We start from the raw sequence: 115,343 nt of genomic DNA, 5'->3' as shown, positions 1-115,343 counted from the left end.
GGATAACAGCTTTTGTCTGCATCTTAGCAATCTCTGGATATGTTACAGCAAGACGAAGTCCTCTGTGTCCCATCATTGGGTTGAACTCATGTAAAGAATCAATGATTGCTTTAATCTGTTCAACTGTTTTTCCTTGAGTATCTGCAAGTTTCTTAATGTCTTCCTCTGTTGTAGGAACGAACTCATGAAGCGGTGGATCTAAGAAACGGATTGTAACCGGATTTCCTTCTAATGCTTCATATAATGCTTCGAAATCTCCCTGTTGTTCTGGAAGGATTTTTTCAAGAGCAGCTTCTCTTTCTTCTAATGTCTCAGAACAGATCATTTCACGGAATGCATCGATTCTGTTTCCTTCGAAGAACATGTGCTCTGTACGGCAAAGACCGATACCTTCTGCACCAAGCTCACGAGCTTTTCTTGCATCTGCAGGAGTATCTGCATTTGTTCTAACTTTTAATGTTCTGTATTTGTCAGCCCATCCCATAATTCTTCCGAATTCTCCAGCGATTGTAGCATCTACTGTTGGGATTACTCCGTCGTAAATATTACCTGTAGATCCGTCAAGAGAAATGAAATCTCCTTCATGGTATTCTTTTCCAGCTAATTTGAATTTCTTGTTAGCTTCGTCCATTGTGATGTCACCGCAACCAGATACACAGCATGTACCCATACCACGTGCTACAACGGCAGCGTGAGATGTCATACCACCACGTACTGTCAAGATACCCTGAGCAGCTTTCATACCTTCGATATCTTCTGGAGATGTTTCAAGACGAACAAGAACAACTTTTTCTCCTCTTGCAGCCCATTCTTTTGCATCGTCAGCTGTGAATACGATTTTACCGCATGCAGCTCCTGGTGATGCTCCAAGTGCTTTTGCAACTGGTGCAGTAGCTTTTAATGCAGCAGCATCAAATTGTGGGTGAAGTAATGTATCTAAGTTACGAGGATCGATCATAGCAACTGCTTCTTCCTCTGTTCTCATACCTTCATCTACTAAATCACAAGCGATTTTCAAAGCAGCCTGAGCTGTTCTCTTACCGTTACGTGTCTGTAACATGTATAATTTACCGTGTTCTACTGTAAATTCCATATCCTGCATATCTCTGTAGTGTTTTTCCAAAGTCTGGCAAACTTCTTTGAACTGTACGAATGCTTCTGGGAATTTTTGTTCCATTTCTGAAATATGCATTGGTGTACGAACACCAGCAACAACGTCTTCACCTTGTGCATTTGTAAGGAATTCTCCAAATAAACCATTATTTCCTGTAGCTGGGTCACGAGTAAATGCAACACCTGTACCACAATCATCTCCCATGTTACCAAATGCCATCATCTGTACGTTAACAGCTGTTCCCCAAGAATATGGGATATCGTTGTCACGACGGTATACGTTAGCACGTGGGTTATCCCAAGAACGGAATACAGCTTTTACTGCTCCCATTAACTGTTCTTTTGGATCTGATGGGAAATCTTCACCGATTTTTTCTTTATATTCAGCTTTGAACTGCTCTGCAAGCTCATGAAGATCTTCTGCTGTAAGCTCAACGTCTTGAGTTACTCCTCTGTCTTCTTTCATCTTGTCGATTAATTCTTCGAAGTATTTTTTACCTACTTCCATAACTACGTCAGAGTACATCTGGATAAATCTTCTGTAGCAGTCCCAAGCCCAACGAGCATTTCCTGATGCAGAAGCTAAAGTTTCTACAACTTCTTCATTTAAACCAAGGTTCAAGATTGTATCCATCATACCTGGCATAGAAGCTCTTGCTCCTGAACGAACAGATACAAGAAGTGGATTCTCTTTATCACCGAATTTCTTTCCTGTGATCTCTTCCATTTTAACGATTGCTTCCATGATCTGTTCCATGATCTCATCGTTAATCTTTCTTCCATCTTCATAGTACTGAGTACAAGCATCTGTAGTGATTGTGAAACCTTGTGGTACTGGAAGACCTAATTTTGTCATCTCAGCAAGGTTAGCACCTTTACCACCAAGAGTGTTTCTCATGGTTGCGTCACCTTCTGTGAACATATAAACCCATTTTGTCATGTCTTTGTGACCTCCTAAATAATATTTTTATTAATACACCGCACGAAAAAGACGACTTTCTACCCAAAGTCGATTTTCTATGCTTTATATTATTAACGGGTATAATACGACATTTTTCGTCGTATCTTCATTCTATACGGTTTTTCAGGGTTCGTCAAGGCTTTTTGTTCAATTGGGGACGTAGTAAAATTGAATTTTACTACGTCCCCAATTGAAAATACCCCTGTCCCTTTTTGAACAGTTTTTCTATCCTTCTTTCAGGAAAACTTTATATCCTTTGTAGGCTTCATAAATATCTGCTTTACTTACAATTTCCCATGGAGCATGCATATTCAACACTGCCACTCCACAGTCTATCACTTCCATTCCATACGCAGCCAGAATATACGCAATAGTACCTCCTCCCCCCGCATCTACCTTCCCTAATTCTGCAGTCTGAAAAACTATCTGATTCTTTTCTAATATATTTCTCAAATGTGCAATATACTCTGCATTTGCATCATTAGAACCACTTTTCCCTCTGCTCCCCGTATATTTATTAAATATGATCCCTCTTCCAAAATAAGCAGTATTTTCCTTTTCGTATACACTCTCATACATCGGATCAAATGCCGCACTCACATCACAAGATAGCATTTTTGAATTTGCCAATACTCTTCTTAATTTTAGCTCAGAATATTCTCCCATTCTATCAATAATTTCAGCAACTGTGTTTTCAAAAAATTTCGAATGCATTCCTGTAGCACCGACACTCCCTATTTCTTCTTTATCCACCAACAAGCAACAGGTTGTTCGTTTGACTCCTTCAGTATCAAGTATTGCTAGAAGCGATGTAAAGGCACATGCTCTATCATCCTGTCCGTATCCTATAATCATACTTCTATCTATTCCACAGTCTTTTGCTTTTCCAACCGGAACGATTTCTAATTCTGCAGAAATAAAGTCATCTTCCTCAATATCATACATTTTTTTCAAGAGCTCAAGTATATTTTCCTTCACTGCTTCTTTTTCAATACCTTTCATTGGTTTATTTCCGACAATTAAATCCAATTTTTCACCTTCGATTACTTTGTCGGCTTTATTTTCCATCTGTTCTGCTGATAAATGCACCAATAAATCTGTAATCACAAAAATTGGTTCTTCGTCTTTTTCACCGATTACAATTTCCTGTTTTGTACCATCTTTGCGTACCACAACACCATGTATCGCCAGCGGCAATGCCACCCACTGGTATTTTTTTATTCCTCCATAATAATGGGTATCTAAATAGGCAAATTCTCCAGCTTCATACAACGGATTTTGCTTCACATCAATACGAGGTGAATCTATATGCGCACCTAAAATATTGAGACCAGTTTCAATATTTTCTTTTCCAATCTGAAATAACACAATTGTTTTCTCCATACATACAGAATACACTTTATCTCCTACTTTCAACGGCTCTTTCCCTTTTATGATTTCCTGCAAATCTCTGTACCCTGCCTTTTGCGCTAATTGAATAGTAGCCTTTATGCATTCCCTTTCCGTTTTTCCAAAATTCAGATACTGTTTGTATGCATTGTTTACTTGTTCCAATTTCACATATTCATCTTGACTATATGATTTCCATAAATTTTTCTTAGTCATACTATCCTCCCTTTCAATTGGGGACGTAGTAAAATTCAATTTTATTACGTCCCCAATTGAATACTCTGTCTCTAAATTGCATCTATCCCTGTCTTTTTATCCTATCCAATAATTTTCAATTTCAATTCATCGTAAATCTTATTCAACATTTTATTCGATATTTTCAGCTCTTCTTTTAATCTCTTTTTATATACTTTCCTTAATTCACCCTCTTCCAAAATTTCCATAGCATTTTCCACCCCTTTTTCTTTTTGAAGCTCCCACAAGAGCAACAAAGCTTTTTCTTTTCTCTGAATATAAACTTCTTCTTTGCTATCCATAAATATATCTGGATTTTGGGGTTGATGATATTGCTGGAATTCTTTCCAATCATGAAATTTCATTTTGTAATGTTTGATTGCATTTTCATGTAGTATATCCACAATTTCATTCATATAATCTTTAATACTGCTATACTTATAATCCATTAAGCCTGACACCATACAGGCTTTCACAGGATTCATATGTATATATTTTAAACAATTCCAAAAATACCGTTCACTTTCAATACATTCACTTCCAAAGCGGTTTTGAAATACATGACCATTTCTATTATTTTTATAATTATAATATTGCGCGTATTTTGCCAAGACTTTTGACATAAACATAGATAATTCTTTTAAGTCCGATTTAATTAGCAGATGTGCATGATTTGACATGATACAGTAAGAATATATTTCAACATCATATTCTTTTAAATATTTTCTGATAATTCTTTTAAAATAATTTTTTTCTCTTGGTTGACCAAATATCTTTTCTTTATTTATTCCTCTGACATAAATATGATAAAATCTTGTGCTGCTTTCTCTTCTTGGTTTGTGCGGCACTCTTCTTCCCTCCTTACATTTAGGGACAGGGATAGATGCAATTTAGGGACACCACTTTTTTCAATTGGGGACGTAGTTAAATTCAATTTTACTACGTCCCCAATTGATTAAAATTCAAATTTTTTCTCAAAATATGTTTTCAAATCTTCAATCTTAACTCGTTCCTGTTCCATAGTATCTCTATCACGAACAGTAACCGCTCCGTCTTCTTCTGATTCAAAATCATATGTAATACAGAACGGTGTTCCGATTTCATCCTGACGACGGTAACGTTTTCCGATATTTCCACGATCATCAAATTCACAGTTATAATATTTTGACAACTGTGCAAATACTTTCTCCGCACCTTCGTTTAATTTCTTAGACAACGGAAGCACACCAATCTTGATTGGAGCAAGCGCCGGATGGAAGTGAAGTACTGTACGAACATCTCCACCTTCTAACTCTTCTTCATCATAAGCACTGCAAAGGAATGCAAGTACCATACGGTCTGCACCAAGTGACGGCTCAATAACGTATGGAATATATTTTTCTTTCTTCTCATCGTCAAAATAAGTCATATCCTGTTTTGATACTTCCTGATGCTGTGTTAAGTCGTAATCTGTTCTGTCTGCGATTCCCCACAGTTCTCCCCAGCCAAATGGGAATAAAAATTCTACGTCAGTCGTAGCCTTGCTGTAGAAGCAAAGTTCTTCTGCTGAATGGTCTCTTGCTTTGATTTCTTCTTCTTTAATTCCAAGTGACTTCAACCAGTCAAGGCAGAATTGTTTCCAGTATGCAAACCATTCCAAATCCGTTCCAGGTTCACAGAAAAATTCTAATTCCATCTGCTCAAATTCTCTTGTTCGGAATGTAAAGTTGCCCGGTGTGATCTCGTTACGGAATGATTTACCGATCTGACCAATACCAAATGGAATTTTCTTTCTGGATGTACGCTGTACATTTTTAAAGTTTACAAAGATTCCCTGCGCAGTCTCCGGTCTTAAATATACTGTATTTTTTGCGTCTTCTGTTACCCCCTGGAAAGTCTTAAACATCAGGTTAAACTGACGGATCTCTGTAAAATTGTGTTTTCCACATGTCGGACATGGAACATTGTGCTCTGTAATCCAAGCTTCCATCTGCTCCTTTGACCACGAATCCACACTTTCTGTCAGTTCGATTCCATTTTCTTCTGCAAAACTTTCAATCAACTGGTCTGCACGAAATCTCTCTTTACATTCTTTACAATCCATAAGCGGATCACTGAATCCTCCCAAATGTCCGGAAGCCACCCATGTCTGTGGATTCATCAAGATTGCACAATCCACACCTACATTATATGGATTTTCCATGATAAATTTCTGCCACCATGCTCTTTTCACATTGTTTTTCAATTCCACACCAAGGTTTCCATAATCCCATGTATTTGCAAGCCCTCCGTAAATCTCAGATCCCGGATATACAAATCCTCTTGATTTCGCAAGTGCTACAATTTTTTCCATTGTTTTTTCCATCTTATTCATTCCTCTCATTTCGAATTTCTTAATGTGTTTCATTATACCGTTAAAGTGCTGATTTTTCAACCCTCTTTCCTAAGCCCTCAGGAAAGCAGGCACATTTCCAAAATTTCCAGTGATTTAAATCGTTTATCCACATACATTCCCGTATATTGTTTCATAATCTTTCCAAGCTGTTTCAGCACCTCATCTGACACAACAAACGTATACAGTTTCTCAATCGTAGAAGTTACTACATACTGCATCGTATAAAGAGTCGAACTATTGATCTGGATTCCATCAGACACTGTACGCCTGCACTTTTCACATACAATCCCTCTGTTTCTGCAACTGAACAAAACACCTTGCTCCCGCGTACCACACCCTGTGCAGTGAAACACATCCGGATACTCTCCGTTTACAACCAGCGTCTTCAATTCAAATATGTACCTCACCAGTTCTCTCGGAATCTTATTTGAAGATAATGCCCGCAATGTCTGATACAAAAGCCTTAACATCTGCCGCTCGTCATTGTGTTCTTTCGTATAATAATCGGCAAACTCCATAAAATAAAATCCATAGTAAGCCCCCTCTAAATCCGTTGCAAGTTCCATAAAATAATTGGAAATGTTTGCCTGCAGCAGATTATAGGAACTTCTTCCCTCATACAAAACGAATTCGCCAAAAGAAAAAGGATTCGTCGCGCCAAGAAGATGGCTGTTCTGTCTTCTTGCCCCTTTTGCAAACGCTGAAATCTTTCCTTTTTCTTTTGTCAAAATCACAATTCTTTTATCATTCTCACCGATAGGTGACGCGGACAGTATCATCCCTGTCACTGTTACTGACTGACTCAAGTGTTCTCTCTCCCACGTTTCTATTTTTCGGCTGCACACAGGAATATTCCTCTTTACCAACTCCCTTGTAAGACAAATAATCTGTCACGCAGCCTGTCTTTGTAAATGTTTCCCACCAATCTGTTTTCGTCATGAAAAATCCCTCCTTTGTGCTTCTAACATTAGGATTTCCCATTCGACCGTTTCCATACTGAGACTATCTGCCAGTTCTTTTTGTGTCGCAACCCCTTGACAAGTTTATTCTTCCTCGTTTTTATATCCAAAATTCTGAATCAAGAAGTCACTGTCTCTCCAGTCTTTCTTCACCTTCACCCACAACTGTAAGTTTACCTTGCAATCTAAAAGACGCTCAATCTCAAATCTGGCGGTACTTCCTATCTTCTTTAACATGCTTCCCTGTTTTCCGATGATGATTCCTTTATGTGAATCACGCTCACAAATGATCGTTGCATCGATGTCCATCACTTTCTTTCGCGCTTTCATACGGTCAATCGACACTGCAATTCCATGCGGAATTTCCTCATTCAGACAGTGCAGCGCCTTTTCGCGAATCAATTCCGATACAATCTGGCGCTCCGGCTGATCTGTAACCGTATCCTCATCATAGAACTGTGGACCATACGGCAGATACTGCAAAATCACTTTCACAAGCTCATCTGTATTCTCCCCGCTTCTTGCCGATACCGGAACAATCTCCGCAAAATCATATATTTTACGATATGCATCTATAAACGTCAGCACTTCTTCTCTTTTTACCATATCTACTTTATTAATTACCAGCACAACCGGCGTCTTTACTTTTTTTAACTGGTCTGCGATGTGTTTCTCCCCTGCCCCGATAAAGGTAGACGGCTCCACAAGCCAAAGTACCACATCGACCTCATTCAATGTCCGCTCCGCCACATTCACCATATATTCCCCAAGCTTATTTTTCGCCTTGTGGATTCCAGGTGTATCTACAAAGACAATCTGACCTTCCTCCGTTGTCAAAACGGTCTGGATTCGATTTCTTGTTGTCTGCGGTTTGTTCGATGTAATCGCGATCTTCTGTCCGATCAGATAATTCATCAATGTAGATTTCCCTACATTCGGTCTCCCGATCAATGTTACAAAACCTGATTTATAATCTGCTCTCATAGCTTCTCCTATCTGTATATTTTCCGCTGCTTACACAGCTAAACTCCTCACTTATAACCGAACTGTTAAAATAAACTTTTTGTCTCTTTAAACAAGCTCTTCTGCTCCTCAATTTTCTCTTCGCTTCCGATTACGCAAATCTGATTGCTTCCAAGAACTGCCTCAACCACTTCCGCCAGTGCCCGGATATCCTCTTCGTTTGCATCCAAAATCTGCGCTCTCTCTTCTTCTATCATCTGTGCAGTCACATGATTCATATAAAGATTCATAGAACGCTCTCCTTTTAATGCCGGAGTCATAGGCTGATCAATATTGCTTATCGTTCCGATAATATATTTCGTCATGTCCCGTTCTCCTACTGAGAATTGTCTCAGATATTCTGCCACACCTTCGTAAATCTCATTTGTCTTTTCCAGATTTGGATCGCGATAAGACACAAAGTAACCATCTCCGATTCTTGTGAAATTACTCATGCATCCGTATGCTCCGCCTTTTACACGGACGTTCTGCCACAGATAATCATAACTTAAAATCACTTTCAAAATCTGGAGCGCTCCAGTATAAGAAGCTCCACCGTCAATAAAGTTTCCTGCGCGAGCTACATACTGTACTTTGGACGATGTCTTAAATCCTTCATTTTTCTTTTCACAGTGAATCACACAAGGCTGCCCCTGTACAGGCTCCGTAAATAATTTCGCCTTCAATTCACTCACAAGTTTTTCCAAATCTTCCATTCCTTCTCTTGCAGCCGTGTAACTTACCATCATATTTTCCGGACGGAACAGTAATTTCGTAAGTGTCTGCAGATTCTTTATCAAAACATCCTTCTCTTCCTCAAAATGCTCTTCAATCTGTTTTACAATCTCATAGTATCCGATTCCTGATGTCAGGTCTTTCAACTTTGATAACGGAGATGCATACGACATTGCTCGCAGAGCCGCTGTTGTATGTCCGGAAGACTGAAAACGCATCTGCAGTCTTGATTTTGCCATGGAAAGAATCTCTTTCAGACGTTTTTCATCTGTCAGTTGCGACTCTGTTAAAATCTCCTGCATCATACAGAATGCAACCGGAAGTTTGCCATATAAGGCTTTTGTCTTGATCTCAAACGTTGCCTTAAACTCTTTTTCCTTCACTTTTTCTACATTCGGATACAATTCAAGCGACGTCCCGATACCACCTGTGTGTACATTGATCTCATTGAACAGCTCACCATATTCATAGTTATTTGTGTCAATAATCCCGAGTACCGCCTGCAAAATTCCTGCATACGGAAGCATCTCTTCTGATACTCCTGACAGATCGAACAATAAATCCACATATCCGATTCCATTTGTCTCAATCTCGTGATAAACAACCGGCGTGCTGTCAAAATCCAGCACTTCATTATAAATCGGCGCAATCTCACGGCTGATGTCTTCTCTTCTCAGCACTGGAATCTTTTCCAAATCTTCCGCTGCCGACGGTTCTTCCTGATACTGCTGCAATTGTTTCGTATCCCGTACCAGTTTTTCAACTTCTTCGTCACTCAATCCTTCTTTATAATTCTGAAGTTTTTCTTCCAGTTCTCTGTCCATTCTTGCAGTGCGCCCTTTTTCCGGTTTCACTACAACAATCGCTCCATGTGTGTTGTCAAGCAGATATTTCTGGATTAACTTCTCAAAATATCCGTTCTCTATATTTTCCTTCAGGAATTCAAATGTCTCAATTGCCTCCACATGAATAAATGGTTTCTCATCATCATACAGCCAGCTGTCAAAAATCTGAAGTCCATACATCAGCCCTTTTGGATAATTTCCAAAATCAGCCTCACGATAACGGAATTCATGATAATTGATACCTGCTTCCAGCGCCTTCGTATCCATTCCCTTTTTCACGATCTCTGACAATGTTCGTTCCACAATAGAAAGAAACTCTTCTTTTTGCTCCAAATTTGCATTTTTCGCAATAATCGAGAAAATTGGCTGATAAATTCCATTGTCATACGATCCCATAATATCTTTTCCGATACCGGCATCCACAAGCGCCTTCTTAAGCGGTGCGCCCGGTGCAGATAAAAGTGCATAGTCCAAAACCTGAAATGCCAGATACAATTCGCGGTCAAGACTTGTTCCGATTACTTTATTGTATGATAAATAAGTATTATCCTCCTCCGACTCGTCACTTGCAATTGAATATTCCATCTCAATCTCTTTTACAGCATCAAATGGAGCCTGCTCTCTGATTGCAGAATCAATCTGCAGTGTATCAAACTTCGACAGATACTCTCGATCCAGCCATTCCAGCTTTTCTTCCATATCCATGTCGCCATACAGATAAATATAGCTATTGGACGGATGATAATATCTGCTGTGAAATTCTAAGAACTGCTCATACGTAAGCTCCGGAATCACTTCCGGGTCTCCGCCCGACTCATTCGCGTAAGAGGTATCTGGAAAAAGTGAATTCAGGATCACACGGTCAAGTACTCCCTCCGGTGAGGAAAATGCTCCTTTCATCTCATTGTACACCACCCCATTATAAGTCAGCGCATCCTCTTTTGATTCCAGATTATAGCTCCATCCCTCCTGACGGAATATCTCATCATGCTCATAAATATTCGGATAAAACACCGCATCCATATAAACATGCATCAGATTCTGAAAGTCCTTTTCATTGCAGCTTGCCACCGGATAGACCGTTTTGTCCGGGTAAGTCATCGCATTCAAAAATGTGTTCAATGATCCTCTCACAAGCTCTACAAACGGATCTTTTACCGGAAAATTTTTCGATCCGCACAGCACCGAATGCTCCAAAATATGCGGAAGTCCTGTACTGTCCTCCGGAGGAGTGCGAAATCCAATCGTAAACACCTTATTTTCATCATCATTTTCCATCAAAAGCACTCTCGCCCCGCTTTTTTTATGGCGCAGCAGATATCCTTCCGACTTCAAATCCTTCAATTCTTTTTGCTGTATCAGCTCATAGTTTGTCATTGCATTTATGTTCATATATTTCCTCTTTTCTACTGTCATAAGCTTTTATTTTTAGTCTTCCCATATATTTCTATTGTATCACAAAAATAAGAGCATCGTAAACTTAAAGTTTACGATGCTCTTTCCCCTTATTTTTTCATACTCAACACCAGCAGTGTCCCTACCATCAACACTATACCAATCGGCAGCGCAATCCATGCGCTCTGCACAAATCCGGCGATAATATAAGTCACAAACGATACCGCTGCAGCTGTTATCGCATACGGAAGTTGAGTGGACACATGACTTACATGGTCACACTGTGCACCTGCCGACGCCATGATCGTCGTGTCAGAAATCGGCGAACAATGATCTCCACAAACCGCACCGGCCATACATGCTGAAATAGAAATAATCATCAGTTCGTGGTTCGTGTTTGCAAAAATCGCAACTACGATTGGGATTAAAATACCAAAAGTTCCCCATGATGTCCCTGTCGCGAATGCAAGAAAGCATCCAATCAGGAAAATGATCGCCGGCAGGAAGTTCATCAGTCCACCCGCAAATTGCTCAACTGTCGTTGCAACAAATTCTGCTGCTCCAAGACTGTCTGTCATCGCTTTTAATGTCCACGCAAATGTCAGGATCATGATTGCCGGCACCATCGCCTTGAATCCTTCCGGAATACATGACATACAATCCGAGAAATTCAATACTTTGCGTACCACATACAATGCAATCGTTATGATCAGTCCGAAAAAGCTTCCAAGCACAAGACCTACAGATGCATCACTGTTTGAAAATGCCTCCACAAATCCTACTCCATCAAAAAATCTGCCTGTATAGATCATTCCGATAACACAGCACACAATCAGTGAAAGAATCGGAATCACCAGATCAATTACCTTTCCATTATGATTCACAACACCTTCAGATACATTTTCATACGGTCTGTTCTCTGTTGTATAGAGATCACCTTTCAAAGCATTCATCTCATGTGTTCTCATTGGACCGTAATCTGCTTTGAGCAATACGATTCCAATCATCATCACAATTGTAAGAAGTGCATAAAAATTATATGGTATCGCCTGCATAAAGATTGAAAATCCATCTTCCCCTTCTACAAACCCGGTCACCGCTGCCGCCCACGAAGAAATCGGTGCAATGATGCAGACCGGAGCCGCTGTTGCGTCGATCAAGTAAGACAACTTTGCCCGAGACACATTATGTTTGTCTGTCACCGGACGCATCACGCTTCCCACAGTCAGACAGTTAAAATAGTCATCAATAAAAATCAACACACCAAGTGCAATTGTCGCAAGCTGTGCGCCCACACGTAATTTGATATGTTGTCCTGCCCATTCTCCGAATGCTGCGGAACCTCCTGCTCTGTTCATCAAGGAGACCATTGCTCCCAATATCACAAGGAATACCAAAATTCCAACATTATACTTGTCAGAAAGCACGCTGATAATTCCGCCTTCAAAAATATGTACTACCGTTTTTTCAAATGAAAATCCCGAGTAGAGTAATGCTCCTACCAAAATACCAACAAACAGTGAACTATATACTTCTTTTGTGATCAACGCGAGAGCAATCGCCACAACGGGAGGGATCAATGCCCAAAAAGTAGCATACAGTTGCGGTTTCGGTGCTTTCTCAGCCGCAAACACCGTCATAGACAGTATCAGCGTCAACACAAAAACACTCGAACACACTGACAATACTTTCTTTTTTGAAATATGCATAAATAAGTTCCTCTCTTTCCTTCAAAGGGTATCTCCCCTGATAATAAAAACCATGAATGACCTTTGTGTAAAAGCACATTCATGGTTCCCGCATACTTATCCTGCATCTTTTCTTTCGTATTCCTAACAAACCAACGATAGCTCTCCACATAAGTGACAGTATATTGCATATTCTGCAATATCCCAGAGATATCTTTCTGGACAAAAAAACATCTCTTCGGCGACTTTCCCTTTCGTATGTGGCGGCTGTCCAACTTTGCCACACAATACTGATGAAATCCGCACCTCTATCCTTTTAGTCATTCAATTATTAATAGTATATCATAACTTTCCTCGATTGTTAATACTCAATTTAAAATTCTGTTGCCCGGTGGCATGCTGCTTTGTGTCCTTCTCCAAACTTTTGGAGAACAGGCGTCTCTTTTTTACACTGTTCTGCTGCATATGGACATCGACTGTAAAATGCACAGCCCACAAAATTTTCCGTTCGAATCGGCTGTTCTCCTTTTAATGCCACAAACGTTTTTCTGCTGACATATGGATCCAAAGCCGCTGCGAGCAACGCTTTTGTATAAGGATGCAGCGGATTTGAAAACAATTCTTCTGTCTCTGCCTCCTCTACCAATGTACCAAGATACATTACTCCCACACGATCCGATATAAACCGCACAACACCAATATCATGCGATATAAAAAGCAGACTAAGTTTTAGTTCTTTTTGCAGCTTTTTGAGCATGTTTAAAATCTGTGCCTGAATTGATACATCCAAAGCCGATACCGGTTCATCACACACGATCAGTTTGGGCTGTACAACCAGTGCACTTGCAATCCCAAGACGCTGAACCTGTCCTCCGGAAAGTTCATGCGGAAATCGAAAATAATACTCTTTTTCAAGTCCCACACGTCTCAGCACCTCGACTGCCTGATTTCTCCTTTCCTCACGGTCTTTCACACCGTGAATAAAAAGAATATCCTCCAATATACTTCCAATCCTTTGACGCGGATTCAATGCAGACAGTGTATTTTGAAACACCATCTGTATCTCCTTTCGAAACGGACGAAATTCTTTTTCACTCAGACTGCACAAATCTGTCCCTTCATAAAAAATCGAACCGCTGTCTGTTTTAGACAATCCTACAATTGCCCGTCCGCTTGTCGACTTTCCGCACCCAGACTCTCCTACCAGCCCATAGGTCTCTCCCTTTTTGATATAAAATGACATCCCGTCCACCGCATTCATACGCTCTTTTGAACCAAAAAGTTTTCCTGTATTTCTATATATCGGATATGTTTTTTTCAGATTTTTTACTTCAAGCAAATATTCGCCCATAATCACTCCTCACTTTCCGCATTTCCCTTATCTATATATTTCCAGCATTTTACAAAATGTCCCGAAGTGACTTCTATCAAAGGCGGCTGCTGTCGTTCGCACTTTTTATCAGCGTACCGGCATCTCATGCAAAAATGGCATCCGTCCGGTATCTGCGAGATAGACGGAACCGCTCCATGTATCGTAGACAATTCCACATCTCGTTCCACTCCCAGATGCGGAATACATGACAATAATCCTTTTGTATATGGGTGAAGCGGATTAGAAAAAAGCTCCTCGGTCACGGCATCTTCTACAATTTGTCCAAGATACATCACCTTCACACTGTGACACAACTGCGATACCGCGCCCATATCATGAGTGATGAACAATACCGACATTCCCATTTTTTCATTCAACTTTCGTATCAGATGTAAAATTTGTTCCTGAATCGTCACATCCAAAGCTGTCGTCGGTTCATCCGCTATCAAAAGCTTTGGCTCACATGCCAGCGCCATCGCAATCATCACCCTCTGCTGCATTCCTCCCGACAACTCAAACGGATATTTTTTCATACAATTTTGTGGATTTGGAATCCCTGTCAATTTCAACATTTCAATCGAACGTTCCTGCGCCTCTTTTTTGGAAATGTTTTTATGAAAAAGAAGAATCTCACTCAACTGTTTCCCAACCGTATGAACTGGGCTCAATGAATTCAATGGATCTTGAAAAATAATAGAAATTTTTTCTCCTCGGATTTTTCGCATCTGAGACAGAGGACGTTTCAAAAGATCCTCTTTTTCAAAGAGAATCTCTCCTTCACACCGAACAGATGTATCATGCTCTTTCAAACGCAGAATAGACTGGGACATAACACTTTTCCCAGAACCCGATTCTCCTACAATTCCTGTGATTTCTCCCGGATAAACAGAAAAATCCACACCGTCAACTGCCGGAAACCATTTTTTATGAATTGGAAACGACACCTTCAGCCCCTTCATTTCCAACAGTACTTCCTGCTCTCTTTCATTGTTCTTCGCTTGCATTATTTACCTGCTCCTCCTTTCGTTTTAGGATCCAGAAAATCTCTAAGACCGTCTCCCAAAAGATTCAGGCTCAGCACGCATACGATAACAGCAATCCCCGGACATAACATCGTCCAAGGCGCCTTTGAAAAAACAAGTTTGCTCGCCTGAAGCATATTTCCCCAACTTGCCGCCGGCGCCGGGATTCCTGCTCCCAAAAAACTGAGAGATGCTTCCGAGATAATCGCCTGTGCAAAAATGAAAGATGCCTGCACTGTAAGCGGGGAAATAACCCCTGGTAAAACTAATTTCCATAAAATTCTAAAATTGCTAAATCCCTGTACCTTGGCAGCTTCCACATACGGCTGTTCCCGAATAACCAACGCCCTCGCCCTCACTGTTCTGGCAACACTCGGCGTGTAGACAACCGTAAGCGCAATCACTACATTCCAGCTTGATGCGCCTAATGCGGCTATCAGCGCAATCGCCAAAAGAATTCCAGGTATCGCGATCAATCCGTCACAGATCCTCATTAAAATTTGATCTAATATTTTAAAATAGCTTGCATAAATTCCGATCAGTGTTCCAATAACACAGGATAATACGGCTACGCTTCCCCCTACCCAAAGAGAAACCCTTGCCCCATACATCAGACGAATAAAAAGATCTCTCCCAAATTCATCTGTTCCAAATAAATATGCTCCTCCGGGTGCTCTGAAACGCTCGGATACCGACATTGCATTCGGATCGGCAGAACTGATAAGCGGGACAAAAACCGCAGCTGTCAAGATGACAAGAAACCCGATTGTTCCTATTATTAATGCAGGATTTCCCAAAATCCTTTCTTTTGTAAGCTCTCTTTGTTCCTTAAAAATCGTCTTACTTGCCTCCGACATACTTTTACGTGTAAAATACATTTTTCGTCACCTCCTATTTCAATCCTGGCCGAAGTCTCGGATCCACAAAACCATACAGTACATCTACTGTCAAATTCACAATCACATATAACAATGTGACAAAGAGAACCACTCCCTGAATCACAAATACATCTCTTCGATTGATCGAACTAAGCGTCAGCATACCAAGACCCGGAATGTTAAATAATGTCTCTGTCACAATCGTTCCGGTAATGAGACTTCCGAAAGACTGACCGATTGCAGTCAATATGACTGGCGCCGCATTTTTCAGACCATATCTCAAAATTACGGTTCTCTCTTTAAGACCTTTTGAGCGTGCCGTATGAATATAATTCATATGCAGTACATCAAGCAAAGAAGAACGAATCATTCTTGTAAGATATGCAGCCTGCACAATTCCAAGTGAAAGTGCCGGCACAAACAGATATTTTAAATGTTCCAGTATTCCTTCTGACAAACTTGCATAACCAGCTACCGGGAACCAATGATTGTAGACGCTAAAAATAAGCATCAAAAACATACTAAGCAAAAACCCCGGAAGCGTCACCCCCAAAAGTGAAGTTGTGACAGCTGCCACATCCACCGCAGTTCCTCTTTTACAGGCAGCAAGAATCCCCAACGGAACCGCTAACAGCAGTGCAATAATCTGTGCAAGGATTGCAAGACTCAATGTTGGCGGAAAATATTCTGCGATAGCCTCTAATACAGACTGATGTAAAAAATATGATGTCCCCCAATCGCCTTGAAGTACTTTCCCAAACCAATCCACATATTGTGTAAGAAATGGGCGATCAAATCCCAGCTCTGCATTCAAAGTATGTATCTGTTCCGGTGTTGCTTCCATTCCAAGTAATGCCGTCGCCGGTCCGCCCGGTATCATATATACAATCAAAAAAGCAACACAGGACACTACAAGCAAAACCGGTATCAGTGACAAAATACGTTTAAAAATATATGATAACATCCAAATACACTTCCTTTCTCATAAAATCAGCGGACTGCTTTTGCACTCCGCTGTTAACCTGTTTCTATTTTGAAGCTGTTGCATTCCAATAAATCGGAAATCTCAAATAATCCACACCATCTACATTTGCACTCATGGCATTCACTCCGGTGTAATGTCCAAGTACCGTAGCTGCACCATATTCATATAAGAATGTCTGCAAATCTGCCCATGCCGCAGAAGCATCTTCCGCTGTCGCCGCCGAACGAATCGCTGCGATTCCATCTGTGACTTCCTGACGGTCCAGACCTGCCCAGCCTTTATCCAATACAGAAAGCTGGATTGGAAGCATATTATAACTGTTACTTGTAATGAACATAGAGAACTGTTTCGGATCTGCTCGATGTTCCATAAAAGTACTAAAATCATAGCTTTCTACTTCTGCATTGATTCCCGCTTTCTTTAGCTGTTCCTGCACAACCAAAGTGGCATTATACATTTCTGCATAATCCGGGGTCGTTACCAAAACAATCTTTTCGTTATTGTATCCTGCTTTTTTCAATAATTCTTTTGCTTTTTCCACATCATTTTGGTTATAGTATTCTTTTCCTGCATCTGTTCCCCACTGAGTATCAGTAGGCACGCACCATCCTGCATTCACTTCATATAAATCTTTGTTACCATAACTTGCAAGAAGAATATCGTCACAGTTCAGTGCTGCAAGAATTGCCTGTCTCATATTTACATCTGCCATGATTCCTTCCGTTGTATTGAGGAACAAATTCAGTGTACCTCCTCTTTCAACGCTCATTTTTAAAGATTCATCTTTTGACAGCTCCTCATAATTATCTGCCGGAATTTCCTCCGCAATATCATACTGACCATTCTGCAGACCTGCAATACGAGTTGCCGCATCTGTAACTACATCAAAATAAAGTGTCTCTGTAGCTGCTTTCTTTTCGCCCGCAATACCTGTCGATGCGTCTTTTGAAGGCTGATAATCCTCATTTTTCTCCAATTTTACATATTGATCCTGTTTCCACTCAGACACTTTGTAAGGTCCCGTACCAATATATTCGCTGATACCGTCTGCGCCTGCTGATTCAACTACTTCTGCCGGGTAAATCGCAGCAAACTGAATCGGACTTGCAAGAATCATAATAATGTCAGATGACGCCTGATTTACTTTTAAATTCACAGTATAGTCATCTACTTTTTCAAATGTAGAGCCTCCAATCAACGTGTTCGCTTTCGGAGAAGTTTCAATCCAGCGGTTCATAGATGCAACAACATCATCTGCCGTCATCTCCTCCCCATTGTGGAATTTCACACCCTGTCGAAGCTTAATCGTGTAAGTCATTCCATCATCACTCACCTCATAAGACTCTGCTAAGACAGGTGTTGGCTCATAATTTTCATCCATTGCAAACAGCGATTCGTATACATGAATTCCAATTCCCCCGACGATATTAGAATTTACCGATTGCGGATCCAGCGATGGCGGATTCGCAGAAATGGCTATATGTATCTCATCTTTTTTACTTGATTTTTTACCATCGTCATTTTTGTCCGACTTTGTGTTTCCACAGCCTGATACCAAAAGCGCTACACACATTGTCAATGCCAAAATACACGATAATGCTTTTCTTTTCATAATTTACTAATCCTCCTTTATTTTTACCCGTCTATTCTACTTGAATCCATTCCCCCCCTGTAAAATTGATTTATTTTATAAAAGAGTGGCATTTATCGAAATCATCAATAAATACCACTCTTTTATTCTACTTTAAATTGACGATAGCAAATGCACCTGTCTCTTTCCAAAACTGGCAAATCATACGTCTCATATTTTCTTCGTTCACGTTGCCCTCCAGTGTAAGTTCACAACTGAGTCTATTTCCATATTCCATTGCCGATACTCCACTTACCGCTATCCGATTCAGATACAACATATGCATATACAATCCCATTTCTTTTTTCTCACAGCAAAATTTCATGACCACTCGTTCATGTGGCTCTTTTCCTGTAAATCCTGCACTTTTCAGCGTTGTTTTCAAAACTTCTTCCTGCAGTTCTTGTAGAACTCCATATTGATATCTTCTGCTGATCTGCATCACGTCTTTCAAAAACGCAGTGTATGCCTCTTGCGTTTCTCCTTGTGTGTCTTCTGATCTGTCCGCTATAATTTCCGTTTCCCGCTTTGGCACATATACCTCTTCTTTTGTCTTCGCCTTTGCTTCTGCAACCTGTCTTGAACATGCCAGCCGTTCTAAAAACAATGGCTTCATGCTGTTGTCTATCTCATCAATTTTTTTTCGGATATCATCTAACATTTATTTTCTCCTTTGACCATGTACAAAAAACTCCCGGCATAACAATATGTTTGTTATACCAGGAGTTTTATATCTTTTATTGATTCTGATTATTCAGCATCATTTCCATAAAGAGTAACAAGCTTATTCAGGTAAGCATATCTCTCTTTTGCTGCTTCTTCAGATTTTGCAAATAATTCTTCTGCTCTTTCCGGATTCATTCTTGCCAATGCATTGTAACGAACCTCTCCATTTAAGAATTCTTTGTAGTCTTCTGTTGGAGCTTTACTGTCAAGTGTAAATTTGTTCTCTGCTGCAGGATTGAAACGGAAGTTGTGCCAGTATCCTGATTTTACTGCTAATTCTTCTTCAGTCTGAGCTTTGCTCATACCCTTCTTGATACCATGGTTAATACATGGAGCGTAAGCAATGATCAATGATGGTCCCGGATAAGCTTCTGCTTCTGCAATTGCTTTTACAGTCTGGTTAAAGTCAGCTCCCATAGCGATCTGTGCTACATATACATATCCGTAGCTCATTGCGATGCTTGCCATATCTTTCTTCTTCACTTCTTTACCGCCTGCTGCAAACTGAGCGATTGCACCTGTTGGTGTAGATTTAGAAGATTGTCCACCTGTATTAGAATAAACTTCTGTATCGAATACCATAATGTTGATGTCCTGACCAGATGCCAATACATGGTCAACACCACCGAATCCGATATCGTAAGCCCAACCGTCTCCACCGAAAATCCATTGAGATTTTTTCGCTAAGAAGTCTTTGTTATTTACGATGTCTTTGCAAACTTCGCAGTCAGCACCTTCTAATGCTGCAACTAAGTTATCCGTAGCTGTTCCGTTTGTAGCTCCGCAGTTGAATGTATCTAACCATTCTTTGCAAGCTGCTTTTACTTCTTCAGAAGCTGCTTCAGAAGCTGCAACAGATTCTACTTTTGCTTTCAATCCATTTCTCAACGCTTTTTGAGCTAATAACATACCGTAACCAAACTCAGCATTGTCTTCAAATAATGAGTTAGACCATGCAGGACCTTGTCCTTTTTCGTTTACTGTATATGGTGTAGATGGTGAAGAGTTACCCCAGATTGAAGAACAACCTGTTGCGTTTGCGATGTACATTCTGTCACCAAATAACTGTGTGATTAATTTTGCGTATGGAGTCTCTCCACAACCTGCACAAGCTCCTGAGAACTCTAAAAGTGGTTGTTTGAACTGGCTTCCTTTTACTGTAGTCTCTTTGAATTTTGCAACTACTTCTGGTTTTACAGGAATCTCTCTTCCGTAATCGAAGAAATCTTGTTTTCCAGCATTTTCTTCCATGTTCTTCATAACAAGAGCTTTTTCACCCTTCTTACCTGGGCATACGTTAGCACATGAACCACATCCTGTACAGTCATAAGCAGATACTGTCATTGTAAATTTCAGCCCCGGCATACCAACCATATCGATTGTTTCTAATCCTTCTGGTGCATTTGCAACTTCTTCTTCTGTCAATGCAACCGGACGGATAACTGCGTGAGGACATACATATGCACAGCGGTTACACTGGATACAGTTTTCTGGCTGCCATACTGGAATATCTACTGCAATACCACGTTTTTCATATGCAGATGATCCTGATGGTGTTGTACCATCTACATATTCTGTAAATGCAGATACTGGTAAACTGTTACCTTCCTGAGCATTTACTTTTGCCTGAATATTTTTAACGAAATCAACAACGTCTTCTCTTCCGCCTTTTACTTGCGGTGTAAATAAACCTTCATCTTCAGCGTCTTTCCAAGACTCTGGAACTTCGATCTCAACAACCTGTTTTGCACCGGCATCGATTGCATCGTAGTTCATCTGTACAATCTTATCACCTTTTTTACCATAAGAAGCTTTTGCAGCTGCTTTCATTAATTCGATTGCATGTTCTTCCGGAATGATGTTTGCAAGTTTGAAGAAAGCTGACTGAAGAACAGTGTTGATACGTCCGCCAAGTCCGATCTCTTTACCAATCTTGATACCATCAATCACATAGAATTTAATGTTGTGATTTGCAATAAATGCCTTCACCTGTCCTGGTAAATGTTTTTCAATACCTTCCATATCCCATGGGCAGTTCAATAAGAATGTACCACCGTCAACTAATTCCTGAACCATGTTATATTTGTTAATATAAGACGGATTATGACAGGCAACAAAATTCGCCTGTTTGATCAGGTATGTTGATTTAATCGGGCTCTTACCGAAACGTAAGTGAGACATTGTCACACCGCCTGATTTCTTAGAGTCATAATCAAAGTAAGCCTGTGCATACATATCTGTATTGTCACCGATGATCTTGATAGAGTTCTTGTTAGCACCTACAGTACCGTCAGCGCCAAGTCCCCAGAATTTACAGTTGATTGTTCCTTCCGGTGTTGTAACTAATGGAGCTCCAACTTCTAATGATAAGTTTGTCACATCATCCACAATACCGATTGTGAATTTCTGTTTTTCAGTATTGTCATATACTGCAACGATCTGAGCCGGTGTTGTATCTTTAGAACCTAATCCGTAACGTCCTGTAAATACAGGTACTGCATCAAATTTTGTTCCTTTTAATGATGCAACTACATCTAAGTATAATGGCTCGCCAAGTGCACCTGGTTCTTTTGTTCTGTCAAGAACTGTGATCTGTTTTACAGATTCTGGAATTGCATTGATCAAAGCTTCTGCACAGAATGGTCTGTAAAGACGAACTTTTACAACACCTACTTTTCTTCCTGCTGCCAATAAATAATCAACTGTCTCGTCGATTGTATCACATACAGAACCCATAGCGATAATTACATGTTCTGCATCTTCTGCGCCATGGTAGTTGAATAATTTATAGTTTGTTCCAATCTTTTCATTAACTTTATCCATGTATTCCTGAACGATTGCAGGCATTGCATCGTAGAATGGATTACATGCTTCTCTTGCCTGGAAGAAGATATCCGGGTTCTGAGCAGAACCTCTCTGACAAGGATGATTTGGATTCAACGCATGTTTTCTGAACGCATCAATCGCATCCATATCTGCCATATCTTTTAAATCTTCATAATCCCAAGTCTCGATTTTCTGAATCTCATGAGATGTACGGAATCCGTCAAAGAAGTTGATAAACGGAATCTTTCCTTTGATTGCTGATAAATGTGCAACCGGTGTCAAGTCCATAACTTCCTGTACGCTTGATTCACAAAGCATCGCACATCCTGTCTGGCGGCAGGCATATACGTCAGAATGATCACCAAAAATTGATAATGCATGGCTGGCCAAAGCACGTGCTGATACGTTGAATACACCTGGTAATTGTTCTCCTGCGATTTTATATAAATTAGGAATCATAAGCAGTAATCCCTGAGATGCTGTATATGTTGTTGTAAGAGCACCTGCTGCTAAAGATCCGTGCACTGTACCAGCTGCACCTGCTTCTGACTGCATTTCTGTAACCTGAACTGTCTGTCCAAAAATATTTGTTCTACCTTGTGTAGCCCATTCATCTGTAGCTTCCGCCATAACTGATGAAGGTGTAATAGGGTAAATAGCTGCAACATCTGTGAATGCATATGAAGCATGAGCTGCTGCATGATTACCATCCATGGTTTTCATTTTTCTTCCCATTGGTTTGTTCCTCCTTCAAATTTTCAAAATTGTATTTTGACATATATGATATTATAGTCCTTTCGAAGTTAAAAGTCTAGTTCGTTTTTGTTTCTTTTAAAATACAAAAAGGGAAAAGCAGCTCTCCACTACTTTTCCCTCACACTAATTATTTTTTTCTATTCCGTGACGCTCCAAAAAGCTATCATACCCTGCATGATATACAAACAAAATACTTTTCACAAACAGGCACGCAAACGCATATCCAAAGAGCAGACCTGTCACAAATCTTCTGCTGTTCGTGCTCTCATATGAAGTCAAAAATTGTAATAAACCATCTATGAGCAGCGGTATCATCAGCAGAACAGTCAACCCAAGATTTGGTATGTACCATGCACACAGACAGAAAAATAAAATCATGCCAACCAATTCGCCTGTACATCTCGCACAAATCGGGAACTGTATTCCTCGAAAATGAAATGATCGTTCTTTTCTGCAGTGACAACCGAAAAATATCGGCAACCACTTATAAATAAAAGCACGCATCTTTTAGTAATAGTATCCCATACTTGCCGATCCGATTCCAATCACGAAGATAATAACATAGAACAGTATACTGAGAACCACACCAACAATCGCTCCGATTCCTGCTTTTTTCGCAGTATTCGGTTTTTCTTTGTTCCAGACAAGGAATAAAATCAAGCCTACGATCGGAATACAGCATCCTAAAACACTCCATCCAAAGCTCCCACTGTCATTGTTTGCTGACGGCACCATGCCTCCCTGCCCTTGTGCTGTTCCACAGTATGTGCACACATTTGCATTGTCGTCAATCTCTTTTCCACAATTTTTACAATACATCTCTCATCCTCCTATATCAATAGTGTAAGTGATATCCCCTTCTTTTCAACAAGTATAACAAATTAATTTCAATTAGTCTACTATTTTTGTTCAATTGGCACAACTTTCTTTCTTCCAACCACTAATAAAACTGCCGATACTACAACAAGCACCGCTGCAAGAACCTGTGATACGGCAACTCCGTTGAAAAATTGCAGTTGATCTGTTCGAAGTCCTTCAATCCAGAATCTTCCGACACCATATCCAAACAGATACATCAAAAAGATTTCTCCATTAAATTTTTTATGCTTTCTCCACAATAACAGGATTATGAGCACACCGATATTCCATACCGACTCATACAAAAAGGTAGGATGCACCTGTATAAACTCAATTCCGTTGATTACCTCAATATGTTCCCGCATTTTTTCCGTGATATCCGATGCCCGAACTGCATCTATAGGAAGCTGCATGGCAAACAGATTGTTGGTATATTCTCCGAACGCCTCTCGGTTAAAAAAATTCCCCCATCTGCCGATAATCTGTCCCAATATCAGCCCAAGTCCTGCCGTATCCACAAGCAATCCAAAAGAAATCTTTCTTCTGCGCGAAAACACAAACACAGTAATCATAGCAGCGATTACTCCACCATAAATTGCAAGCCCTCCCTCGCGGAGATTCAGAATACTCAACAGATCATCTTTATACAAATCCCATGAAAACGCCACATAGTAAAGCCGGGCACCGATGATGGAAAAGATCACCGCATAGAGCGCCAGATCATAATAGGTCTCCGGGTTTTGTTTTGTCCGCTTTGCCTCTTTTACAGCCATCAAAACCCCTGCCAGAATCCCAATTCCTATAATCATTCCATAATATGCAATATCAAATCCGAATATCGATATCTTTTGTCCCACATGTTCCAAATGAATTCCCAAATTCGGGAAATTAATACTCTCTGTCATTTTCTTCCTTCTTTCTCAATCTCTACACATTGAATCGGAATAAAATAATATCTCCATCCTGCACAACATATTCTTTTCCTTCCAGTCTGACAAGTCCTTTTTCCTTTGCCGCTGTATAGGTTCCACAATCCATAAGATCATCATAGCTTACAATCTCTGCACGGATAAATCCACGTTCAAAATCAGAGTGAATCTTTCCGGCTGCCTGAGGCGCTTTTGTTCCTTTTTTAATCGTCCATGCCCTTACCTCCTGCTCACCTGCTGTCAGGTAGCTGATAAGTCCAAGCAGACTATAGCTTGCTTTGATGAGTTTTTCCAGACCAGACTCTTCCAATCCGAGATCTTCCAAAAACATCTTTTTCTCATCATCATCCAGCTCTGCAATCTCCTGTTCAATCTGTGCGCATACAACAAACACTTCACAGCCTTCTTTTTCTGCATATTCCTTGACAGCCTGCACTCCGTCATTGTCAGCTCCGTCATTTGCAAGATCATCTTCTGTCACATTTGCCGCAAAGATGACCGGCTTGTATGTCAGAAGATTATAACTTTCAAGAAGCGCCTGCTCATCTTCATCATTTACAGTAAAGCTTCTCGCCATCTTATTTTCTTCCAGATGTGCTTTGATTCGTTCAAGAAGTTCTAACTCTTTTGCTACCGCTTTATCATTGCGGGCCACTTTTACCGCTTTTGCAATACGTCTTTCCAACATCTCAATATCAGAAAAGATCAACTCTAAATTAATTGTCTCTATATCACGAATCGGGTCAATACTTCCATCTACATGCACGATATTACTGTCCTCAAAACATCTTACCACATGCACAATTGCATCTACTTCACGAATATTTGCAAGAAATTGATTTCCAAGTCCCTCTCCTTTTGACGCTCCTTTTACAAGTCCTGCAATATCAACAAACTCAATCGCCGCCGGGACAATTTTCTTTGTGTGATACATCTCTCCAAGTACGTTGAGACGCTCATCCGGCACTGTTACAACTCCCACGTTCGGGTCGATCGTACAAAATGGATAATTTGCTGATTCTGCTCCCGCCTTTGTCAAAGAATTAAATAATGTACTTTTTCCTACATTTGGTAAACCTACGATTCCTAATTTCATTTTTGTCTTTACCTGTCCAGAAACCCTATAATTTTGCGGTTTTCTGCCTTTCTCTATATTTCTTGTACGCCCTTTTTACGCCCTTTTTGTTTAACTGGCGGCGTAGCTTGTTGAAATTGACGTATTGCATTTACCAGTGACTCATCCGTAACATGAACATATCTGTCCATTGTTGTTTTTATACTTGCGTGCCCTGAAAGCTGTTGCAGCACTTTAGGTTGTACGCCACGTTCAATCGCGCGTGTAGCATAAGTATGTCGTAAGGAGTGCATATAAAAGCGTTTGATTCCTGCTTCATCACACAATGAGAATGTGCTGCCACTTCAAGAAATAAGCCATTTTTTTGCTTCTGGCAGCGTTTTGAAATATCTATTTTGACGCGTACCATTTTTAGCATAAAATCTTGCGAAATATAAACTGTCCTTTCTTTGAAAAATACCTTTTCCACACTCTTTGCCTTTTAAATTTTTTCCCCATAACAGACTCCTTTCACGTAAAAAAAAGAGTCCAACGCAAATATAAAGTATATCACAAGGACTCCGTTTTTTCAATCTTAACGGAATCTATTTTTTTATGCTTCTTACCATCTCATATCCTTTCATTTTTCCATTTTTTATAATTATATACAGCTTGAATCAATAACAAAATCGCCATCGCAGTTGCGGCCAAACCTGTCCAAAGATTAGATTGAAATGTGTTATGAAAACAAATAAGAACGACAAACTCTATTGGAATCATCCATAATGTTCTAATAAATTTTCTTCTATAACTGAGTTTCCAGTAACAAAATGCAATTCCTTTATCAACTTTTTCACCCATTCCCCATCTTTTTGTCATGAATATGGATATTGTCATCGCTATAAATACAGGAAGTAAGAAAAATATAAAATCCACGATATCACCTCTTCTTAGCAATTTATGTAATGATACTATACTCCTGTAAAATTACACAACATGCATCATTAAATATTCGTAAAATCTATTTTCCGAATCTTAATCTAAAGGAACCTTCGCGTTTTTACAAATCAAAAAGTTAAAAAACCAATGCGATCTCGTTTATCATATCGCATTGACTTTCCTTTTTTCAACAGAAGCACACGGATTCTTCGTCTCTTGTCTCCATCAATATTACCAACCCTTTCGGAAAAGTAATCCTCACTTCTTCGTCCTGAATCTGATTGCTTACGCACAGGCTGTCATACGGGCAGAGCGTATGATCACAAAGTGGATATTTCGCCCCTTCAAGTGAAAAATGTTCCACAATTCCTCCCAACGGAAACACCGAAAAATAAGGTCCGAACGCATCCTCTTTTTTCAGGCATGTCTCTTTTCCAATCAGAGAAATCTTATTACAGACATCCACAATATAAGCTTCCACTCCTGCATCATACGGTATTTTTAACACTTGAATATTTGCCAGGACATGATCTATCCTTGTCCCGGTCCCTCCTAATATCCAAAGTTCTTTCACCTTCAACTCCAGTGCAAGCCGCACCGCAATCTCTGTGTCCGATGCATCTTTGACCGGATTAAATTTTCGAATAGGAACCGTTGTATGCTCTTTATAATAACTTACGATTTCAGGATTCGCACTGTCAAAATCTCCGACGATATGGCTTGGCACTATCTGATTCTGATAGAGGAATTCCAAACCTTTGTCCACTCCAATAATATAATCCGGCTGTACTTCCTTCAATGTCTGCAATGCAAACGAAGTGTTGATGGTACCACCGCTGATAATCAATCCCTTTTTATTCATATCTCTTTAAAATCTCTAGCATTTCTTTTGTATTATTTGCTGTATCCCCCTTAAAGATAGCGGATCCTGCTACAATCACATTGGCTCCTGCCTCAATGACTTCTTCCACATTATGTGTATAGATTCCACCATCAACCTGAATATCCACACATAACCCTTCTGTATCGATCATCGCTTTCAATTCACGGATTTTATCCAATGATTCCGGAATAAATGCCTGACCGCCAAACCCTGGATGTACAGACATGATCAGAATCATGTCTACTTTCTTCAGCAGATTTTTCACTGAGATCACCGGTGTATCCGGACAGATGGAAACGCCCACTTTACATCCGCATGCTCTAATCTTTTCAATTGTCGCATTGATGTCTTCACAAGCCTCCAGGTGTACCGTGATCAAATCCGCCCCTGCTTTTGCAAACGCTTCCACATAGCGAATCGGTTCTGTCACCATAAGGTGTGCATCACACACAAGCTTCGTAGTAGGACGGATAGACTCCAATACCGGAACCCCAAAAGAAATACTCGGCACAAACATTCCATCCATCACATCAAAATGCAGATATTGAGCCCCATTTTCTTCGATTGTCTGGATCTCCTTCCCCAGTTCTTTAAAATCTGCCGCCAAAATCGATGGTGCTAAAATCATCATAACTAATATCTCCTCTTCTCTTTCAACTCGTTGTACATTTCTAAATAGTTTTCATATCGAATGTGGTGTATCTTTCCCTCCTCAAGCGCTGCTTTCACCGCACAATTTGGTTCATGTACATGATCACATCCCTGAAATTTACACTTTCCCTCATACGGTTCAAATTCCGTAAAATAATATTTTAATTCTTCTTTTTCAAAATCATTTGTATAGAGAGAACTGAATCCAGGCGTATCCATAATATAAGTATCCTCCTCGATACAAATCAATTCTGAATGTCTTGTCGTATGTTTCCCTCTTTCAATCTTTTCACTGATCGTACCGGTCTCCATATTGGCATCCGGTTGAAAAATATTAATCAGTGAAGATTTTCCTACCCCGGATGGTCCCGCAATGGCTGTTGTCTTTCCACGGAGCAGTTGTTTTACGTTCTCAATATTCTCTTTTCCCAGTGCGCTTGTAAAAATCATCTGGTAGCCACAAGACTCATAGATTTCTTTCAAGTGTTGTATCTCCGGTTCTTTTGCAATATCTTTCTTATTAAAGCAAAGGACAACCGGTATTCCCTTACTTTCCATCATAATTAAAAAACGATCTAAAAGGTTGAAATGTGGTTTTGGTTTGGTCACCGCAAACACAACCAGAGCCTGATCAATATTTGCCACCGCCGGGCGAATCAACTCATTCTTCCTTTCCAAAACTTCAACGATATTCCCTTTTTTCTCTGCTTCATCTAAAACATCAATTTCTACATTATCTCCGACAAGAGGTTTTATCTTTTCTTTTCGGAAAACTCCTTTTGCCTTACATTCATAAAGACCGAATTCTACTACGTGAACGTAGTAGAATCCGGCAATTCCTTTTACTATCTTTCCCTGCATAAATAGTTCCTTATTGATTCTATTGTGTTGACGAATTTCCATTGCCTTGATCCGGTGTTGTTGGTGTCTCCGGCTCTGATGGCTTCGCACCTTTACTTACAACCAGGTTTACAACAGTGCCAGGATTTAGTTTATCTCCTTCGTTAAAACTTGCAGAAATAACTACTCCTTCAGCATCTTCATCCGAGTATTCCGATGTTACTTTTCCAACGGACAATCCCGCTGCACGAAGCAAAGATTCTGCTCTGCTTTGATATACTCCTACTACCGGAGGCATAGTAACCTTTTCTTCCGGTTTCGCTCCTTTGCTTACCACGTAAGAGACTGTTGTTCCCTTATCTACTTTTTCTCCTGAGTCAATGTCCTGACGAATAACTTTTCCTGCCTCTGTATCACTATACTCTTCTGAGGCGCTTCCGCTCAGTCCAACTGCTGACAACGCACTCTCGGCATCTTCCTGTGATTTGCCAACCAAGTTCGGCACTGTTACTTTTTCAGCACCCGTACTTACGTAGATTGTTATCTTTGTATCTTCCGTTGCTTTTGAATTTGCTTCCGGTGTCGTCGAGATAACCAATCCGGCATCCACATTGTCACTTTCCTGCTCTTCCACTGAGATATTTGCTTCTTTAAATCCCTTATCGATCAATTTCTGCTTTGCATCATCTTCAGACATTCCGCTGACATCCGGAATCGTAATCTCCTCACCCTCAAGTCCGGTGCTGACCCAAACTTGAATCTTTGTGCCTTTTTTTACCGATGTTCCCTTTCCGGTCATCTGTTTTGAGACAATTCCTTTTTCATATTTTGTAGACGTTGCCTCTTTTACAACCTCCAAAGTCAGTCCCTTTTTCTTCGCCAACGCCTTTGCTTCCTCCAGTGTCTTTCCTTCAAAATTCGGAGTTTCCACTTTTTTATTGTCTGTCGTCTCTACATTTTTCGAATTAAACTTCAAAAGTCCGGTTGCTTTTCCGACTGTAAACACAAGAATAAATACAATAATGGCTGCTACGACGGCTGTGAGAATCTTCATAAGCTTTGCCATCTTTGGATTCACTTCTGAATCTTTCTTTTTAGAACCGCGTTTCCCTTTTTCGTAGTCCTCATCGTCGTACTCATCGTACTCGTCATCCTCTTCATCGTATTCATCATCGTCATCGTAATCTTCATCGTCGTACTCATCATACTCACCGTCATCGTCATAAGCTGCCTCTTTCTGAATGCGCTCCAACTCATCTGGTGTGATTGCAACGGTATCCGCAACGCTTGCAAATGGTGCAATCGTGACAAAATCTCCCTCAGGATCCACCAAAGAACGCTTCAGATCGCTGATGAGTTCTCCCATATTCTGATAACGTCTGTCTGAGCTTTTCTGTGTACATTTCAGAATAATGCGCTCTAAGCTATATGGGATATCCGGTACCAATTCTGACGGCGCGGCAATATCTTCCTGCAAATGTTTGATTGCAATAGACACTGTCGTCTCTCCGTCAAACGGGAGTTCTCCTGTGATCATCTCAAACATTGTAATACCAAGCGAATAGATATCGCTTCTGATATCACTGAAGCCGCCTCGTGCCTGTTCCGGAGATGTGTAATGTACAGATCCCATCGCATTGGTACTGATCGTATTCGATGTCGTAGCCTTCGCAATCCCGAAATCTGTCACTTTCACTTTTCCTTCTTTTGATATCATGATATTCTGCGGCTTAATATCTCTGTGGATAATTCCATTGTTATGTGCCGCCTCAATACCTGCACACACTTGAAGTGTAATACTGATTACTTCTTTCGGTGTCAGTCTTACTTTTTTCTGGATATACTCTTTTAATGTAATTCCTTCTACCAGTTCCATGACCATAAAATACAGACCCCGGTCTTCCCCGACATCATATACATTTACAATGTTCGGATGCATCAGTCCGGCTGCTGCCTGTGCCTCTGATTGAAACTTTTTTACAAACAATTCATCTTCTCTGAATTCGCGCTTTAATACTTTGAGCGCGACATAACGATTCAGCTTATGATCTCTCCCCTTATAGACATCCGCCATCCCCCCGGTGCCGATTCTACCCATGATCTCATAGCGATCGCCAATCAAAACTCCTTCTTTAATCATATACTCACCTCACCTGCAAACGGCTCTGCGACAATAACCCCAATGTTGTCCTTTCCGCCGTTGCTATTTGCTCTTTCTATTAATTGTTCCACTGCCTCCACAACATCTCTGGAACTGCGAACAATCTGAAATATCTCTTCATCCTCCACCATATTGCTCAGTCCATCTGTGCACATCAAAATAATATCTCCTTTTTTCAGGCGATGCTCAAAGAAATCAATCTCTACATCTTCTTTTACTCCAATGGCTCTTGTGATAATGTTCTTATCCGGATGATGTTTCGCTTCCTCTGCGTTAAGTCCCCCAAGACGTACCATTTCCTGTACTAACGAATGGTCTTTTGATAATTGTCTGATCTCATCATTCAGTAAATAAAGCCTGCTGTCACCTACATTCGCAAAATATAATGTATGCTCAATCACTGTGGCAGCAACTAATGTTGTTCCCATTCCTTCTAGTCTGGCATCGGTTTTGGACTCTGCGATCAATTGATGATTTGCAGATGCAATCGCTTTTTTCATCATTGCTCTCGGACCATCTTCTCTGCTCTTGGCAAGCTCTTTTTTCAGAACTTCCACAACAAATTTGGATGCGTAATCCCCCGCATTATGTCCCCCCATACCGTCTGCAACTATTAAAAGATTCGGAATATTCCCGACCGGCTGATCTGATACAAATACGTAATCCTGATTCACCTCTCGTTTTCTTCCAATATCTGTCTTTGAAAACGTCTTCATATGCTCTCCTTTTACTTTGTCTCTACATAACGTCGTCTTAGTTGTCCACAGGCTCCGTCGATATCAGAGCCCATTTCTCTTCTAATAGTAACATTTATTCCGCTTTTTTCAAGTTTATTTTTGAAATTCATGGCATTTTTTTTGCTTGGTTTCTCGAATGTACGCTCTTTAATCGGATTTACAGGAATCAGATTCAGATGGCAATTACGATGTTTTAAAATGTGGATTAATTCCGCTGCATCTTCCTCTTTATCGTTCACTCCATGTACCAGACTGTACTCAAACGTCACTCTTCTTCCCGTCTTTTCAAAATAATAGTCGCACGCCGCAAGCACCTCAGAAAGTTCATATTTGTTTGCAACCGGCATCAATACTTTTCGCTTTTCCTGCGTAGAACCATGCAGGGAAAGCGCCAAGGTAATCTGTAATTTTTCCTCGGCAAGTCTCTTCATATTCGGAACGATTCCACAAGTCGATACCGTAATGTTCCTTTGGCTGATATGTAAACCGTGTTCATCGGTCAATATATGTATGAATTTCAGAAAGTTATCATAATTATCCATCGGTTCCCCTGTTCCCATCACAACTACGTTCGAAACACGTTCCCCCGATATTTTCTGAATCTGATAAATCTGTCCCAGCATCTCTGATGCCTTTAGATTTCTCTCCAATCCTCCGATGGTAGATGCACAGAATTTACATCCCATCCGACATCCGACCTGCGAGGAAATACAGACAGAATTTCCATGCTTATACTTCATCAGAACACTTTCCACCACATGTCCATCCTGTAGGCAAAACAGAAATTTATTTGTGCCGTCCAGTTTTGATTCCTGTCTCTCAAGCATTTTTACCGGTGCGATCTCATAAGCTGCATCCAGCTTTTCTCTGAGTGCTTTTGACAGATTCGTCATCTCTTCAAAAGAATCTGCAAGCTTTACATGCAGCCATTCATACACCTGCTTTGCCCGAAACGACTTTTCTCCGAGATGTTCCATCTCTTGTTTTAATTCTTCAAATGTATATGATCTGATATCTTTTTTCTCCATGATCTTTTATTCACATTTCACCTTTCTAAACTTTGCAATGAAAAATCCATCACTGTCATGTATCCCCGGCAGAAGTTGAATACACCCTTGTTCCACAACATCATTTTTCAACTCTTCGCACAATAACTGTGCAATCGGCACAAGTTCAAACTCTTTATTCTGTTCTAAGAACCAATGTACGTTACCCATATTTTCTTCTTCGTGAATTGTACATGTGCTGTAAACCAAAGTTCCTCCCGGCTTCACATAATCTTTGACTGTCGACAGCATCTTGCGTTGAAGAGCCACCAATTCTTTTTGTGTCTCTTCTGTCATCTTATATTTCAGATCCGTCTTTTTCCCAAGCACTCCCAGTCCGGAGCACGGAAGATCTGCCACCACAATATCTGCCTTTTCAACTGCAGTTTCATCTTTTTGAGTCGCATCCCACCTGACTGCTTCGATGTTTGTCATACCAGAGCGTAAGATGTTTTCCTCTATAAGCCCCACCTTATATTCTGTCAGATCTCTCGCCTGCACATGCCCTGTACCACAAAGTACCTCTGCCATGTGAAGTGCCTTTCCACCGGGTGCTGCACAGACATCTATGATCTCGTCTCCTTCTTTTGGTTCTGCCAAATGTGCCACAAGCATGGAGCTGATATCCTGCACCGAAAACGCTCCTTTTTGAAACGTCTCAAGCTCTCCTAAATAATTATAAGAAGATATTCGAAGTGCATATGGAAGGTATGGATGTTCCTCGACATGTACTCCTTCGCCTTCAAGTGCCTTCACAAGTTCTTCTTTTGGCATCTGCCCCAAATCACACCGGATTATCGTGTCCTTTTCTTTTAGGAAATCCTGAAGCATACACTCCACACTCTCCCTGTCATATGCTGCCAGCCACTGTCTTAATATCCATGTCGGCATCGAGTATTTCACAGACAGATATTGTTCCAAATCTTTCTCATCCGGATATGATATCTGTTCCAGATTTCGGTCGATATTTCGTAAAAGTCCGTTCACAAATCCTTTTAAATTTACAAATCCTTTTTTCACCGCAAGTTTTACCGCCTCATTACAGGCAGCGGAATTCGGAACCGAATCCATATATTTCATCTGGTAAACCGCACTTCGGATGATATTGCGGATGACTGGTTTCATCTTGTTTACCTTTACTTTTGAAAACTGATTGATAATATAATCAAGCTCAATCATGCGCTCCAGTGTTCCCTCCGTCACTCTTGTGATAAAAGCGCGCTCTTTTTTGTCTAAATACTGATATTTATTCAGAACATTGCGAAGTGCGATATGACTGTGCTCTCCATCTCGTGTCACTTCCAGCAAAATCCCAAGCACCAGTTCTCGTTCATTAATTGACTTAGTCATCTCGTCTTCTTCCTCCTGTCAGAATCAAGATACGCACAAGCTGTAAGATTGCTGCAGCCGCACTTGCCACATACGTAAGCGCAGCCGCATTCAGCACTTTTTTCGTGGCTACAATCTCTTCACCCTGCATCATCCCGGTCTCAGCAAGAATGCGTACTGCTCTTCCCGATGCATTATATTCCACCGGCAAAGTCACAAGTTGAAACAATACTGCCAGCGAAAATGCCAAGATTCCGATATTGATAAGCAGTGCTGAAGACTGGCTGTTGATAAACAGACCTAACACAATCAGTGGCCAGGCAATCATGGATCCAAAATTTGCCACCGGAACAAGCGCGCTCCGAAACTGTAGCGGTGCGTATCCTCTTGCATGCTGAATCGCATGTCCACACTCATGCGCTGCAACTCCCACTGCAGCTACTGAACACTGTCCATATGTTGCATCGGAAAGTCTGAGCACTTTATTTCTCGGATCATAGTGGTCTGTCAGATTTCCTGCTACCCGCTCAATTCGCACGTCATAAATTCCGGCCCCATGGAGTACACGTTCTGCCGCCTGCGCTCCTGTCAGCCCCATATGGTTTCTCATTCCGGAATATTTTGAAAATGTACTTTTCACCCGCATCGATGCAATGGAGCAGATAATAACTCCTATGATAATCAATATATATGTTGGATCAAAATAAAAACTTGGATAAAACATCCTGCTTCCTCCTTTTTTCTACGCTCTCGAAAGAATTTCTCCTGATTTTACCTGATACCCCCTCAAAAATGCTCCGGCATCCATTCGTTTTTTCCCCGGAATCTGAAGTTCCAGCACTTTCAACAGCCCATCTTTTGTCTGTACAGAAAACGCTTCTTTTTCTACTTTCACAATCGTTCCAGGTACGCCCTCTCCCGATGTCTCTTCCACCTCTGCACTCCAGATTTTCATTGTTTTTCCATTCCACATTGTATATGCACTCGGCCACGGTGTCAGCCCGCGAATCAGTCTCTCAATCTCTTTCGCACTCTGATTCCAGTCAATATTCCCAAGATGCTTGTCGAGCATTCTCGCATAGGCGGTCGGTGATTCTCCCTGTTTAACCGGAGTCACTGTTTTTTCTTCCAGCGCCTTTAATGTCTCTACACAGAGCTTTGCACCTGCGGCCGCAAGCTTATCATGAAGACTTCCTCCGGTCTCCTTTTCTTCTATTACAATCTCTGTCTTTAACAGCATGTCTCCGGTATCCAGTCCTTCGTCCATCTGCATGGTCGTGACACCTGTCACCGTTTCCCCGTCAATAATGGACCACTGAATCGGCGCTGCCCCGCGATATTTTGGCAACAATGACGCATGCACATTGACACATCCATATGGCGTCATCTCCAAAATTTCTTTTGGCAAAATCTGTCCAAATGCAATGACGACCATAATATCCGCCTCATATTTTCGAAGTTCTTCGATGCATTCCGGCTCTCTGACTTTTTTCGGCTGATAAACTGGAATTCCATGCTTTAACGCGCACTCTTTGACAGGCGTAAACTGCATCTCTTTTCCGCGTCCTTTTGGTTTATCCGGCTGTGTCACAGCAAGAACCACATCGTGTCCCGCCTCGATCAAAGCCTCTAAAGTGCCCACCGAAAAATCCGGAGTCCCCATAAAAATTACTTTCATCTGCTGTCTCCTCCTTAGTCTTCCTCGTCAAACTCATCATCATACTCCACACTGTGAAGTTCGCCTTCTACTTTTTCGACATACAAATGCCCGTCCAAATGGTCAATCTCGTGGCAGAACGCTCTTGCAAGCAGCCCTTCTCCTTCATAAACCACTTCTTCCATCTCTTCATTGAGCGCCTTTACTTTCACATAATTCGGTCGCGTCACAGTTCCCGATTTTCCCGGCAGACTTAAACATCCTTCCTCTCCTGTCTGCTCTCCTGCTGTCTCAAGAATCTCCGGATTCACCAAAATAATCGGACCCTCTCCAATATCAATAACTACGATTCGTTTTAAAATACCAACCTGCGGTGCCGCAAGTCCCACTCCCATAGCATCATACATTGTATCCAGCATATCCTCAATCAACACCTTTGTTCGGTCTGTCATATCGGTTACTTCTTTACATACCTTCTCTAACACATCATCACCAATTTCTCGAATCTTACGAATTGCCATTTTTTATCCTCCTCATTTAAAATACATTCATCGGATTAAAGTCGAACTGCACTCGAACTTTTCGAAATCCGGAATTAATCTCTATATATTGTTCCAATTTATTTTTCAAATCTATCATCGCCTCGTATCTGGCATGTTTTAAATAGATCACTCTGCGATACACATCGTTTACCTTTCCCACATACGGACTTGCGGGACCGATGATTCTCACTTGATTCCGGTTCATGCGCTCTGCATAACTCTTCATGTAGCTGCACGCCGTCTCAAGCAAAGACTCATCTTCACTCGTAACCAAAATCGCTGCAAGCTGTTCCACCGGCGGATATCCCATCATTGTACGGTATGCGAGTTCCTCTTGATAAAACGCTTCATAGTCCTGCTTTGCAGCTGTTTCAATACTATAATGCTCCGGACTGTATGTCTGAATGACAACCTCGCCCTTTTCACTTCCTCGCCCGGCGCGTCCCGCCGCCTGTGTAAGAAGCTGAAATGTCCGCTCTCCTGCACGATAGTCATCGGCGTACAACGACAGATCCGCCGCCAGTACTCCGACAAGTGTCACATTCGGAAAATCATGTCCTTTTACGATCATCTGCGTTCCAATCAAAATATCCGCCTCTTCATTTGCAAACGCCTCCAAAATCTTCTCGTGTCCATCTTTTTCCTTCGTCGTATCCATGTCCATGCGAAGTACACGTGCATCTGGGAATTCCTTCTTTACAAGTTCTTCAATCTGCTGTGTTCCTGCTCGGAAACCGCCGATATGTTTTGAGCCGCACGATGGGCAGACTGAAATCATAGGCTCCTCATATCCACAATAATGGCAGACCAGTTTCCCACCGCGGTGAGATGCAAGTGAGACATCGCAATGTGGACATTTTACCACATAGCCGCAGGATCTGCACGAAATAAATCCTGCAAACCCTCTCCGATTGATAAATAACATAATCTGTTGTCTCTTTCTCAATCGGTCAGCCATCAATTCATACAGCTTTCCACTGATAATCGAACGATTTCCACTTTTTAGTTCCTCTCGAAGATCGATTGTGTACACCGTCGGCATCTCCTGCATCTTTGCTCGGTTCTGAAGTCTTAAAAGTTCGTATTCTCCTTTTTGGGCACGGTAGAAAGCCTCAAGAGACGGTGTTGCTGAACCAAGCACAACACTTGCACCTTCTAAGTGTGCCCGCTCCACAGCCGTCTCTCTGGCATGATATCGGGGGATCTGTTCACTTTTATAAGTCGATTCATGCTCCTCATCAATCACAATCAATCCCAAATTGGCAAAAGGGGTAAATAACGCTGATCTTGGACCAATCATCACATCAATCGCCCCTTCTTTTGCCCGCATCATCTGGTCATACCGCTCGCCGCTTGACATCTTGGAATTCATAATGGATATCCTCTCGCCAAACCGCTTATAAAACCGCATCACAGTCTGGTAGGTCAGTGCAATCTCAGGAATCAGGACAATCGCCTGCTTCCCTTCTTTGATCACACTTGCGATCATCTCCATGTAAACTTCAGTCTTTCCGCTCCCTGTCACCCCATATATGAGATAAGTCTTGCGGATTCCTTTCAGATAGTCTTCCCGAAATGTGTCAATCGCATGCTGCTGTTCCTCAGTATAAACCACTTCTTTCCACTCTTTTTTTCGATTTTTAATCGGATTTCTCCAGACCTGCTCGGACTCTATTCTGGCAACATTCTGCTCTTCAAGTGCCCGAATGACTGTTCGTGTGACATTCAGCTTTTTTGTGATAAGCTCATACTCCAATATCTCCTCATCAAGCAGTGCTGCCAAAAGTCTCGCCCTTGCCTTCTGATTCTTCTTCAGATATTCCTCAAGCTTTGTCTTCCCTTCTTCTTCATCTAACAACAATCGGACATAGCGCCTGATCTTTTTGTTCTCTTCCCGCTTGATTGGAAGTACTGTCTTTAGCGACTGTATCATCGTCCCGCCATAGTACTCTTTCATCCACGCCGCCAGTGCCACCAGCCTGCCCTCGATTGCCACACTTTTCTCCGCCAGACTCAGAATCGATTTTACTTTGTTCGGATCATATTCACAGTGTTCTGACAGCCCGATCACATACCCTTTGATCTCACGATTTCCTTTTCCAAACGGCACGACAACCTCTACGCCTGCGTGTAACCGTTCTTCTAATTCTGCCGGAATATGGTACTCAAAAATTTTATCCAGTTTTTCATGTGTAATATCTACGATAACTTTCGCATACATGCACAACTGCTCCTATACTTTTATCGAATCAAATTCTCTCTTTTACTCTCTTTTACGACTTCCGCAATGAGAACTCTCTCATCCATATCGTACTTCACGCCTTTGATCTCCTGATAGTCCTCGTGTCCTTTTCCTGCGAGCACGATTACATCGCCAACCTCAGCATGGTCAACCGCATAGCGGATTGCTTCTTTTCTATCACAGATCTCCACATATTTTCCATCTGTTTTTCCAATCCCGATCTTAATATCATCAATGATATCCTGGGGTTCTTCAAAACGCGGATTGTCCGATGTGATGATTGTAAGATCTGCCAATTTTCCGGACACCTCACCCATCTCATATCTTCTCGCCTTCGCTCTGTTTCCTCCGCATCCAAACAGACATACAAGACGTTTTGGATGATATTCTTTCAATGTTGTCAAAAGACTCTCAAGACTCATCGCATTATGCGCATAATCAATCATGAGCGTAAAGTCCTCAGATACTTTCACCATCTCGATTCTGCCTTTTACCTTTGCAACTTTTAAAGCCTTCTTGATCATCTCCACCGGCACATCAAAATGTCTGCACACCGCAATCGCAGTCAACGAATTATAGACACTGAATGTTCCCGGAATGTCAATCTCCACATCAAAATCCATCAGCCCGGACACATGGTAAGATACTCCTAAGTATCCTGGTCTTGACACTAATTTTGTATCTGCTGCCCGAAGGTCTGCTTTTTGTGCAAAGCCAAATGTTTCAATCTGGCAGGTCGCGCCGCGAAATACATCTTCAAAGTACGGATCATCCACATTCGCAATCCCAATCCTGCATTGTTTGAACAGCAGACCTTTGCATCGTTTGTAATCTTCAAAATCTTTATGTTCATTCGGTCCGATATGGTCTTCCCCAAGATTTGTAAAAATTCCAATCTCAAACGGAATACCTGCAGTTCTGTGAAGCATCAACCCTTGCGATGACACTTCCATGACCACTGCATCACATCCCGCATCAACCATTTTCCGGAAATACTGGTGAATCGTAAACGACTCCGGTGTCGTATTCTTTGCCGGAATCACTTCGTCTCCGATGATCGCCTCGATTGTTCCGATCAGACCAACTTTATGTCCTACTCCCTCCAAAATGGACTTCACCATATATGTTGTCGTCGTCTTTCCTTTCGTTCCTGTGATACCTATTACTTTCAGCTGCTCTGCCGGATAACCAAAATATGCCGCAGATGCCAGCGCAAGTGCATACCTCGTATCTTCCACCTTAATCACAGTCACATGTTCTGGAGCTTCCACTTCTTTTTCCACGATCACTGCTTTCGCACCTTTTTCTGACACCTCTTTTACAAATTCATGACCATCTACAACTGCGCCGCTGATGCATACAAACACGCTGCCAGCGCAGACTCTTCTTGAATCATTCGTAAGCTCTGTAATCTCTATATCATCGTTTCCTTGTACTATCTTATACTCTAAACGTTCTAATAACTTTGTCAGCTTCATCATCTATTGCCTCCTGTTTTTTCATAGATACTATTAGGATACCACATCTCTATGAATATTCATAATAAAATTTCTATATACTATTTTTAAGAAAGCAAATATGAGGTATCACTATGCACATCTTTATCATGGATATGATGAATTCTTTCGGCTATATCGGAATTGCTCTTCTCATTATGATTGAAAATCTCTTTCCTCCTATTCCCTCGGAAGTCATCCTGACATTCGGCGGCTTTATGACAACTTATACCCATTTGACAGTAGGTGGAGTTGTCTTTTTTTCCACCCTCGGTTCCACAGTTGGCGCCATCTTTCTTTACTACATTGGGAAATTACTCTCTCCGGAAAAATTAGAACAACTTATAGATGGAAAGCTCGGAAAAATCCTCCATTTCAAAAAATCAGATGTCAGAAAATCGATCAAAAAATTCCAACAAAAAGGGAATATGACCGTTTTCATCTGCCGTTGTATCCCAATCCTTCGAAGTTTAATCTCTATTCCTGCCGGAATGTCGAACATGAAAATGGGCAATTTTTTAGTCCTTACAATTGCCGGAAGTGCACTTTGGAACACTATTCTCGTCTCAGCCGGCGCTGCTGCCGGAGCCTCCTGGGAAAAAATTTTGGAAGTGATGGATACATATTCTACCGTTGTCATTATCATCATAGGACTTTCTATGTTTTTTGGTTGCTTCTTTTATTATCGCAATCGAAAAAATGAATCGTAAAGCACGAAAGGGACTTTTCTCCTACTTGAGTAAAGTCCCTTTTTTCACTGCATCCTCTCCGTACTTTTTACGAATCACATCCAATGCTTTATCTAATTTTTGATGTTTCTGATTTTTCACACTCTGTTCTTCCTGCTTTGTCTGAAAGTCAAAAATGCTCATTTGAACCGGAGCCGACTCATCCTGAAGTTTTGAAGTGCGTATACCAAGCAGGCGAATCGGTTCCCGATTCCACAATTCCCCGAACAATTCGCATGCTGCTTTATAAATCACCTGATCTGCATTGCTCGCCGTCTCAAGCTGTTTCTGATGGGAAAACGTCTGAAACGTGTGGTATTTAATCTCCACGCTCACCATACCGGCTCTCTGTTTTTCCTTGCGAAGTCTCCCGCCAACACTTTCTGCCAACCACAAAAGAACTTTTTTCGCTTCTTCCTCTGTGACAGCATCTTTTGCCAATGTCGTCGAATTACCGATCCCCTTATTCTCCACGTGTCCTCTTCGAACTTTCTCATGGTCTATTCCATTTGCAAATTCCCACAATGTCCTGCCATGACTTTTCAGATGTAACTCTAGCAAATTCGGGTCTGCCTTTGCAAGTTCCCCGATTGTCCGTATCTCCAGCTTGTTAAGTACCTCTACACTGGATCGTCCCGCCATATAAAGTTCCGAAATAGGCAATGGCCACATCTTTACCGGGATTTCTTTCGGGAATAAGGTGTGTACCTTATTTGGCTTTTCAAAATCAGATGCCATCTTTGCTAAAAGATGATTTACAGATATTCCAATATTCACTGTGAATCCAAACTTCTCATACACAGCGTCTTTGATCTCAAATGCAGCCTCCACAGGAGACAGATACAGATAGGATATCCCCGTAAAATCCATGAAACACTCATCCACACTCACCTGCTCGATATCCGGTGTATACGTTTGAAGAAACTCCATCAGTCTCCTGCTGTACTCCTGATACATCTTATGATTTGGCGGCGCCATCACAAGATCCGGACATTTTCGGAAAGCCTGTGCAACCGGCTCCCCTGTCCGAATCCCATATTTTTTCGCCAAAGGAGATTTTGCAAGCACAACCCCGTGTCTGGATTCCTGATTACCTCCTATAATCGCCGGGATTTTGCGTAAATCCACTTCTGCTCCATTTTTCAATTGTTCTACTGCCGTCCAGCTAAGATACGCTGAATTTACATCAATGTGAAAAATAATCTGTTCCATGCTTTTTTCCTGCAATTTATTTTATTTTCGCTGTCAGTTTGTCCCCTTCTACATCAATCAGAATGACATCTTCACTGCCAATATCTCCCTGTAAAATCAGTTTTGCAGCTAATGTCTCTACATGCTTTTGAAGATATCGTTTCAGCGGTCTTGCACCGTACATTGGCTCATAGCCACCTTCCACCACAAAATTCTTCGCAGCATCTGTAAGCTCTATCGAAAGTTCTTTATCTTCCAGCCGTTTATTGACATCTTTCAATAATAAGTCAATGATTGCATAAACGTTCTGTTTCGTCAATGGTTTGAACATAATTGTCTCATCTAGACGATTCAAAAATTCAGGTCTGAAATGTGCCCGCAGATCATTCATGACCATCGTTTCACTTTCCTTGCTGATCTCACCGTTCTCATCGATGCCATCCAAAAGGTAAGCAGATCCGATATTTGATGTCATGATCAGAATCGTATTTTTAAAATCAACAGTCCGACCTTGTGAGTCAGTGATACGTCCGTCATCCAACACCTGCAGCAACACATTAAACACATCCGGATGTGCCTTTTCAATCTCATCAAACAAAACAACGGAATATGGTTTTCTTCGAACCGCCTCTGTAAGCTGTCCGCCTTCGTCATATCCGACATATCCCGGAGGTGCTCCTATCAGACGAGACACTGAGTATTTCTCCATATATTCGCTCATATCAATACGAACCATATTGCTCTCATCATCAAACAAACTCTCCGCAAGTGCTTTTGCAAGCTCTGTCTTACCTACCCCGGTAGGTCCCAGGAACAGGAATGATCCGATTGGTTTCGTAGGATCTTTGATACCTGCTTTCGAACGGATAATCGCCTCTGTTACTTTTGTAACCCCTTCATCCTGCCCAATGACACGTTTGTGGAGTTCTTCGTCAAGATGAAGCGTCTTGCTTCTCTCACTTTCATTTAATTTTGCAACCGGAATTCCTGTCCATCTGGAAATGATTCTCGCAATCTCTTCATCTGTCACACTTTCATGCACTAATGAAAGATCCCGCTCTTTCACTTTCTTTTCCTCTTCCTCCAACTGTTTTGTCAGCTGTGGAAGTTTGCCGTACTGCAATTCTGCCGCACGTTCCAAATTGTAGGAATGCTGTGCTTTTTGAATCTCCTGATTCACCTGCTCAATCTCTTCACGGATTTTCTGTAGTCTCTCTACAGAAGTCTTCTCATTGTCCCACTGCGCTTTCTTTCCGGCAAATTCATCACGCAGTTCTCCAAGCTCTTTTTGTAGGTTCACGAGTCTGTCCTGACTTAATCTGTCATTCTCTTTTTTCAGAGCCGCCTCTTCAATCTCAAGCTGCATAATACGTCTTTGCAGTCCATCCAACTCTGTAGGCATGGAGTCTAACTCTGTCTTGATCAATGCACACGCTTCATCTACAAGGTCAATCGCCTTGTCCGGAAGGAATCGGTCGGAAATATATCGATTGGAAAGTGTTGCGGCTGCCACAAGTGCACTGTCTGTAATTTTCACACCATGAAATACTTCATAACGCTCTTTTAAGCCACGCAGAATCGAAATCGCATCTTCCACCGATGGTTCATCTACCATAACCGGCTGGAAACGTCTCTCCAATGCAGCATCTTTTTCAATATACTGTCTATATTCATCCAGTGTTGTCGCGCCAATACAGTGAAGTTCTCCACGCGCCAGCATCGGCTTTAACATATTTCCGGCATCCATCGCGCCGTCCGTCTTACCTGCTCCGACAATCGTGTGAAGTTCATCGATAAACAGAATGATATTTCCATCACTGTTTTTCACTTCTTCGAGCACTGCTTTCAGACGCTCCTCAAATTCACCACGATATTTTGCACCGGCTACCAGCGCCCCCATATCAAGCGCAAACACTTTTTTATCTTTTAACGCCTCAGGCACATCCCCGCGCACAATACGTTGTGCCAGCCCTTCTACTGCCGCCGTCTTACCGACACCAGGTTCTCCGATCAGCACCGGATTGTTCTTTGTCTTTCTAGACAGGATTCGTATGACATTACGAATCTCCGCATCACGGCCGATGACTGGATCAAGTTTTTGTTCCCTTGCCCGTTCTACCAGATCACTGCCGTATTTATTAAGCGTATCATAGGTTGCCTCCGGATTGTCACTGGTGACTCTCTGATTCCCTCTTACGGTAGAAAGTACTTGAAGGAAACGCTCTCTTGTAATATTAAACTCCTTGAAAATCGCCTTTACTTCTCTGTTTGGCTGCTTAATTAATGCTAGAAAAATATGCTCTACAGAAATGTACTCATCTCCCATTTGTGTAGCTTCATCTTCCGCATGAATCAAAGCTTTGTTCAAATCCTGTCCGATATATACCTGACCGCCTTGCACTTTCGTTCTCTTTCTAAGCGCTTCCTCCACACGGTTGATAAACAACTCTTTTTGGATTTCCATCTTTTCTAATAATTTTAAAATCAGACTGTCATTCTGTGTGACCAAAGCATAGAGTAAATGCTCCTGTTCAATCTCCTGATTGCCATATTCATAAGCAACTTTTTCACAGCCCTGCACCGCCTGCATCGAATTTTGTGTAAATTTATTTATATTCATACATCACGCCTCCTTTTGCGAGTTTGTTTTTTCTTGTTCTATTGTAGGTATAACACATATTATTAGCACTGTCAAGAGGTGAGTGCTAATATTTTTGTTATTTTTTTGCAAACCCTTTAAAATCAATGGTTTGCAGTATCTTATTTCTTTTGAAATTGTGATTTTTTCTGTTTTGACACCAATTTGACACCAATTTTTCTTTTTGTGGTGTCAAGCATTTAACACCATACTATCTAGTCTTGCAATCTCATTTTCAATCCTTGTCAGCTCTCCAATATGGTTATACACTTCCATTGTTACATCTATATGAGCGTGTCCCATAATATATTGAAGAACTTTTACATCCATACGGCACTCTGCCATTCTGGTACAAGCTGTGTGACGCATTACATGAGCTGAAAACTTTGGTAACAGCTCTGCTTTCCTATGCTCTTTTTTTGCTCTCTCTACTTCGGTTTTGTTATATGCGTCTACAATGTTGTATAAAACACTATTTACGCCATTCGGCATAAGCGGTCTGCCCGATTTTGCTGTAAAGACAAACCCCGAATACCCGTCCACCTCAATGCTCTTATCCTTTGCAAGCATGAAATTGATTTTCCTTTGTTCCTCAAAGGCTTTTGCAACTTCTTGTGTCATAGGTATAATACGAATACCCGACTCCGTTTTTGGTGTTGAGATATGGAACTTGCAACCGTCGCCTAAATTCTTATAAATGAGCTGGTGGTCTACATTAACCGTTTTTGCCTTGATGTTTATATCTTTCCATGTAAGACCAATAAGCTCCCCACACCTTAACCCCGTACCAATCATTATGGTAAACATAGGATAATATGTGTTATAGACATTGCTCTGTTTTACAAACTCCATAAACTTTTCTTGTTGAGAAACTGTTAAGGCTTCTTTTTCCTCTGCTGGTTTTCCATAATCACTAATGGAACTTTTTGCAGGGTTCTTTCGGATAATATCATCATCAACAGCCATTTCTAATGCAGGATAAAGCAGGTTGTGAATATACTTGATTGTAGAATAAGCATATCCAGCTTTGGAAAGTTTCGCATAATACGCTTTAATATGTGAGGGTAAAAGCTGAACAACTTTAATATTTCCAATCTCGTCTTTTACTCTGTTTTCCCAAGCACGAACATAACTAACTCTTGTAGTATCAGCCAGCTCACGAGTTGCCATATAACGCTCAAATAACGTGTTGAGCGTCATTTTTTTGATTGCTCCGTCTGTCAATATGTTATCTTCCATATCCTTTGCAATCTGTTTCTCTTTTTCTCGAAGCTCTGGTAAATCTTGTGCATAGACTGTCAATCTCTTGCCTGTTCTTACATCTGTATAACGATAACTGTATCTTCCATCATTACGCCAGTTTTCGCCCTCTCTTAATTTTCTTCCTTTTGGGTCTTTTCTACTAATTGCCATGAGAACCATTCCTTTCTGAAAAAGCCTCTTTTCTTGTTCTCACAGCGTGCTTTGTCCTTTCTTATTATACTACACACGCCAGAGAACATAAATAGAAAATCGCTCTATTCTTCCAAATATAACAAGTATTTCTTGACTTTTTCTATGGAATAAAGAACCCTGCGACCTATCACAATTTTTGCTCCTGCCTGCTCGCCAATCTTTCTTGCAGTAGCACGACCACAAGACAACATAGCAGACAATCCCTCTATATCAACAGCAATCGGCTGTTCCGTTGCTCTTATCTTCGTTTTATTCATATTCCAACACCTTACCTCGCTGGAACATCACATCATTTAACACATCAGTATTTAACATAATGTAACACCCCCTTTACTGTGTGTCTATTTATAAGTTACATAAGCAGGCAGACGGCTTTGGAAAGCTCCGTTAGTATCTCAACTATTCCCATTCTTGTGGGCAGAACCGCACCATGCGGACGTATCATTATTCTGTGAAGATAGGTCATGGCAAAACGACTTTTCCAACAGTCGCTCTCGGATCACTACGTGGGTCGCTCGCTTTCTTTTGAAAAGGTCGTGGCGTACAGTCCCCGTGGCTCGCTATCTCACAAACGTATCTGTCTGCTTTATTCAGTTGTCAAAGAGCTATCGGCTATTCAGCCTATTAAAATCAACTTTCAGATTTTGATTTTAATAGAATGACAAGTGAAGTGGCAGGAAAGGGGGACGTGCCAGACTTCACTTGTATGTACTACATCACTACAATTTCAAAATTCATCAGCATATCAAGTAATGCTGTCTGCACTCTGTTTTTTAAATCTGCGTCTACCACCATGCAGACGTTACCGTGTTCGTCATACAATTTACGCAGGCACAGTTTGGAAATGTAACCGTCATAAAATTTCATAACGGCTTCAATCGCTTCTGGGTCGCCCTCTGTTGCTGATAAAATAACTTCAAAAGGCAGATGTTCGTATTTCTTCATTTGCGTTCCTCCATAATTTTTCTCATTGCTTCAAGTGTTTTTGTTCTGTGATACTGGACGTTAGAGCGGGGAATTTTAATAAATTCACTGATTTCACTATCCGACATATCCATAAAGTAGGACAACAAAATAATGTTGCGTTTCTTCTCTGTCAATGTTTTAAGGGCTTCGCTTAACTGGTCGTCCTCAACCCAGACTTCAATGCCTAAGATATTGAATACAGTATAATCACTTTCGTATTTATCCAATTCTCCAAAACGTGATTGTTCATAATCTGGAATATCCGAAAATAAACATTCGTGTTTTTCACGCCTTTTCATATCACGATAGCCTTTCTTTACTGCACGTTTAATTACTTTTTTTGAAAGGCAATCAAACTGTGCTTCAATGGCTTGTTTGAAAGAAGATGTTTTCATTTGCTCACCTCCTTTCCGTGCTGGATTGAAATAAACTTTTGTTTATTTCCCCCTTTCCGCACCCTAACTACCCAAAGAGGTGGCAAGCTACCAAGATTTTCAAAAAAATTTTTTTGAAAAACAAAAACAGCCCGATAATGTGTAATTACACAAACGGACTGTTTTATAAATTCTATTGATATGAAATTTTAACTCATATAAAGGGTATAATGATTGTAATAGTGGACTGAAATATTTATCCAGTTGAGAACGGCAAAGCGTTCTTCCGTATGCAATCATGGTATAGCCCCCTTTAACCAGAGCCAAGAAAAAAGGACAGTTCTGGTTATATCCAAAACCGTCCCGTTATTTTTCAAGACGCACAAAAGTATATTATCTAGGAACGGTTTTTTTTATTTACCGCACACGATAACAGCTTTTGAATTATTACTGCATACTATATGCAATTTTAACACATTCTAAATACATCACATGAAGTATAAACTCATGCTAGGTGATTTAAAATGAGAAAAGCAAAAGAAACACAAACTTTTGATTTCAGACCTTTAGGACTGGCAATCAGAGAAGCCCGTGAAAGAGCAGGGCTTTCTCGTAATGATTTAGGCGATAAAGTGTTCTATGGAGAACGCCATATCGCAGATATTGAAAATATCGGGTCGCACCCCAGCTTTCAATTATTCCATGATTTAGTTACCATGTTCAATATATCAGTTGACGAATATTTCTATCCAGCAGAGAATGTCGTAAAAAGTACAGCTCGCCGTCAGATAGAAACTTCTCTTGATTTATTGAGTGATAACGAATTAAAAATCATTCAAGGTACGATTGACGGTATCTTGAACAGCAGGGAGAGCAAGAAGTAATCAGCTTCTTGTTTTTCCCTTTTTGCGTTATCTATTTGCTGATCTGCTCCGCAGGCAGCAAATAACTTTATTAAACTTTTGTCTTTTTCGTAATCTTGTAAATGTATTCTTCTGGCGTAGGGCGTTTATTTCCAAAATATTTTTTGAAATTTGCCTGCACCGCTGGGTCTGTACTGTTCATAGCTTCATCAATCGTCGCTTCAATATCAGCCCGTACATCAGCTAAAGACACACCACCAGCCTTTGCACCAGTTTTTAAGGCTTTTTTAATATCTCGTTTTTTAAGTCCTATCATAATAACCTTTCTATACTTTTTTCATAACATTATTCTGATTGTTCCACGAAAGCCAAAGACGAAAATTCAAATATAATGAAATACATAGTGTTAATATTTCGGCAATGGGAACAGCCAACCATACACCTGTTATTCCAATAAACTGTGGCATTAGTAACAAGCCTATCATTATAAAGCCAAATGTTCTTAAAAAAGAAATCAAAGCAGATAGCTTACCGTTAGATAATGCAGTAAAAATTGCTGATGAAAATATATTGAAACCCGAAAAAAGAAAACTAAATACAAATATCATAAATCCGTTTATTGCAATTTTATATACCGCTTCATTTGTCCCAGTAAATAAACGTACCAAACTATTTCCATTTATAAAGGATAACGCAAAAATAAATAATGAACCTACAAAAATGAAAGAAATACAGATTTTATATATTTTCTTTAATCCGTAATAATTGTTTGCTCCAAAATTATAGCTAATAACTGGGGCAACACCCATTGAAAAACCAATAAATAATGTTGTAAGCAAAAATTGTGTATATATAATTATGGTAATAGAAGCCACACCATTTACACCTAATAAATTCATCATTGTACGATTGAAAAAGAATGTAGTAATTGCCGTTGAAAGCTGACTAACCATTTCTGATGAACCATTTATACAACTTTCTCCAAGTACTTTAATATCTATAATAGGTTTTACAAAAGACAATGTTCCCGATTTTTTACTAAAGACAATTATTCCCGTAATGGCTGGTATCAAATAACCAATTCCAGTTCCAAATCCTGCACCAGCAATCCCCATGTCAAATATAACCATAAAAAGATAATCAAATACGATATTCATTGCACCAGCACATACAGAAAGAACCAGTCCTAAAGTTGGTTTTCCTGCTGTTACAAATAAATTTTGAAATAGTACCTGCAACATACTTGCAGGTGTAAAAAGTAAAATAATAGTTAAATAGTCTTTACAATATGGAAATAAAACCTTATCAGCTCCAAGAGCATATATAATTTCATCAATAAAGATAATTCCTAGAACGAAAATTACTACTCCCAAAATAAAACCAAATAAAATAAGTAGTGTAAAATCCTGTTTTGCTCGTTTGGGTTCTCCTGCCCCCATTTTTCTTGCAACTATGGCACTACCACCCGTAGCTATCATTGTTCCCAATCCTACTATTAAATTGATAACGGGACAAACAATATTGATTGCTGATAAAGCATTTGTATTGACAAATCGTGATACAAATATGGTATCTACAATTGTGTAAAGCCCCATAAATAACATCATGGATATGGTCGGGAAAGCAAATTTTAATAAAGACCCAGTATTAAAATCTTTTGCAAGAGGATTACTATTCATTTGTACTACCCCCATTTTTTGAAAATAATACTAATTTTTGTGTAGGATAACCAAATTCAACTAATAATTCTGCTTCTGCAAAGCCTAATTCTTTGTAAGCCTTACGATACCCTGTATCAGCTTTGTCGCCCTCACGGAATGTTGTTACAGAAATGTTTTTATCTATTAAAAGTTCATTCATAACCTTATCTAAAAACATTTTTGTAATACCATATTTACGATATAAAGGGTGTACTCCAAAAAAATCAATACTTCCCGTATGATAGTTAATAGACATCAAAGCAATGGCAATATCATTATCACTTAAAATCAACACTCTTTGCTCTAAAATACCTTTTTCTAATTCTATTAAGTACTCATTCTCATTCAAATTTGGAAAACCGTCTATTACTAAATAAGCTAGTTCTAGGCAGGCAGGTATATCTGTTGTTGTAGCAAATCTGATATTTTCTTCCATTTCTTGTTGTGATAATTTTTGTTTAACTGTCTGTATCAAATCAAATCTAAGCTGTAACGGATAAAATTCTTCATTCATTCGATATTCGTTAGGCGTTTTCTTATACATCTGCTTAAAAATATTTGTAAATGCCTGCTGACTTTCATAACCAGCAATAAGCGAGATTTCAAGAATAGATTTATCAGAAAACACTAAAAGTTTTGCAGACTCTGTTAATTGTCTGCGTTGTACATAGTCATGTATAGACAATCCAACAGTTTCGACAAACATTCTATGCAAATGATATTTTGAATATCCAACACCCATTGCAATAGAGGATAAGTTCAGCTTTTCTGTGAGATTGTTTTCTATGTAATTGATCACCGTTATAATGTTTTCAACCTTATTGACCATTACAGCACCCTCCTTTCAGCTTAGATTATAATATCTTGTTTTCTTCAAGTTTTAATATATATTGCGGTTTTTGCATGAATCACTATTTTAGCGTATTCAGAACTATTTGTGAACATAATTCGATGAAAAGGTAGTTTGCATGTCATAGAAATATGATTTGCAAACTACTTTTTTTGATTTATCCTACAATCTTCCAGTTGCTATCCTTATGCAATACAAGCTCATACTGCGATACCTGCGTTGCCTTTGTCTGATTATCAAGGAATTTCACAGCTACCTTGACTTTCACATTGTCTCCGTCCTTTGTAAATACTGGGTTTACCAGTTCAGAATAAAAATAGTCCCTGCCGATAGGTTCAAGTACATTTCCAGATACATAATAAGCAAGCTCTTTTTCTGTGGCTGTCTGGTACAGCTTAAAGAATGTTTCCAGAAATGAGGTAGCGTCGTTGACGGTATCAGCGTCTACACTTGCGTCTGCTTCTGGTGTCTTAGGCTCATAGTCTGATTTTTCGATTGCTGGTGCAAGGGTAGGGTTTTGAACGATTACCATATCCCCGTCAGCGTCCACATGGACTTTTACGGTATAGGTTGCCTCGACATTGCTTGTCTGTTCTCCCTCTTTTTAATCTCCTTTGTTCTTGTGAATTAGGTCAACCTATACTATAATTATATTCGTAATAGTCTATTAGACAAGAACACACTATTTTGTAATATACTACCTAAAAAGAAAGTGATAGAACATCATGGAAAATAATTGCTGTGGTTTTAGTTGTCCGTTGAAGCAACCATTCAACTAATCGGCGGAAAATATAAAGCGGTCATTTTATGGCACTTAATGAATAAAACATTACGGTATAGCGAAATTCATAAGCTCATTCCAAAAGCAACAGACAAATGTTAGCACAACAGCTTCGTGAGCTGGAAAAAGACGGATTGATTAACCGCAAGGTTTATCCAGTCGTCCCACCAAAAACAGAGTATTCCTTAACTGAATTCGGAAAAACCTTAACACCAATTCTTGATGAACTATGTAACTGGGGAGAAAACTATTTACTTCAAAACTGATTGTAAGCCGTGATACGCAGATCTCACGCTGTGAGTTGTTTACCACGGCGTTTTTATTTACAGCTTAACTTTTGCTTTTTTTGTAATCTTATAAATGTATTCTTCTGGCGTAGGGCGTTTATTCCCAAAATATTTTTTGAAATTTGCCTGCACCTCTGGGTCTGTACTGTTCATAGCTTCATCAATCGTCGCTTCAATATCAGCCCGTATATCAGCCAATGAAACACCGCCAGCCTTTGCACCTGCTTTCAAGGCTTTTTTAATATCTCGCTTTTTAAGACCTATCATTTTTTTCTCTAGACATCTTTAAAATCAATCTAATTCCTGTTAAACAAGCTCCCAGCAAACAAATGATTACCAAAATAATATAAACGTGTTGCATACCATAAATAAAAAATTCATCATGTCCCAAAATATAGTCAGATACTCTATATCCAGCAAAATCACTCATAAAAAAGTACAATAAAGTTGTAGATAACGCAATACCAACTGTTTGACCTAAATTTCTAACCAACGAATTTACGCTTCCTACAATACCCAGCTTATCTTTGGGACACGTTGACATAATAAGTGCATTGTTTGCAGGTTGAAATATAGCTTGTCCAACTGCCATTGTTGCAACTGATAGAGCAAACAAAAAGACTGGAGAAGTTTCTGTTAATCTTGACATTAAAAAGAACCCTAAACTTAATACTAACAATCCTATAAAAATAACCTTTTCTGATGATACTTTATCAGAAATACTTCCAAATATTGGGGAGCAAACTGCTAACACCAGAGGAGACAGCATCATAAATAAGCCCGCATAGAATGGACTTAACTTCAAAGCATTTTGCAAATAGAATGGTATTAAAATGCTAGATGAAGCTATACAAATAAAAGATGTTAACGCACACACTAGATTGATTGAAAATTTTAAGTTTCTAAATATATCTAAATTTAAAAGTGGTTGATGTTGTTTCTTTTCCACAAAAATAAAAAGTATTGCCAAAACAATAGATATGCCGATAGAAGCCATAATGTACGGATTTAATTGTTCTGTCTGTTGCGATAAAATCAATGAACCAAAAAACAACAGTGTAACAATAAACTGTAAAATAGCTCCTACTATATCCATACATTCATCTTTTCTCTCTCCTTTGGGTAAAAACCTTAGTCCCAATATAAATACACCAATACCAAATGGAACATTGATGTAGAAAATATAATTCCAATTAAATACAGACAAAATCATTCCCCCGATTGACGGTCCGACCATATTTCCTAATGCGACTGCGGTTACTAAAACTCCTAATGCTTTTCCACGGCTTTCTTTAGGAAATAATTCTGTAATAATACCGTGGTTGTTTGCCATATATGCTGAAGCTCCTATACCTTGTAGAAATCGACATATAATCAAGACAGCAAAAGAATTACTTAAGCCACATAACAAAGACGATACGGTAAAAAGAATTGTTCCAAATTGAAATATTTTTGATTTTCCACAAATATCTCCTAAGCGCCCCCAAAATAATATTGTTGAACAAATAATAATAGAATAACTGGCGATTACCCATTCAACAGCCGATATAGTTACATTCAGTTTTTCTGAAAGGACAGGCAGAGCTACATTAACAATACTTGAATCTAACGTAGCCATAAAAGTCATTGCAATTATAGCAATTAGAACAACTGTTCTCTTTGTCGTTTCAATATGAATTGATTTATTGTTCATAACACATCTCCTTATTAGTATTATTTTGTGATTTACAACGCAAACCACATATCATATAATAGGAATATATACAAATATTTTCAATAACTGTATTGCTGTATATTAGCACAATTTTGATATGTGAGGATATTATGAATAATAGAGATAATTATTTTAATAGAAAAGGGCAAGAGAGTTTTGTGGATATTTTTAAAAAATCGGATATTAAAAATGGACAAAATTTTCCCAGACATTGGCATGAACATTTACAAGTTTATTACTTTATTAGCGGAACAGCTAAATTAGAGTGTGGTAAAAATAATTTTGAAGTACAAGCTAATGATTTAGTCATTGTAAATCCTAATGAGTTACATTATTTAGAAAGTACATCAGATAATTTGGTTTTTTATACTATAAGATTTGAACCTTCCTTTCTTTTCAGTAATCATGTGGATTTATTGCAAACAAAATATTTAACTCCCATTACTTTAAATAGAATTGAATTTAACAATTTAATTCAAAACAACACAGAACTAACAGAACTAGTAAAAAAAGTCCTAATGGAATACTTCAATAAAAAAATAGGTTACGAATTGGCAATAAAAGGTTACATTTATTATTTAGTAGTTACACTGTTAAGAAACCATGTTCAACATATTCTTACACAATCAGAATTAGATGATAAGGAAGCTACTCTTATAAGATTTCAACCTGCATTTGAACTGATTGAAAAGAAATATAATGAAAAAATAACATTATCTAAACTGGCAAATACGGTAGGATTAAGTGTTCATCATTTTTGTCGTAGTTTCAAACAATTAACGGGAAAAACTACAACCGATTATATAAACAATATACGTCTAGACAAATCAATTTACTATTTAAAACAAACAGATTATAACATCACAGAAATTGCTTTAATGTGTGGTTTTGAAAATGGTAATTATTTTAGTCGAATATTTAAAAAATATCATTCCACCTCGCCTAGTCAATATCGAAATTTGTATAAAAATTTAGCCGTAACTCCAAAAGAATAAGTGGTTACGGCTAAATTATTCTATTTATACAATCTTCCAGTTACTATCTTTACGGAGAACAAGTTCATACTGCGATACCTGCGTAGCCTTTGTCTGATTATCAAGGAATTTTACGGCAACCTTGACTTTCACATTGTCCCCGTCCCTTGTAAATACTGGGTTTACCAATTCGGAATAAAGGTAGTCCCTGCCGATAGGTTCAATCACATTCCCAGATACATAGTAGGCAAGCTCTTTTTCTGTGGCTGTTGGATAGAGCTTAAAGAATGTTTCCAGAAAAGCGGTAGCGTCATTGACAGTATCAGCGTCTACACTTGCGTCTGCTTCTGGTGTCTTAGGCTCATAGTCTGATTTTTCGATTACTGGTGCAAGGGTAGGGTTCTGAACGATTACCATATCCCCGTCAGCGTCCACATGGACTTTTACAGTATAGGTTGCTTTCACATTGCTTGTCTGTTCTCCCTCTTTTATCTGCTGATCTACTTCGTAGATAGCAGAAAAAGTGTCCATTCCCGACTGTTCAATACTCCATACAATCACATCTGTAACTGTGGAACTAGTCGGTATGTCTGTTCTAATGGTATCTATATTCAAGTCCTGCAATTCCTTTGTCAGATAACCGTTGATTGCCTGCGTCCTTGCTTCGATAGCTTCTTTGCTGTTATTCCATGTGTAATAAGACTTCGCAAAATTCTTCACGAAATTTTCAATCCCGTTGGTGTCCTGCAAGCGAAGTTCAATGATTTCTTTTTCATGGGTCGTGTGCTGGTCGATAGCCGTAAAATTCTTATACACCCCAAAACTCACGCTTGCGATAAGCACCACCCACAACGCAATCACGGTTTTCTGATGTGTGCCTACCTTGACAGTACGCACCTTTCTTTCTTTTAGTTCTTTGATAGTTTCTGTCTGTTTCTTATTCTTCTTAAACATATTTTTCAAGTCCTTTCTATTGTTTTACTCGTCCTGCACCGATTAAGTGCTGTTGCCAGTAACTACTACTTAGGTCTGCATATCCTATCGGGTCGCCTGCATGGTACATCTGATTATTTCCTACATAAATGCCGACGTGGGTTACATACGAACCAGCGTTATAGGTAGAATGGAAAAATACCAAGTCCCCAGCTTTTGCTTGCGAGAGTGGAAGATGTTGGGTAGCGTCATACTGTGCTTGTGCTGTTCTCGGTAAGGAGATACCAGCTTTTCCATAGCACCATTGCACAAGTCCGCTACAATCAAAGGAAGTGTTCGGATTACTGCCACCATACACATACTTCCAGCCTTGATATTTCAACGCTTCATTCATAATCGCTTGTGCCGTTGCATTATCAAAGTGTGCCACGGTCAGATATTGATTGACTAATTCCACATAGAACATATTTCCATAGCCATACCGCCAGCCCCCATTCTTTGCAACGGCTATCGGGTTGGTGTAGGTTACTTTCTTTCCACCCGACTTCTCACGAGCGAAGCTCTCTGCAAGGTTAAAGGTGTGTTTCTTTCCTTTTCCTGCCACATATCCCACATAGCCGCCGCCATAGTTATAGGACTGTATCGCTACATTCAAATCGTCGATACCTTGATTTTTGCAGGAAGAAAGCAGGGACGCAAAATATTTACACCCCTGCTTGATTGAGCTTTCCGTATCTAAGGAATTAGGCGGTAGTCCCAGACTTTCCGAACTCTGCATAACATCTTCTGCCGTACCGCCACTTTCTACTTGAATGATAGCCAATAGCACATTGACATACTCGGAGATACCGTTTTCTCTGGCGTACTTTTCCACCATAGGCTGATGTTTCAAGACTTCTGCGGATAAGTTCATACCCGTAATGCCAGAAGAAAAATTGCTATTCTCGTCGTCGCTGTCCGCACTAATTAACACACCAAAGAAAAGCACCAGAGAAAAGAGGATAGGAAACAGAGTGCCAATGAGAGCGATATGTTTCAGTTTCATTTTTTCTTCTGTCCTTTCTTCATCACAAGGTTACGAGTTTTCTCTGTTGTCTGCTGGTTCTTTTGGACGGTTTGCGTCTGCTGAACCTTTGTCCTACGGTCTTTGGTGTAATTCTGGCGTGTTTCCTGTGATACCATTTTTTCTACATTTTGCCTATGTGCTATCTGTGCCGACTGGGTCGCTTTCTTATCAGAAGCACCAGAAGATAAAGGACGCTCTTTGATAACATTTGTCTTGACTGGTTCACTTGCTTTTGAAGTGGTCGCTGTGGCAGGACGTTTGACTTCCTGCGTTTTTTCCGCACTCGGCTTTGAAGCTGTGGCTGGTCGCTCATGGGGACGGGTAGCTCCCGTTGTCGCTGATCCGTCAGCCTTTCGCTGTGCCTGCCTTGCTTCTTGTGCCTTTTGAAGCTCCATACGCTTGTCAGCGATATTTTGTCTATGCTGTTCCTGCTTTTCCAATCGTCCCGTCTGTCTGGACTGCTGTTCCTGCACCATGCCACGCTTGAAGTCGGACACGCTGGACTTTGCCTTTTCCTTTGCGGAATACACCGCATAAGCGGTCTGTGTCGGCATATCTTTGATATTCTCTTTGACAGCGTTTGCTTTGTCTTTCACTTTATTTTTCGTATCTAAGACAGCACCTACTTTTGAACCTGCACGCTGTCCCATGCTGGAAGTGGTATTGCCCCGATTTTCTTTAGAAGCTGTATTTTTTCTTTCAGCTCGTTTTCCAGCAACGGCACTTCCAGCCACCGCACCAGCGACACCGCCCGAAATACCGCCAGCACTTACCGCCCTTGCAATACGGTGTTCCATACGCCTAGCCCTATGTCGCATAAACAGATACGGTCTGCGGAAAATTCTTCGTCCCATGCTTTGACTATCATTAGCGTTCAAAGAGAACATACTCATTAAGTCGCCCAGCTTCATATAGATACCAGCGAAACATACTATCTGCAAGAACGCCACCATGAAAAATGGATAGTCTGTGGATATGTTATAAAACATACTGGAAATACTGAACGCCACCGTTACAATGAGCGTTATTCCTGCCCGTGTCATAATGGTATTAAACACCCTCACGATTGCCTGCTTTGCCATGCTTTCATAGCTCGGTATCATGGAAAGTAAAAAGCTGATAGGTAAAAACATTGCAAAGATAATAAAAAGTATCTGGCTGAACAACATCATGCCCGTAAGCAAGAATACAAATATTGTTATCCCTAAATTGAAGAACAGTAGGAAGAACACCATGCCTAAACGGTTTACCACCTGCGGTATTGTCAGATTGTTGTTGTCGTTGTCCTCTATTTCTGTTTTCACGACTTCCTCTCTGGTTTTCCCGTCCTCGTCCTCTGGACTTGCCGATACAAGAGCTTCTACACGGTCTGTCCCGATTTCCTCTGCGTTGCTGTTTCCAAATTGCAGAAGTAGCCACGGCTGTTCCACTTGAATAGAAAATAAGCTGTCCCGTATCAAGTCCACGCTGTCCTTGCCCTCGCTTTCAGAGTTGGGGAGCATGATTTTTGTTCCCAAATCAAGTGAAGCGGTACTGATGTCTGATGAAAATTCATTTATCTTCTTGATGTAGTCGGGAGCATAGGCGATAAACGAAGCGGACAACACGAACACTACCACAAAGTTAATAACAGCGTGAAGTGCCTTACTGGTTTCCCGTTTGATAAGTCCCGTATAGGCAACATAAAGTCCTACCACCAAGATAATGAGAAGCAGAAAACCAACATAGAAGCCCGTAGAAGAAAAGCCGTTTTGTGTTACGCCTGCAAGGGTCTGTATGCTTTTCCCGATACTGTCTGCCATATCGTTGATGAAGTCCAGCTTATAGGCTTCCTGCACCACATAGCCCGTGGCATTGCTTAAATAAAGGCTTATCGTCCAGACAAAGTTGGTAATACAGTAAAGCCCGTACTGCACCGATTTTCCGATACCGTCCAGCCAGTTCCACGGAAGCCACGACCAGCTATTATCCACATAAAAATCAAGCTGGTAGTTGGAAAGGGGGTATTTTGAGTAAAGATTTTCTGCGTTTATGGTATCGTCCACAAGCCCCGTCGCATGAGCCACCGTCCCCAAAAGTGAAAGCAGGATAAGGGAGAGTGCCACGACAAACAGAGCCATTTTGAGAAAGTGGAAAATCTTCTTTTTTGTGAACGCACCTTTTATCCTTTCTTTCATCACTCCACCTCATTTCTCTATACGGGCGGTCTGGTATCAAAGGCGTGCAACAGTTCTTCAAAGACTGGGTGTATCTGCACCACACCGACACGCCCGTATAAGTCCTGCAATAAGCATTGTCCGTTCTCCAAATCACGAAGCCGTTTCTGGTTGTTCTCGTCGTCCTTGTCGATACCGAAAAATTCTAAGGTCTGCTTTATCTCGTTAATGTCAGTAGAACGAAAGGCAAATTTCAAGCCGATATTGTTTTTCAGACTTTCCTTTGACACGTCCCCAGAAGATTGTGTAACGAAATAAACGCCTGCCTGCATAGCTCGCCCAGCACGAACCAGCTTATTTGATAAGGTTTCGCCTTGTGCTACATTTAAGAACGCCCACGCTTCATCAAGGTCTACAATCTTAAAAATGCTTCTGTCGCTGTGAATGAAGTCGAGTGCAAAGGTACTAATCACAATCAGCATAGACACCGACAATAATTCAATGGTCGTGTATTCCTCAAAAGTGGTATCTTTATCTGGCAGTACAAGGTCTGCTACTTGAATGATATTGAGCTGGTTATCCAGACTGATTGCATTTTCCACCGTACCGTCCGAAAACAGCAGATGTGCAAAGTCGTAGTCTGTGAAGCTGTCGATATGGTCTGCAATATTTCTTGATATGGGCGTATCTTCACGGCGAAGCTCGTCTATCACATGGAGTAAGCCCCGACTGTCGCTCTGGGTAACGGAGCGTACCGCCTTACGAAGTACGGGGAATTTTTCGCCGTCCCTAGAGGAAATACCCGTAAGGAATGTTAAGATGTCGATTGCCAGACTTTCAGCGTCTTTTACATTCTTCATAATCACAAACGGGTCAAGAAGTCCTGCATTGTCCTTGTCGCTGGTAAGATTTACGATATTGATTTCATGGGCTATCTCTGGGAGCGTTTCTTTCCAGTTGCCACGCTCGGCTTTGGGGTCTAAAATGACTGCTTGACCGCCAAACAACACCGAATAATACACCAGAAGATTGTTGCAGAACGACTTCCCACCGCCAAGAGAACCGACGAAAGCAGACGCAAGGGCGTTGGTAACTGTACCTTTTACGCCCTGCGAAGCCAAAGACGGTTGCAGGTACACATTTCTTCCCGTATCAACGGAATAGCCCATATAGATACCCGTAGTTTCTCCTAACTGCTGGGTCGCTCCAAAACCAAGCCCAGCCAAGAAGTCTGATTTTACATACTGCACATAGTCATTGATATATCGCTTGCTGGCAGGAAAAAATTCAGAATGAAGCCCCAGCATATCCCCAGCAGGACGCACCAGCTTTACATTGAGGTCGTCGTAAAAGTCTTTGACTTCATCACAACGGCGTTTTAATTCGTCCAAATCATCAGCCGATACACGCACTACATAAGAGAGCTTATACATACTTTCTTTGCTCTGGTCTAAATCCGTTTCCAGCTCGTCCACGCTGTCTAATGCGTCCACCACATTTGAGCTGGTTTCACTTCCTGCTTGATAAGCGTGATTGTCAAGGTCTTTCAATTCCTTTTTCTTATTTCTTACTGTGGTAAGAGCCTTTCTGTTCTCCACGATTTCTACATTCATAGAAGTATCAACGGGGAATGTGAATTGCTGTTGCTGGAAATAGAAGATTTCAGACGACGGGAAATCAAGCTCCCCGACAATCGCATTGACGGTAAAGTAGGATACATAGCTTTCCTTGTCCTCATGCTCCAATCGTAAATACCGCTGGCTTTCCTCAATCACACACCTTGTCGGACGAATAAGGTCGTAGTATTTTATCAGCGTTTCTTTGTTCAATTTTTTCTTTGGTAGCTGGTACTCATAATCTTCATAGGCGATACCGTCCCTGCCGTAAAGATGTTCCATGAGATACCCAAAATCATTGATTTCCAAGCGACGCACCTTAAAACGCCTTGATATTTTATTTTCCAGTAACTTTTCCATTTTCATGTAACGGTTGATTTCATCATTCGGCATGGAAACAAAATCATTCATCAGCGTGTGGTTCACTTCATGGAGAAATTCCGTAAACGTCAGCCACGCCGATTTTTTGATGTTCTTCAGATTGAGCTGTTCTTCCGTAACCATGAGCTTAAAGCCAAGAAAAAAACGGTAGTCCACTTGATTGTCCCCAATCATAGATACTAACGCTTCGGTCTGTTCGTCTATCTTCTGATAGGCAACTTCCTTTAATTTTCCAGTTACCAGTTTCTTTGACTGTTCCTGCATACTTCGTATGGAGCTTTCTGTGGCAATCTGCAAGGCATGAATTTTACCCTCACGGGACTGTGCGATAAGCTGGCGAAAGCTGTCATGCACGATAAATTTCTGCTCTGCGGATAGGAAAGAATAGTTATACGGTATCAACTCATAGTAAGCGAACACCTCATTGTCCTTGTTCCAGACAAGGTTATTGTCAATATATTTTATCGGGAACATAGTTCACACTCCTTACTGCCGTGATTGTTTCATTCAAGGTCTGCTTATGCAGTTTTACGGCTTTTCCTGCATAAGTGATTTTAGGTCGCAGGGCATAGGTTATCTGTGATTTCAAAAAGCTGTACGGCTTCTTTCCGTCAAAAGTTTTCTGCGACATAAACCAAGTGAGAGCAACGGGAATACCAAAATATTTGAGAAATGCTCCCTCAATCATGGAAAGTGGGGGAATATCCCCAAACAGAATGATGATAAATTCTGTAATCACAAACCATGTAATCTGCGTAAAAGTAACGGGAAAGGGCAAGTTAAAGTCATTGATTGCATACAAGACTTTTTCCACGTTCCAGATACCCGTATAAGATTTAATCTTTTTCAAGTTCTTTCAGCTCCTTTCAAAATAGAAAAGGACAGCCATGTTTCAGACTGTCCCTTAAAAGAGAAATACGCTGTCAGTAGCAACAAAGCTTGTTGCTGATCTTCCAGCGTTAATATGGTATCTCGCACATACCTCGGCTTGTTTCAATAAAGCAACCGCCCATATCCAAATCTCGCCCGTAGGCTTCATAGTCAATGTAATTCTGTAAGCTGGGTGGAATATCCCCAAGTGCCTGCAATTCGTCTATGTAGTAGTAGGCAACGTCTGTCATGGTTTCACAGTCGGGATAATAATAAATATCGTCCTTGTGTTCCACGACTTCTTCCAGCGTCCCGTAGTGGTTGATAAATTCGTCCAGACACTCTACGATATAGTCGGGAAGTTCCTCTATCATTTCATACATCTCATTGAGTTCTTCAATGGAAACATACTCGCCAATCGCAATGGGAAAGTTATCGGTATCATGGATAGCGTATTCCTCATATTGTTCATTCAAGCCGATTTTTTCTTTCACATCTTCCTCGTCAATAGGAAACGTGAACCAAGCACCGACTAAATAGCCCTCATTGTATTTGCCAAGATTAGCAATGTAAACCGCCATATCATCAATCATAAGCACCACCTCATTTCCTACTCTGGCAGTTCAAAGATACCGTGTTCTGTTACTAAAAATTTCCCGTGTTCCTGCAAGTGAGAAGCGTAGGCTTCAAAATCGAAATAGTATTCTTGACAGTCCTCAGATAAATGTTTGAACGTCGGGTCGTTCATCAGCTTTTGCCTTGCAACATCTATCATGCTTTTGCAGTCAGGATAAACTGTAATCATGTTTCTGCAAATATAAAGTGCTTCTAAATTTTCATACACCGTAAGAAGTGCTGTATATTCTTCCTGCATATCGGCTGGTAGCTGACGGTACATAAAATCTAGTTCGTTGAGCTGGTACACGCTTGTATGTTCGTGGACTTCATCAGCAAAGGGCAGTACCTTTTCGATAATGCGGTAATCCCCACTTTCTGCACCGACACCTAACTTTTCTTCAAACTCGGCAACATCTATCGGCAGGTCGAACCAGTATGATATTGTTTCTTCGCCAGTTGTTCCTTTCGTTTCCACCAGCACCCTTGTTTCCTGCATTGTTCCTCACGTCCTTTCTGTTGTTTCATCACATCTTTTAAGGTTTGGTACGACATACCAAACACATACTTTGAAAAATCTTCTAACTGTCTTTCTTCATAGTCGGCAGGGTTCAGTCGTTTCATTTCATGCCACACCTTACGCTTGTAAGAGGGCAGGTCGGAAATGTATTCACAGCCGACTTTTGCCTGCATATCCTTAAAAATATCGTTCATGTCATCACTCCAATCTGATTTTAGGTAAGAAAAAAGCAGTCAATCCTAAGACTAACTGCTTTGTGTGTAGGGATATGGAATTTTTAAAATGGAAATTCACAATATTAATTGAGAGGCAGAAGCTTCTTCATTCTCACATTCTGCATAATCAATATTTTTTACATTTCTTTGAGTGGCATATTGAACAATTCGTTCTTCAATTATTTCATATATAGTTATTTTCCCACATTCAGGACATATTTTTGCTGGTACATTTGTGGCATGATATGTTGTGCCATTATAAACTACATCAGTTTCTGTTGTAATACTTTTTAACCATTTTCTACATTTTTGACATCTAAACATAATCGCTCTCTCCTTTAACTTCTAAGTGAACAAAATCGCTGCGCGATGGCCTGCCAAGGCTGTGGTGCAGTTTCTTATTAGTTTTCCAAAAAAGCAGTGACAGGATTGTCCCAAGATAGTATTGTTTAAGTACCACCAAAAACAAACTTCGAATACGGGCTTAGTTCCCTACCACTGCCTATGAAAAGAATACCATTTTTACACCGTTTCTACAAGCGGTTTTATCAAGCAAATGCTCCTCCGTAAAGGTATGTGGAACTTATATATTTTCATTTATTTTACGGAGGATATTTTATGTACGAAGATATTTATAATCAAATCAAACTTGCTGCGGAAAAGAAAAATTTAAAACCATCCACAGTTAATGCCTACTGTCATACGATTAGACATTTTTTAGATTATACAGGGAAACCATGGAATGAACTAATTATTGATGACGCGGATGCTTTTTTAACCGCAAAAAGGTTATCTGGAGTCATGCCGGAAACTTATAATCATTATTATTCTGCTATACGTTTTATGTATAAAAGAATCTTAAAACTATACTGGGATGAAGATGAAATCTCCCGCATGAAACGTGACCGGGCTCTTCCTGTTATTCTGTCAAAGGATGAAATCAATTCTATTCTTGATGCAACTAAAAATCTGAAACATAAAGCAATAATTGCAACCATGTATTCCGGTGGACTTCGCGTATCAGAAGTGGTACATCTGCACTATGACGATATATCCAGAAGCAATAAGTCTATTCATATACGCAATACCAAAAACCGAAGAGATCGATATACTATTCTTGCCGACCGTACACTTGATTTACTTACAGAATACTGGTTTCAATGCGGTAAACCAAGGGGTATACTGTTTCCAAGTCAATGGACTCATAATTACCTTGATATTTCAAGCGTAAATCAATTCTTAAAAACAAGTGCAAAAAAGGCTGGCATTACGAAACATTTTTCTTCTCATACTTTTAGGCATAGTTTTGCAAGCCATCTTTTGGAAGCGGGGTGTGACATTAAATATATTCAAGCATTATTAGGACATACAGACCCAAAATCTACAGAAATATATCTTCATGTGAGTAACAAAACACTATTGGGAATTAAAAGTCCTTTTGACGTACAGGAGGATTAGGCATGGAAAATCCAACTGTACAGGATATATTTCACTCTTTTTATCTCAAATATCTGGACAGATATACACCTTCTGCGGAACAGGCAAAAGTTTCACATTGTATTATGAACTGCAAGACCGGAGCTTATGGCGCAAATGTCAGTGTTTGTGAAGATTGTGGCCATCTTCAGATTCACTACAATTCCTGCCGTAACAGATGCTGTCCTATGTGTCAGGCTCTTCCTACCGAAAAGTGGATGGATGCCCAACGGGAAGACGTTCTGGAAGCACCTTACTTCCATGTGGTATTTACAGTCCCTCAAGAACTGAATCCATTAATCTATTGTAACCAGAAACTACTGTATGATGCCTTGTATCATTCCGTCTCTTCCACGATAAATGAACTTGCTGAGGATGAAAAATATCTGGGTGCAAAGGTCGGATACATCTGCATCCTGCATACATGGGGATCTGAAATGAATTTCCATCCCCATATCCATGTCATTCTTCTCGGCGGTGGATTGACTGCTAAGAATCAGTGGCGTGATAAAGGTGAAGAGTTCTTTTTTCCTGTTAAAGTATTATCCAAACTTTTCCGTGGAAAATATCTGGATGAACTGAAAACTTTATGGAAAAATAAAAAACTTCACTTTCACGGAAGCAGTGAAAAATACCGAAATCACTATGCCTTCAAAGAGCTAATAAATATCTGCTATGAAAAAGACTGGATTCCACACTGTAAGAAAGCCTTTAACGGTGCACAGTCTGTTATTCATTACCTTGGTAAGTACATACACAGAATTGCTATCAGTAATCGCCGTATTATCCGCATGGATGAAAACACTGTCACATACTATGTGAAGGACTACCGTGAAGCTGGTAAATGGAAAGCACTGACTATTCCCGGAGTTGAATTTATCCGCAGATTCCTTATGCATGTGCCACCCAAACGCTTTGTCCGAATCAGACATTATGGTCTGCTGTGTACCCGAAGTAAAACCAAGCATCTTACACTATGTAGAAATCTTCTTGGCTGCAGGCAATATCTGTCTCGGTTGAAAAATATGGAAACAGCTCAAATATTGGAAACACTTTATGGAATCAAGGTTTCTGTTTGTAAATGCTGTGGAGGACATCTCGGAAACCCCCAACAACGGATACCTTTACGGATTTAAAACCCAATAATTAAATATTTTTACGAAGCCTCAGAAATGAGGTCTGTTTGTTGTGGGAAAATATCTTTTTCTATAAAGAAATCTGATATAATATTTTAATCAAAACAGTTTTTTTCTACAAGAGGAAAAGAATTGAAACTCCATATATTCCGGCTATCCGGACACGACTTTGTTCACTATAGAAAAATCGAAATTGGTGCAAACGATAGGGCAGTTTATCAGCAATCTATAAGCTGCTTTATCGTTTACGCCAACTTCGATTGGTTTCTAATCAATTTGCCGTTTTCTTCATATCCACATTATATCATTCCCATATATGTGCTGCAATATAAATTGCTATGCACCGATAATCTTATTAAACAGCTCTAACAGTACATCTTTCACACCGCCAGCGTTGAATACCAAACCGACAGCAATCAAGGCAACTACCAAGAAGCCGATAAGTTTGGAAAACTCACGCTTGAACCCTAAGTAGATACCGATAACCACGATCGCCATAAGCACTAAGCTCTGTGCATTTGATAAAAACCATTGATACAAATTTTGTCCGAAATTCATTTAATTGTCCTCACTTTCTTTTAATTGTTTCATTTCACAGTCAGCTTCTTTGCCGACATTCAAAATACACATCAAGACTACGCCGATACCCATTCCCATAGATACCAGCAGGAAGTCTTTTACTAATTCCCACATTTTTTATCACTCCTAACTTTCCACCAAATCTTTTGCAGAGGTTGTCTGCTGTTTGATTATCATTTCATGCTTTTCTGTGAGCTTTGCCTGCTGTTCGATTGTTTCCATGTAGTCTGTACCGTTTCCCTTATCAATCTTTTTCAGCATTTTCAAGGTCGGTGCTACCTGCCTTTGTACCCAACGCAATGTGCGGTCTAAGGTGTAAGGCTCTGGCTTTGTCGTCAGCTTCAAGCTCTGTCTGTTATCGCCAATAAACCAAGCCCAGCGGTCATTGAGCTTCCAGTCATTTTTTCGCTTGTCTGGTTCTTCATCAACAAACCGCACATACTGGTTGATGATAGAAAAGGCGGTCTGCTCTGCGTCATAATAGGTCAGCAAATCTCGTACTGCATAATAGGCACGTTCATTTCTAAGCCGTATCTCAAAACGGTTAATAATGTCGGCTTCTTCCAGCGGTGTCCCTAACTTGACGTACTGCTCATAGTCCTTTTCATAGATACAGAAATACACATCAGATTTCAGCGAACCAAGATAAAGGGTATGTCCCATATATTCTCTGTCCTCCTCTCTGTGCTTGATAAGCTCACCCGACTGGTAAAACTTATAGCTTCTGGACTTTCCGATATATTCCCGTTTCCTGCATTTTTCCGCAAGCTCTGGAATATCCAAAATGCCCGTATGGTCGTTGATAGCAAGGTCGATACGCTTCATCACGCCACCGTCTACCAATGCGTCCATGAGAAAGTCATACCAGCTTCTTTGCTGTGCCAGCAGGTAACTTTCAAACTGCCTGCAACCACGCCCCTTTAACTCTAAAAGGACACCTTTTTCTTCGTCAGCCGACGTATAGATAAAGATGTCCCCTAAAGAGTAATGCTCCGTATAGCTGTAACGCCCGTAATCTTCATGGAGCATATAATTGATATTCAGTTTTAATATATCTTTGATGATGTGCTGTATATCCAATGTGGGAAAACGAATTTTCACATAATCAAACAGCATGGTAAGTGGTGCTTCTGGATTGAACCTTACCAGTTCTTTGTGCAAAGTTTCCAAAAGCTCCTTTGACGGCTTCATTTTTCCACTTTCTATCTTATTGAGATATTCTCTTGTGATACCAGAAGCCACCGCCAGCTTTCCTTGTGAGATACCGTAAGCAATCCGTTTCTCCCGTAATTCTTTTATCCATTGTTCTTCATTCAGAACCATACCCCCAATCTGTCAAGTGTGAAGTTTTTTAAGGCGACTTCACAGCCGATTTTTGCTAGAAAATCATGCCAGAAGCCTTATGTTTCCTATGTTTTTTGTCTATTGTCTATTTGCAAACGTACCCCTCTGTTAGATACCGAGGGGTTTTACCTGCTGGCGTGGCTAACGCCACACCAGCAACGGCTAGTCCGTGCCGTCGCCTTTCGCTTCGCACGTCGCCGTCCCGTCCTGCCTTGCTTGTGCAAGAGAGCCGATAGTCTGCAAAAAATCATGTCCTTTCGGGACTAAAGGCGTATAAAATTCACTTATAACACTTGTTCCCACATCACAATAGCCACGCCCCTTGATACGCTTCTGGAAAAACTGCTTTTTCACATCTGAACCGAACAGCATACCGTAACCTAATTCGCTGATACGCCCAAGTCCCACACGGAAATTGAAGTTATCTCTGATACCGTCCGAGAAATACTTTGCGTCTGGACGCTGGCAGGCAACGATAAGGAAATAACCTGCTTGCCGCCCTAACATAACGATTTTCTTTAACTGGCTAAGTAGGCTCACGCTTTCTTTTGTCCCCAGCATTTCAAAAAATGCCACATATTCATCAAAGATAAGAAAGCAGGGTGGCAGTCCCAGATAGGCGTAGTTTTCGCCCGTCTTATAGTTCGGGTGTCGTTTCATTTCTTCACTTCGCTGTACCATGCCCTCATAAAAAGCATTGACGCAATCAATCATTTCTTCTTTGGTGTGATACACATTTTCCATAACTGTCCCCAAGTCCGCAAGGTCAGCGTTCTTCGGGTCTAAGATGTAAAGGACAGCGTTGGTATGCAGTAGGGCTTCAATGAGCGTCAGCAGAAAATAGGTTTTACCGCCACCAGTCCCACCAGCAATCAGAGCGTGAGGGAGTGCGTCATATTCCCAGACAAGATTTTTCATCAATCTAAGACAGCCGTTTTCTGCCCGTACTTCATCAATGGTAATGCGGTTCGCTATCATATCATAAAGCAGGGTATATTCGATATAGCCGTCATGCAGGGTCTTGTCGGTCAGTTCGCAATACAAGCCACTTTCCAATTTATCTTCTAACCGTAAAAGTTGGTCTTGATATTTCCCCAGCGTGATTTCACAGCGGATATGAAGCAGTCCCTTTTCCATTTGATAATAAATCTTTGGAAACCAGACGATTTTTTCCCTTGATCTGCTTTGCAGGTCAGTAAAAAAACCGCTGTCTTGTACGGTATCGGCTTCATACCACTTATTTTCCAGTATCATTCTCGCCAGCTTTTGACGGTGCAGGAGCTTCTTGAAATTGTCATAACAGAAGCGGTAATACAAAAAGGCGACCAATGCACAAACACCAGTCGCTATCAGTATGGTTATGAAGTTGTAAGGGGAGAGCGTCAAGCCATTCTCTAACAAGCTGAAATTTTCCCAATCGGTACGCATGAGCTGTTTCATATTCAATAGCAGGAGAACCGCCACGAATATAAACAGAAGCGTTCCTATGGAAAAGTGGTAAACAAGGTGTTTATCGCTGGCTCTGATACGGTGTCCTTTGTTCAAAATCTTACGCATAAATCGTTCACTCCTTTCTGAGTATGAAAAAAGCAGTCAATCCTAAGACTAACTGCTTTATATGTGATATAAGGTTATCAGACAATTTACCAACAAAGTATATACTATCGACTCAATAACATAGGCAAAAATTTTAATAATAAATCAATTCCATACGTAAATATGAATAACCCTAATATTATCGAAACTATTGTTCCTATTTTAATTTTTTTAGCCAGAATAAATACTGCTGGGTGCTTTGGGTCAATATATATGCTATATACATTTCCTCGTGTCATACTCCTATTTAATCGTTTATGAGATATATTTTGTGCTGTTTGCTCACGATAATAAGTTCCGTTATATGTATATTCAAATATTGGAGATTGTGTAGAAATGCCATTGCCACCATAATATGTATTGTAGCCACAATACACGCCGTCCACTTTTTCTCTACAACGCAATAACGAATATAAATCATTTACCCCAACCAAAATAAATACCAAACCAAATATAATTGCTCCCAATGGATAAACCAAAATCTCACCATATGGCAAAGTTAAAGATAAGATAGAAACGATTCCACAGCCAATGAAACAAATAAACATAATCAAACAGATAAGTGGCATGACTTTATAGCGTTTCTTTTTCATAATTACAAAACATACTATACCAAATACTATTGTTAAAAAATAAATAAGAATTGTCATTCCTAATCGCTCCTTTGATTTTACCAAACCACTTAGTCAATATTATTTTTCTAACTGTTCTTGCACAAATTTAATGCTATTTTGAATATATTCTTTGTCTTTTTCTGTTGCAACTTCTTCTAATTGTTTAAACAAAGCAATACATTCATTTCGTTTACCTAATACATTAAATGCAGTTGCAATATTGAGATACCATGTCATTTCATCTTTCATATCTTTAGGTTTCGTATCTATTGCAAGAAGTTTTTCTAAAAAGAGTTCTCCATTTTTATTTTCGTGATATTCTCTTACAATATCATTGTTCATTTTTCTAAACTGACGTCCTCTCCGCATTAAAACAAAGAATACAGTAAAGAAATAAACAATAGTAATAACAGCAATACCACCAACAATAATGCCTAAAAAGCCAATTGTTGATTTTACATAGGGAATTACTATGTTCACATAAATCAATAGTAGTACCGCCCAAAATAGAAAGGCTAATCGGATAAGCCATTTATCTCTTTTTTCATATATTGCTCTTTTATTTTTTAGATTTTCGGGTTCGTAAATCATTTTATTTCACTCCTTTATTGCCACATCAATCAGAATTTGTTTCATTGTTCTGATTTTGTTTCTTCCATTCCTTATAATCTTTTTGCGTTTTTTGTTGTCTTTTAACATCTGCCATTTTTTCTAAAATTACTTCTACGTCTGGTTGACTGTGCTGTTCTGGTAGAGAATAGAAAATAAGGTTATCATCGCTTGTATATACTGAAATATTAAAAACCAAATCACTTTCTACAATTTCTTGCATGATATAGGAAAGTTCTTCTGCATATTCTTTATCAGTTTTTCCCTCATTAAGATATATACTTGTTTCTATTTCATATTCCCTTTTTTTCAGATATTCTTCTACACTTTCCTTACCATTCCATTCTGTCGTGGTTGTATGCCCTTGAACTTCAATTTGATAACCTCTTATAAAAGGCTTATCTTGAAATAAAGGAGTTGCAAGTTCTTTTATTTCATCAGAATAGTAATAAACATGGTAACTATCCTCAAAAAGTCCAGTATTTCGTGTATATATAGTAGCAGTTTGAGAAGAATTTTCTTTACTGGAAACTTCTGCCATAATCCAGTTTAATCCTATTTTTTCTTCTTTGTACTTCTTCACTTCTGTAATAATAAATTCTTCATTGTATTTGTCCTTTAATTTGGATAAGATATATTTTTGTGCTTCTTCACTAGAGTTAAAATCATGCGAATAACTGCTACAACCATTTAATAGTCCTAGACAAAGCACGCTTGCTATAACACCTAATAAAAATTTTTTATATCGCATAATCGCCACCTCTATGTGATTTGATGATTTAATACAGTTCTACAAACTGGAATTTACTGCACTACAAACTGGATTTTATCCATCTATGAAAGTTGATTTATACAGTATTCTCTGATTGCATTATTTATAGATACATCACCATTCTTAAAAATACCTTCACCTTTGTCTTTCAAATAATCTAAAGCACCTTGATATTTATGCTCGTGAATCAATGATAATGCTTTTCTTAATTCAACATGGTATATAGAATTTTCTAAATTATTGTAAAAATCACAGATTGAAGATGATTGAGCAGTTTTATAAAAATGTTCTAAATAATTATCTATGATTTCTTCTAATTCACTGATTGTCCATTCTTTTAATTCTGTTTCATTTTTAAACAATTCAGCACCGCTAACTGTAAATGCACCAATAGTTCTCAAACTTAATGGTTCTTTTTTATTGGTTTCCATTTTCAATAAATCCCATAACAAATCATCTAACCACAATGGTTTGATTGTTTCTATAGCAGTACAATAACACTTATCATCTGACTTTACTTTCACACCAATAAGCAAATCAAAGAATAATTCCTTTGTACTATACCAAATCATAAAATCTTTTTTCTTAAACTTATATTTTTTAATTTTATCTTTAAGCATTTTAGGCAAAACTTTTGTTAGTTCTTTATATTTTTGTCGTTCTTCTTTTGTCATTTGAAACACATCCTTACAACTTCTAATTTGTCGCTTTCTTCATATCCATATTATAACAGTTCCATATATCCGCTACAATGAAAATCTATTTAGGAATACTATTTTTTCGGCTGTCCCTGCGGTGTATGGTTCTGTGGATTGCCTGCGTTTTGATTGCCTTTATTCTTCAACACAATATCCTCTGCCTTTACATACCAGTCCACGTCTGCACCCATATAGGTTTTTCTTGATACCGTATCGGCTACTGGATTGACAAGTTCCACAACTGCGTTGTAAGGAAATTCCCTTAACGGCACTTCTGGCGGTACAGACACGGGGATAATTCCACCATGCAGACTGCACTTCAAATCATAGATACGTTTTTTAAGCTGGGTACTCGGTGTCCCGTCCTCATTCTGCAAGAACACATCACGCACCGCTGTAAACTTTAATTCTCCAAATGTTTTCTCTTTGTCAATGACAAACCCGTTTGATAATCTCATAAATTTTTCACTCCTTTACTTTTCTTCAACTTCGACAATATCATCAGCAAGCAACACATAATCGGTATGTCCCATATCCCCGATTGCGTAACCTCTGCCATATAACTTTGGATTAACAAGTTTTACTTTCTGTTCATACTTGAAATGCTTTTCGCCAGCCTGCACGGGAATTTCCACGACAACATTTTCGCCTTTCTGTACGTCAGAATAAAGGTTATAGCTTCGTCTGGCTAAGACCCTGCGGTTATTTTTATCTCTTTCAAAGACTGGCTCACTTTCGCCTGCAAATTCAAGAGTTCCAAAAGACTGTGCCATATCTGGCACGACATATTTCATTTCCATATTGTTTTACCTCGTTTCTTTCTATTTTTGATAAATTGATTGTAATTTCTTATTCTGGCGATTAAGGAAGTACCAGCAGTATTGCTTGCTTTCAGCATGAACGGGTGTAGTTGGTAAAGCAGTAACGACAGTTGCAAGAGCTAAGAAGCCCGTACACAATCGTTTTAACATCTTTTTCATAAATCTAATACTCCTTTCATTTTAGGTAATAAAATAGTCGTCCAATAAGAACGGCTGGAAATAGAAAAGGAACGTCATTTTAGGCGTTCCATAGTCTATGAGTTATTCAATTTTTTCTTGTTTCAATACTAATGTGTTTTGTCATAAGTCCGCATATTCGGGTCAATCTCATATATCAAAGCTCAATCCGCAGTAGTAAATTAGTAGTATTTCAATAGTTCAAAACCCTTAAATATGCCTTAAAATCAATGTTTTTGGTGGATAGTTTAAGAAAATATATTAATTTTCTAAGACTTCCCATACCCCAAATGGGACTTGTTCCTTGAAAATTCAATATTTCAGCTAACAAAATAGCGATTTATGCCACAGTAGCCAGTGGATGGAGTGCATTACGCAGATATTCCGGCAGTCTGGACTCAAAATCAGCAGTAAATCTAGCCAACTGTTCGTCACTAAGCTTCAGAAGTTCCTGAAGGCTTGCCATGAAAGCATCCATCAGGATGCTAAGTGAACGGTAGAAAGTGATATCTGCCATTTCATCTACCAGAAAAAAGAACAGTTCCCCTAGGGTTCGTTGATCTTCATTCTGTCTCTGCTCCATTGCAAGTAACATGTATCTGGTAAACACGATTGCTACGTGAGCAGTCAGTGCATCATAAGATAAGCTATGACATTCACCAATCAGATTCAGCATAGACTTGCAGGTCTTGAAAAAGACCTCGATTTTCCAGCGTTTGCCATAGATGCGGATGATTTCTTCTTCGGAGAGCGATGTATCTGTGCATATGAAAGCAAGCCAATCCTTACGATTGGCCTTGTTTCTTACGCAAACGATTTTTGCTGGAATGGGATTCTCTTTCCCTACCATCACATCAACAGAAAGAAGATACCTGGAACGGCCACGACGTTTCTTGTTCCTGGAATATATTTCCTTGATATTAAGCTGGTCCTCACCATAAGTGTACTTGATGCGGCTGCTTTTCTTGATCATGGCAATGACATCCATTCCTCTAGACTTAAGCGCAGTTATCTGTGCAGGATTGGAAAACCAGGAATCAAAAAGCACATATTCTGCAGAAAGCCCCGCAGATACAGCGGTATCAAGGAGTGTAAGCATTGCCTCCGGAGCTTTTGTCTGTGCAAGCTTACGACGCTTTCCGGCAAGAGTTCTCTTATCAAATGCCTTCACAGGGCCGATGATGTTCGACTCTTTGGATGAAGCCAGGAGACAGCTGTTTACAGGAATCAGCGTATTCCCATCGCTCCAGCTTACGGTCAGCATACGGAAGCCTTTCTTGTAGTTCATTCCCGTATGATCAAAGACTTTAGATCCCAGTTCTGTCTTTTTGCAGCTTGTACGATGGAACAGACTGTCGTCGATGATAAACACGTTCTTACGGGAGTCATCAGTAAGGTGCTTTAGATCATTCTTCACGATGTCAGCAGCAAGAAGTGATGTAAAACGGAGCCAGTTGGTTTTCGTAGAATTCAGAAAACGATAGAAGGTGTTCTTGGAAAACGCTTCTTTGAAGGAACCTGTTTTCTGTTGCATATACATACTTCTTCCAGTGAAAATGTTCCCCATCTTATACTTAAGCAGAGAAACAGAGGAAACGCCTTTCTCTTTGGTGCCGTTGCATTGCTTCAACAACCTGCCAACGTGATGCTTGATAAAAAACTTCTGGACACAATCAAGTAATGCTACCTCATTGCTATTGTTCTGTGATATACTGGACATGGCATAAATCCCCTTTTCTATTTTGGTTTTTCGACAATTCTATTATACCAAAGGAACGTATTTATGCCTTTTTAATTGGCTGAAATATTGAATTTTCAAGGTTAATCACACCTTATTGGTGTGGGAAGTTTGAGTAATTTTTTTGCTTTTTTGACGAAAACCAATGCTAATAATGATAAATATAACACTCAAAATTGCAAAAAACAAATTCCATAAGTATGAATTATACATGAAATTACCTTTTATAAATTTTGCTACCAAATTATTAATATCAATCAGTAAAATAAACACAGTCAAAATTGTACCAGTAATATACGATATAAAAGCCAATCGTTTAAACCTATTATAAGACCATATAGCCACCGAAAAAATCAATAATAGGATAGGGTATGAATAAATGCAAACAAAAAACCACATTAGCTTTGTTGATGAACCTATTGTGTCCATTTATACGCCCCTTTCATCTAAATATAAAATGTCTTTACTCTATTATTTTTAGAGCAATTTCTTTAGCAAAAGTACTTGAAACACGTTCTTTTTGCAAACTATCTTCAAGATATACAGCAAAATATTCTCTTTGTTGTCCCTTTTCGGTAAAACCTATAAACCATGCTTCTCCATTTGTACCAGAACCTGTTTTTCCATATACTTTTCCCCCTTGCTCATCTTCAATTAACATAATTTTCTTTAATATTTCGACATTCTGACTATCATAGAAACTTTTACTTTCAAAAATTCTTGATAAAACCTCTACCTGTTCATATGGAGATATTTTCAAAGATGAACCCAGCCAAAAACCATTCAATTCTTTGTATGGATTTATCATATTTCCTTCCCATGCTGAAACATCACAATTACCATATTCCAACTCACTTAGTTCTTTTTTGACTTCTTCTTCCCCCACACTATTTATAATCTGATGAAAGTACCATATACAAGACGTTTGAAATGCTTTTTGCAAAGTCAAGTTTTCGTTCCATTCTGGATTTGGATATTGAGTTCCATTATAGTTCAAGGTGGAAGTTTCATCTTTGATAATATTGTTGTGTAACCCTATTAACGTAGAAATAATTTTAAAAGTTGAATATGGGGAAACTTCTTGTTCTGCCATATCTTTATTGTACAAAGAATACTTATTTTTTGAGGGACTGTATAAAACTGCACAGCCATTAACACCACTAAAATCATCACTTAAATCAAGTATTTCTTCGTCATTGCTCTCGCTCACTTTTTTCTCTATTTTTGATTGTTCTAATTGATTTGTTTCTGTCCTCTCCATTTTTTCTTGTCTAGCCGAACACCCAGATAACATTATAAAGCATATTGCTGAAATACAAGTAATCTTGAATAATCTTAACATATTTTCTCCTTACAATTTCAATTTGTCGCTTTCTTCATATCCATATTATAACAGTTCCACATATCCGCTACAATGAAAATCTATTTAGGAATACTATTTTTTCGGCTGTCCCTGCGGTGTATGGTTCTGTGGATTGCCTGCGTTTTGATTGCCTTTATTCTTCAACACAATATCCTCTGCCTTTACATACCAGTCCACGTCTGCACCCATATAGGTTTTTCTTGATACCGTATCGGCTACTGGATTGACAAGTTCCACAGCTGCGTTGTAAGGAAATTCCCTTAACGTCACTTCTGGCGGTACAGACACGGGGATAATTCCACCATGCAGACTGCACTTCAAATCATAAATACGTTTTTTAAGCTGGGTACTCGGTGTCCCGTCCTCATTCTGTAAGAATACATCACGCACCGCTGTAAATTTTAATTCTCCAAATGTTTTCTCTTTGTCAATAATAAACCCGTTTGATAATCTCATAAATTCTTCACTCCTTTACTTTTCTTCAACTGCTACAATATCATCAGCAACTAACACATAATCGGTATGTCCCATATCCCCGATTGCGTAACCTCTGCCGTATAACTTCGGATTGACAAGTTTTACTTTCTGTTCATACTTGAAATGCTTTTCGCCAGCCTGCACGGGAATTTCTACCACAACATTTTCGCCTTTCTGTACGTCAGAATAAAGGTTATAGCTTCGTCTGGCTAAGACCCTGCGGTTATTTTTATCTCTTTCAAAGACTGGCTCACTTTCGCCTGCAAATTCAAGAGTTCCAAAAGACTGTGCCATATCTGGCACGACATATTTCATTTCCATATTGTTTTACCTCGTTTCTTTCTATATTTGATAAGTTTATTGATTGTGATTTCTTATTCTGGCGGTTTGGGAAGTACCAGCAATCCCCCAGATAGTAAAGGGTAAAATCAATGCTTACGCACCCTTGACTATCCGTGTTCTTGCAGGTTGCTGGCAGACAAGCCAGAATAAGCAAAAGTCTGCCGTTTGACAGCTTCGGCGGAGAACGTGATTTTTCTTTTCTCATACTGTTACCGCCTTATGATTTCTTCATTTTACGGCGTTTGTAGATGTATGTTCCTGCAAGTCCAACACCAGAAGTCAAAAGAAGTGCAAGCAGTCCGTAAAGGTTTGTGTTATCGCCCGTTTTGGGACTGTCGCTAGACTTGTTTGGCTTTTCTGGTGTCTGTGGTGTTTCGGGTTTCTCTGGTTCTTCTGGGACTTCTGGTTTTTCCTTAAAAATAATCGTCTGTCCCTCGTCGTCAATGTCTTTATGCTCGGTAACTTTCTTCGGCTCGTCTGGATTGCTTAAATCGTACAATTCTTCAAAAGTTACAAGCTGTTTTCCGTCAAGAGAAGTAGCGTCAAATGTAAAGGCAACTTTCACTTTCATAGTTTCGCTGTCTGCGGTAAAGGTGTAATCACTTTCCACACGTTTTCCATTGATAAGAAGCTCCGCATTTTCTTCTTTCAACATCTGCCAGCCCACAAGTTTGTACTGTGTACCGACTTCTAAGCCTTCTAAGGTTACGGTATCAATGATTGTAACATCTTTTCCTGCTTCAATCTCTTTGTTGCCGTCCTTATCAGTAGCGGTCGTATGTATCTTGATGATACGCTCTGTAATCAATACCGTTTGTCCGTCGTCCTCAATATCTTTATGTTCCGCAACTTTTACGGGTTCGTCTGGATTGCTTAAATCATACAATTCTTCAAAGGTAACAAGGTTCTTGCCACCTAAAGCAGACGCATTGAATGTATAGGAAATTTCTACTTTCATAGCTTCATCATCAGCAATAAAGGTATAATCATTTTCTACACGCTTTCCGTCAATGATAAGCTCGGCGTTTTCTTCCTTTAACATCTGCCAGCCTTTGAGCTGATATTTTGTGCCTTTTGTAAGTCCGTCTAATTTGACGGTATCAACAATCATAATCTCTTTTCCTGCAAGGATTGTCTTTTCGCCGTCCTTGCTGGTCGCTGTGGTATGGATAGAGATTTCTTTTTCGTATTCATCAGTCAGCGTTCCTAAATCAATCACAAGATTATTTCTTGATACCACGATTTCAAAAGGTGGGATAAGTTCAAATCCTTTGTTACTGTCGCAACGCATTTCTTCAATGATGTAGGTATCATAAGGTAATGCACCCTTGCTGTCGTCTGGTTCAGAAGTTCCAAACCACACACCGTCCTCGCTGGTCTTTCCTGCGTTGGTATTGTGCTTATGTGAAACCCAGTCAGAAGAAGTGGAGAACTGCCCGTTATCATCAGTTACCACCACATGACTTTCTCCCGTCGTCTTGCTCGTGATCCTAAAGGGAACATCAGCAAGACGCTTGTGTGTGCCTGCTCCGATTTTTACGCCCTCAATATCTCCACGCTTAATCTGGTTGTAGATAGAATGGGCTTCGTCTGTTAAGTCCACGATTTTTCCGTTTTCTGTGATTGTAAAATCAATCGGTTTTGCACCGTCTGTCAAATATCCGTTTGGAGCTTCACTCTCAACGATACGGAATTTTCCATAAGGTAAAAGGTCAGCGGAAGTAGAAGCGACACCCTCAATGTCTGTATGGATTGTCTTTACCACTTCATTTTTCTTGTATAATTTGCCCTCAACCAAAACAGAATTGTCATTTAAGGAAATGATGTCAAAGGCAGTATCTTTCAAGGTTGCACTTCCTTGTGGTTTGGTATCGCCCGTTTCTAAATCTCGTTTCTGAATTTTCACACCGCCACGGATAACCTTGTCTGATACGGAAAACTGGTTACTTCCAAATAATACGGCAAGGTCACCGTCCTCTGTAATCTGTGTAAGGTATAAGCCCTTAATCTGTTCCGACTTATCGCCAGCCTGCATATATGCACCGTCTAACAAATAACCGTTTGGAGCTTTTGTTTCCTCAACGGTTAGTGTCCCAAGTGGAAGAACCGCTTTGCCGTCCTGCATATAGAAGCTGTCGCCAGATACCTTGTATGCGTCCGCTAATTTTGTGATGTAGTGGGTTGTCCCATTACTGTCTGTTTCAGCGATTGTCTTTGTAACCCATGTACGAGTAGCTTCGGCAGGGAGATTGTCTTTGTTATAGAAGCCTGCATAATACTTCCATGTAAATTCCGCACCTGCTAGAGAAGCGTTCCCCTGCGGATTGTCTTTCTGTGTTTCCATATCTATTTTGAAAAGCTCAATCAAAGTGTCTGTTACCTTTGGTGTATCAGATACGTTCAAAGTTGCTGTTTCGCCAGCTTTGATTGTCAATGGATAGACCATTTTATCTACTTTATATCCTGCTGGTGCGGATAATTCCTTGATATAGACTGTGCCAGCCGTTACCTCTACAACGTCCGTATTTCCGTTTTTATCAGTCGTAAGGGTGGCAAGCTGTTTTGTGCAGTCCTTATTAAAAAAGACACCGTATGTTGCACCAGCGATAGAGTAATTCCCGTTACCCTCGGTAATGCTGGTATTACTGGAAGTCTTTTGCAGTTTTGCATTCCCGACATTGAGTTTCGCCCAGAATTGTCCCAATTCCTGCCCCTCGCCAGAGTAGATATAACCGCCACATTCATAGCGTCCTTTATTCTCTTTGACAAAGGCTCTTGCACCAGCGAAAACTTCGTCCTGCGTTGCCTTTGGAATTTCATCATAAGAAGCTCGCACGTTGTCGCATTGCCAGCCAAGATGTACGCTCAATCTCTGCCAGACTACACATTGTTCCAACAGATAGACTTGTTTATAGTTCAATTCCTTGTGAGCTTCGCCATACTGTTTGACATACTCTAAGGATAACGCCACATCTGAAATCTGGTCGGCACTCATGCGTGAGCTTGCGTCAGCTCTGGTCTTGTAGCCATTCTTAAAATCTGTATTGATGTCGATACAATAGGCAGTTTCGCCCTCGACTTTCATATAGCCCTCATTGAATGTCGAACCGATAGAACCGTCATTCATTACTTTTTCAATGATACCGACACGCTCTGCACTTTCCGTCCAGTATTGCTTACTTTCTGCATGGACGGGTGTAGTCGGTAAAGCAGTAACGACAGTCGCAAGAGCTAAGAAGCCCGTACACAATCGTTTCCATGTCTTTTTCATAAATCTAATGCTCCTTTCATTTTGAGTAATAAAATAGCCGTCCAATAAGAACGGCTGGAAATAGAAAAGGAACGTCATTTTAGGCGTTCCATAGTCTATAAAGTATTCAATTTTTTATACTGATGTGTTGCTCATCAAAATCTCAAATCAAGGTTATTTGACACCAATTTTGACACCAAATTTTTGTATATTGACGATTTTTGATGAAATGTGATAAATTCATAAAACCCGTAAAAAGCCTGTAAATAAGCACTTTACGGCACTCTATGAACTAAGACAAAAGCTACGCTGTAATAACAAGGGGTGAGTGCTAATTTTTTTCAAATAACAGTATGCTTTGGCTTTTATAGATAAATTGTTTCTTTTTACAAATAAGCAAAAGACAACTGCTATTGGAAAACTCTTCCCAATCAACAGCTGCCCTCTACTATTCTATATTCTATATTTTATTTTTCTTTCATTTCTTCAAGCAAAATGTGCAATTTTGTAATCTGCTCCTGCAAACTTTCATTCGTTTCCTGCAAACTTTCATTCATTTCCTTCAATTCCTCAATCTCTCTTTGTTGTTCTTCCACCATATATTTTATATCACTGGCATCTGCTTCTCTTAACGCTTTTCGGTACATATCTATCAGCTCCTTTGGTTGATATCGAAACACAATGAGATCCTGGTATAACTCTCGAAACTCCGGATATTTCCCGACAACTTTCAAAATATCTTCCGGTTTATCAGAACTTAAAAAGTATAGCCAAGCCTCTAATTTACTAATTTCATTATGCGTGGTTTTCCGAAAAATATCAAGTGGAATCAAAAAATATTCCTGCAATAAATCCATTTCAAGTCCCGTATCAAAAATCTGCTTTGCATGATGCCGATACTCTGTGTGACCTCAAAAAGAACTCACGACAAACGCATGAATGAATAAATTATGAACACCCTGTCCGGATTTTTTGATATAATCAAAGAAAAAAGGATGGGGTGTTCCTATGAAAGAGATTTTAGACTATGCAGGTACGGTGATGGACATAAGACAGGAGAAGAAAGTTTTGCATAAGATGGCGGATATTATCCTGCTTGTATTTTTTGCTACGCTTGCAAATGCAGATGATTGGGTAGAGATTGAGATGTTTGGAAAAGAACATGAAGATTTTTTGCAAAATTATCTGGAACTTCCAAATGGAATCCCTTCCCATGATACACTCCAAAGAGTTTTTGCAATGGTGCCCACTGAATTTCTGGAAAGTTTTCAGCAAAAGTGGAATGAAATGTTAAGCAGCGATGAGGGGGAGAAAGTAAAGCGCCTGCTTGCGATTGACGGAAAAACCCAGAGAGGGAACGGAAATAAGAACCAGAGACCGAATCATATTGTCAGTGCTGTAGATGAAAGAGGCTTTTGCCTGGGACAGAAACGAGTAGAAGAAAAAACAAATGAGATCAAAGCAATCCCAGAACTGTTGGACCATCTGAATATAAAAGGGACAATCATAACAACAGATGCCATGGGAACCCAGGTGGCTATTGTAAAGAAAATCCGCCAAAAGCGTGCGGATTATGTTCTGGCATTAAAGGCAAACCAGGGGAGTCTTCTGGAAGATGTGAGGGAATATTTTGCAGATAAAGAACTTCGTGAGAAATGCGCTTATAAAAACCGGATAGAAAAGGCCAGGGGGAACCTTGAGAAACGGGAATACTGGCAGACAGAAGACATCAGCTGGTTAAGCCGGAAGAAAGAATGGGCAGGATTAAAAAGCATTATCATGACTCGTAATACAATAGCAGGGACAGATGGCAGTACAACAGTAGAAGAAAGATATTTCATAAGCAGCCTGTCGACCAATATAGAAGAAGCAGAGCGAGCTGTGCGTGGTCATTGGATGATAGAAAGCTATCATTGGCATTTAGATGTAACCTTTCGAGAAGATGGGAATCACACATTAGAAAAGCAGGCATCCTATAATCTGAACATTATAAGAAAACTGGCTTTGAATATGTTAAAAATTTTAGAGGTAGGAAGCCGTCCGTTAAGCATGAAAAAGAAACGGTATGTGATTGGAACAAATCCAGAAAAGCATTTAGAGAAGATTATGTCTTTATAATTTTTGAATTTAGTATATGGTGTGGTTGAGGAGCACATTCATGCGTTTGGCTTGAAAAAGAACTGAAATACAATTGCCATCCTCCCACAAAATATATTATAATGGACTTTCTTAATAAACAAAACAGAAAGGGGAACATCATGGCAAAAATTACAGAAGGCTATATGCCATACCTTGGCTATCAGACATATTATAGAATAGTCGGTGAAAGAAAAAACAATGGAAAAGCACCTTTGATCTGTCTCCACGGCGGACCGGGTTCTACTCACAATTATTATGAGGTATTAGATAACGTCGCTGACGACGATGACCGTATGATCGTTATGTATGACCAAATCGGCTGTGGGAACTCATACCTCGACGGACATCCAGAACTTTGGAATCAAAAAGTTTGGTTAGACGAACTTGATGCTTTAAGAAAACATCTTGGATTAGATGAGTGTCATATTATCGGACAATCCTGGGGTGGCATGATGCAGATTGCTTATGCAATTGATTACAAACCACAGGGCATTAAAAGTTTCATCATTTCCAGCGGTCACCCAAGCAGCTCTCTTTGGGAGCGAGAAGGTCTTCGCCGCATCAAGATGATGCCACAGGATATGCAGGACGCGATCAACCATGCACTCGAAACGGGTGATTTCACAGGAGAAGCTTATGATGCGGCCGTTGCTGAATATATGGACAGATACTGCAACTATTGGCTAGGTGAGGATGCTCCTGAGTGTTGTAAAAGACCTAAAAAATCCGGTTCTGAGTCTTATGTTGAAGGATGGGGACCAAACGAGTTTGCACCTACAGGCACTCTCAAGGACTTCGAGTACATTGACAGACTTGGTGAGATCAAGATCCCTTCGCTGATCTGCAGCGGTATCTCAGATCTTTGCTCTCCTCTTGTTGCCAAAACAATGGCAGACGGAATTCCAAACTCCAAATGGATTCTTTGGGAACGTGCGAGACATACCTGCTTCGTAGACAGACATGATGACTACTGTGTAGAACTCATCAAATGGATGAACAAATACGACTAAGCAGATTTCGAAATCAGGAACTATAAAAACACCTCGCTACCAATACTAGTCCCGCGAGGTGTTTTATACATGCCTTAATCTTATGCTGTCAGATATAATATAAAGTAAAACAGCACAATCGCAGCCGCAACAAGCCCTAACGCATATAATAACTTTTTCTTCATCCTACCGCTCCTCCTTTTTATTTATCCTGAAAGACAATCTCATATTTATCCAAATCATAGACATTTCCAAAAAATCCTGTCAAAATTGTCTCTGCATTACTTCTCGCATTCTCAAACAATCCATTTGCAATGGCATCGTCCTGCGCTGTCTTTTTCAGATTCTCCAATGCTTCGTTGCTTTCATCTAAGGTAATCGGGCTGAAAATACTCTCTTCTTCATGGTACACTTTAAAGGAATCCAAGTCAATCTCGTTGCTCAAGACTTTCACCTCCGGGAGTGTCACTTCAATCTTGTCACCTTTTTCACTCCACTTGATATCTTTAAAATCATACCCTGCCTTGATCACAAAATCGTAGCTATAAATATATTTACTCTGAGTAAATGGTATTTTGATTCCGAACAGCTTTCTCCAGTCATCGGTCACATTTACTTCTGTGCAATATGCGGATTGTGTCGCCAATTCCCCAATATTTTCAAATCCTATTTTCGTAGTCTTGCTCTCCGATGTGATTACACTGCGCAGTCCAATTGCCCCAAGTGCGATTACCAAAACCACTGCAAGAACGATAACTACATTTTTTGTAAGATGCTTTCCTATAAATTTCAGCATCCTTCTCTTTTTTGTACTTTTCTCTTTTTGATTCTCCATACGCATTTCCTTTCTACTGTCTACAAATTTGCGTACAGTCATTATAGCATACCCATTAAAAATAAACATACAAAAACGGTAATTTCTAAAAAAATAAAAATTACCGTTTCTATGCATTCCCTATGCTGCATGCCCATTACTGCTTTGGCTGGCTAATTTTTCAAATTCTCTTAATTTTTGTTTTGCCTCTGCGCTTAAATTCTTTGGCACCTGAATCTGTACTGTTACATACTGATCACCGTACTGAGATGGATTTTTCATGGATACAACGCCTTTTCCCCGCAGACGGATCTTACTTCCTGACTGCGTTCCTTCTCGAATCTTGCAAATAACCTCTCCATGTATTGTTTTTACACGGGCTTCTCCTCCAAATACTGCTGTCGTGTACGGTATCTGAACCGTCGTGTAGATATCCCTTCCTTTTCTTTCATATCCCGGCTTTTCTCCTACCGTGACACGAAGTAATAAGTCTCCACTCCCTCCACCGTTGATTCCCGGATTGCCTTTTCCTCTCAAGCGGATTGTCTTTCCTGTCTCAATTCCTGCCGGAATGTGAACCTGAAGTGATTGTACATTTCCATCCTGACCTCTTAAATGAATGACTTTATCCCCTCCGAAAACAGCTTCGTCAAAACTTACAGCGACATCTGCTTCCACATCAGACCCTCTGCCGGAAAATTCTCGACCGCCAAATCCACGCTTTCCAAATCCTCCACTATTCTTTCCATGAAACATATCACCAAAAATATCTCCGAAAATATCGTCCATGTCACCACCTTCGAAATGATATTCCCGATAACCTCCATTTCCGGTATTTCCGGCATTTCTGTAATATGCGCCTTCCTGCGGACCACTTCCATCAAACGCCGCATGACCAAACTGATCATATAGTTTTCGTTTTTTGGGATCACTCAAAACCGTATATGCTTCTGTAATCTCTTTAAATCTCTGCTCTGCCTGAGCATTTCCTGCATTCGTATCCGGATGATATTTTTTTGCCAGCTTTCGATATGCCTTCTTAATAGCCCCTTCTTCTGCCTCTCGGTTGACTCCAAGAACCTCATAATAATCACGTTTTGTTTCCACAATCATCACCTCCCATATTAAGAATACCCCGGGAATTACTCCCCAGGGTTTCAATCAGTTACTTTGCTTGCACACCTATTTTATTCGCCTTCAATTGATACAAATTTTCTTTGCTCTACTTCCGGCTTTGCTTCTTTCTTTGGAACAAACAGTTTCAAAATGCCATGTTTGAATTCCGCTTTGATGTCTTCCTGTGTAATCTCGTCTCCCACATAGAAACTTCTCTGGCAAGATCCGCTGTAGCGTTCACGACGAATATATTTTCCGGATTCTTTTTCCTTCTCATCCTGATTCAACTGTTTTGCTGCGCTGATAGTCAAATATCCATCTTTTAACTCAGCCTGAATCTCATCTTTATGAAATCCCGGAAGATCAATCTCAAGCTCATATCCGTCTTTATGTTCTTTGATGTCTGTCTTCATAATGTTTTTCGCATTGTGTCCATATAATTTTCTCTCTGCCCGATCATCAAAGAATGGGAATTCAAAGAAATCATCAAATAAATTATCATTAAAAATACTAGGTCTTAACATAAGTCATGTCTCCTTTCAAAAGCATATTGTTTATTGGTTTGGAGCATTGGATTTCGGAACTTCTTTTTGTTCCTCTTCCTTTGTTCTATCTACGTTATAACACTTATAATTAGCACTGTCAAGAGGTGAGTGCTAATATTTTTGTTATTTTTTTGCAAACCCTTTAAAATCAATGGTTTGCAGTATCTTATTTCTTTTGAAATTGTGATTTTTTCTGTTTTGACACCAATTTGACACCAATTTTTCTTTTTGTGGTGTCAAGCATTTAACACCATACTATCTAGTCTTGCAATCTCATTTTCAATCCTTGTCAGCTCTCCAATATGATTGTACACTTCCATTGTTACATCTATATGAGCGTGTCCCATAATATATTGAAGAACTTTTACGTCCATACGGCACTCTGCCATTCTGGTACAAGCTGTGTGACGCATTACATGAGCTGAAAACTTTGGTAACAGTTCTGCTTTCCTATGCTCTTTTTTTGCTCTCTCTACTTCGGTTTTGTTATATGCGTCTACAATGTTATATAAAACACTATTTACGCCATTCGGCATAAGCGGTCTGCCCGATTTCGCTGTAAAGACAAACCCCGAATACCCGTCCACCTCAATGCTCTTATCCTTTGCAAGCATGAAATTGATTTTCCTTTGTTCCTCAAAGGCTTTTGCAACTTCTTGTGTCGTAGGTATAATACGAATACCCGACTCCGTTTTTGGTGTTGAGATATGGAACTTGCAACCGTCGCCTAAATTCTTATAAATGAGCTGGTGGTCTACATTAACCGTTTTTGCCTTGATGTTTATATCTTTCCATGTAAGACCAATAAGCTCCCCACACCTTAACCCCGTACCAATCATTATGGTAAACATAGGATAATATGTGTTATAGACATTGCTCTGTTTTACAAACTCCATAAACTTTTCTTGTTGAGAAACTGTTAAGGCTTCTTTTTCCTCTGCTGGTTTTCCATAATCGCTAATGGAACTTTTTGCAGGGTTCTTTCGGATAATATCATCATCAACAGCCATTTCTAATGCAGGATAAAGCAGGTTATGAATATACTTGATTGTAGAATAAGCATATCCAGCTTTGGAAAGCTTCGCATAATACGCTTTAATATGTGAGGGTAAAAGCTGAACAACTTTAATATTTCCAATCTCGTCTTTTACTCTGTTTTCCCAAGCACGAACATAACTAACTCTTGTAGTATCAGCCAGCTCACGAGTTGCCATATAACGCTCAAACAACGTGTTAAGCGTCATTTTTTTGATTGCTCCGTCTGTCAATATATTATCTTCCATATCCTTTGCAATCTGTTTCTCTTTTTCTCGAAGCTCTGGTAAATCTTGTGCATAGACTGTCAATCTCTTGCCTGTTCTTACATCTGTATAACGATAACTGTATCTTCCATCATTACGCCAGTTTTCGCCCTCTCTTAATTTTCTTCCTTTTGGGTCTTTTCTACTAATTGCCATGAGAACCATTCCTTTCTGAAAAAGCCTCTTTTCTTGTTCTCACAGCGTGCTTTGTCCTTTCTTATTATACTACACACGCCAGAGAACATAAATAGAAAATCGCTCTATTCTTCCAAATATAACAAGTATTTCTTGACTTTTTCTATGGAATAAAGAACCCTGCGACCTATCACAATTTTTGCTCCTGCCTGCTCACCAATCTTTCTAGCAGTAGCACGACCACAAGATAACATAGCAGACAGTCCCTCTATATCAACAGCAATCGGCTGTTCCGTTGCTCTTATCTTCGTTTTATTCATATTCCAACACCTTACCTCGCTGGAACATCACATCATTTAACACATCAGTATTTAACATAATGTAACACCCCCTTTACTGTGTGTCTATTGATAAGTTACAGAAGCAGATAGACGGCTTTGGAAAGCTCCATTAGTATCTCAACTATTCCCATTCCTGTGGGCAGAACCGCACCATGCGGACGTATCATTATTCTGTGAGGATAGGTCGTGGCAAAACGACTTTTCCAACAGTCGCTCTCGGATCACTGCGTGGGTCGCTCGCTTTCTTTTGAAAAGGTCGTGGCGTACAGTCCCCGTGGCTCGCTATCTCACAAACGTATCTGTCTGCTTTATTCAGTTGTCAAAGAGCTGTGGCGAAAGCGTGTTGCTTTCATGTAAAAGCAGGTGCAGAGCAGGAAAGAGGGGATTGAACAAATCATACTCTGCGGTTACTGCTTGTTATTCTTCTTCGATTTCTAAGGCGATATCAAACCCTAAAATCATTTTGATAAGTGCTTCTCTGATAAGTCCCTTTAATTCCATATCTACAACAATATAAACATTGCCGTATTCATCATAGAGTGGACGCAGACAGCACTTTGATATGTACGGGTCATAAAATGCCAGTATCTTTTCAATCGCTTTTTCGCCTCCGTCCATTGCTTGTGAAAGCAAATAGTAGGACGGCTTCTTAAATGTTTGCTTCATTTTACTGTTTCTCCTTTAGTAATTTTTTCATAAGTGCCAATGAGTTATGTCGATTTTGGAATACACCGCTTCTGGAAATATTCTGCTTTTTTGCAATTTCTTCGTTGTTCATTTCCAAGAAGTAATACATCAGCAAAGTTTCACGGTTACGCTCGGATAACTGTTTCAAGGCTTCTGCCAATTCATCATCATAGACACGAATATCATTACCGCATACATTGAAAATCGTATAGTCCGTATCATAGTCGTCCCAGACAGCCAGATTTTCTACAACGATTTCTGAAAGTTCACAAAAGAGTGTTTCTTCCTTTTGTCGTCGTTTTAATTTCTTCTGATAGTCCTTAACAACATGTCGGACAACTTTCTTCAAACAACTTTCAAAACGGCATTGAACTGTTTTCTGGAAGTCAGACGGTTTCATCAATCTCACCCCCTTTCCTCTATGATTTGAAAAGTGTTTATCCCTCTTTCCGCACCATATAGGGAATGAAGGGTGTGATTTAATGACCTATTTTGAAAAAAATTTAATTTTTTCGGGTATGAAAAAAGCCCGCACAAAACATATAGTTTTATACGAGCTATTATAGCTATAAAATATTCAGTTGTTGATAAAATGCTGTTAGGTAGTGTATGACCGTATAAGATTGTGCTTAAAACTTTCCATGATACAAGCCCCCTTACAGCACTTGTTTTGTATTACACCTTTGTTTTTTTGGTAATCGTATAAATATATTCTTCTGGCGTAGGGCGTTTATTTCCAAAATACTTTTTGAAATTCGCCTGTACTTCTGGGTCGGTGCTGTTCATAGCTTCTTCAATCGTAGCTTCTATATCTGCCCGAACATCAGCTAATGATACACCGCCAGCTTTTGCACCAGCTTTTAATGCCTTTTTAATATCACGTTTTCTAAGCCCTAACATACTTATTCCTCATCATTATTAAACTGTTTTTCAAGTCGTTTTTGTCCTATTTTTTCAATAGAATATACAGCTCCCAAAATTAAAGTAACAAAAATGAGAGAAGAAATAAAAGTAACACCTATTACAGCAAGAAAATGTACGTCCAATATTCCAGTATATTTTTCCCCATACATAGTATAATTTCTAATTCCGTTAAAAACGGTAATCAGAACTGCTAATAGTAGAGCAAAAATTACCTTAAATTTTTTCCCAAAATATAAGTTATCCATTGAACTGTATCCGACCATTGCACCTCTGATTGAAAGATACACGATTGAAACAATCATAACAATCATTTCTGTTAAATATTCTCGTACTCCCATATCTAGCATATATGCTTTTATAAAAATAGATAGTGCTAAAATAGCAATAATTAAAATAAATGCTTCACTCTGAATTTTGTTATTTACTCAAACTTCCCACACCAATAAGGTGTGATTAACCTTGAAAATTCAATATTTCAGCCAATTAAAAAGGCATAAATACGTTCCTTTGGTATAATAGAATTGTCGAAAAACCAAAATAGAAAAGGGGATTTATGCCATGTCCAGTATATCACAGAACAATAGCAATGAGGTAGCATTACTTGATTGTGTCCAGAAGTTTTTTATCAAGCATCACGTTGGCAGGTTGTTGAAGCAATGCAACGGCACCAAAGAGAAAGGCGTTTCCTCTGTTTCTCTGCTTAAGTATAAGATGGGGAACATTTTCACTGGAAGAAGTATGTATATGCAACAGAAAACAGGTTCCTTCAAAGAAGCGTTTTCCAAGAACACCTTCTATCGTTTTCTGAATTCTACGAAAACCAACTGGCTCCGTTTTACATCACTTCTTGCTGCTGACATCGTGAAGAATGATCTAAAGCACCTTACTGATGACTCCCGTAAGAACGTGTTTATCATCGACGACAGTCTGTTCCATCGTACAAGCTGCAAAAAGACAGAACTGGGATCTAAAGTCTTTGATCATACGGGAATGAACTACAAGAAAGGCTTCCGTATGCTGACCGTAAGCTGGAGCGATGGGAATACGCTGATTCCTGTAAACAGCTGTCTCCTGGCTTCATCCAAAGAGTCGAACATCATCGGCCCTGTGAAGGCATTTGATAAGAGAACTCTTGCCGGAAAGCGTCGTAAGCTTGCACAGACAAAAGCTCCGGAGGCAATGCTTACACTCCTTGATACCGCTGTATCTGCGGGGCTTTCTGCAGAATATGTGCTTTTTGATTCCTGGTTTTCCAATCCTGCACAGATAACTGCGCTTAAGTCTAGAGGAATGGATGTCATTGCCATGATCAAGAAAAGCAGCCGCATCAAGTACACTTATGGTGAGGACCAGCTTAATATCAAGGAAATATATTCCAGGAACAAGAAACGTCGTGGCCGTTCCAGGTATCTTCTTTCTGTTGATGTGATGGTAGGGAAAGAGAATCCCATTCCAGCAAAAATCGTTTGCGTAAGAAACAAGGCCAATCGTAAGGATTGGCTTGCTTTCATATGCACAGATACATCGCTCTCCGAAGAAGAAATCATCCGCATCTATGGCAAACGCTGGAAAATCGAGGTCTTTTTCAAGACCTGCAAGTCTATGCTGAATCTGATTGGTGAATGTCATAGCTTATCTTATGATGCACTGACTGCTCACGTAGCAATCGTGTTTACCAGATACATGTTACTTGCAATGGAGCAGAGACAGAATGAAGATCAACGAACCCTAGGGGAACTGTTCTTTTTTCTGGTAGATGAAATGGCAGATATCACTTTCTACCGTTCACTTAGCATCCTGATGGATGCTTTCATGGCAAGCCTTCAGGAACTTCTGAAGCTTAGTGACGAACAGTTGGCTAGATTTACTGCTGATTTTGAGTCCAGACTGCCGGAATATCTGCGTAATGCACTCCATCCACTGGCTACTGTGGCATAAATCGCTATTTTGTTAGCTGAAATATTGAATTTTCAAGGAACAAGTCCCATTTGGGGTATGGGAAGTCTTAGTTATTTAATTGAACGATACGTTCATCTTTAATTTTATTTGTTTTCATGCTTTTATTCCTCCCAAAATAAATCGTCTAAAGTCTTATTAAGTGCTTTACAGATTGCTAAACAAAGTTTAAGTGTCGGGTTATAATTTCCAGCTTCAATCAATCCGATTGTTTGACGTGTTACACCTACTGTTTTTGCTAAATCTTCTTGACTCATATCACACTCAAGTCTAGCAATTTTTATTCTTTTATTCTTCACAATTTCACTTAATGCTCCTTTCTTTCTTCTTATACATGGATTATATATTATAAATTCCATAATGTCAAGTATATATTGCATTATGGAATTTATAGATTTCATTACACCTAACAAAATTGAAATAATAAGTAGTATGTGGGAGTATAACAACATTTATGAACTTTTTATCCTACAATCTTCCAGTTGCTATCCTTATGTAGTACAAGCTCATACTGTGATACCTGCGTAGCCTTTGTCTGATTATCAAGGAATTTCACGGCAACCTTGACTTTCACATTGTCCCCGTCCTTTGTAAAGATAGGGTTTATCAGTTCAGAATAAAGATAATCCCTGCCGATAGGTTCAATCACATTCCCAGATACATAGTAAGCAAGCTCTTTTTCTGTTGCTGTTGGATAGATCTTAAAGAATGTTTCCAGAAATGCAGTAGCGTCATTGACAGTATCAGCGTCTACACTTGCATTTGCTTCTGGTGCCTTAGGCTCATAGTCTGATTTTTCGATTGCCGGTGCAAGGGTAGGGCTCTGAATGATTACCATATCCCCGTCAGCGTCTACATGGACTTTTACAGTATAGGTCGCTTTCACATTGCTTGTCTGTTCTCCCTCTTTTATCTGCTGATCTACTTCGTAGGTAGCAGAAAAAGTGTCCGTTCCCAACTGTTCGATACTCCATACAATCACATCTGTAACTGTGGAGCTGGTCGATATATCCGTTCTGATTGTATCAACATTCAAGTCCTGCAATTCCTTTGTCAGATAACCGCTGATTGCCTGCGTCCTTGCTTCAATCGCTTCTTTGCTGTTGATATTGTCAATATTACCCATATCCAAATCTCGCCCGTAGGCTTCATAGTCAATGTAGTTCTGTAAGCTGGGTGGAATGTCGCCAAGTGCCTGCAATTCGTCTATGTAGTAGTAGGCAACGTCTGTCATGGTTTCACAGTCGGGATAATAATAAATATCGTCCTTGTGTTCCACGACTTCTTCCAGCGTCCCGTAGTGGCTGATAAATTCGTCCAGACACTCTACGATATAGTCGGGAAGTTCCTCTATCATTTCATACATCTCATTGAGTTCTTCAATGGAAACATACTCGCCAATCGCAATCGGGAAGTTGTCGGTATCATGGATTGTGTATTCCTCATACTGTTCATTCAAGCCGATTTTTTCTTTCACATCTTCTTCGTCAATGGGGAACGTGAACCAAGCACCGACTAAATAACCCTCATTGTATTTACCAAGATTAGCAATATAAACCGCCATATCATCAATCATAAGCACCACCTCATTTCCTACTCTGGCAGTTCAAAGATACCGTGTTCTGTTACTAAAAATTTCCCGTGTTCCTGCAAGTGAGAAGCGTAGGCTTCAAAGTCAAAATAGTATTCTTGACAGTCCTCGGACAGATGTTTGAACGTCGGGTCGTTCATCAGCTTTTGCCTTGCAACATCTATCATGCTTTTGCAGTCTGGATAAACGGTAATCACGTTCCTGCAAATATAAAGTGCTTCTAAATTCTCAAACACCGTAAGTAGTGATACATATTCTTCCTGCATATCACTTGAAAGCTGGCGGTACATAAAATCTAATTCGTTAAGCTGATACACGCTTGTATGTTCGTGAACTTCATCAGCATAAGGCAACACCTTTTCGATAATGCGGTAATCCCCACTTTCTGCACCGACACCTAACTTTTCTTCAAACTCGGCAACCTCTATCGGCAGGTCGAACCAGTATGATGTTGTTTCTTCGCCAGCTGTTCCTCTCGTTTCCACCAGCACCCTTGTTTCCTGCATTGTTCCTCACGTCCTTTCTGTTGTTTCATCACATCTTTTAAGGTCTGGTACGACATACCAAACACATACTTTGAAAAATCTTCTAACTGTCTTTCTTCATAGTCGGCAGGGTTCAGCTGTTTCATTTCCTGCCACACCTTACGCTTGTAAGAGGGCAGGTCAGAAATGTATTCACAACCGATTTTTTCCTGCATATCCTTAAAAATATTGTTCATTTCATCACTCCAATCTAAAATTTTAGTAAGAAAAAAGCAGTCAATCCTAAGACTAACTGCTTTGTGTGTATGGATATAAAATTGTAAAACTAGAATTTGTCGCTAACAACGAAAGAAATATCTTTTATTATACTGTAATCTCACTTTTTATCAAATCTGCAATACATTACAAAGTTTTTTACAGAAAAATGCTTGGGATTAAGATATTTAACTCCAGCATCTATCAGTTCAAATTTTTCATAATCAAACGCAAGTTTTTCATTATTCAAAAAATCGTCATCTATCCAGAAAGCAGGTAAAATATGCTCACAATAATCAGTGTATCTTCTGCATTCAATACATTCTTTATCTAAAGAATCTACGCCGACATAATGAATATCATAATCTACAGTATCGTTTATAAATTTTTCAAGGAAACTGTTCAAAACAAAGGCTACTCTATCATCACAATAAACATAACCAATTAAATTCTTATCTGTTATTTCCACACATTCATTATATCTGTCTATTGTTGAGTCATAGTATATAGCATACCAATATGCTTCTGGATTTCCCGCCTGTGAAAGAAAATAATTTCCAATAATGGCTTCCAAATGTCCACATAATGAAATCCATTGAGGGTTTGTACTACTACCTATTGAAAAAATACCACTAATATCCGTCATTTCATCACGCTCTCTATTGTATATCTTCAAGTTTGTCGCTTTCTTCATATCCATATTATACCATTCGTATATTAACACTACAATAAAATTTTATGCACCAATAATCTTATTGAACAGCTCTAACAGTACATCTTTCACACCGCCAGCGTTGAATACCAAACCGACAGCAATCAAGGCAACTACCAAGAAGCCGATAAGTTTGGAAAACTCACGCTTGAACCCTAAGTAGATACCGATAACCACAATCGCCATAAGCACTAAGCTCTGTGCATTTGATAAAAACCATTGATACAAATTTTGTCCGAAATTCATTTAATTCTCCTCGCTTTCTTTTAATTGTTTCATTTCATAGTCAGCTTCTTTGCCGACATTCAAAATACACATCAAGACCACGCCGATACCCATTCCCATAGATACCAGCAGGAAGTCTTTTAATAATACCCACATCTTTTATCACTCCTAACTTTCCACTAAATCTTTTGCAGGGGTCGTCTGCTGTTTGATTATCATTTCATGCTTTTCTGTGAGCTTTGCCTGCTTCTCAATCGTTTCCATATAGTCAGTCCCGTTTCCTTTATCAATCTTTTTCAACATTTTCAAGGTCGGTGCTACCTGCCTTTGTACCCAACGCAATGTACGGTCTAAGGTGTAAGGTTCTGGCTTTGTCGTCAGCTTCAAACTCTTTCTGTTGTCGCCGATAAACCAAGCCCAGCGGTCATTAAGTTTCCAGTCATTTTTTCGCTTGTCGGGTTCTTCATCAACAAACCGCACATACTGGTTGATGATAGAAAAGGCGGTCTGCTCTGCGTCATAATAGGTCAGCAAATCTCGTACTGCATAATAGGCACGTTCATTTCTAAGCCGTATCTCAAAACGGTTGATAATGTCGGCTTCTTCAAGCGGTGTCCCTAACTTGACGTACTGCTCATAGTCCTTTTCATAGATACAAAAATACACATCTGATTTCAGCGAACCAAGATAAAGGGTACGTCCCATATATTCTCTGTCGTCCTCTCTGTGCTTGATAAGCTCGCCCGACAAGTAAAACTTGTAACTTCTGGACTTTCCGATATATTCCCGTTTCCTGCATTTTTCCGCAAGCTCTGGAATATCCAAAATGCCCATATGGTCGTTGATAGCAAGGTCGATACGCTTCATAACACCACCGTCTATGAGTGCGTCCATGAGGAAGTCATACCAGCTTCTTTGCTGTGCCAGCAGGTAACTTTCAAACTGCCTGCAACCACGCCCCTTTAACTCTAAAAGGACACCTTTTTCTTCGTCAGCCGAAGTATAAATAAAGATGTCCCCTAAAGAGTAATGCTCCGTATAGCTGTAACGCCCGTAATCTTCATGGAGCATATAATTGATATTCAGTTTTAATATATCTTTGATGATGTGCTGTATATCCAATGTGGGAAAACGAATTTTCACATAATCAAACAGCATGGTAAGCGGTGCTTCTGGATTGAACCTTGCCAGTTCCTTATGCAAAGTTTCCAGAAGTTCTTTTGACGGCTTCATTTTTCCGCTTTCTATCTTGTTGAGATATTCCCTTGTGATACCAGAAGCCACCGCCAGCCTGCCTTGTGAGATACCGTAAGCAATCCGTTTCTCCCGTAATTCTTTTATCCATTGTTCTTCATTCAGAAACATACCCCCAATCTGTAAAGTGTGAAGTTTTTTAAGGCGACTTCACAGCCGATTTTTGCTAGGAAACCATGCCAGAAGCCTTATGTTTCCTATGTTTTTTGTCTATTGTCTATTTGCAAACGTACCCCTCTGTTAGATACCGAGGGGTTTTACCTGCTGGCGTGGCTTACGCCACACCAGCAACGGCTAGTCCGTGTCGTCGCCTTTCGCTTCGCACGTCGCCGTCCCGTCCTGCCTTGCATTATTCGATTACCAGCGTAAACGCTTCTGGATCATCAACAATGTTGCATGAACCGAGCGTGTCCGCTGTCTGTGTATATCGGAAGTGAAACAAAGGCTTTTGTCCTTTCATGGAAAAACGGGAACGGTACACCGTACCATATAAAGCATTTGGCTTTGCCACATCATAGCTGAACAGGATAGAAGTAAAATCATTCTCCCTGCATTTTTTGATGATTTCCTCTGCACACTTTTCTTTGTCTGTTACAACAAGACGGTTGAGCATAAAGGTAACGTGTTCTTCATGGAAGTTTTCTGATGAAGTCCTCATACTTCCTACTACATCAATCTCACGTCCCCATTGCAGATAGGAAACCGACAATCCCAGCACAAAAAGTACCGTGATTGTTATTATTTTTCTCTTTTTGCACATACTGTTACTATCCTTTCTTGTAGGGTGTATTATAATACAGTCTACGGTAATACATCTTATTTTTCAATACAGTTGTATCTTATAATTCAAAGAAAAGACGAGGTACAGCGTATGCAGGTATATATTGATTTAGAAAATCTTTTGAAAGAGAAAAATATCAGTAAAAACAAAGTCTGTGAAGCGTGTAAATTACAGCGTACACAGCTTAATAACTATTGCAAGAACAAGGTTTCCAGAATTGACCTCACAATCCTTGCAAGGCTCTGTGATTTTCTGGAATGTTCTCCGAATGACATATTGAAATTGAAGTAGGACTGTCAGCTTTCATTGCTTGCAGTCCTTTTTTCTTCCAGTCTGCCGATTTCTTGTAGAAAATCATGTCCTTTCGGGACTAAAGGCGTGTAAAACTCGCTGATGACGCTTGTTCCCACATCACAATAGCCACGCCCCTTGATACGCTTCTGAAAAAACTGCTTTTTCACATCTGAACCAAACAGCATACCGTAACCTAATTCGCTGATACGCCCCAGTCCCACACGGAAGTTGAAGTTATCCCTTATCCCGTCCGAGAAATACTTTGCGTCTGGACGCTGGCAGGCAACGATAAGAAAATATCCTGCTTGCCGTCCCAGCATGACGATTTTCTTTAACTGGCTAAGTAAGCTCACGCTTTCTTTTGTCCCCAGCATTTCAAAAAACGCCACATATTCATCAAAGATAAGAAAGCAGGGTGGCAGTCCCAGATAGGCGTAGTTTTCGCCCGTCTTATAATCTGGGTGTCGCTTCATTTCCTCGCTTCGCTGTACCATTCCCTCATAAAAAGCATTGACGCAATCAATCATTTCTTCTTTGGTATGATACACATTTCCCATAACTGTCCCTAAGTCTGCTAAGTCCGCATTTTTCGGGTCTAAGATGTAAAGGACAGCGTTGGTATGCAGTAAGGCTTCAATGAGTGTCAGCAAAAAGTATGTTTTACCGCCACCAGTTCCACCAGCGATAAGGGCGTGAGGGAGTGCGTCATATTCCCAGACAAGATTTTTCATCAGTCTAAGACAGCCGTTTTCTGCCCGTACTTCATCAATGGTAATGCGGTTTGCTATCATATCATAAAGCAGGGTATATTCGATATAGCCGTCATGTAAGGTCTTATCGGTCAGTTCACAATACAAGCCACTTTCCAACTTATCCTCTAACCGTAAAAGCTGGTCTTGATATTTTCCCAACGTGATTTCACAGCGGATATGGAGCAGTCCCTTTTCCATTTGATAATAAATCTTCGGAAACCAGACGATTTTTTCCCTTGATCTGCTTTGCAGGTCAGTAAAAAAACCGCTGTCTTGTACGGTATCGGCTTCATACCACTTATTTTCCAGTATCATTCTTGCCAGCTTTTGACGGTGCAGGAGTTTCTTGAAACTGTCGTAACAGAAGCGGTAATACAGAAAAGCGACCAATGCACAAAGACCAGTCGCTATCAGTATGGTTATGAAGTTGTAAGGGGAAAGCGTCAAGCCATTCTCTAACAAGCTGAAATGCTCCCAATCGGTACACATGAGCTGTTTGATATTCAGTAGCAAAAGAACCGCCACAAATACAAACAGAAGCGTCCCTATGGAAAAGTGGTAAACAAGGTGCTTGTCGCTGGCTCTGATACGGTGTCCTTTGTTCAAAATCTTACGCATAAATCGTTCACTCCTTTCTGGGTATGAAAAAAGCAGTCAATCCTAAGACTAACTGCTTTATATGTATAGATATGAATTTTTGAAAAACTTATAAACTTTTTAAAATTGTAGCTAAATTTTCTTTATGCCATGAAGCACCCACCATTGTTTTGTTCACTTTAAAAGCCAATGTTCCTTTTGATGTACTAATTTCTAATTCATAAGACATTAACTTTTTGTTGAATTTAACACTTGTTACTTCTTCCTTTGGAACGAAAAGAAATGCTTCATCTTCTAATTTGCCCGTCACATTATTTAAACCGATAATAGCAATACCACTATCACTAAAGTTTATTGCGTAATACTGCATTGAAAGAGCAGTGGCAATCGGTCCAAGAGCATATGTGAATTTACTCGGAAATATAACTCCAATAATAGATGAATTTTCATTAAATGCAATATCTTTCTTGTTTAGATATTCTCTAATACCTTGTTCTTTTAGCATTTTAATATCCTCCTGTAAAATTTAATTAGTCGTAAATGGTTATTCTCATTTTATCATTTGAAAAAAACGATTACAATAAATATCATACCATTACAAAAATATATTTAAATGAATAACGCAGATAAACCGATAAAAATACACATTACTCCAAACATCATACACAGTACATTTTTAATACCGACTTTTTTGTTAAGAACGAAAGATGATGGATTTTTAGGATTTATATATATACGATATTCATTTCCCTTAACCATGTCCTTATCTAATTTCTTAAAGCTATATGTGTTAGAACACTGGCAGACATATGTTTTTCCGTTGTACTTGTATTTAAAAATAGGAGCATAGCTTGATACTGTTTTACTTGGATACGAATTATAGCCTTGATAGACCCCCATAATTTCTTCATTACAAATATTAACCGATTTAATATTACGATAAAAAATCTTTGTAGTCATTCCTCCCATTGTAACGCCTATTAATACAAATGTATATTTAGCTCCGCCTGGGATAAGAAAACATATAAAAGCTAATAAAAGCCCACCGAATATCAACACAAGAAACTTAAATGATTTAGGATCCATCTTATGCATTTTTTGTTTAAAAGCCATATAAACAATCCAACCAAAAGCTGCTACACAAAATAATAATTTTAATCCTTCAAAGTCCATTGTTTATCCATTTCTTTCCTTCAATCTTACTTACTGATATTTTTCTTATGTGTTAATATTAATGCAAAAAATTATTATTCTTAATCGTTTGCATTATTTTGATTTTGTTTTTTCCACTCGTTGTAATCTTCCTTTGTTTCTTGTAAACTTCTCACATCTTCCATTTTTTCTAAAATCACTTCTACATCTGGTTGACTGTGCTGTTCTGGTAGAGAATAGAAAATAATGTTATCATCATTTGTATATACTGAAATATTAAAAACCAAATCACTTTCTACAATTTCTTGCATGATATAGGAAAGTTCTTCTGCATATTCTTTATCAGTTTTTCCCTCATTAAGATATATACTTGTTTCTATTTCATATTCCCTTTTTTTCAGATATTCTTCTACACTTTCCTTACCATTCCATTCTGTCGTTGTTGTATGTCCTTGTACTTCAAGTTGATAATTTCTTATGAAAGGCTTATCTTGAAATAAAGGAGTTGCAAGTTCTTTTATTTCATCAGAAAAGTAATAAACATGGTAACTATCCTCAAAAAGTCCAGTATTTCGTGTATATACAGTAGCAGTTTGAGAAGAATTTTCTTTACTGGAAACTTCTGCCATAATCCAGTTCAATCCTATTTTTTCTTCTTTATACTTCTTCACTTCTGTAATGATAAATTCTTCATTGTATTTGTCCTTTAATTTGGATAAGATATATTTTTGTGCTTCTTCACTAGAGTTAAAATCATGCGAATAACCACTACAACCATTTAATATTCCCAAACAAAGCACGCCTACAATAACACCTAATAAAATTTTTTTATATCGCATAATCGCCACCTCTATGTGATTTGATGATTTAATACAGTTCTACAAACTGGAAGTTACAAGTCAGTTAAAAAAATTTTTGAAATACCTTTTTTCTGAAGTTTGTATTTTTGAACTTGAGATAATGGAATTTCAAATGCTGTGCTTGTCTTTGGGAATTTATTGTTCAATATATCATCATAGAGAACGGTAATAAATTTCCCCCATTCTTTTAAGTCAGTTATCTTTGTTGAATCGTCTAAGAAAGCATAACCATCACTTAAATAAAATATCTCTAATGCTAGTGCTAAATCACAACTGGGGGCAGCAAGTATTTGTTTTGGAATTTCAAATCCGTCATCCCAGTTGTATTCATTTAGTTTACTTCTTAAATCATTATATACCATTTTTATATCTCCCAAATTCTAATTTACTGCACTACAAACTGGAATTGAACAAAATCGCTGCGCGATGGCCTGCCAAGGCTGTGGCATAGCGATTTTCTGTTTTCTATAATAAAAAACAGTGGAAAGCAAGTCCTAAAAGTAGTATTGTTAAATCACCACAAAATAACAATCAAACAGGATCGACCTTCCCACTGCCTATGAAAAGAATACCACCCTTCCGCTTGGTTGGCAAGCGGTTTTATGACCCAAATGCACCTCCGTGTAAAGCAGTGTTTTGATTACTACTGATTTTACATGGAGGATTTTATTATGTATGAAAAATATTTAGAACAGCTTGAGGAAGCCGGAAAAATCCGTAACCTCAAAGAGCGTTCCATCAACTGCTATAAAAACTATGTTTCTTACTTTCTGAAATATCAAGCGAAGCCCCCTGAAGAACTTACCTGCCAGGATGTCAGAAATTTTTTGCTTGCCAAAAAAGAGGAAGGACTAAGAGCCACAACTCTGAACCTTTATAATTCGGCTATCCGTTTTTTCTATCGGAATGTCCTGCATATCCTTTGGGATGATATCACAGTTCCACGTATGATTCTGGAACACAAGCTTCCGACCGTACTGACTGTTGATGAAATAGACCGTCTATTAGAAGCTGTTGATGATATCAAATATAGAGCCATGTTTGCAACGATGTATTCTTCCGGGATGCGGGTTTCTGAAGTGCTCCACCTTCATTATGATGATATTTCCCGTTCAAATATGCAGATCCATGTCCGGGATACGAAGAACAGGATGGATCGCTATACAATTCTTTCTAAACGGTGTCTGGATATCCTTACACAATACTGGTTTGAGAAAGGACGTCCCCGTGGGATCCTGTTTCCTAATAAATTTACTGGTAATTACCTGACAGTCAGTACACTGGAGCAAGTGATGCGACGGGCAGTATCCGATGCTGAACTTCCAAAGAAAGCAACTCCACACTGTCTCCGTCATAGCTTTGCAACTCATCTGATGGAGCAGGGAGTAGAACGGCAGAATATTCAGGCACTGCTTGGACACCGTGACCCAAAATCCACGGAAGTTTATCTTCATGTCAGCAACAAATCCCTCATGGGAATCCAAAGTCCCTTTGACAGGAAAGAAGGTGCTGATTATGAATAAGCCCACCGTTCAGGATATTTTCCGGTGTTTTTATTCGGCATACCTTGAAAAGTATTCTCCTTCTCCGGAACAGGCAAAAGTTGCCCGGAACATCTTGAACTGCAAAACCGGAGCCTATGGTGCAAACGTCAGTGTATGTGAAGACTGTGGTGCTGTTCAGATTCACTATAATTCCTGCCGCAACCGTTGTTGTCCCATGTGTCAGGCTGTTCCAAAGGAAATGTGGATGGATGCCCGCAAAGAGGATGTGCTTGATGCACCCTACTTCCACTTGGTATTTACAGTTCCTGACATTCTGAATCCAATCATTTACAATAATCAGAAACTGTTATATGACACCCTGTATCATGCAGCTTCTGCTACAATCAGTGAACTGACTGCTGACCCAAAGCACCTTGGTGCTGCTGTCGGCTATATCTGCATCCTGCATACATGGGGATCTGAAATGAACTTTCATCCCCATATCCATACAATACTGCTCGGCGGTGGTCTGACATCCAAAAACGAATGGAAAGACAACGGTACTGAGTTTTTTCTTCCTATATGGGCTATCTCCAAAGTCTTTCGTGGAAAATATATGGATGAGTTGAAAAATCTCTGGAATACGAATCAACTTAAGTTTCATGGAACTGCCGAAAAATACAGTAACCATTATGTGTTCAAAGAACTGATTGATTTCTGTTATGATGCGGAATGGATTCCTTATTGTAAGAAAACTTTTAACGGCGCACAGTCTGTGATTGACTACCTTGGAAAGTATACCCATAGGATTGCCATCAGCAATCACCGCATCATCTGTATGGACGATGAAAACGTTACTTTTTCTGTAAAAGATTACCGGAACAAAGGACAATGGAAAGAACTGACCCTTTCCGGTGTTGAATTTATACGACGGTTTCTGATGCATGTACCGCCAAAACGTTTTGTCAGGATTCGGCATTACGGACTTCTTTGTTCCCGTAGCAAACACAAGAAGCTTACTTTATGCCGGAATCTCCTTGGATGCCAAAAGTATCTCTCGAAGCTTCGAGGTAAGGAGATGCCGGAAATATTAAAACAGCTTTATGAAATAAATATTTGTGTGTGTAAATCCTGTGGTGGGCATCTTGGAAAACCACAGCTTCGAATACCACAAAGATGTTAAAATCTTATTCTTTCATACATTTTCTAAAGCCTCAAAGCTTGAGGTTTTGTTGTCGTACCTAATTTATCTGAAAACACTTGATTTCTGTAGCTTCTGCACAGGAACTCCTGTATAATCATGGGTAAGAACAAAAGATTGAAAGTCCATAGGTAGTAGCTACCCGGACGCTCACTTTGTTCAATTAGGTCAAATCGAAAATGGTGTAAACGAAGGGGCAGTTCACTGGAATGCCAAAACTGCTTTTTCGTTTACCCCATCATCGATTCTAACCTAAAGAATTTATTTGGAAGATTTTATTATCCATTCATCAAGAAATTTCATTTGTTCATCCGTATGAAACCAATGCTCTCCATTTTTCATAATAGAAAGTGTTGAATTAGTCCTCTGTACAAATTCAAATATCGTTCCATAAGCGGTAAGATTATCTTTTTCACCATACAAAATGTGCGTTGGGATTTCCCATATAATAGGATTTTCTCTTGCATAGCAAAGATAATCCCATGAAAGAGTCTCTCCAAAGGTTGTCTGAATTTCTTTTTTCTCTTTGAGTTCATCCTCTGTAACATTTGCCCAAATCATCATATCAGCAATAAGCCTTTCCATATCTACAACGGGCGAAATAAAATATGCTTTCTCTATTTGCTGATTTGATAAGGCATTGATAGCAAAATACGCTCCAATGCTATTGGCAATTACTTCAACCGTCTTGTAGTTTCTATAAATTGAATTAAAAAGTAATGGAAATTCTTCTTTTGCTTCCCATGGAAACTGTGCAGTATAGTCGAGACCAATCACATCACAATTACTAAAGAGCGGTTTGTAATGAATAGCTTCTTCAGCATTACCACCTTTTCCATGTATATAAATAACTGCTTTATCCACAATAGTTATCCTCCACAAATTCAAGTTTGTCCGTTTCTTCATATCCATATTATAACAGTTCCACATATCCGCTACAATGAAAATCTATTCAGCAAGCCTATTTTTTCGGCTGTCCCTGCGGTGTATGGTTCTGTGGACTGCCTGCGTTCTGGTTGCCTTTATTCTTCAATATAATATCCTCTGCCTTTACATACCAGTCCACATCTGCACCCGTATAGGTCTTTCTTGATACCGTATCGGCTACGGGATTGACAAGTTCCACGACTGCATTGTACGGAAATTCTCTTAACGGTACTTCTGGCGGTACGGACACGGGGATAATTCCACCATGCAGACTGCACTTCAAATCATAGATACGCTTTTTAAGCTGGGTACTCGGTGTCCCGTCCTCATTCTGTAAGAATACATCACGCACCGCTGTAAATTTTAATTCTCCAAATGTTTTCTCTTTGTCAATAATAAACCCGTTTGATAATCTCATAAATTCTTCACTCCTTTACTTTTCTTCAACTGCTACAATATCATCAGCAACTAACACATAATCGGTATGTCCCATATCCCCGATTGCGTAACCTCTGCCGTATAACTTCGGATTGACAAGTTTTACTTTCTGTTCATACTTGAAATGCTTTTCGCCAGCCTGCACGGGAATTTCTACCACAACATTTTCGCCTTTCTGTACGTCAGAATAAAGGTTATAGCTTCGTCTGGCTAAGACCCTGCGGTTATTTTTATCTCTTTCAAAGACTGGCTCACTTTCGCCTGCAAATTCAAGAGTTCCAAAAGACTGTGCCATATCTGGCACGACATATTTCATTTCCATATTGTTTTACCTCGTTTCTTTCTATATTTGATAAGTTTATTGATTGTGATTTCTTATTCTGGCGGTTTGGGAAGTACCAGCAATCCCCCAGATAGTAAAGGGTAAAATCAATGCTTACGCACCCTTGACTATCCGTGTTCTTGCAGGTTGCTGGCAGACAAGCCAGAATAAGCAAAAGTCTGCCGTTTGACAGCTTCGGCGGAGAGCGTGATTTTTCTTTCATCATACCGTTACCGCCTTATGATTTCTTCATTTTACGGCGTTTGTAAAGATATGTTCCAGCCAATCCACCAGCAGACGCAAGCAACATCACGATAAATGCCATTACATTTGTACTGTCGCCCGTTTTGGGGCTGTCGCTAGGTCTGTTAGGCTTTTCTGGTGTTGGTGGTGTTTCGGGTTTCTCTGGTTCTTCTGGCTTTTCCTTAAAGGTAATTGTCTGTCCCTTATCCTCAATACCCTTATGTTCGGTAACTTTCTTCGGCTCGTCTGGATTGCTTAAATCGTATAATTCCTCAAAAGTTACAAGCTGTTTGCCGTCAAGAGAAGTAGCGTCAAACGTAAAGGCAACTTCCACTTTCATAGTTTCGCTGTCAGCAGTAAACGTATAATCACTTTCCACACGCTTTCCATTGATAAGAAGCTCTGCATTTTCTTCTTTCAACATCTGCCAGCCCACAAGTTTGTACTGTGTACCGACTTCTAAGCCCTCTAAGGTTACGGTATCAATGATTGTAACGTCTTTTCCAGCTTCAAGCTCTTTGTTGCCGTCCTTATCGGTAGCAGTCGTATGTATCTTGATGATACGCTCTGTGATAAGTACCGTCTGTCCGTCGTCCTCAATGTCTTTGTGTTCTGCAACTTTCACGGGTTCGTCTGGATTGCTTAAATCATACAATTCTTCAAAGGTAACAAGGTTTTTGCCACCTAAAGCAGACGCATTGAATGTATAGGAAATTTCCACTTTCATTTCTTCATCATCAGCGACAAAGGTATAATCGTTTTCTACACGTTTCCCGTCAATGATAAGCTCGGCGTTTTCTTCCTTTAACATCTGCCAGCCTTTTAACTGATACTTTGTGCCTTTTGTAAGTCCGTCTAATTTGACAGTATCAACGATTGTTACCTCTTTTCCCGCAAGGATAGTTTTTTCTGAAAGCTTTTGTCAAGGGGGTGCGTGGATATTTTTCATATTACTTACGCAGATTCTCTCTCTGCTTCTGCCTGAATAATGCGTTTCAACCTGTCCTCCGCAGTCAAACCGCTACTATGGTCAAAAAACACTTTGACTTTATAATTTGTTTTGCCTTGCTTAATCACAAAAACTCCATCCGGTTTGTTTTTCTCCGAATGGTTATTTGGGGTGGGTAGTGTACTGTTCACAATATTTGTCATACGATATTCCTCCTTGAATGAAAAAGCCCGACAAGGAAAGGTCTGACAACGAAGTTCCGACAACGGACATCAGAAAACCTTTTTTCTTTATCGGGCGATACTATCTTTTTACTATTTCCTTTTTCTTTATAATATTGATTGTCATGGTTGTCAGAGAGGGAAAAGTGCCGCAATATCAAGGCTTTCGGGATTTTTGCCCGACAACCAGACCGACAACCGGCTCGACAACCGAAGCGACAACTGGCTTTTATTTTTGCTTCAACCATTCTTCCGGAAGCCCTAACTGTTCCATTTCCTCTGTCGGGATTTCTTGAAAACCATCCATGCTGTTGTCAGGCTCGTTGTCGTTCCTGATACGCTCCCAGCCTTTTTGTCTGCGGTAAGGCTCTGGAAAATACCTAGGATTGCTGAACGCCCTCCAGCCTGTGACAGCGTTATTCATAATGTCGTTGATCTCTCGCAGTTCCCATTGTTTCGGTTCGTCATAATCATGCCCCAGTGCTTCCTTATAAAGCTGTTTGGAACAGACCATGCTGCCGGAATAGCGTTCCAAATAGTCTAAAATCTGTCCTGCCTTTGTGTCCTCCGGCATAAAGTCCTTTTGGTGGGCTTTCAGATAAGCGTTCATAGCCGGACTGAATCTCAGACGGAATTTTCCGCTTCTGTAAATCTCCATAGCCTCTGCCCACATCTGATTGATATACTCTCTGAAAGCCTGCTCGTCTGCCAAAATATGAACCTCAGCCCTTTCAGGATAGACCATAACCGGAACGAAGCGGCGGTTGCCTGTTCGGTCGAGGGGAAGAAAGTCAAGGGTATTGGAAGAACCTCCAAACACACATTGTCGTTTTCTGTCTGCCGGATGTGTTTCATACGGTATCTTATAGGTTTCCTTTTGGCGGCTCAGAAAGGATTTGATTTCTTCAATGCTCTTAGCGTTGGCGGTTGCAATCATTTCCGACATTTCAATAATCCAATGCCCCTGCATTTTGCGGTACACATTTTCATCATCCAGCTTTTTCAAGTCATCAGAGAACCAATCATCATTGACTGCAAGCAAACGGAAGAAAGAGGACTTTCCGGCTCCCTGACCGCCTACAAGACAGAGCATTACCTCAAATTTACACCCCGGCTTAAAGGCTCGTGAGATAGCACCCAGCAGAAACAACTTCAATGCTTCATAGGTGTAATCATCTGTATCAGAACCGAGAAAGCGGTGCAGACAGAAGCGTATGCGTTCTGTTCCGTCCCATTGCAGGGCATTAAGAAAATCACAGACAGGGTGGTAACGGTTTTCGTTGGCAATAACCGCAACTGCGTCTATGATTTTCTTCTCTACGGTCAATCCATAGTTTTCTTCAAAATATAGGAGCAGATATTTCACATCCACATCCGTCAATGTCGGGCTATCACGATACCAGCCGAGGGGCTTCACAATATCGATTCTTTCGGTCAGAAGATTTTTTCGGATAGCCCCTTTCAAAAGTGGATCATATTGCAGAACACGCTTATAATTTGCGGCAGTATTATAAACCTTACCTTTCTCGCTCTGCTCTAAGCTGTTTCGGATTTCTTCTACTGTGCATGGTTCTGTCTGCTGACAGTTCTGCAATTCGTTGTTCAAGTTTCAACACCTCCTTTCTCTGTTCTGCCACAAGTGCTTTTCGTTCCTCCAATGAACCATACAGAAGAATATCAAGCAGATATTCGATATAGTTCTTCTTATGCAGTGCTTCTGCAAACAGGGGATTCCATTCCTCATCCGGCTGTTTAGGAGCGTATTTCTTTTCCCATTCTCTAAGAAGATGAAAATAATCCGTCAGCACCTTGTAGCAATGATTTTCTTCTTTTTGATACTTCTGTTCCGGTGTCGGCTCACGAATATGAGGGCGAATACTCGGCTTTTGTCGGCTGTCATAGTTAAGACCAAAATCTTCAGCAAGTTTGACAGCAGCTTCCCTCAGCCCGATGCCGAATAGCTTCGCCGTGAGATCAACAGCGTCTCCGGTTGCTCCGCAGCCAAAACAGTAATAGCGTTCATCCAGCTTCATACTAGGGGACTTATCCGAGTGAAACGGACAGCACGCCATACCTGTGCGACCCACTTTCAAGCCATAGGCTTCTGCGGCTTGTCGGGCAGTAACATTTTCTTTTACAATTTCAAATACATTCATGTGACTCCTTTCCTGAAACGAAAAAAGCACCTGTCATTTTCAAAACGAAAATAGCAAGTGCCTTAAAGTTCCATATTTAATTTTAGGTACAAAAAAGCAGGAAACCTTTTCAGATTTCCTGCTTAGCAAAGCTGTGAAGATTTAATTATTGTGGTTGAGTTTCCGGTTATGTAAACTGGAATTTTTCTTTTTAGAATGAATTATTTATTTTCTACAATAGCACCATATTTCGTATGTGGAAGATATTGTACCTTTAAATAAGTATTTTTATCAACATACCTTGAAAATACTGTGATTTCGATTTCATCATCTTTAACTTTATCATATAGAAAAATACTTCTTCTTTCAGAAGATATATCTGCACCACCATGAGATTGTTCAGTTACATATCCTTCTGCATAACTATACTGTTTGTTTATGATGTAAGGCATATCTAAAACAAAATCTTTCAAATATAAGATTAAAAGAATAGCTACTATAACAAGAATGGTATTAGCCAATCGAAGAAATATTATATCATTTTTTCCAGTATATTCTTTTTTTATCGCTTTTTTATCAAAAAATATCGAATAGATAAGTTTTCTTTTTTTAATTAGATAGATAATGCAAGCAATTAAAGCTATAACAAATAATGAAACTCTTATAAACAATCTAAATATAGCAAAATCCATAATATCATTCCCTTAAACTTCCGATTTGTTGCTTACATTATACTCTATCAACCTAAATAATGGAAGATTTTTTCTTGTCTCCTAAAGCAAAAGCACCTGTCATTTTCAAAACGAAAATAGCAAGTGCCTTAAAGTTCCATATTCAATTTTAGGTGCAAAAAATCAGGAGACCTTTTTGGATCTCCTGCTTAGTAAAACTCTTATTTTTTTATAATTTCTATATTTTCACATCGTTCCTGAAGCATTTTTAATAGTTCTTCAGAATAGCGCACAGAAAATAATATCCTCTTGTCCGAAGATAAAACATTGATATAATTACCCAATTTTTCATAAAACGCTTCCGATAATGACCTATTAGGACGAACATAAGGTTCTCCTATTGCTTCTTTATAAAAAATTTTTTTCCTATATCCAGAAGCTTCATGACGCAGCACATAAGTATCTTCAAATTTTACCCAATATGATTTTTCTATTGTATGTCCCAAAAAAGGTATCCCTAAAAATATAACTATCCAAAGAACACCAAGCAACACTCCTGTAAATAATGGATTATCAGTGCTTAAACTCATGACAATGAAAACAACGAAAAAAAATAACATTTGGATAGAATAGGTAATCATAAATACCTTATCTATAAATAATCCCTTTTCCCAAAACTCTTTTATAGATTGCTTTTCCCAAAATAAATAATGCTTCATATTTATTCCTCATCTCAGTTTCCATAATTATAATTCCCAGAAATATACTGTGTTCATTATACTTCATCAACCTAAAGAATGGAAGATATTTTCTTGCTCCCTAAAGCAAAAGCACCTGTCATTTTCAAAACGAAAACAGTAAGTGTCTTAGAGTTCCATATTCAATTTTGTGTGCAAAAGAAGCAGGAGACCTTTTCAGATTTCCTGCTTCTTCTAAATGATAATTATTTCGTCTAATTACTGAAAATCGGGAATTTCCTCACAAAATTCCTCGTTATAATAAGGCACGCCATCTTTGATACCCATAGTGATTTTTGAATCTAAATCCAAATAGTATCCCTCATACTGATAATCTGCCACTTCTTCTGATTCCTCTATCAATTTCTTCAGAGTTTCAGCAGCTTGCAAACTCTCAGCATTGTTCAGACCACCAATCGCCGGTCCGCTGCTTCCCTCATACACTTCCAAGTAAATTTTTTCAGAAGATTCAGGCTCAACAAACAGAATATAAGAGTAAGCATCTTCAGAATTCTGCGTTTCATAATTAGGTTCTCCAAATAATGCACGCAGTCTGCCATAGGCGATTACAGGTTCTAAATCTAAGTTTGTAAGATTGCTGCTGTTTTCCGGTATACTTGTCAGGCTTGTGTCTTTCTTGAAATCAGATATTGTCATAGCATTTTCTCCTTCCGATACATTGTTCCCTAATGCACAACCGCTTAAGCATAGTGAAACAAGTAACACCAATGTTAATAATTTTTTCATGATAGCTGTTACCTCTTTAAGATTCTCAAATAGTGTATCTCCATTATACTTCATCAACCTAAAGAATGGAAGATATTTTCTTGCTCCCTAAAGCAAAAGCACCTGTCATTTTCAAAGTGAAAACAGCAAGTGCCTTAGAGTTCCATATCCTGTTTTTTGCTTTTCGCCGGAATTGTCCGGCTGACTTCACGCTCTGCAATTTCTTTCTTTTTGCGGCTCAACTGATCTATAATGGAACTTTTGGCTTTCTTCTTGATTTGCTCCGTTCCGGCTTTTTTGACCTCCGGTTTCATCAGCGTAGTTTGGATTTTCTGAATGGTTGATTTCATAGCGTTTGTGATTCTGGCAATCACGCCATCCAATCGTTTCACTGCATACTCAACTTCTTTCTTTGAAGCCTTACGCTCAGGGGAGAGAACCCATGCCTTAGACTGCTCCACCAACTTAATATCCTCCTTGTGCGTTTCCAGTTTCACAGTATCAGCAACGACCTCAACCGCCTTGTCATAGGCAATATCGGCGACCTCGTCCACCAGAGCTTCCACATCCTCAATCTTCATTGTGAGTTCTTCCAACTTTTGCTCCTGTACTGCCAGTTGCTCCTTTTGCTTGAAAAGAATATAGTCCTGTTTTTCCAGATAAGCACGCCCACCATATTCCGGTTCTTCTTCCAGTTGCAAGCCATGCTTTTTCGCCACATCGAACAGCAGCACTCGGCAAGCTGAATCGAAAGTCATCTTGCGGTTATTTTTTCTTCCGACAGGCTTTTCCGGTTCCGGCAGTTCAAACCCCAGTGCTTCCAAAGCCTTTTCCTGTTGTGGGGCAATCTCCCCATATTGATTTTCACAATCGAACACATGACGCTCGTGAATATGAGGGGTGCTTTCATCCAAGTGCAGCGCCCAATTCAGGATATGGACATGAGAGCCGAAACGCTCATTTACGATTTCCATAAATTCTGTGACGATCTCAATGAGCAATTCCGGTGGAACATGATTATCAAGCGTTCCAATCTGATAGACCGTTTCCTCTGGACAGGTCTTTTTGCTTTTGAGCAAATCTCCGGTTTCCTTATTTCTTTCAGGGTGTCGGTTCTTCACATTTCTTTCGTTCTGCCTGGTCACAAAATCACGATACCGCTGACGATAAAAAAGCTGTTCCACATCTTCAAAAGTGGCAGACAGCTCATTTTCCTTTTCGGGATTTTTGAAATTGCGGAAGCCATTGTAACAGTCCCAATAGAGATTTTGTTTGGCTCGTTCTTCGTCAATGTGTTCGCTGTTGGCAATGTCAAAACTGCGGTCATTGTGCTTCGGATTATAAACGCCATTCTTTCCGGCTCGTCCATTGTGCCTTGTTAATTTCACATGAGTTCCTCCTTTTCTTTTTGATTTCCCCGACAGGGGAGAAGGGCAGCGAAGCTGATTCCATGCGGCTTTCTGCGTCAAGTAATACCCAGTACTAAGTGGCGAAACGCCACTTAACTGGGCAAGGCTGCCGCCCTTGACCTGCACAGGGATATTGCATTCCCTGTACCCATGCACAAAGGGTTGCACCCTCCGTACTCCCGCCCGAACAAACTGACTTCGCCCCGTCCCAAGCTCTGTCAGTTCCTTCGGTTTTACAAAACAGTCCACCGGACTATTTTGCAAAAAGAAAAACCGACGCATGATCGCTTTACGCTCAATACATCGGTTTCTTCATCTGACCTTGACGGTCATATTAAGTTGTGGCAGATTGCAGATAGTCTACAAATGGATAAACAAAAACGACCAACTATGTAGCTGATCGTCCTTGCGTGGTTGCCTTAAAAAGTAGTTGATAAACACCCTACTGTTGAAAAGTTTGTTGTCATTTACATCTATTATTTTTGAATAGAAAAATTCCTTTATAGATGATAAAAGGAATTGAACCGATTACTCCAGCAAGTGTATAAATCGGGAAAGTAACAAATCCAATTATAATTTTAGGTGCGATAGGAGTTAGCCATTTCTTAACTAAACCGCTATAAAAAATCAAACCTGTTGGCATTCCAGCAAAAAGCAATCCAAAAGAAAGAATACTTCTTGTAAATCCTAATGGTTCAGGAACAGACATATTTTGACTTGTCCAAAACGCAATGTACTCAGGGTCACTAAGCTGATTCATTTGATTAAGTGCTACAAAATAACCAAGTACACAACCAATAATTAAAAATAAACATATAAGCAATATTTGTTTCAACTCTTTTTTCATATTTCATCTTCCTTTACGGTCATATTCAGTTGTCTAACATCGTACTGTTATAAAATCTATGTCATTTACGATTTTTCTTATGCTGATTTGCCCAGTAAGATTTTACAGGGATTCTTCTTCTTTTTATGTCCTCCATAAATTCTTCTTTGTCAATATTACTATCAATGGTAAATAATTTTTCTCCATTTACATATACACGCATAGAACCTTTCTTTCTCTCGCAATAGGTAATATCTTCAAAGTGAAAAGTTCTCTTTCTGCCAAAAGTTGAACGCCATGTGATTTCATCTCCGTTCACTTCCAGTTTCCACATAATCATATTCAATGAGCCGATTAAAGAAACAATAAAGAAAATGCTAAAAACGAGTGGTGGAAACAAATCATCTTGTTGAATAGCACTGGCTACCGTAGCTCCCCCAAAAAGAAACACCGCCAATACAAAAAACATAGTAAGTACTTTTTCGGTTTTTATTATATAATGCGTCCTTATTATTCCCTTTTTCTGTTCTTCCTCTCGTTCTTTAGATCTCTTTTGCTGAAGATTTACAATATATGACAAAAGAAGAAGTACAACTAAATAGGGACCTATTTGTGTAATTATATTCAAACACATTCGTAAAAAACCATTCATTTTTTGCCCTCCATAGTTCCAGCTATATAAAAATGATTGTTTGAAATCGAGTATTAAAAACCTCAATTTTTCATATCTCATTATACTTCATCAACTTAAAGAATGGAAGAAAAAATTTTGTGTACAGAGTTCCTGTTCAAGCCTTGTAACGCACATTTCTGCAAAATCCATAGTCCCCGATACTTTCCTCACGGGTGATATACAGTCGGAATTCTGTCAGCTCATGAAATAAGAAAAACCGACGCATGATCGCTTTACGCTCAATACATCGGTTTCTTTATCTGACCTTGACGGTCATATTCAGTTGTGGCAGATTACAGGTAATCTACAAATTTCCCAAAACAAAATAGGATATTTATTTTTATTCTATTCAACTACATACCCATATTCTGTGTGTGGTAAATACCTTACAGTTATCTTATCTCCTAAATCGCTACCTGTTCCCCAATATTTTAATGAATGTTCTTCTCCAGTTTTCTCATCTCTAATATGTATTCTTCTTTCACTATTAGAGTTTTCTCCTGACATTGCACCTTGTGTAACTTCTCCGGTAACTTCAACTAAATTGTTAGATAGTAAATAAGGTATATCCAAGCAACAAGGAACAGTTATAAATATACCGAGAATCAATAACCCAACAACTGCCATCACATTGATTATTTTTTCCCATTTTTGATATTTTATTTTTTCTTCTTCATTGACAGCCTTTCGTTTTATAAACTTCCCATTTTTCTTTCTATGCAAAACATACATAATTAAGACTATAAATGATACTATAATCACTCCAAAAGTTCTAAACATCAATAATGCCATAAATTTGTACTCCTTTCAAAGCGACACGCTATTTATTAACAGCTTTATCAGCTAATCTTTTATCTCCCCATGGCGTTTTCAGCATAGGCTCATTATCAATAATTCCTGCTCTTAAAATTTCAAGGGGTTTTTCTAATTGTAAGATGTTTTTATTATCTATAATAATAGCAGTTTGAAATTCCTCAAAACTTTCAAAAACTCTGTCTTGAAATATAAAAGATATATTTTCTTTACATTCCTCTGCGTTAGCAGGTAAAACACAGGAACCCATCACATATTTTTTCTCATTATAGGAAAACTCAATAAGAGTAAAAGCCATATCATTATCATAATCAGACTTGATAATTTCCATTAGATCTTTTGCTTCAATAATGAGCGTTGGCTTTTCATTTTTCTTAAAACCAAACATGAATAACACCTCCAAGAATTAACTTTATCTTATTTTTCATTATACTTCATCAACTTAACGAATGGAAGAAAAAATTTGTGTGCAGAGTTCCTGTTCAAGCCTTGTAACGCGCATTTATGCAAAATCCATAGTCCCCGATACTTTCCTCACGGGTGATATACAGTCGGAATTCTGTCAGCTCATGAAATAAGAAAAACCGACGCATGATCGCTTTACGCTCAATACATCGGTTTCTTCATCTGACCTTGACGGTCATATTCAGTTGTGGCAGATTAGCCAATTTGAAAAATTACTCTGGCACATCTACTGAGTAGCTCAGACAATCGCCTCTTTTATTGCTTTTCAAATCGTTATAATACCACATATACATCGTTCTACCATATTCTTCATATTCTATAATCCCATCTGGCTTTTGACCTTCTACTTCTAATGAGTAAATTTCTTTATCATGTGCATAGCCAAAAACGAATCTGGTATCCGGATAATTTGGATTTAAGTCTTGTTGAATATCACTTATTGTTAAAGATAAATGGATAAATTTTTTGAAGTCTCCCCCATAAGTGGTATCTGGTGTAGTGGTAGCTGGTGTAGCATTTACAAACGCATATTGTGTACTTTCATTTTCTATCTTTTTTTTGCAGCGTACAATCACAAAACCTTGAACGGGATCGTTATCACTTCCTGCCCGATAGAAAACCGTATCATACTGTTTGCCATTCCATATATGCAATATTTCATCAACATGATTAAGAAAATCTTCTGGAGCTGATAAATTTTCATGTTCTGCTTTTAAGGGGGAATTCAAAATAGCTTCTTCGATAGAGTTATAATATGTAAGTTTAGAATCGTCTTTGCCATTATCTGTCAACTTAAACTCAATATACTCATTTCCTTTGTTTTCTTCTTCCGGAACATAAGTATAACGACCATTTTCAATATGGTCATCATAATCAACAAACAGTCCAATACATATCAGCGCTGCAAAAATTAAAAAAACTATTCCTATAATGATTAGCAATATTTTCAAAAATTTTTTCATACAAAAGTCCACCTTCTTGCTTCATTTCAGTAAATTATATCATACCGACATGAACAATTCAATTCACACTCTATCAAGTAGTTTTTTACTTACCCGT

121 protein-coding genes, 5 pseudogenes and 1 riboswitch (1 of these 127 cut by a window edge) are annotated in these 115,343 nt (G+C 39.5%); of the genes and pseudogenes, 12 read left to right on the top strand and 114 right to left on the bottom strand.

Annotated features, from left to right (window positions below):
- The 34 genes from ppdK to BQ5364_RS05190 all read right to left on the bottom strand — a co-directional run.
- Positions 1 to 2,053, bottom strand: partial view of a pyruvate, phosphate dikinase gene (ppdK, locus tag BQ5364_RS05355; protein WP_004614442.1) — the 5' portion only. 572 nt of this gene lie to the left of the window's left edge; only the first 2,053 of its 2,625 coding nucleotides appear in the window; it begins with the start codon at positions 2,051 to 2,053; its stop codon lies off the left edge, out of view.
- A gap of 246 nt (positions 2,054 to 2,299) precedes the next feature.
- The gene (locus tag BQ5364_RS05350) at positions 2,300 to 3,679 is read right to left on the bottom strand and encodes an aminopeptidase (protein WP_022250774.1); all 1,380 of its coding nucleotides are present in this window, start codon (positions 3,677 to 3,679) and stop codon (positions 2,300 to 2,302) included.
- A 101-nt stretch (positions 3,680 to 3,780) separates the two neighbouring features.
- Positions 3,781 to 4,545 (bottom strand): transposase, encoded by a 765-nt coding sequence (locus BQ5364_RS05345; protein ID WP_071143806.1) that lies wholly within the window; start codon positions 4,543 to 4,545, stop codon positions 3,781 to 3,783.
- Between the two features lie 107 nt (positions 4,546 to 4,652).
- Positions 4,653 to 6,041 (bottom strand): glycine--tRNA ligase, encoded by a 1,389-nt coding sequence (locus tag BQ5364_RS05340; protein WP_022250773.1) that lies wholly within the window; start codon positions 6,039 to 6,041, stop codon positions 4,653 to 4,655.
- An 86-nt stretch (positions 6,042 to 6,127) separates the two neighbouring features.
- On the bottom strand, positions 6,128 to 6,877 hold the full coding sequence (gene recO, locus BQ5364_RS05335) for a DNA repair protein RecO (protein ID WP_071144704.1): 750 nt from the start codon (positions 6,875 to 6,877) through the stop codon (positions 6,128 to 6,130).
- Positions 6,822 to 7,010 carry a hypothetical protein gene (locus BQ5364_RS17720; RefSeq protein WP_136017795.1) on the bottom strand — a complete coding sequence of 63 codons (189 nt, stop codon included), beginning with the start codon at positions 7,008 to 7,010 and terminating at the stop codon, positions 6,822 to 6,824. Before BQ5364_RS17720 ends, recO begins: the two co-directional genes overlap by 56 nt.
- A 104-nt stretch (positions 7,011 to 7,114) precedes the next feature.
- The gene (gene era, locus BQ5364_RS05330) at positions 7,115 to 8,014 is read right to left on the bottom strand and encodes a GTPase Era (RefSeq protein ID WP_022250770.1); all 900 of its coding nucleotides are present in this window, start codon (positions 8,012 to 8,014) and stop codon (positions 7,115 to 7,117) included.
- A 65-nt stretch (positions 8,015 to 8,079) separates the two neighbouring features.
- Positions 8,080 to 11,004: an insulinase family protein gene (locus BQ5364_RS05325; RefSeq protein ID WP_071143805.1), complete on the bottom strand. Its 2,925-nt coding sequence runs from the start codon at positions 11,002 to 11,004 to the stop codon at positions 8,080 to 8,082.
- Positions 11,005 to 11,117: 113 nt separating this feature from the next.
- The gene (locus tag BQ5364_RS05320) at positions 11,118 to 12,716 is read right to left on the bottom strand and encodes a Na+/H+ antiporter NhaC family protein (protein WP_071143804.1); all 1,599 of its coding nucleotides are present in this window, start codon (positions 12,714 to 12,716) and stop codon (positions 11,118 to 11,120) included.
- Between the two features lie 130 nt (positions 12,717 to 12,846).
- Positions 12,847 to 13,014, bottom strand: a riboswitch (Lysine riboswitch).
- Between the two features lie 54 nt (positions 13,015 to 13,068).
- Positions 13,069 to 14,046 carry an ABC transporter ATP-binding protein gene (locus BQ5364_RS05315; protein ID WP_004614451.1) on the bottom strand — a complete coding sequence of 326 codons (978 nt, stop codon included), beginning with the start codon at positions 14,044 to 14,046 and terminating at the stop codon, positions 13,069 to 13,071.
- A 2-nt stretch (positions 14,047 to 14,048) separates the two neighbouring features.
- Positions 14,049 to 15,071, bottom strand: coding sequence for an ABC transporter ATP-binding protein (locus tag BQ5364_RS05310; RefSeq protein ID WP_071143803.1), 1,023 nt, complete (start codon positions 15,069 to 15,071; stop codon positions 14,049 to 14,051).
- Positions 15,071 to 15,967 carry an ABC transporter permease gene (locus BQ5364_RS05305; protein WP_022250766.1) on the bottom strand — a complete coding sequence of 299 codons (897 nt, stop codon included), beginning with the start codon at positions 15,965 to 15,967 and terminating at the stop codon, positions 15,071 to 15,073. The genes BQ5364_RS05310 and BQ5364_RS05305 overlap by 1 nt, the downstream gene beginning before the upstream one ends.
- A 13-nt stretch (positions 15,968 to 15,980) precedes the next feature.
- Entirely contained in the window at positions 15,981 to 16,931 is a 951-nt protein-coding gene (locus BQ5364_RS05300; RefSeq protein WP_071143802.1) for an ABC transporter permease, read from the bottom strand.
- Between the two features lie 64 nt (positions 16,932 to 16,995).
- On the bottom strand, positions 16,996 to 18,564 hold the full coding sequence (locus tag BQ5364_RS05295; RefSeq protein WP_004614455.1) for an ABC transporter substrate-binding protein: 1,569 nt from the start codon (positions 18,562 to 18,564) through the stop codon (positions 16,996 to 16,998).
- 127 nt (positions 18,565 to 18,691) lie between these two features.
- Positions 18,692 to 19,243 carry a chorismate mutase gene (locus BQ5364_RS05290; protein ID WP_004614456.1) on the bottom strand — a complete coding sequence of 184 codons (552 nt, stop codon included), beginning with the start codon at positions 19,241 to 19,243 and terminating at the stop codon, positions 18,692 to 18,694.
- An 89-nt stretch (positions 19,244 to 19,332) separates the two neighbouring features.
- On the bottom strand, positions 19,333 to 22,869 hold the full coding sequence (gene nifJ / locus BQ5364_RS05285) for a pyruvate:ferredoxin (flavodoxin) oxidoreductase (protein ID WP_004614457.1): 3,537 nt from the start codon (positions 22,867 to 22,869) through the stop codon (positions 19,333 to 19,335).
- A gap of 144 nt (positions 22,870 to 23,013) precedes the next feature.
- The gene (locus BQ5364_RS05280; RefSeq protein ID WP_044988051.1) at positions 23,014 to 23,394 is read right to left on the bottom strand and encodes a DUF2085 domain-containing protein; all 381 of its coding nucleotides are present in this window, start codon (positions 23,392 to 23,394) and stop codon (positions 23,014 to 23,016) included.
- A gap of 3 nt (positions 23,395 to 23,397) precedes the next feature.
- Complete coding sequence (locus BQ5364_RS05275; RefSeq protein ID WP_004614459.1) at positions 23,398 to 23,709, bottom strand: zinc-ribbon domain-containing protein; 312 nt, start codon at positions 23,707 to 23,709, stop codon at positions 23,398 to 23,400.
- An 80-nt stretch (positions 23,710 to 23,789) separates the two neighbouring features.
- Entirely contained in the window at positions 23,790 to 24,653 is an 864-nt protein-coding gene (gene lgt, locus BQ5364_RS05270) for a prolipoprotein diacylglyceryl transferase (RefSeq protein WP_004614460.1), read from the bottom strand.
- 22 nt (positions 24,654 to 24,675) lie between these two features.
- Positions 24,676 to 25,773, bottom strand: coding sequence for a redox-regulated ATPase YchF (ychF, locus tag BQ5364_RS05265; protein ID WP_004614461.1), 1,098 nt, complete (start codon positions 25,771 to 25,773; stop codon positions 24,676 to 24,678).
- A gap of 53 nt (positions 25,774 to 25,826) precedes the next feature.
- Positions 25,827 to 26,078 carry a tyrosine-type recombinase/integrase gene (locus BQ5364_RS05260; RefSeq protein WP_227038982.1) on the bottom strand — a complete coding sequence of 84 codons (252 nt, stop codon included), beginning with the start codon at positions 26,076 to 26,078 and terminating at the stop codon, positions 25,827 to 25,829.
- Between the two features lie 283 nt (positions 26,079 to 26,361).
- Positions 26,362 to 26,667 (bottom strand): hypothetical protein, encoded by a 306-nt coding sequence (locus BQ5364_RS05250; RefSeq protein ID WP_207646113.1) that lies wholly within the window; start codon positions 26,665 to 26,667, stop codon positions 26,362 to 26,364.
- Between the two features lie 190 nt (positions 26,668 to 26,857).
- On the bottom strand, positions 26,858 to 27,532 hold the full coding sequence (locus tag BQ5364_RS05245) for a thiamine diphosphokinase (RefSeq protein ID WP_004614465.1): 675 nt from the start codon (positions 27,530 to 27,532) through the stop codon (positions 26,858 to 26,860).
- Positions 27,525 to 28,184, bottom strand: coding sequence for a ribulose-phosphate 3-epimerase (rpe, locus tag BQ5364_RS05240; RefSeq protein ID WP_004614466.1), 660 nt, complete (start codon positions 28,182 to 28,184; stop codon positions 27,525 to 27,527). Before rpe ends, BQ5364_RS05245 begins: the two co-directional genes overlap by 8 nt.
- Before the next feature lie 2 nt (positions 28,185 to 28,186).
- On the bottom strand, positions 28,187 to 29,065 hold the full coding sequence (rsgA, locus tag BQ5364_RS05235; protein WP_071143801.1) for a ribosome small subunit-dependent GTPase A: 879 nt from the start codon (positions 29,063 to 29,065) through the stop codon (positions 28,187 to 28,189).
- A gap of 19 nt (positions 29,066 to 29,084) precedes the next feature.
- Positions 29,085 to 31,184, bottom strand: coding sequence for a Stk1 family PASTA domain-containing Ser/Thr kinase (gene pknB / locus BQ5364_RS05230; protein ID WP_004614468.1), 2,100 nt, complete (start codon positions 31,182 to 31,184; stop codon positions 29,085 to 29,087).
- Positions 31,181 to 31,921, bottom strand: coding sequence for a Stp1/IreP family PP2C-type Ser/Thr phosphatase (locus BQ5364_RS05225; RefSeq protein ID WP_004614469.1), 741 nt, complete (start codon positions 31,919 to 31,921; stop codon positions 31,181 to 31,183). Before BQ5364_RS05225 ends, pknB begins: the two co-directional genes overlap by 4 nt.
- A gap of 11 nt (positions 31,922 to 31,932) precedes the next feature.
- Entirely contained in the window at positions 31,933 to 32,970 is a 1,038-nt protein-coding gene (gene rlmN / locus BQ5364_RS05220; protein WP_004614470.1) for a dual-specificity RNA methyltransferase RlmN, read from the bottom strand.
- 6 nt (positions 32,971 to 32,976) lie between these two features.
- On the bottom strand, positions 32,977 to 34,338 hold the full coding sequence (gene rsmB, locus BQ5364_RS05215) for a 16S rRNA (cytosine(967)-C(5))-methyltransferase RsmB (protein WP_022250757.1): 1,362 nt from the start codon (positions 34,336 to 34,338) through the stop codon (positions 32,977 to 32,979).
- On the bottom strand, positions 34,331 to 35,041 hold the full coding sequence (locus tag BQ5364_RS05210) for a zinc metallopeptidase (RefSeq protein WP_022250756.1): 711 nt from the start codon (positions 35,039 to 35,041) through the stop codon (positions 34,331 to 34,333). The genes rsmB and BQ5364_RS05210 overlap by 8 nt, the downstream gene beginning before the upstream one ends.
- Before the next feature lie 18 nt (positions 35,042 to 35,059).
- Complete coding sequence (fmt, locus tag BQ5364_RS05205; protein WP_071143800.1) at positions 35,060 to 35,995, bottom strand: methionyl-tRNA formyltransferase; 936 nt, start codon at positions 35,993 to 35,995, stop codon at positions 35,060 to 35,062.
- Positions 35,996 to 36,009: 14 nt separating this feature from the next.
- Positions 36,010 to 36,495: a peptide deformylase gene (gene def / locus BQ5364_RS05200; RefSeq protein WP_004614475.1), complete on the bottom strand. Its 486-nt coding sequence runs from the start codon at positions 36,493 to 36,495 to the stop codon at positions 36,010 to 36,012.
- A 16-nt stretch (positions 36,496 to 36,511) separates the two neighbouring features.
- Positions 36,512 to 38,737, bottom strand: coding sequence for a replication restart helicase PriA (gene priA / locus BQ5364_RS05195; RefSeq protein ID WP_071143799.1), 2,226 nt, complete (start codon positions 38,735 to 38,737; stop codon positions 36,512 to 36,514).
- A 20-nt stretch (positions 38,738 to 38,757) separates the two neighbouring features.
- Positions 38,758 to 40,236 carry a UDP-N-acetylmuramoyl-L-alanyl-D-glutamate--2,6-diaminopimelate ligase gene (locus BQ5364_RS05190; RefSeq protein WP_071144702.1) on the bottom strand — a complete coding sequence of 493 codons (1,479 nt, stop codon included), beginning with the start codon at positions 40,234 to 40,236 and terminating at the stop codon, positions 38,758 to 38,760.
- Positions 40,237 to 40,349: 113 nt separating this feature from the next.
- On the opposite strand from BQ5364_RS05190, the gene BQ5364_RS05185 reads away from it, so the two are divergent.
- Positions 40,350 to 40,964, top strand: a complete 615-nt coding sequence (locus tag BQ5364_RS05185) for a DedA family protein (RefSeq protein WP_071143798.1) — start codon at positions 40,350 to 40,352, stop codon at positions 40,962 to 40,964.
- A gap of 21 nt (positions 40,965 to 40,985) precedes the next feature.
- Here the strand turns inward: BQ5364_RS05185 and BQ5364_RS05180 are convergent, their stop codons facing one another.
- The 6 genes from BQ5364_RS05180 to BQ5364_RS05155 all read right to left on the bottom strand — a co-directional run bounded on the left by BQ5364_RS05180 (position 40,986) and on the right by BQ5364_RS05155 (position 47,627).
- A complete protein-coding gene (locus tag BQ5364_RS05180) occupies positions 40,986 to 42,194 on the bottom strand; it encodes a DNA polymerase Y family protein (protein WP_071143797.1) in 1,209 nt (402 codons plus the stop codon).
- Between the two features lie 16 nt (positions 42,195 to 42,210).
- The gene (clpB, locus tag BQ5364_RS05175; RefSeq protein WP_004614480.1) at positions 42,211 to 44,793 is read right to left on the bottom strand and encodes an ATP-dependent chaperone ClpB; all 2,583 of its coding nucleotides are present in this window, start codon (positions 44,791 to 44,793) and stop codon (positions 42,211 to 42,213) included.
- A 210-nt stretch (positions 44,794 to 45,003) separates the two neighbouring features.
- A complete protein-coding gene (locus tag BQ5364_RS05170; RefSeq protein ID WP_009243513.1) occupies positions 45,004 to 46,224 on the bottom strand; it encodes a tyrosine-type recombinase/integrase in 1,221 nt (406 codons plus the stop codon).
- A gap of 104 nt (positions 46,225 to 46,328) precedes the next feature.
- Positions 46,329 to 46,523, bottom strand: coding sequence for a hypothetical protein (locus BQ5364_RS05165; RefSeq protein ID WP_004614488.1), 195 nt, complete (start codon positions 46,521 to 46,523; stop codon positions 46,329 to 46,331).
- A gap of 454 nt (positions 46,524 to 46,977) precedes the next feature.
- Positions 46,978 to 47,211: a helix-turn-helix domain-containing protein gene (locus BQ5364_RS05160; protein ID WP_071143796.1), complete on the bottom strand. Its 234-nt coding sequence runs from the start codon at positions 47,209 to 47,211 to the stop codon at positions 46,978 to 46,980.
- A complete protein-coding gene (locus BQ5364_RS05155; protein ID WP_071143795.1) occupies positions 47,208 to 47,627 on the bottom strand; it encodes an RNA polymerase sigma factor in 420 nt (139 codons plus the stop codon). The genes BQ5364_RS05160 and BQ5364_RS05155 overlap by 4 nt, the downstream gene beginning before the upstream one ends.
- A 503-nt stretch (positions 47,628 to 48,130) precedes the next feature.
- Between BQ5364_RS05155 and BQ5364_RS05150 the strand changes: the two genes are divergently transcribed.
- A complete protein-coding gene (locus BQ5364_RS05150) occupies positions 48,131 to 48,490 on the top strand; it encodes a helix-turn-helix transcriptional regulator (protein WP_071143794.1) in 360 nt (119 codons plus the stop codon).
- Between the two features lie 70 nt (positions 48,491 to 48,560).
- On the opposite strand, the gene BQ5364_RS05145 is transcribed toward BQ5364_RS05150, so the two are convergent.
- The 4 genes and pseudogenes from BQ5364_RS05145 to BQ5364_RS05130 form a co-directional block, all read right to left on the bottom strand.
- On the bottom strand, positions 48,561 to 48,785 hold the full coding sequence (locus BQ5364_RS05145; RefSeq protein WP_071143793.1) for a hypothetical protein: 225 nt from the start codon (positions 48,783 to 48,785) through the stop codon (positions 48,561 to 48,563).
- 10 nt (positions 48,786 to 48,795) lie between these two features.
- Positions 48,796 to 50,148, bottom strand: coding sequence for an MATE family efflux transporter (locus BQ5364_RS05140; protein ID WP_071143792.1), 1,353 nt, complete (start codon positions 50,146 to 50,148; stop codon positions 48,796 to 48,798).
- Complete coding sequence (locus BQ5364_RS05135) at positions 50,141 to 50,998, bottom strand: helix-turn-helix domain-containing protein (protein ID WP_071143791.1); 858 nt, start codon at positions 50,996 to 50,998, stop codon at positions 50,141 to 50,143. Before BQ5364_RS05135 ends, BQ5364_RS05140 begins: the two co-directional genes overlap by 8 nt.
- Before the next feature lie 178 nt (positions 50,999 to 51,176).
- A pseudogene (locus BQ5364_RS05130) lies at positions 51,177 to 51,623 on the bottom strand (conjugal transfer protein); the annotation flags it as partial.
- Positions 51,624 to 51,770: 147 nt separating this feature from the next.
- Between BQ5364_RS05130 and BQ5364_RS18825 the strand changes: the two are divergent.
- A pseudogene (locus tag BQ5364_RS18825) lies at positions 51,771 to 52,066 on the top strand (winged helix-turn-helix transcriptional regulator).
- Between the two features lie 57 nt (positions 52,067 to 52,123).
- Here the strand turns inward: BQ5364_RS18825 and BQ5364_RS05125 are convergent.
- Both BQ5364_RS05125 and BQ5364_RS05120 read right to left on the bottom strand, forming a co-directional pair.
- Positions 52,124 to 52,354, bottom strand: a complete 231-nt coding sequence (locus tag BQ5364_RS05125; protein WP_004612099.1) for a hypothetical protein — start codon at positions 52,352 to 52,354, stop codon at positions 52,124 to 52,126.
- Positions 52,341 to 53,780 carry an MFS transporter gene (locus tag BQ5364_RS05120; RefSeq protein WP_071143790.1) on the bottom strand — a complete coding sequence of 480 codons (1,440 nt, stop codon included), beginning with the start codon at positions 53,778 to 53,780 and terminating at the stop codon, positions 52,341 to 52,343. The genes BQ5364_RS05125 and BQ5364_RS05120 overlap by 14 nt, the downstream gene beginning before the upstream one ends.
- 131 nt (positions 53,781 to 53,911) lie before the next feature.
- Here BQ5364_RS05120 and BQ5364_RS05115 point away from each other — a divergent pair, with 131 nt between their 5' ends.
- Entirely contained in the window at positions 53,912 to 54,796 is an 885-nt protein-coding gene (locus tag BQ5364_RS05115) for an AraC family transcriptional regulator (RefSeq protein WP_004612097.1), read from the top strand.
- A gap of 24 nt (positions 54,797 to 54,820) precedes the next feature.
- Here the strand turns inward: BQ5364_RS05115 and BQ5364_RS05110 are convergent, their stop codons facing one another.
- The 9 genes from BQ5364_RS05110 to BQ5364_RS05075 all read right to left on the bottom strand — a co-directional run bounded on the left by BQ5364_RS05110 (position 54,821) and on the right by BQ5364_RS05075 (position 63,471).
- Complete coding sequence (locus tag BQ5364_RS05110; RefSeq protein ID WP_071143789.1) at positions 54,821 to 55,729, bottom strand: conjugal transfer protein; 909 nt, start codon at positions 55,727 to 55,729, stop codon at positions 54,821 to 54,823.
- A gap of 16 nt (positions 55,730 to 55,745) precedes the next feature.
- Complete coding sequence (locus BQ5364_RS05105; protein WP_071143788.1) at positions 55,746 to 56,753, bottom strand: bifunctional lytic transglycosylase/C40 family peptidase; 1,008 nt, start codon at positions 56,751 to 56,753, stop codon at positions 55,746 to 55,748.
- On the bottom strand, positions 56,750 to 58,951 hold the full coding sequence (locus BQ5364_RS05100) for a CD3337/EF1877 family mobilome membrane protein (protein WP_071143787.1): 2,202 nt from the start codon (positions 58,949 to 58,951) through the stop codon (positions 56,750 to 56,752). Before BQ5364_RS05100 ends, BQ5364_RS05105 begins: the two co-directional genes overlap by 4 nt.
- A 17-nt stretch (positions 58,952 to 58,968) precedes the next feature.
- On the bottom strand, positions 58,969 to 61,401 hold the full coding sequence (tcpF, locus tag BQ5364_RS05095) for a conjugal transfer ATPase TcpF (protein ID WP_071143786.1): 2,433 nt from the start codon (positions 61,399 to 61,401) through the stop codon (positions 58,969 to 58,971).
- Positions 61,379 to 61,777 (bottom strand): conjugal transfer protein, encoded by a 399-nt coding sequence (locus tag BQ5364_RS05090; protein ID WP_004843362.1) that lies wholly within the window; start codon positions 61,775 to 61,777, stop codon positions 61,379 to 61,381. Before BQ5364_RS05090 ends, tcpF begins: the two co-directional genes overlap by 23 nt.
- A gap of 109 nt (positions 61,778 to 61,886) precedes the next feature.
- On the bottom strand, positions 61,887 to 62,390 hold the full coding sequence (locus BQ5364_RS05085; RefSeq protein ID WP_071143785.1) for an antirestriction protein ArdA: 504 nt from the start codon (positions 62,388 to 62,390) through the stop codon (positions 61,887 to 61,889).
- Between the two features lie 17 nt (positions 62,391 to 62,407).
- On the bottom strand, positions 62,408 to 62,911 hold the full coding sequence (locus tag BQ5364_RS05080; protein WP_071143784.1) for an antirestriction protein ArdA: 504 nt from the start codon (positions 62,909 to 62,911) through the stop codon (positions 62,408 to 62,410).
- Entirely contained in the window at positions 62,830 to 63,126 is a 297-nt protein-coding gene (locus BQ5364_RS17360) for a conjugal transfer protein (protein WP_083382694.1), read from the bottom strand. The genes BQ5364_RS05080 and BQ5364_RS17360 overlap by 82 nt, the downstream gene beginning before the upstream one ends.
- Before the next feature lie 96 nt (positions 63,127 to 63,222).
- Positions 63,223 to 63,471 (bottom strand): YgiT-type zinc finger protein, encoded by a 249-nt coding sequence (locus BQ5364_RS05075; protein ID WP_004612090.1) that lies wholly within the window; start codon positions 63,469 to 63,471, stop codon positions 63,223 to 63,225.
- A gap of 294 nt (positions 63,472 to 63,765) precedes the next feature.
- On the opposite strand from BQ5364_RS05075, the gene BQ5364_RS05070 reads away from it, so the two are divergent.
- Together BQ5364_RS05070 and BQ5364_RS05065 are read left to right on the top strand one after the other, a co-directional pair.
- Positions 63,766 to 64,605 carry a tyrosine-type recombinase/integrase gene (locus BQ5364_RS05070; RefSeq protein WP_071143783.1) on the top strand — a complete coding sequence of 280 codons (840 nt, stop codon included), beginning with the start codon at positions 63,766 to 63,768 and terminating at the stop codon, positions 64,603 to 64,605.
- A 2-nt stretch (positions 64,606 to 64,607) separates the two neighbouring features.
- A complete protein-coding gene (locus BQ5364_RS05065; protein WP_071143782.1) occupies positions 64,608 to 65,759 on the top strand; it encodes an IS91 family transposase in 1,152 nt (383 codons plus the stop codon).
- Between the two features lie 336 nt (positions 65,760 to 66,095).
- On the opposite strand, the gene BQ5364_RS05060 is transcribed toward BQ5364_RS05065, so the two are convergent.
- From BQ5364_RS05060 to BQ5364_RS04980, 18 genes are all read right to left on the bottom strand, one after another.
- Positions 66,096 to 66,317, bottom strand: a complete 222-nt coding sequence (locus BQ5364_RS05060; RefSeq protein WP_002323342.1) for a hypothetical protein — start codon at positions 66,315 to 66,317, stop codon at positions 66,096 to 66,098.
- Positions 66,318 to 66,452: a DUF3789 domain-containing protein gene (locus BQ5364_RS05055; RefSeq protein ID WP_022621433.1), complete on the bottom strand. Its 135-nt coding sequence runs from the start codon at positions 66,450 to 66,452 to the stop codon at positions 66,318 to 66,320. It abuts the gene before it with no gap.
- Positions 66,453 to 66,464: 12 nt separating this feature from the next.
- Complete coding sequence (gene mobT / locus BQ5364_RS05050) at positions 66,465 to 67,661, bottom strand: MobT family relaxase (RefSeq protein WP_071143781.1); 1,197 nt, start codon at positions 67,659 to 67,661, stop codon at positions 66,465 to 66,467.
- Between the two features lie 183 nt (positions 67,662 to 67,844).
- Entirely contained in the window at positions 67,845 to 69,239 is a 1,395-nt protein-coding gene (locus BQ5364_RS05045) for an FtsK/SpoIIIE domain-containing protein (RefSeq protein ID WP_071143780.1), read from the bottom strand.
- 104 nt (positions 69,240 to 69,343) lie between these two features.
- Positions 69,344 to 69,871, bottom strand: coding sequence for a hypothetical protein (locus BQ5364_RS05040; protein WP_207646112.1), 528 nt, complete (start codon positions 69,869 to 69,871; stop codon positions 69,344 to 69,346).
- A 99-nt stretch (positions 69,872 to 69,970) separates the two neighbouring features.
- The gene (locus BQ5364_RS05035) at positions 69,971 to 70,483 is read right to left on the bottom strand and encodes a hypothetical protein (RefSeq protein ID WP_071143778.1); all 513 of its coding nucleotides are present in this window, start codon (positions 70,481 to 70,483) and stop codon (positions 69,971 to 69,973) included.
- Positions 70,484 to 70,508: 25 nt separating this feature from the next.
- The gene (locus BQ5364_RS05030; protein WP_071143777.1) at positions 70,509 to 71,252 is read right to left on the bottom strand and encodes a hypothetical protein; all 744 of its coding nucleotides are present in this window, start codon (positions 71,250 to 71,252) and stop codon (positions 70,509 to 70,511) included.
- Positions 71,253 to 71,335: 83 nt separating this feature from the next.
- On the bottom strand, positions 71,336 to 71,947 hold the full coding sequence (locus BQ5364_RS05025; protein WP_173722015.1) for a hypothetical protein: 612 nt from the start codon (positions 71,945 to 71,947) through the stop codon (positions 71,336 to 71,338).
- Between the two features lie 98 nt (positions 71,948 to 72,045).
- Positions 72,046 to 72,429 (bottom strand): YdcP family protein, encoded by a 384-nt coding sequence (locus tag BQ5364_RS05020; protein ID WP_071143775.1) that lies wholly within the window; start codon positions 72,427 to 72,429, stop codon positions 72,046 to 72,048.
- 15 nt (positions 72,430 to 72,444) lie between these two features.
- A complete protein-coding gene (locus tag BQ5364_RS05015; protein WP_071143774.1) occupies positions 72,445 to 72,771 on the bottom strand; it encodes a YdcP family protein in 327 nt (108 codons plus the stop codon).
- A gap of 21 nt (positions 72,772 to 72,792) precedes the next feature.
- Positions 72,793 to 72,951, bottom strand: a complete 159-nt coding sequence (locus BQ5364_RS17350) for a hypothetical protein (RefSeq protein WP_231303460.1) — start codon at positions 72,949 to 72,951, stop codon at positions 72,793 to 72,795.
- Positions 72,952 to 73,309: 358 nt separating this feature from the next.
- Positions 73,310 to 74,689: an IS4 family transposase gene (locus BQ5364_RS05010; protein WP_071143765.1), complete on the bottom strand. Its 1,380-nt coding sequence runs from the start codon at positions 74,687 to 74,689 to the stop codon at positions 73,310 to 73,312.
- A gap of 481 nt (positions 74,690 to 75,170) precedes the next feature.
- Entirely contained in the window at positions 75,171 to 76,049 is an 879-nt protein-coding gene (locus tag BQ5364_RS05000; RefSeq protein WP_071143772.1) for a penicillin-binding transpeptidase domain-containing protein, read from the bottom strand.
- Positions 76,050 to 76,142: 93 nt separating this feature from the next.
- Positions 76,143 to 76,526, bottom strand: a complete 384-nt coding sequence (locus BQ5364_RS04995) for a YdcP family protein (protein WP_071143771.1) — start codon at positions 76,524 to 76,526, stop codon at positions 76,143 to 76,145.
- Between the two features lie 15 nt (positions 76,527 to 76,541).
- Positions 76,542 to 76,868, bottom strand: coding sequence for a YdcP family protein (locus BQ5364_RS04990; RefSeq protein ID WP_002606075.1), 327 nt, complete (start codon positions 76,866 to 76,868; stop codon positions 76,542 to 76,544).
- On the bottom strand, positions 76,816 to 77,094 hold the full coding sequence (locus BQ5364_RS17345; RefSeq protein ID WP_083382692.1) for a hypothetical protein: 279 nt from the start codon (positions 77,092 to 77,094) through the stop codon (positions 76,816 to 76,818). Before BQ5364_RS17345 ends, BQ5364_RS04990 begins: the two co-directional genes overlap by 53 nt.
- A 12-nt stretch (positions 77,095 to 77,106) precedes the next feature.
- Entirely contained in the window at positions 77,107 to 80,160 is a 3,054-nt protein-coding gene (locus tag BQ5364_RS04985) for an SrtB-anchored collagen-binding adhesin (RefSeq protein ID WP_071143770.1), read from the bottom strand.
- A 446-nt stretch (positions 80,161 to 80,606) separates the two neighbouring features.
- Entirely contained in the window at positions 80,607 to 80,996 is a 390-nt protein-coding gene (locus BQ5364_RS04980; protein ID WP_004614481.1) for a hypothetical protein, read from the bottom strand.
- 151 nt (positions 80,997 to 81,147) lie between these two features.
- On the opposite strand from BQ5364_RS04980, the gene BQ5364_RS04975 reads away from it, so the two are divergent.
- Positions 81,148 to 82,257, top strand: a complete 1,110-nt coding sequence (locus BQ5364_RS04975; RefSeq protein WP_071143769.1) for an ISAs1 family transposase — start codon at positions 81,148 to 81,150, stop codon at positions 82,255 to 82,257.
- Positions 82,258 to 82,397: 140 nt separating this feature from the next.
- Complete coding sequence (pepI, locus tag BQ5364_RS04970) at positions 82,398 to 83,288, top strand: proline iminopeptidase (RefSeq protein ID WP_022250752.1); 891 nt, start codon at positions 82,398 to 82,400, stop codon at positions 83,286 to 83,288.
- 181 nt (positions 83,289 to 83,469) lie between these two features.
- On the opposite strand, the gene BQ5364_RS04965 is transcribed toward pepI, so the two are convergent.
- The 9 genes from BQ5364_RS04965 to BQ5364_RS04925 all read right to left on the bottom strand — a co-directional run bounded on the left by BQ5364_RS04965 (position 83,470) and on the right by BQ5364_RS04925 (position 89,543).
- Positions 83,470 to 84,063, bottom strand: a complete 594-nt coding sequence (locus tag BQ5364_RS04965) for a DUF4230 domain-containing protein (RefSeq protein ID WP_235837124.1) — start codon at positions 84,061 to 84,063, stop codon at positions 83,470 to 83,472.
- Positions 84,064 to 84,222: 159 nt separating this feature from the next.
- The gene (locus BQ5364_RS04960) at positions 84,223 to 85,188 is read right to left on the bottom strand and encodes a DnaJ C-terminal domain-containing protein (RefSeq protein ID WP_117788375.1); all 966 of its coding nucleotides are present in this window, start codon (positions 85,186 to 85,188) and stop codon (positions 84,223 to 84,225) included.
- A gap of 80 nt (positions 85,189 to 85,268) precedes the next feature.
- Positions 85,269 to 85,721 carry an Hsp20/alpha crystallin family protein gene (locus BQ5364_RS04955; protein ID WP_004614486.1) on the bottom strand — a complete coding sequence of 151 codons (453 nt, stop codon included), beginning with the start codon at positions 85,719 to 85,721 and terminating at the stop codon, positions 85,269 to 85,271.
- A gap of 257 nt (positions 85,722 to 85,978) precedes the next feature.
- Entirely contained in the window at positions 85,979 to 87,199 is a 1,221-nt protein-coding gene (locus BQ5364_RS04950; RefSeq protein WP_044988061.1) for a tyrosine-type recombinase/integrase, read from the bottom strand.
- A 104-nt stretch (positions 87,200 to 87,303) separates the two neighbouring features.
- A complete protein-coding gene (locus tag BQ5364_RS04945) occupies positions 87,304 to 87,498 on the bottom strand; it encodes a hypothetical protein (RefSeq protein WP_004614488.1) in 195 nt (64 codons plus the stop codon).
- A 438-nt stretch (positions 87,499 to 87,936) separates the two neighbouring features.
- Complete coding sequence (locus BQ5364_RS04940; RefSeq protein ID WP_004614489.1) at positions 87,937 to 88,185, bottom strand: helix-turn-helix domain-containing protein; 249 nt, start codon at positions 88,183 to 88,185, stop codon at positions 87,937 to 87,939.
- A 1-nt stretch (position 88,186) separates the two neighbouring features.
- Positions 88,187 to 88,606, bottom strand: coding sequence for an RNA polymerase sigma factor (locus tag BQ5364_RS04935; RefSeq protein WP_004614490.1), 420 nt, complete (start codon positions 88,604 to 88,606; stop codon positions 88,187 to 88,189).
- 275 nt (positions 88,607 to 88,881) lie between these two features.
- On the bottom strand, positions 88,882 to 89,106 hold the full coding sequence (locus BQ5364_RS04930; protein WP_004614491.1) for a hypothetical protein: 225 nt from the start codon (positions 89,104 to 89,106) through the stop codon (positions 88,882 to 88,884).
- A 2-nt stretch (positions 89,107 to 89,108) separates the two neighbouring features.
- Complete coding sequence (locus tag BQ5364_RS04925; RefSeq protein WP_071143766.1) at positions 89,109 to 89,543, bottom strand: DUF6773 family protein; 435 nt, start codon at positions 89,541 to 89,543, stop codon at positions 89,109 to 89,111.
- 145 nt (positions 89,544 to 89,688) lie between these two features.
- Here BQ5364_RS04925 and BQ5364_RS04920 point away from each other — a divergent pair, with 145 nt between their 5' ends.
- Positions 89,689 to 91,068, top strand: coding sequence for an IS4 family transposase (locus BQ5364_RS04920; protein WP_071143765.1), 1,380 nt, complete (start codon positions 89,689 to 89,691; stop codon positions 91,066 to 91,068).
- A gap of 122 nt (positions 91,069 to 91,190) precedes the next feature.
- Here the strand turns inward: BQ5364_RS04920 and BQ5364_RS04915 are convergent, their stop codons facing one another.
- The 10 genes and pseudogenes from BQ5364_RS04915 to BQ5364_RS04880 form a co-directional block, all read right to left on the bottom strand.
- Positions 91,191 to 91,385 (bottom strand): helix-turn-helix transcriptional regulator, encoded by a 195-nt coding sequence (locus BQ5364_RS04915; RefSeq protein ID WP_044930013.1) that lies wholly within the window; start codon positions 91,383 to 91,385, stop codon positions 91,191 to 91,193.
- A 164-nt stretch (positions 91,386 to 91,549) separates the two neighbouring features.
- A pseudogene (locus BQ5364_RS17710) lies at positions 91,550 to 92,191 on the bottom strand (conjugal transfer protein); the annotation flags it as partial.
- A gap of 15 nt (positions 92,192 to 92,206) precedes the next feature.
- Positions 92,207 to 92,662, bottom strand: a pseudogene (locus BQ5364_RS17705) (antirestriction protein ArdA); the annotation flags it as partial.
- Between the two features lie 17 nt (positions 92,663 to 92,679).
- Positions 92,680 to 93,183 (bottom strand): antirestriction protein ArdA, encoded by a 504-nt coding sequence (locus tag BQ5364_RS04905; RefSeq protein ID WP_071143764.1) that lies wholly within the window; start codon positions 93,181 to 93,183, stop codon positions 92,680 to 92,682.
- Positions 93,102 to 93,398 carry a conjugal transfer protein gene (locus BQ5364_RS17330; RefSeq protein ID WP_083382688.1) on the bottom strand — a complete coding sequence of 99 codons (297 nt, stop codon included), beginning with the start codon at positions 93,396 to 93,398 and terminating at the stop codon, positions 93,102 to 93,104. Before BQ5364_RS17330 ends, BQ5364_RS04905 begins: the two co-directional genes overlap by 82 nt.
- Before the next feature lie 140 nt (positions 93,399 to 93,538).
- Complete coding sequence (locus BQ5364_RS04900) at positions 93,539 to 94,111, bottom strand: transposase (protein WP_235837122.1); 573 nt, start codon at positions 94,109 to 94,111, stop codon at positions 93,539 to 93,541.
- A gap of 42 nt (positions 94,112 to 94,153) precedes the next feature.
- Entirely contained in the window at positions 94,154 to 94,375 is a 222-nt protein-coding gene (locus BQ5364_RS04895; RefSeq protein WP_002323342.1) for a hypothetical protein, read from the bottom strand.
- Positions 94,376 to 94,510: a DUF3789 domain-containing protein gene (locus BQ5364_RS04890; RefSeq protein WP_071143763.1), complete on the bottom strand. Its 135-nt coding sequence runs from the start codon at positions 94,508 to 94,510 to the stop codon at positions 94,376 to 94,378.
- Positions 94,511 to 94,522: 12 nt separating this feature from the next.
- Positions 94,523 to 95,719: a MobT family relaxase gene (gene mobT, locus BQ5364_RS04885; RefSeq protein WP_071143762.1), complete on the bottom strand. Its 1,197-nt coding sequence runs from the start codon at positions 95,717 to 95,719 to the stop codon at positions 94,523 to 94,525.
- Positions 95,720 to 95,957: 238 nt separating this feature from the next.
- Entirely contained in the window at positions 95,958 to 96,368 is a 411-nt protein-coding gene (locus BQ5364_RS04880) for a hypothetical protein (protein WP_071143761.1), read from the bottom strand.
- Positions 96,369 to 96,479: 111 nt separating this feature from the next.
- On the opposite strand from BQ5364_RS04880, the gene BQ5364_RS04875 reads away from it, so the two are divergent.
- Positions 96,480 to 96,680, top strand: coding sequence for a helix-turn-helix domain-containing protein (locus BQ5364_RS04875; RefSeq protein WP_071143760.1), 201 nt, complete (start codon positions 96,480 to 96,482; stop codon positions 96,678 to 96,680).
- A gap of 5 nt (positions 96,681 to 96,685) precedes the next feature.
- On the opposite strand, the gene BQ5364_RS04870 is transcribed toward BQ5364_RS04875, so the two are convergent.
- From BQ5364_RS04870 to BQ5364_RS04850, 5 genes are all read right to left on the bottom strand, one after another.
- Positions 96,686 to 98,053, bottom strand: a complete 1,368-nt coding sequence (locus BQ5364_RS04870) for an FtsK/SpoIIIE domain-containing protein (RefSeq protein ID WP_071143759.1) — start codon at positions 98,051 to 98,053, stop codon at positions 96,686 to 96,688.
- An 88-nt stretch (positions 98,054 to 98,141) separates the two neighbouring features.
- Complete coding sequence (locus BQ5364_RS04865) at positions 98,142 to 98,537, bottom strand: hypothetical protein (protein WP_055169961.1); 396 nt, start codon at positions 98,535 to 98,537, stop codon at positions 98,142 to 98,144.
- Positions 98,538 to 98,641: 104 nt separating this feature from the next.
- A complete protein-coding gene (locus BQ5364_RS04860) occupies positions 98,642 to 99,205 on the bottom strand; it encodes a DUF3592 domain-containing protein (protein WP_055169964.1) in 564 nt (187 codons plus the stop codon).
- An 80-nt stretch (positions 99,206 to 99,285) separates the two neighbouring features.
- Positions 99,286 to 100,023 (bottom strand): hypothetical protein, encoded by a 738-nt coding sequence (locus tag BQ5364_RS04855; protein WP_071143758.1) that lies wholly within the window; start codon positions 100,021 to 100,023, stop codon positions 99,286 to 99,288.
- A gap of 53 nt (positions 100,024 to 100,076) precedes the next feature.
- Positions 100,077 to 100,406, bottom strand: a complete 330-nt coding sequence (locus BQ5364_RS04850; protein WP_055169970.1) for a DUF4274 domain-containing protein — start codon at positions 100,404 to 100,406, stop codon at positions 100,077 to 100,079.
- Positions 100,407 to 100,715: 309 nt separating this feature from the next.
- Here BQ5364_RS04850 and BQ5364_RS04845 point away from each other — a divergent pair, with 309 nt between their 5' ends.
- Together BQ5364_RS04845 and BQ5364_RS04840 are read left to right on the top strand one after the other, a co-directional pair.
- Positions 100,716 to 101,567, top strand: coding sequence for a tyrosine-type recombinase/integrase (locus BQ5364_RS04845; protein WP_071143720.1), 852 nt, complete (start codon positions 100,716 to 100,718; stop codon positions 101,565 to 101,567).
- Positions 101,560 to 102,711, top strand: coding sequence for an IS91 family transposase (locus tag BQ5364_RS04840; protein WP_071143719.1), 1,152 nt, complete (start codon positions 101,560 to 101,562; stop codon positions 102,709 to 102,711). The genes BQ5364_RS04845 and BQ5364_RS04840 overlap by 8 nt, the downstream gene beginning before the upstream one ends.
- Before the next feature lie 279 nt (positions 102,712 to 102,990).
- On the opposite strand, the gene BQ5364_RS04835 is transcribed toward BQ5364_RS04840, so the two are convergent.
- From BQ5364_RS04835 to BQ5364_RS04760, 17 genes and pseudogenes are all read right to left on the bottom strand, one after another.
- Positions 102,991 to 103,593 carry an alpha/beta hydrolase gene (locus BQ5364_RS04835; protein ID WP_005337276.1) on the bottom strand — a complete coding sequence of 201 codons (603 nt, stop codon included), beginning with the start codon at positions 103,591 to 103,593 and terminating at the stop codon, positions 102,991 to 102,993.
- Positions 103,594 to 103,690: 97 nt separating this feature from the next.
- A complete protein-coding gene (locus BQ5364_RS04830) occupies positions 103,691 to 104,074 on the bottom strand; it encodes a YdcP family protein (RefSeq protein ID WP_055169884.1) in 384 nt (127 codons plus the stop codon).
- Between the two features lie 15 nt (positions 104,075 to 104,089).
- On the bottom strand, positions 104,090 to 104,416 hold the full coding sequence (locus BQ5364_RS04825; RefSeq protein ID WP_002606075.1) for a YdcP family protein: 327 nt from the start codon (positions 104,414 to 104,416) through the stop codon (positions 104,090 to 104,092).
- Complete coding sequence (locus tag BQ5364_RS17325; protein WP_074140666.1) at positions 104,364 to 104,642, bottom strand: hypothetical protein; 279 nt, start codon at positions 104,640 to 104,642, stop codon at positions 104,364 to 104,366. Before BQ5364_RS17325 ends, BQ5364_RS04825 begins: the two co-directional genes overlap by 53 nt.
- Positions 104,643 to 104,654: 12 nt before the next feature.
- Positions 104,655 to 105,578, bottom strand: a pseudogene (locus BQ5364_RS04820) (SrtB-anchored collagen-binding adhesin); the annotation flags it as partial.
- A gap of 35 nt (positions 105,579 to 105,613) precedes the next feature.
- Entirely contained in the window at positions 105,614 to 105,811 is a 198-nt protein-coding gene (locus BQ5364_RS04815; RefSeq protein WP_005335835.1) for a TnpW family protein, read from the bottom strand.
- A gap of 247 nt (positions 105,812 to 106,058) precedes the next feature.
- The gene (locus BQ5364_RS04810; protein WP_071143756.1) at positions 106,059 to 107,435 is read right to left on the bottom strand and encodes a virulence-associated E family protein; all 1,377 of its coding nucleotides are present in this window, start codon (positions 107,433 to 107,435) and stop codon (positions 106,059 to 106,061) included.
- Positions 107,347 to 107,985 (bottom strand): CHC2 zinc finger domain-containing protein, encoded by a 639-nt coding sequence (locus tag BQ5364_RS04805; protein WP_071143755.1) that lies wholly within the window; start codon positions 107,983 to 107,985, stop codon positions 107,347 to 107,349. Before BQ5364_RS04805 ends, BQ5364_RS04810 begins: the two co-directional genes overlap by 89 nt.
- A gap of 200 nt (positions 107,986 to 108,185) precedes the next feature.
- Positions 108,186 to 108,656: a hypothetical protein gene (locus tag BQ5364_RS04800; RefSeq protein WP_071143754.1), complete on the bottom strand. Its 471-nt coding sequence runs from the start codon at positions 108,654 to 108,656 to the stop codon at positions 108,186 to 108,188.
- A gap of 200 nt (positions 108,657 to 108,856) precedes the next feature.
- Positions 108,857 to 109,354 carry a hypothetical protein gene (locus BQ5364_RS04795; RefSeq protein ID WP_071143753.1) on the bottom strand — a complete coding sequence of 166 codons (498 nt, stop codon included), beginning with the start codon at positions 109,352 to 109,354 and terminating at the stop codon, positions 108,857 to 108,859.
- A gap of 237 nt (positions 109,355 to 109,591) precedes the next feature.
- Positions 109,592 to 110,119, bottom strand: coding sequence for a hypothetical protein (locus BQ5364_RS04790; RefSeq protein WP_235837121.1), 528 nt, complete (start codon positions 110,117 to 110,119; stop codon positions 109,592 to 109,594).
- Positions 110,120 to 110,253: 134 nt separating this feature from the next.
- On the bottom strand, positions 110,254 to 111,789 hold the full coding sequence (locus BQ5364_RS04785; RefSeq protein WP_182310910.1) for a plasmid recombination protein: 1,536 nt from the start codon (positions 111,787 to 111,789) through the stop codon (positions 110,254 to 110,256).
- 181 nt (positions 111,790 to 111,970) lie between these two features.
- The gene (locus BQ5364_RS04780) at positions 111,971 to 112,354 is read right to left on the bottom strand and encodes a hypothetical protein (protein WP_071143751.1); all 384 of its coding nucleotides are present in this window, start codon (positions 112,352 to 112,354) and stop codon (positions 111,971 to 111,973) included.
- Between the two features lie 61 nt (positions 112,355 to 112,415).
- On the bottom strand, positions 112,416 to 112,985 hold the full coding sequence (locus BQ5364_RS04775; RefSeq protein ID WP_071143750.1) for a DUF6560 family protein: 570 nt from the start codon (positions 112,983 to 112,985) through the stop codon (positions 112,416 to 112,418).
- Between the two features lie 366 nt (positions 112,986 to 113,351).
- Complete coding sequence (locus BQ5364_RS04770; protein ID WP_003023134.1) at positions 113,352 to 113,798, bottom strand: hypothetical protein; 447 nt, start codon at positions 113,796 to 113,798, stop codon at positions 113,352 to 113,354.
- Positions 113,799 to 113,826: 28 nt separating this feature from the next.
- On the bottom strand, positions 113,827 to 114,207 hold the full coding sequence (locus BQ5364_RS04765) for a hypothetical protein (RefSeq protein ID WP_003023131.1): 381 nt from the start codon (positions 114,205 to 114,207) through the stop codon (positions 113,827 to 113,829).
- A gap of 289 nt (positions 114,208 to 114,496) precedes the next feature.
- The gene (locus tag BQ5364_RS04760; RefSeq protein ID WP_019161659.1) at positions 114,497 to 115,246 is read right to left on the bottom strand and encodes a hypothetical protein; all 750 of its coding nucleotides are present in this window, start codon (positions 115,244 to 115,246) and stop codon (positions 114,497 to 114,499) included.
- Positions 115,247 to 115,343 lie beyond the last annotated feature (97 nt).

Source organism: Coprococcus phoceensis (assembly GCF_900104635.1).
Taxonomy (GTDB): Bacteria; Bacillota; Clostridia; order Lachnospirales; family Lachnospiraceae; genus Faecalimonas; species Faecalimonas phoceensis.
The sequence above is the reverse complement of the archived record's forward strand: the minus strand, read 5'-3'. Positions and strand labels throughout refer to the sequence as shown.

Coding starts and splice junctions, on each gene's coding strand:
- lgt (WP_004614460.1), bottom strand. CDS start 24,653: ATGACAGAGAGTATTAATTTCCCGAATTTGGGAATTCATTTGGAACAT.
- BQ5364_RS04930 (WP_004614491.1), bottom strand. CDS start 89,106: ATGTTAGGGCTTAGAAAACGTGATATTAAAAAGGCATTAAAAGCTGGT.
- BQ5364_RS04785 (WP_182310910.1), bottom strand. CDS start 111,789: ATGCGTCGGTTTTTCTTTTTGCAAAATAGTCCGGTGGACTGTTTTGTA.
- BQ5364_RS05155 (WP_071143795.1), bottom strand. CDS start 47,627: ATGAAAACATCTTCTTTCAAACAAGCCATTGAAGCACAGTTTGATTGC.
- BQ5364_RS05015 (WP_071143774.1), bottom strand. CDS start 72,771: ATGGAAATGAAATATGTCGTGCCAGATATGGCACAGTCTTTTGGAACT.
- BQ5364_RS05190 (WP_071144702.1), bottom strand. CDS start 40,236: ATGAAGCTGACAAAGTTATTAGAACGTTTAGAGTATAAGATAGTACAA.
- BQ5364_RS04865 (WP_055169961.1), bottom strand. CDS start 98,537: ATGCTAAAAGAACAAGGTATTAGAGAATATCTAAACAAGAAAGATATT.
- BQ5364_RS04920 (WP_071143765.1), top strand. CDS start 89,689: ATGTCCAGTATATCACAGAACAATAGCAATGAGGTAGCATTACTTGAT.
- BQ5364_RS05070 (WP_071143783.1), top strand. CDS start 63,766: ATGTACGAAGATATTTATAATCAAATCAAACTTGCTGCGGAAAAGAAA.
- BQ5364_RS05135 (WP_071143791.1), bottom strand. CDS start 50,998: ATGGTCAATAAGGTTGAAAACATTATAACGGTGATCAATTACATAGAA.
- BQ5364_RS05040 (WP_207646112.1), bottom strand. CDS start 69,871: ATGAAAAAGAAACGCTATAAAGTCATGCCACTTATCTGTTTGATTATG.
- BQ5364_RS05225 (WP_004614469.1), bottom strand. CDS start 31,921: ATGAAGACGTTTTCAAAGACAGATATTGGAAGAAAACGAGAGGTGAAT.
- BQ5364_RS04840 (WP_071143719.1), top strand. CDS start 101,560: ATGAATAAGCCCACCGTTCAGGATATTTTCCGGTGTTTTTATTCGGCA.
- BQ5364_RS05280 (WP_044988051.1), bottom strand. CDS start 23,394: ATGCGTGCTTTTATTTATAAGTGGTTGCCGATATTTTTCGGTTGTCAC.
- BQ5364_RS05060 (WP_002323342.1), bottom strand. CDS start 66,317: ATGAATTTCGGACAAAATTTGTATCAATGGTTTTTATCAAATGCACAG.
- BQ5364_RS05100 (WP_071143787.1), bottom strand. CDS start 58,951: ATGAAAGAAAGGATAAAAGGTGCGTTCACAAAAAAGAAGATTTTCCAC.
- BQ5364_RS04765 (WP_003023131.1), bottom strand. CDS start 114,207: ATGTTTGGTTTTAAGAAAAATGAAAAGCCAACGCTCATTATTGAAGCA.
- BQ5364_RS04940 (WP_004614489.1), bottom strand. CDS start 88,185: ATGAAGCAAACATTTAAGAAGCCGTCCTACTATTTGCTTTCACAAGCA.
- BQ5364_RS05145 (WP_071143793.1), bottom strand. CDS start 48,785: ATGATAGGACTTAAAAAACGAGATATTAAAAAAGCCTTAAAAACTGGT.
- BQ5364_RS04860 (WP_055169964.1), bottom strand. CDS start 99,205: ATGGACTTTGAAGGATTAAAATTATTATTTTGTGTAGCAGCTTTTGGT.
- BQ5364_RS04875 (WP_071143760.1), top strand. CDS start 96,480: ATGCAGGTATATATTGATTTAGAAAATCTTTTGAAAGAGAAAAATATC.
- priA (WP_071143799.1), bottom strand. CDS start 38,737: ATGTATGCGAAAGTTATCGTAGATATTACACATGAAAAACTGGATAAA.
- BQ5364_RS05125 (WP_004612099.1), bottom strand. CDS start 52,354: ATGATAGGTCTTAAAAAGCGAGATATTAAAAAAGCCTTGAAAGCAGGT.
- BQ5364_RS05000 (WP_071143772.1), bottom strand. CDS start 76,049: ATGTTAAGATTATTCAAGATTACTTGTATTTCAGCAATATGCTTTATA.
- BQ5364_RS04850 (WP_055169970.1), bottom strand. CDS start 100,406: ATGGTATATAATGATTTAAGAAGTAAACTAAATGAATACAACTGGGAT.
- mobT (WP_071143781.1), bottom strand. CDS start 67,661: ATGGTTCTGAATGAAGAACAATGGATAAAAGAATTACGGGAGAAACGG.
- BQ5364_RS04805 (WP_071143755.1), bottom strand. CDS start 107,985: ATGAATGTATTTGAAATTGTAAAAGAAAATGTTACTGCCCGACAAGCC.
- BQ5364_RS05010 (WP_071143765.1), bottom strand. CDS start 74,689: ATGTCCAGTATATCACAGAACAATAGCAATGAGGTAGCATTACTTGAT.
- BQ5364_RS04790 (WP_235837121.1), bottom strand. CDS start 110,119: ATGAAAAAATTATTAACATTGGTGTTACTTGTTTCACTATGCTTAAGC.
- BQ5364_RS05025 (WP_173722015.1), bottom strand. CDS start 71,947: ATGACAAAAGAAGAACGACAAAAATATAAAGAACTAACAAAAGTTTTG.
- BQ5364_RS04945 (WP_004614488.1), bottom strand. CDS start 87,498: ATGAATAAAACGAAGATAAGAGCAACGGAACAGCCGATTGCTGTTGAT.
- BQ5364_RS05160 (WP_071143796.1), bottom strand. CDS start 47,211: ATGAAGAAATACGAACATCTGCCTTTTGAAGTTATTTTATCAGCAACA.
- BQ5364_RS04995 (WP_071143771.1), bottom strand. CDS start 76,526: ATGAGATTATCAAACGGGTTTATTATTGACAAAGAGAAAACATTTGGA.
- BQ5364_RS05115 (WP_004612097.1), top strand. CDS start 53,912: ATGAATAATAGAGATAATTATTTTAATAGAAAAGGGCAAGAGAGTTTT.
- BQ5364_RS05295 (WP_004614455.1), bottom strand. CDS start 18,564: ATGAAAAGAAAAGCATTATCGTGTATTTTGGCATTGACAATGTGTGTA.
- BQ5364_RS17350 (WP_231303460.1), bottom strand. CDS start 72,951: ATGAAAAAGATGTTAAAACGATTGTGTACGGGCTTCTTAGCTCTTGCA.
- BQ5364_RS05320 (WP_071143804.1), bottom strand. CDS start 12,716: ATGCATATTTCAAAAAAGAAAGTATTGTCAGTGTGTTCGAGTGTTTTT.
- BQ5364_RS05045 (WP_071143780.1), bottom strand. CDS start 69,239: ATGCGTAAGATTTTGAACAAAGGACACCGTATCAGAGCCAGCGATAAA.
- BQ5364_RS05305 (WP_022250766.1), bottom strand. CDS start 15,967: ATGTATTTTACACGTAAAAGTATGTCGGAGGCAAGTAAGACGATTTTT.
- tcpF (WP_071143786.1), bottom strand. CDS start 61,401: ATGTTCCCGATAAAATATATTGACAATAACCTTGTCTGGAACAAGGAC.
- BQ5364_RS17330 (WP_083382688.1), bottom strand. CDS start 93,398: ATGAACAATATTTTTAAGGATATGCAGGAAAAAATCGGTTGTGAATAC.
- BQ5364_RS04760 (WP_019161659.1), bottom strand. CDS start 115,246: ATGAAAAAATTTTTGAAAATATTGCTAATCATTATAGGAATAGTTTTT.
- BQ5364_RS05290 (WP_004614456.1), bottom strand. CDS start 19,243: ATGTTAGATGATATCCGAAAAAAAATTGATGAGATAGACAACAGCATG.
- BQ5364_RS05085 (WP_071143785.1), bottom strand. CDS start 62,390: ATGATTGATGATATGGCGGTTTACATTGCTAATCTTGGCAAATACAAT.
- BQ5364_RS05350 (WP_022250774.1), bottom strand. CDS start 3,679: ATGACTAAGAAAAATTTATGGAAATCATATAGTCAAGATGAATATGTG.
- ychF (WP_004614461.1), bottom strand. CDS start 25,773: ATGAAATTAGGAATCGTAGGTTTACCAAATGTAGGAAAAAGTACATTA.
- BQ5364_RS17720 (WP_136017795.1), bottom strand. CDS start 7,010: ATGACGAAAACAGATTGGTGGGAAACATTTACAAAGACAGGCTGCGTG.
- rlmN (WP_004614470.1), bottom strand. CDS start 32,970: ATGGAGAAAAAAGATATCAGATCATATACATTTGAAGAATTAAAACAA.
- BQ5364_RS04830 (WP_055169884.1), bottom strand. CDS start 104,074: ATGAGATTATCAAACGGGTTTATTATTGACAAAGAGAAAACATTTGGA.
- BQ5364_RS04955 (WP_004614486.1), bottom strand. CDS start 85,721: ATGTTAAGACCTAGTATTTTTAATGATAATTTATTTGATGATTTCTTT.
- BQ5364_RS05165 (WP_004614488.1), bottom strand. CDS start 46,523: ATGAATAAAACGAAGATAAGAGCAACGGAACAGCCGATTGCTGTTGAT.
- BQ5364_RS04990 (WP_002606075.1), bottom strand. CDS start 76,868: ATGGAAATGAAATATGTCGTGCCAGATATGGCACAGTCTTTTGGAACT.
- BQ5364_RS04895 (WP_002323342.1), bottom strand. CDS start 94,375: ATGAATTTCGGACAAAATTTGTATCAATGGTTTTTATCAAATGCACAG.
- BQ5364_RS05120 (WP_071143790.1), bottom strand. CDS start 53,780: ATGAACAATAAATCAATTCATATTGAAACGACAAAGAGAACAGTTGTT.
- BQ5364_RS05110 (WP_071143789.1), bottom strand. CDS start 55,729: ATGTTTAAGAAGAATAAGAAACAGACAGAAACTATCAAAGAACTAAAA.
- mobT (WP_071143762.1), bottom strand. CDS start 95,719: ATGTTTCTGAATGAAGAACAATGGATAAAAGAATTACGGGAGAAACGG.
- BQ5364_RS17345 (WP_083382692.1), bottom strand. CDS start 77,094: ATGAGAAAAGAAAAATCACGTTCTCCGCCGAAGCTGTCAAACGGCAGA.
- BQ5364_RS05150 (WP_071143794.1), top strand. CDS start 48,131: ATGAGAAAAGCAAAAGAAACACAAACTTTTGATTTCAGACCTTTAGGA.
- BQ5364_RS04900 (WP_235837122.1), bottom strand. CDS start 94,111: ATGAAGAAAGCGACAAACTTGAAGATATACAATAGAGAGCGTGATGAA.
- BQ5364_RS04795 (WP_071143753.1), bottom strand. CDS start 109,354: ATGAAGCATTATTTATTTTGGGAAAAGCAATCTATAAAAGAGTTTTGG.
- era (WP_022250770.1), bottom strand. CDS start 8,014: ATGAGAGCAGATTATAAATCAGGTTTTGTAACATTGATCGGGAGACCG.
- BQ5364_RS17360 (WP_083382694.1), bottom strand. CDS start 63,126: ATGAACGATATTTTTAAGGATATGCAGGCAAAAGTCGGCTGTGAATAC.
- BQ5364_RS05245 (WP_004614465.1), bottom strand. CDS start 27,532: ATGAATAAAAAGGGATTGATTATCAGCGGTGGTACCATCAACACTTCG.
- nifJ (WP_004614457.1), bottom strand. CDS start 22,869: ATGGGAAGAAAAATGAAAACCATGGATGGTAATCATGCAGCAGCTCAT.
- rpe (WP_004614466.1), bottom strand. CDS start 28,184: ATGATGATTTTAGCACCATCGATTTTGGCGGCAGATTTTAAAGAACTG.
- BQ5364_RS05275 (WP_004614459.1), bottom strand. CDS start 23,709: ATGTATTGTAAAAATTGTGGAAAAGAGATTGACGACAATGCAAATGTG.
- BQ5364_RS04870 (WP_071143759.1), bottom strand. CDS start 98,053: ATGCGTAAGATTTTGAACAAAGGACACCGTATCAGAGCCAGCGACAAG.
- BQ5364_RS04980 (WP_004614481.1), bottom strand. CDS start 80,996: ATGGATTTATTGCAGGAATATTTTTTGATTCCACTTGATATTTTTCGG.
- BQ5364_RS04965 (WP_235837124.1), bottom strand. CDS start 84,063: ATGCTGAAATTTATAGGAAAGCATCTTACAAAAAATGTAGTTATCGTT.
- BQ5364_RS05180 (WP_071143797.1), bottom strand. CDS start 42,194: ATGGAACAGATTATTTTTCACATTGATGTAAATTCAGCGTATCTTAGC.
- BQ5364_RS05340 (WP_022250773.1), bottom strand. CDS start 6,041: ATGGAAAAAACAATGGAAAAAATTGTAGCACTTGCGAAATCAAGAGGA.
- BQ5364_RS05300 (WP_071143802.1), bottom strand. CDS start 16,931: ATGTTATCATATATTTTTAAACGTATTTTGTCACTGATACCGGTTTTG.
- BQ5364_RS05315 (WP_004614451.1), bottom strand. CDS start 14,046: ATGGGCGAATATTTGCTTGAAGTAAAAAATCTGAAAAAAACATATCCG.
- BQ5364_RS05210 (WP_022250756.1), bottom strand. CDS start 35,041: ATGTTTTATCCAAGTTTTTATTTTGATCCAACATATATATTGATTATC.
- BQ5364_RS04815 (WP_005335835.1), bottom strand. CDS start 105,811: ATGACAAATATTGTGAACAGTACACTACCCACCCCAAATAACCATTCG.
- BQ5364_RS04950 (WP_044988061.1), bottom strand. CDS start 87,199: ATGGCAATTAGTAGAAAAGACCCAAAAGGAAGAAAATTAAGAGAGGGC.
- BQ5364_RS04890 (WP_071143763.1), bottom strand. CDS start 94,510: ATGTGGGTATTATTAAAAGACTTCCTGCTGGTATCTATGGGAATGGGT.
- BQ5364_RS05170 (WP_009243513.1), bottom strand. CDS start 46,224: ATGGCAATTAGTAGAAAAGACCCAAAAGGAAGAAAATTAAGAGAGGGC.
- pknB (WP_004614468.1), bottom strand. CDS start 31,184: ATGATTAAAGAAGGAGTTTTGATTGGCGATCGCTATGAGATCATGGGT.
- BQ5364_RS05080 (WP_071143784.1), bottom strand. CDS start 62,911: ATGCAGGAAACAAGGGTGCTGGTGGAAACGAAAGGAACAACTGGCGAA.
- BQ5364_RS04880 (WP_071143761.1), bottom strand. CDS start 96,368: ATGTGCAAAAAGAGAAAAATAATAACAATCACGGTACTTTTTGTGCTG.
- BQ5364_RS04845 (WP_071143720.1), top strand. CDS start 100,716: ATGTATGAAAAATATTTAGAACAGCTTGAGGAAGCCGGAAAAATCCGT.
- BQ5364_RS04985 (WP_071143770.1), bottom strand. CDS start 80,160: ATGAAAAAGACATGGAAACGATTGTGTACGGGCTTCTTAGCTCTTGCG.
- def (WP_004614475.1), bottom strand. CDS start 36,495: ATGGCAATTCGTAAGATTCGAGAAATTGGTGATGATGTGTTAGAGAAG.
- BQ5364_RS04825 (WP_002606075.1), bottom strand. CDS start 104,416: ATGGAAATGAAATATGTCGTGCCAGATATGGCACAGTCTTTTGGAACT.
- BQ5364_RS04975 (WP_071143769.1), top strand. CDS start 81,148: ATGAAAGAGATTTTAGACTATGCAGGTACGGTGATGGACATAAGACAG.
- BQ5364_RS05030 (WP_071143777.1), bottom strand. CDS start 71,252: ATGCGATATAAAAAATTTTTATTAGGTGTTATAGCAAGCGTGCTTTGT.
- BQ5364_RS04855 (WP_071143758.1), bottom strand. CDS start 100,023: ATGCGATATAAAAAAATTTTATTAGGTGTTATTGTAGGCGTGCTTTGT.
- BQ5364_RS05310 (WP_071143803.1), bottom strand. CDS start 15,071: ATGCAAGCGAAGAACAATGAAAGAGAGCAGGAAGTACTGTTGGAAATG.
- BQ5364_RS05055 (WP_022621433.1), bottom strand. CDS start 66,452: ATGTGGGAATTAGTAAAAGACTTCCTGCTGGTATCTATGGGAATGGGT.
- BQ5364_RS04775 (WP_071143750.1), bottom strand. CDS start 112,985: ATGAATGGTTTTTTACGAATGTGTTTGAATATAATTACACAAATAGGT.
- rsmB (WP_022250757.1), bottom strand. CDS start 34,338: ATGACTAAGTCAATTAATGAACGAGAACTGGTGCTTGGGATTTTGCTG.
- pepI (WP_022250752.1), top strand. CDS start 82,398: ATGGCAAAAATTACAGAAGGCTATATGCCATACCTTGGCTATCAGACA.
- BQ5364_RS05020 (WP_071143775.1), bottom strand. CDS start 72,429: ATGAGATTATCAAACGGGTTTGTCATTGACAAAGAGAAAACATTTGGA.
- BQ5364_RS05325 (WP_071143805.1), bottom strand. CDS start 11,004: ATGAACATAAATGCAATGACAAACTATGAGCTGATACAGCAAAAAGAA.
- BQ5364_RS04905 (WP_071143764.1), bottom strand. CDS start 93,183: ATGCAGGAAACAAGGGTGCTGGTGGAAACGAGAGGAACAGCTGGCGAA.
- BQ5364_RS04935 (WP_004614490.1), bottom strand. CDS start 88,606: ATGAAACCGTCTGACTTCCAGAAAACAGTTCAATGCCGTTTTGAAAGT.
- BQ5364_RS05140 (WP_071143792.1), bottom strand. CDS start 50,148: ATGAATAGTAATCCTCTTGCAAAAGATTTTAATACTGGGTCTTTATTA.
- BQ5364_RS04800 (WP_071143754.1), bottom strand. CDS start 108,656: ATGGATTTTGCTATATTTAGATTGTTTATAAGAGTTTCATTATTTGTT.
- rsgA (WP_071143801.1), bottom strand. CDS start 29,065: ATGCAGGGAAAGATAGTAAAAGGAATTGCCGGATTCTACTACGTTCAC.
- BQ5364_RS05065 (WP_071143782.1), top strand. CDS start 64,608: ATGGAAAATCCAACTGTACAGGATATATTTCACTCTTTTTATCTCAAA.
- clpB (WP_004614480.1), bottom strand. CDS start 44,793: ATGAATATAAATAAATTTACACAAAATTCGATGCAGGCGGTGCAGGGC.
- BQ5364_RS05035 (WP_071143778.1), bottom strand. CDS start 70,483: ATGATTTACGAACCCGAAAATCTAAAAAATAAAAGAGCAATATATGAA.
- BQ5364_RS17325 (WP_074140666.1), bottom strand. CDS start 104,642: ATGATGAAAGAAAAATCACGCTCTCCGCCGAAGCTGTCAAACGGCAGA.
- fmt (WP_071143800.1), bottom strand. CDS start 35,995: ATGAAAGTAATTTTTATGGGGACTCCGGATTTTTCGGTGGGCACTTTA.
- BQ5364_RS04770 (WP_003023134.1), bottom strand. CDS start 113,798: ATGGCATTATTGATGTTTAGAACTTTTGGAGTGATTATAGTATCATTT.
- BQ5364_RS04780 (WP_071143751.1), bottom strand. CDS start 112,354: ATGAAAAAAGAGTTGAAACAAATATTGCTTATATGTTTATTTTTAATT.
- BQ5364_RS05075 (WP_004612090.1), bottom strand. CDS start 63,471: ATGTTTAGATGTCAAAAATGTAGAAAATGGTTAAAAAGTATTACAACA.
- BQ5364_RS05185 (WP_071143798.1), top strand. CDS start 40,350: ATGCACATCTTTATCATGGATATGATGAATTCTTTCGGCTATATCGGA.
- BQ5364_RS05105 (WP_071143788.1), bottom strand. CDS start 56,753: ATGAAACTGAAACATATCGCTCTCATTGGCACTCTGTTTCCTATCCTC.